68 protein-coding genes, 2 pseudogenes and 1 riboswitch are annotated in these 81,245 nt (G+C 45.7%); of the genes and pseudogenes, 37 read left to right on the top strand and 33 right to left on the bottom strand.

Annotated features, from left to right (window positions below):
- Positions 1 to 248: 248 nt before the first annotated feature.
- The 6 genes from JGK16_RS17750 to pilM all read right to left on the bottom strand — a co-directional run bounded on the left by JGK16_RS17750 (position 249) and on the right by pilM (position 9,007).
- A complete protein-coding gene (locus JGK16_RS17750) occupies positions 249 to 1,526 on the bottom strand; it encodes a threonine-phosphate decarboxylase (protein WP_293191558.1) in 1,278 nt (425 codons plus the stop codon).
- A gap of 15 nt (positions 1,527 to 1,541) precedes the next feature.
- The gene (locus tag JGK16_RS17745; protein WP_293148925.1) at positions 1,542 to 1,835 is read right to left on the bottom strand and encodes an HU family DNA-binding protein; all 294 of its coding nucleotides are present in this window, start codon (positions 1,833 to 1,835) and stop codon (positions 1,542 to 1,544) included.
- Positions 1,836 to 2,878: 1,043 nt separating this feature from the next.
- Positions 2,879 to 5,329 carry a type IV pilus secretin family protein gene (locus JGK16_RS17740; RefSeq protein WP_293191556.1) on the bottom strand — a complete coding sequence of 817 codons (2,451 nt, stop codon included), beginning with the start codon at positions 5,327 to 5,329 and terminating at the stop codon, positions 2,879 to 2,881.
- 410 nt (positions 5,330 to 5,739) lie between these two features.
- On the bottom strand, positions 5,740 to 6,540 hold the full coding sequence (locus tag JGK16_RS17735) for a pilus assembly protein PilO (RefSeq protein ID WP_293182090.1): 801 nt from the start codon (positions 6,538 to 6,540) through the stop codon (positions 5,740 to 5,742).
- Positions 6,537 to 7,454 (bottom strand): PilN domain-containing protein, encoded by a 918-nt coding sequence (locus JGK16_RS17730; protein ID WP_293182088.1) that lies wholly within the window; start codon positions 7,452 to 7,454, stop codon positions 6,537 to 6,539. Before JGK16_RS17730 ends, JGK16_RS17735 begins: the two co-directional genes overlap by 4 nt.
- Positions 7,455 to 7,912: 458 nt before the next feature.
- Positions 7,913 to 9,007, bottom strand: coding sequence for a type IV pilus assembly protein PilM (gene pilM / locus JGK16_RS17725; protein ID WP_293182086.1), 1,095 nt, complete (start codon positions 9,005 to 9,007; stop codon positions 7,913 to 7,915).
- A gap of 70 nt (positions 9,008 to 9,077) precedes the next feature.
- On the opposite strand from pilM, the gene JGK16_RS17720 reads away from it, so the two are divergent.
- From JGK16_RS17720 to JGK16_RS17705, 4 genes are all read left to right on the top strand, one after another.
- Positions 9,078 to 9,374 carry a hypothetical protein gene (locus JGK16_RS17720; protein ID WP_293182084.1) on the top strand — a complete coding sequence of 99 codons (297 nt, stop codon included), beginning with the start codon at positions 9,078 to 9,080 and terminating at the stop codon, positions 9,372 to 9,374.
- 24 nt (positions 9,375 to 9,398) lie between these two features.
- Entirely contained in the window at positions 9,399 to 10,682 is a 1,284-nt protein-coding gene (locus JGK16_RS17715; RefSeq protein ID WP_293191553.1) for a sugar ABC transporter substrate-binding protein, read from the top strand.
- 377 nt (positions 10,683 to 11,059) lie between these two features.
- Entirely contained in the window at positions 11,060 to 11,503 is a 444-nt protein-coding gene (locus JGK16_RS17710; RefSeq protein ID WP_293191551.1) for a retroviral-like aspartic protease family protein, read from the top strand.
- Positions 11,504 to 11,669: 166 nt separating this feature from the next.
- A complete protein-coding gene (locus JGK16_RS17705) occupies positions 11,670 to 11,828 on the top strand; it encodes a hypothetical protein (protein ID WP_293203311.1) in 159 nt (52 codons plus the stop codon).
- A 475-nt stretch (positions 11,829 to 12,303) separates the two neighbouring features.
- Here JGK16_RS17705 and JGK16_RS17700 read toward each other — a convergent pair whose 3' ends face one another.
- On the bottom strand, positions 12,304 to 13,434 hold the full coding sequence (locus JGK16_RS17700) for a cupin-like domain-containing protein (protein WP_293191549.1): 1,131 nt from the start codon (positions 13,432 to 13,434) through the stop codon (positions 12,304 to 12,306).
- A gap of 245 nt (positions 13,435 to 13,679) precedes the next feature.
- Entirely contained in the window at positions 13,680 to 14,543 is an 864-nt protein-coding gene (locus JGK16_RS17695) for a sugar kinase (RefSeq protein ID WP_293191547.1), read from the bottom strand.
- Positions 14,544 to 14,642: 99 nt separating this feature from the next.
- Here JGK16_RS17695 and rsmI point away from each other — a divergent pair, with 99 nt between their 5' ends.
- The 6 genes from rsmI to uraD all read left to right on the top strand — a co-directional run bounded on the left by rsmI (position 14,643) and on the right by uraD (position 20,609).
- Complete coding sequence (rsmI, locus tag JGK16_RS17690) at positions 14,643 to 15,524, top strand: 16S rRNA (cytidine(1402)-2'-O)-methyltransferase (protein WP_293191544.1); 882 nt, start codon at positions 14,643 to 14,645, stop codon at positions 15,522 to 15,524.
- An 84-nt stretch (positions 15,525 to 15,608) separates the two neighbouring features.
- The gene (locus tag JGK16_RS17685) at positions 15,609 to 16,829 is read left to right on the top strand and encodes a glycosyltransferase (protein WP_293191541.1); all 1,221 of its coding nucleotides are present in this window, start codon (positions 15,609 to 15,611) and stop codon (positions 16,827 to 16,829) included.
- 174 nt (positions 16,830 to 17,003) lie between these two features.
- Entirely contained in the window at positions 17,004 to 18,164 is a 1,161-nt protein-coding gene (hpxO, locus tag JGK16_RS17680; protein ID WP_293191538.1) for an FAD-dependent urate hydroxylase HpxO, read from the top strand.
- Positions 18,165 to 18,217: 53 nt separating this feature from the next.
- The gene (gene uraH, locus JGK16_RS17675) at positions 18,218 to 18,580 is read left to right on the top strand and encodes a hydroxyisourate hydrolase (protein WP_293182068.1); all 363 of its coding nucleotides are present in this window, start codon (positions 18,218 to 18,220) and stop codon (positions 18,578 to 18,580) included.
- Positions 18,581 to 18,873: 293 nt separating this feature from the next.
- Positions 18,874 to 19,887, top strand: coding sequence for an aromatic ring-hydroxylating dioxygenase subunit alpha (locus JGK16_RS17670; RefSeq protein WP_293182066.1), 1,014 nt, complete (start codon positions 18,874 to 18,876; stop codon positions 19,885 to 19,887).
- Between the two features lie 215 nt (positions 19,888 to 20,102).
- A complete protein-coding gene (uraD, locus tag JGK16_RS17665) occupies positions 20,103 to 20,609 on the top strand; it encodes a 2-oxo-4-hydroxy-4-carboxy-5-ureidoimidazoline decarboxylase (protein WP_293182064.1) in 507 nt (168 codons plus the stop codon).
- Positions 20,610 to 20,622: 13 nt separating this feature from the next.
- On the opposite strand, the gene JGK16_RS17660 is transcribed toward uraD, so the two are convergent.
- On the bottom strand, positions 20,623 to 20,751 hold the full coding sequence (locus JGK16_RS17660; protein WP_293182062.1) for a hypothetical protein: 129 nt from the start codon (positions 20,749 to 20,751) through the stop codon (positions 20,623 to 20,625).
- Here JGK16_RS17660 and JGK16_RS17655 point away from each other — a divergent pair.
- Positions 20,750 to 23,011, top strand: coding sequence for an iron uptake porin (locus tag JGK16_RS17655; protein WP_293182061.1), 2,262 nt, complete (start codon positions 20,750 to 20,752; stop codon positions 23,009 to 23,011). The genes JGK16_RS17660 and JGK16_RS17655 overlap by 2 nt on opposite strands.
- Before the next feature lie 115 nt (positions 23,012 to 23,126).
- Here the strand turns inward: JGK16_RS17655 and JGK16_RS17650 are convergent, their stop codons facing one another.
- Positions 23,127 to 23,288: a hypothetical protein gene (locus tag JGK16_RS17650; RefSeq protein WP_293182059.1), complete on the bottom strand. Its 162-nt coding sequence runs from the start codon at positions 23,286 to 23,288 to the stop codon at positions 23,127 to 23,129.
- An 81-nt stretch (positions 23,289 to 23,369) separates the two neighbouring features.
- On the opposite strand from JGK16_RS17650, the gene JGK16_RS17645 reads away from it, so the two are divergent.
- The gene (locus JGK16_RS17645; RefSeq protein ID WP_293182057.1) at positions 23,370 to 24,077 is read left to right on the top strand and encodes a GntR family transcriptional regulator; all 708 of its coding nucleotides are present in this window, start codon (positions 23,370 to 23,372) and stop codon (positions 24,075 to 24,077) included.
- A 505-nt stretch (positions 24,078 to 24,582) separates the two neighbouring features.
- Positions 24,583 to 25,506 (top strand): allantoinase PuuE, encoded by a 924-nt coding sequence (gene puuE / locus JGK16_RS17640; RefSeq protein WP_293191535.1) that lies wholly within the window; start codon positions 24,583 to 24,585, stop codon positions 25,504 to 25,506.
- A 204-nt stretch (positions 25,507 to 25,710) separates the two neighbouring features.
- Here puuE and JGK16_RS17635 read toward each other — a convergent pair whose 3' ends face one another.
- Complete coding sequence (locus JGK16_RS17635; protein ID WP_293191532.1) at positions 25,711 to 26,115, bottom strand: gamma-glutamylcyclotransferase; 405 nt, start codon at positions 26,113 to 26,115, stop codon at positions 25,711 to 25,713.
- Between the two features lie 446 nt (positions 26,116 to 26,561).
- Here JGK16_RS17635 and JGK16_RS17630 point away from each other — a divergent pair, with 446 nt between their 5' ends.
- From JGK16_RS17630 to JGK16_RS17605, 6 genes are all read left to right on the top strand, one after another.
- The gene (locus tag JGK16_RS17630) at positions 26,562 to 27,827 is read left to right on the top strand and encodes a Zn-dependent hydrolase (protein ID WP_293191530.1); all 1,266 of its coding nucleotides are present in this window, start codon (positions 26,562 to 26,564) and stop codon (positions 27,825 to 27,827) included.
- 679 nt (positions 27,828 to 28,506) lie between these two features.
- Entirely contained in the window at positions 28,507 to 29,352 is an 846-nt protein-coding gene (locus JGK16_RS17625) for a FecR domain-containing protein (RefSeq protein WP_293182047.1), read from the top strand.
- A 3-nt stretch (positions 29,353 to 29,355) separates the two neighbouring features.
- On the top strand, positions 29,356 to 31,179 hold the full coding sequence (locus tag JGK16_RS17620) for an adenylate/guanylate cyclase domain-containing protein (protein WP_293191528.1): 1,824 nt from the start codon (positions 29,356 to 29,358) through the stop codon (positions 31,177 to 31,179).
- Positions 31,176 to 31,334 carry a hypothetical protein gene (locus JGK16_RS17615; RefSeq protein ID WP_293191526.1) on the top strand — a complete coding sequence of 53 codons (159 nt, stop codon included), beginning with the start codon at positions 31,176 to 31,178 and terminating at the stop codon, positions 31,332 to 31,334. The genes JGK16_RS17620 and JGK16_RS17615 overlap by 4 nt, the downstream gene beginning before the upstream one ends.
- A 164-nt stretch (positions 31,335 to 31,498) precedes the next feature.
- Positions 31,499 to 31,996, top strand: a complete 498-nt coding sequence (locus JGK16_RS17610; RefSeq protein ID WP_293182041.1) for a DUF4365 domain-containing protein — start codon at positions 31,499 to 31,501, stop codon at positions 31,994 to 31,996.
- The gene (locus JGK16_RS17605) at positions 31,993 to 32,538 is read left to right on the top strand and encodes a hypothetical protein (protein WP_293182039.1); all 546 of its coding nucleotides are present in this window, start codon (positions 31,993 to 31,995) and stop codon (positions 32,536 to 32,538) included. The genes JGK16_RS17610 and JGK16_RS17605 overlap by 4 nt, the downstream gene beginning before the upstream one ends.
- A 9-nt stretch (positions 32,539 to 32,547) precedes the next feature.
- On the opposite strand, the gene JGK16_RS17600 is transcribed toward JGK16_RS17605, so the two are convergent.
- Positions 32,548 to 33,573 (bottom strand): DNA cytosine methyltransferase, encoded by a 1,026-nt coding sequence (locus JGK16_RS17600; RefSeq protein ID WP_293203310.1) that lies wholly within the window; start codon positions 33,571 to 33,573, stop codon positions 32,548 to 32,550.
- Positions 33,574 to 33,725: 152 nt separating this feature from the next.
- Between JGK16_RS17600 and JGK16_RS17595 the strand changes: the two genes are divergently transcribed.
- Entirely contained in the window at positions 33,726 to 35,012 is a 1,287-nt protein-coding gene (locus tag JGK16_RS17595; RefSeq protein ID WP_293191522.1) for a folylpolyglutamate synthase/dihydrofolate synthase family protein, read from the top strand.
- Positions 35,013 to 35,017: 5 nt separating this feature from the next.
- On the opposite strand, the gene JGK16_RS17590 is transcribed toward JGK16_RS17595, so the two are convergent.
- On the bottom strand, positions 35,018 to 35,593 hold the full coding sequence (locus JGK16_RS17590) for a Uma2 family endonuclease (protein WP_293182033.1): 576 nt from the start codon (positions 35,591 to 35,593) through the stop codon (positions 35,018 to 35,020).
- A 136-nt stretch (positions 35,594 to 35,729) separates the two neighbouring features.
- Here JGK16_RS17590 and JGK16_RS17585 point away from each other — a divergent pair, with 136 nt between their 5' ends.
- Entirely contained in the window at positions 35,730 to 35,861 is a 132-nt protein-coding gene (locus tag JGK16_RS17585) for a hypothetical protein (RefSeq protein ID WP_293182031.1), read from the top strand.
- A gap of 235 nt (positions 35,862 to 36,096) precedes the next feature.
- On the opposite strand, the gene JGK16_RS17580 is transcribed toward JGK16_RS17585, so the two are convergent.
- The gene (locus tag JGK16_RS17580) at positions 36,097 to 37,449 is read right to left on the bottom strand and encodes a S8 family serine peptidase (RefSeq protein WP_293203309.1); all 1,353 of its coding nucleotides are present in this window, start codon (positions 37,447 to 37,449) and stop codon (positions 36,097 to 36,099) included.
- Positions 37,418 to 39,634, bottom strand: a complete 2,217-nt coding sequence (locus JGK16_RS17575) for a DUF4114 domain-containing protein (protein ID WP_293203307.1) — start codon at positions 39,632 to 39,634, stop codon at positions 37,418 to 37,420. The genes JGK16_RS17580 and JGK16_RS17575 overlap by 32 nt, the downstream gene beginning before the upstream one ends.
- Before the next feature lie 351 nt (positions 39,635 to 39,985).
- Between JGK16_RS17575 and JGK16_RS17570 the strand changes: the two genes are divergently transcribed.
- The 6 genes from JGK16_RS17570 to JGK16_RS17545 all read left to right on the top strand — a co-directional run bounded on the left by JGK16_RS17570 (position 39,986) and on the right by JGK16_RS17545 (position 54,479).
- On the top strand, positions 39,986 to 40,612 hold the full coding sequence (locus JGK16_RS17570; protein ID WP_293186742.1) for a hypothetical protein: 627 nt from the start codon (positions 39,986 to 39,988) through the stop codon (positions 40,610 to 40,612).
- A 26-nt stretch (positions 40,613 to 40,638) separates the two neighbouring features.
- Positions 40,639 to 41,553, top strand: coding sequence for a DUF1822 family protein (locus JGK16_RS17565; RefSeq protein ID WP_293186741.1), 915 nt, complete (start codon positions 40,639 to 40,641; stop codon positions 41,551 to 41,553).
- Between the two features lie 96 nt (positions 41,554 to 41,649).
- Positions 41,650 to 44,574 (top strand): pentapeptide repeat-containing protein, encoded by a 2,925-nt coding sequence (locus JGK16_RS17560; protein ID WP_293191516.1) that lies wholly within the window; start codon positions 41,650 to 41,652, stop codon positions 44,572 to 44,574.
- Between the two features lie 207 nt (positions 44,575 to 44,781).
- Entirely contained in the window at positions 44,782 to 45,339 is a 558-nt protein-coding gene (locus JGK16_RS17555; RefSeq protein WP_293191514.1) for a type II secretion system protein, read from the top strand.
- Between the two features lie 282 nt (positions 45,340 to 45,621).
- A complete protein-coding gene (locus JGK16_RS17550) occupies positions 45,622 to 46,500 on the top strand; it encodes an inositol monophosphatase family protein (RefSeq protein ID WP_293191512.1) in 879 nt (292 codons plus the stop codon).
- A gap of 434 nt (positions 46,501 to 46,934) precedes the next feature.
- Positions 46,935 to 54,479, top strand: a complete 7,545-nt coding sequence (locus JGK16_RS17545; protein ID WP_293191510.1) for a DUF4347 domain-containing protein — start codon at positions 46,935 to 46,937, stop codon at positions 54,477 to 54,479.
- A 283-nt stretch (positions 54,480 to 54,762) separates the two neighbouring features.
- On the opposite strand, the gene dprA is transcribed toward JGK16_RS17545, so the two are convergent.
- The 3 genes from dprA to JGK16_RS17530 all read right to left on the bottom strand — a co-directional run bounded on the left by dprA (position 54,763) and on the right by JGK16_RS17530 (position 57,522).
- Positions 54,763 to 55,914, bottom strand: a complete 1,152-nt coding sequence (dprA, locus tag JGK16_RS17540) for a DNA-processing protein DprA (RefSeq protein ID WP_293186850.1) — start codon at positions 55,912 to 55,914, stop codon at positions 54,763 to 54,765.
- A 148-nt stretch (positions 55,915 to 56,062) separates the two neighbouring features.
- Positions 56,063 to 56,716, bottom strand: a complete 654-nt coding sequence (locus JGK16_RS17535; protein ID WP_293186851.1) for a YdcF family protein — start codon at positions 56,714 to 56,716, stop codon at positions 56,063 to 56,065.
- Positions 56,717 to 56,874: 158 nt separating this feature from the next.
- Entirely contained in the window at positions 56,875 to 57,522 is a 648-nt protein-coding gene (locus JGK16_RS17530) for a DUF2301 domain-containing membrane protein (RefSeq protein WP_293186852.1), read from the bottom strand.
- Between the two features lie 84 nt (positions 57,523 to 57,606).
- On the opposite strand from JGK16_RS17530, the gene JGK16_RS17525 reads away from it, so the two are divergent.
- Positions 57,607 to 58,269, top strand: coding sequence for a hypothetical protein (locus tag JGK16_RS17525; RefSeq protein WP_293186853.1), 663 nt, complete (start codon positions 57,607 to 57,609; stop codon positions 58,267 to 58,269).
- Between the two features lie 181 nt (positions 58,270 to 58,450).
- On the opposite strand, the gene JGK16_RS17520 is transcribed toward JGK16_RS17525, so the two are convergent.
- Together JGK16_RS17520 and JGK16_RS17515 are read right to left on the bottom strand one after the other, a co-directional pair.
- Positions 58,451 to 59,206, bottom strand: coding sequence for a DUF561 domain-containing protein (locus tag JGK16_RS17520; protein ID WP_293186854.1), 756 nt, complete (start codon positions 59,204 to 59,206; stop codon positions 58,451 to 58,453).
- A gap of 343 nt (positions 59,207 to 59,549) precedes the next feature.
- A pseudogene (locus JGK16_RS17515) lies at positions 59,550 to 60,077 on the bottom strand (creatininase family protein); the annotation flags it as partial.
- Positions 60,078 to 60,138: 61 nt separating this feature from the next.
- Between JGK16_RS17515 and JGK16_RS17510 the strand changes: the two are divergent.
- Positions 60,139 to 60,432 carry a PAS domain-containing protein gene (locus tag JGK16_RS17510; RefSeq protein WP_293186855.1) on the top strand — a complete coding sequence of 98 codons (294 nt, stop codon included), beginning with the start codon at positions 60,139 to 60,141 and terminating at the stop codon, positions 60,430 to 60,432.
- On the opposite strand, the pseudogene JGK16_RS32765 reads toward JGK16_RS17510, so the two are convergent.
- Positions 60,397 to 61,347: pseudogene (locus JGK16_RS32765) on the bottom strand (ISAzo13 family transposase). The gene JGK16_RS17510 and the pseudogene JGK16_RS32765 sit on opposite strands and share 36 nt — an antisense overlap.
- Before the next feature lie 237 nt (positions 61,348 to 61,584).
- Here JGK16_RS32765 and JGK16_RS17495 point away from each other — a divergent pair.
- Positions 61,585 to 61,794, top strand: a complete 210-nt coding sequence (locus JGK16_RS17495) for a hypothetical protein (RefSeq protein ID WP_293185897.1) — start codon at positions 61,585 to 61,587, stop codon at positions 61,792 to 61,794.
- Between the two features lie 403 nt (positions 61,795 to 62,197).
- Here the strand turns inward: JGK16_RS17495 and JGK16_RS17490 are convergent, their stop codons facing one another.
- Positions 62,198 to 62,518, bottom strand: coding sequence for a WGxxGxxG family protein (locus tag JGK16_RS17490; protein WP_293185898.1), 321 nt, complete (start codon positions 62,516 to 62,518; stop codon positions 62,198 to 62,200).
- A gap of 377 nt (positions 62,519 to 62,895) precedes the next feature.
- Between JGK16_RS17490 and JGK16_RS17485 the strand changes: the two genes are divergently transcribed.
- Positions 62,896 to 63,540, top strand: a complete 645-nt coding sequence (locus JGK16_RS17485; RefSeq protein ID WP_293151824.1) for a hypothetical protein — start codon at positions 62,896 to 62,898, stop codon at positions 63,538 to 63,540.
- A gap of 20 nt (positions 63,541 to 63,560) precedes the next feature.
- Positions 63,561 to 64,322: a pentapeptide repeat-containing protein gene (locus tag JGK16_RS17480; RefSeq protein ID WP_293185900.1), complete on the top strand. Its 762-nt coding sequence runs from the start codon at positions 63,561 to 63,563 to the stop codon at positions 64,320 to 64,322.
- Between the two features lie 265 nt (positions 64,323 to 64,587).
- Here the strand turns inward: JGK16_RS17480 and JGK16_RS17475 are convergent, their stop codons facing one another.
- On the bottom strand, positions 64,588 to 65,112 hold the full coding sequence (locus tag JGK16_RS17475) for a hypothetical protein (RefSeq protein WP_293185901.1): 525 nt from the start codon (positions 65,110 to 65,112) through the stop codon (positions 64,588 to 64,590).
- Between the two features lie 84 nt (positions 65,113 to 65,196).
- Here JGK16_RS17475 and pyrE point away from each other — a divergent pair, with 84 nt between their 5' ends.
- Positions 65,197 to 65,772: an orotate phosphoribosyltransferase gene (gene pyrE / locus JGK16_RS17470; protein ID WP_293185903.1), complete on the top strand. Its 576-nt coding sequence runs from the start codon at positions 65,197 to 65,199 to the stop codon at positions 65,770 to 65,772.
- 576 nt (positions 65,773 to 66,348) lie between these two features.
- Positions 66,349 to 67,635, top strand: coding sequence for a DNA (cytosine-5-)-methyltransferase (gene dcm / locus JGK16_RS17465; RefSeq protein WP_293185904.1), 1,287 nt, complete (start codon positions 66,349 to 66,351; stop codon positions 67,633 to 67,635).
- A 45-nt stretch (positions 67,636 to 67,680) separates the two neighbouring features.
- On the opposite strand, the gene thiC is transcribed toward dcm, so the two are convergent.
- The 6 genes from thiC to JGK16_RS17435 all read right to left on the bottom strand — a co-directional run bounded on the left by thiC (position 67,681) and on the right by JGK16_RS17435 (position 74,971).
- The gene (thiC, locus tag JGK16_RS17460) at positions 67,681 to 69,054 is read right to left on the bottom strand and encodes a phosphomethylpyrimidine synthase ThiC (RefSeq protein WP_293185905.1); all 1,374 of its coding nucleotides are present in this window, start codon (positions 69,052 to 69,054) and stop codon (positions 67,681 to 67,683) included.
- An 8-nt stretch (positions 69,055 to 69,062) separates the two neighbouring features.
- Positions 69,063 to 69,159: riboswitch (TPP riboswitch) on the bottom strand.
- A gap of 235 nt (positions 69,160 to 69,394) precedes the next feature.
- On the bottom strand, positions 69,395 to 70,240 hold the full coding sequence (locus JGK16_RS17455) for a Uma2 family endonuclease (protein WP_293185906.1): 846 nt from the start codon (positions 70,238 to 70,240) through the stop codon (positions 69,395 to 69,397).
- A gap of 96 nt (positions 70,241 to 70,336) precedes the next feature.
- On the bottom strand, positions 70,337 to 70,897 hold the full coding sequence (locus JGK16_RS17450; protein WP_293185907.1) for a Uma2 family endonuclease: 561 nt from the start codon (positions 70,895 to 70,897) through the stop codon (positions 70,337 to 70,339).
- A gap of 170 nt (positions 70,898 to 71,067) precedes the next feature.
- Positions 71,068 to 71,628: a Uma2 family endonuclease gene (locus JGK16_RS17445; protein WP_293185908.1), complete on the bottom strand. Its 561-nt coding sequence runs from the start codon at positions 71,626 to 71,628 to the stop codon at positions 71,068 to 71,070.
- Between the two features lie 88 nt (positions 71,629 to 71,716).
- Positions 71,717 to 73,798: a tetratricopeptide repeat protein gene (locus JGK16_RS17440; protein ID WP_293191508.1), complete on the bottom strand. Its 2,082-nt coding sequence runs from the start codon at positions 73,796 to 73,798 to the stop codon at positions 71,717 to 71,719.
- A gap of 303 nt (positions 73,799 to 74,101) precedes the next feature.
- Positions 74,102 to 74,971 (bottom strand): 6-carboxytetrahydropterin synthase, encoded by an 870-nt coding sequence (locus JGK16_RS17435; RefSeq protein ID WP_293185910.1) that lies wholly within the window; start codon positions 74,969 to 74,971, stop codon positions 74,102 to 74,104.
- A gap of 102 nt (positions 74,972 to 75,073) precedes the next feature.
- Here JGK16_RS17435 and JGK16_RS17430 point away from each other — a divergent pair, with 102 nt between their 5' ends.
- Together JGK16_RS17430 and JGK16_RS17425 are read left to right on the top strand one after the other, a co-directional pair.
- Positions 75,074 to 75,253 carry a hypothetical protein gene (locus JGK16_RS17430; protein WP_293191506.1) on the top strand — a complete coding sequence of 60 codons (180 nt, stop codon included), beginning with the start codon at positions 75,074 to 75,076 and terminating at the stop codon, positions 75,251 to 75,253.
- Positions 75,254 to 75,393: 140 nt separating this feature from the next.
- The gene (locus JGK16_RS17425; RefSeq protein ID WP_293191504.1) at positions 75,394 to 76,896 is read left to right on the top strand and encodes a cyclic nucleotide-binding domain-containing protein; all 1,503 of its coding nucleotides are present in this window, start codon (positions 75,394 to 75,396) and stop codon (positions 76,894 to 76,896) included.
- Positions 76,897 to 77,070: 174 nt separating this feature from the next.
- On the opposite strand, the gene JGK16_RS17420 is transcribed toward JGK16_RS17425, so the two are convergent.
- Positions 77,071 to 77,751, bottom strand: a complete 681-nt coding sequence (locus JGK16_RS17420) for a J domain-containing protein (RefSeq protein WP_293191502.1) — start codon at positions 77,749 to 77,751, stop codon at positions 77,071 to 77,073.
- A 491-nt stretch (positions 77,752 to 78,242) separates the two neighbouring features.
- Here JGK16_RS17420 and JGK16_RS17415 point away from each other — a divergent pair, with 491 nt between their 5' ends.
- Entirely contained in the window at positions 78,243 to 78,377 is a 135-nt protein-coding gene (locus tag JGK16_RS17415) for a hypothetical protein (RefSeq protein ID WP_293203303.1), read from the top strand.
- 126 nt (positions 78,378 to 78,503) lie between these two features.
- Here the strand turns inward: JGK16_RS17415 and cysK are convergent, their stop codons facing one another.
- From cysK to JGK16_RS17400, 3 genes are all read right to left on the bottom strand, one after another.
- Positions 78,504 to 79,466 (bottom strand): cysteine synthase A, encoded by a 963-nt coding sequence (gene cysK, locus JGK16_RS17410; RefSeq protein ID WP_293185913.1) that lies wholly within the window; start codon positions 79,464 to 79,466, stop codon positions 78,504 to 78,506.
- A gap of 161 nt (positions 79,467 to 79,627) precedes the next feature.
- Positions 79,628 to 80,068 carry an Rrf2 family transcriptional regulator gene (locus JGK16_RS17405; protein ID WP_293185915.1) on the bottom strand — a complete coding sequence of 147 codons (441 nt, stop codon included), beginning with the start codon at positions 80,066 to 80,068 and terminating at the stop codon, positions 79,628 to 79,630.
- A 215-nt stretch (positions 80,069 to 80,283) separates the two neighbouring features.
- A complete protein-coding gene (locus JGK16_RS17400; RefSeq protein ID WP_293185916.1) occupies positions 80,284 to 81,120 on the bottom strand; it encodes a hypothetical protein in 837 nt (278 codons plus the stop codon).
- Positions 81,121 to 81,245: the final 125 nt, after the last annotated feature.

The following is an 81,245-nucleotide window of genomic DNA, read 5'->3' as shown; positions in this document are numbered from 1 at the left end:
GAAAACAACGTAATTTCAACGGCCCACTCTTCAACCCGCGGAGGCGGGTTTTGTCTGTATAGGCGCGAATTCCATTCGCCCGCTCTTCTGGCATTCATTTCACGCCAAAATCAAAGATTATGACGTGAGATGAATTTCCGAGTTAACAGCTAAGGAACGAAAATTTAATAATTTAAACAGCTCCTACAGTCCTCTCTCCTATACTCTGGGAAGTAAAAGGAGGCAGAGCCTGGTAACAAGCAAGTCGATTAAGTTATTAAATTGCCATTCCTAATCACATCGGCAAGTCCAGCAATCAGTCGCAGATTGTCCGCCCGATCGCGCACGGCGACTCGGAAAAATCGATCGCCCAACTCAGGAAAACTCAAACAATCTCGAATCAAAATCCGGTGTTGTTGCAACAGACTTTTTTGAATTGCAGCCACCGACACCGACGACTCAACTAACAAGAAATTAGCCGCCCCAGCCATTGGCCGCAAACCGGGTAAATCAGCCAAACCCTCAAACAGCTCTCGCCGAGCCCCAGGCAGCCAATCCCAAGTTTGCCGCTCAAAAGCAGCATCTCGCACCATAGCAGCAGCCGCCGCCGCAGCCAAGGCATTCACAGGCCAAGGATCGCGCAGCAACTGCCAGCGACGCAGGATGTCGGGATGGGCGATCGCACATCCCATCCGCAGTCCCGGCAGAGAATAGAATTTGGTGAGCGATCGTAAAATCACCAAATTCGGAAATTCCTCAACTAGAGCGATCGAACTTTGCTGCTCTGCTGGCGGTAGAAAGTCCATAAAGGCCTCATCCACCACCACCATACCCAACTGCTCCAAATAAGGCCGAATCGCCTCCCTACCGAAGAGCAAACCCGTAGGATTGTGAGGGTTGTTTAGCAACAAAGCTCGATCGGCGCCGAGAGCAAGAGGAACCGGGAGAGGGAAAGAAGGAGAGACAAGGGAACCGTTAGAAACCGATAAATCATCGCTTACCAATCCGTTTCCGGTTCCAGCATCCAACGATTTGAGATCCAACCCAGATGTTCCACCATTCTCAATTACTTGTTTGGGAACAGGCAAGATGCCTGTTCCACAAGAAAATTCATCCCTTGTGGAATGGGCATCTTGCCCGTTCTTGACAATGGTGCAAGATGTGAGATCCAAAGGACAATCGAGCACCTGCGCGCCGAAAGCCGAAAGAGCTCGCCAGTAATCGCCAAAAGCCGGAGTCACCAAATAAGTCGCCTCCAGCTTCGACAAATCCCAAGCCGCCCAAGTCAACAATTCCGCCGATCCATTCCCCGGCAAAATCCAATCCGGATCAACATTCAATGCCTCACCCAAAGCAGTCCGGAGCTCTCCATAATCCGGGTCTGGGTAAGCCGTGAGACTGCTCAAATGAGCTTGAATCGCAGCCAGGGCAGACTCAGGAGGGCCCAAAGGACTGATACTGGCAGAAAAATCGAGAATAGCAGAGGGAGGGCAGCCAGCCAATGCGGCTGCCCAAGCTAAATTCCCACCGTGTACAGGTCTAATCAAGACTCAGTTCACCAATTAAATTTTGGGTTCTTTCGGCGGTGCAACTCTGTCCTTAAACAACTTACCTGCGGAAAATGCAGGAACTTTAGTTGCCGGGATTTCCATCTTGTCGCCAGTTTTGGGATTGCGACCCTCCCGGGCCTTGCGTTCCCGCGACTCAAACGAGCCAAAACCGACCAATGTCACCTTGTCGCCGTCGGAGACAGCTTTCATGATTGCTTCCAAGGCTGCACTCAAAACGGCATCTGCCTGTTTTTTCGTGACACTAGCATTTTCGGCCACTACATCAACCAATTCACCTTTGTTCATTCAGAACTCCTTCTGGGATTTGCAAAATACGTTAAACAGAGTTCAACTATTAGCTGTGAGTTGTAACTGTATTGGAGTTTGGGTTGAGAGCGTTTGGGTTATCCCCTATTACTCCAGCCCGCTTCCCCAATTAAGAACTCCTGCTGAATACTAATTACCCTAGGGTAATTGGTCAGAAAAGGAATTTTTGTTTTTAGTTGCTGAAAACCCGACAGCATCTAATTTTCACTGCATTATTCTAAAGTCTTGCCGACCCTTATGGATCGGTGGAACCTTTAATTTATATGGATTCGGACAATTTTTAGAATTAATACCTAAATTTAGGTAAAAAAATACCTCTTTGGAGAGAAGATTTCTTGCCTCCGTGGATTTGAAATTTGAAAATAAGTAAAAATAGCAGGAATAAAATGTCATTTGTCAAGGGTTAAACAAAACTTTTTTTCCTGATTCCTGATTGCTTCTGAGAGAAAGAAGGTGAATTAAAAGGAATAAAGTCTGAATTGTCAAGGGGAAAAGAAATATTTCTTTTCCTCGAACCTCTTCTCTCTTCCCATTCGTGTCACCAATCGCCTAAAAACCTTTGTATCTCTATCTCTCGTTTATAGCCGAGGCCCGATCCCCCTAAATCCCCCTTAAGAAGGGGAGTAGGGGTTGACTTTGAGAAGAATCCTGTCCCTCTCCCCGGATAGTCGTTTGTATCTCTCGTTTATAGCCGAGTCTCGATCCCCCTAAATCCCCCTTAAGAAGGGGAGTAGGGGTTGACTTTGAGAAGAATCCTGTCCCTCTCCCCGGATAGTCGGGGGACTTGGACGACGCTCTTCTCTCCCGGATAGTCGGGGGACTTGGACGACGCTCTTCTCTCCCGGATAGTCGGGGGACTTGGACGACGCTCTTGTCCCCCCCTTCTTAAGGGGGGTTAGGGGGGATCTAGACTCGGCAAATCGTCAGACAGCAGACCGGCACGACTTTTGACCTTAAGTTGACACCTCTTCCTTCATCCCGATGCCCTCTTTGCCCGATGCCCGATGCCCGATGCCCCATGCCTACTGTCTGGGCTGGACGGGTTGACTGCGCTGCAACAGTTGGCGGGCGTCGGGACTGATGTTGTTTTGGTAGCCAAAGTTCGATCGATCGCTATCGTCCAAAATCTGGGGAGTCAGCAATACAATCAACTCTGCCCGCTGGTTATCCTTAGTGGTGCTCCTGAACAGCGAACCGATAATCGGCAAATCTCCCAAAATCGGAATCTTGTTTGCTGTAATCCGTTCTTCGTCGCGGATAATCCCCGAAACAATCAAAGTTTGACCGTCCCGCAGGCGAATTAGCCCCGATTGCAACGATCGCTCGCCCAGCAGCGTTATCTGATTGGTGTTCGCGCCCGTGGCCAGATCTCGAGTGGAGCCCGGTGTCCTGATAATCGGGTTCACCCGCAAAGAAACAAAGCCATTATCGTCAACCCGATCGATCGCCACCCCCAACTGCAAACCGGCCTTATCTTTCACTGCCGTCGTGGTTGTGGTACTTGTATTTCCCGTGGTCTGCGTTTGCTGAGTGATGTTAGTAATTATCTCATCAGTAATATTCACATTCGCCGTTTCTCCTTCTTGAACCACCAGAGTTGGATCGGTGAGGATTTTGGCATTCCGGGTTTCAATAGTTGCCTGCAACGCCGACAGGAACCTCCTCGGATATTGCAACAGCGGGAACAGGGCGAAAGTCGCACTGCCACCCGGGCCAGGCTCGTAAGTTTCAACCCCAACTCGTCCGGGGTTACCAGTAATTGCTGTCGGGCGGAGGAACACCCCGCCACTGTTAGGTACGTTGATTAAATTGCCATTCCGATCGTAGGTAGGAGTCCCTGTTAGAGGCACGTTGATTAAATTGCCCCTCTGATCGTAGATAGGCTCCACGGCTCCTATGGGGTTGGGGACGATCGGCGGAGTCGATCGATTGTTGGGATTGTTGACATCACCGACTGTAGCCGGCCGCAAGCCACCAAAATTGAGACTTGCTACTCCGTCCTGATTGACAAAGAAATTGTTATTAATTCCGAAAGAGAAACTGCTGCTACTTCTGTTGTTTCCCAGCAAGTTGACATCGATCACCTTGACGTTGACAGCCACTTGACGGCGGCGCAAATCTAGCTGAGTCAAGAAAGCTACCGCAACATCAACTTTGCGCGGATCGCCCACCAAAGTGATCGAATTGAGCCTCGCATCCGCCAGCACCGACAGTCCCCTCAGCAAGAGCGGCCCGTTGCCATCCTTGGCACCAATTGCCTTAATGTCCGGTTCCCGAATTTCCACATCCCGCGCCGTATTTCCCTGGCCCACGGTTTGAATAGTCACCCGAGTAATGGGGAGTTGAGTTTCTGCACCTTGAGCACTCAAAAAGTTAGCTGCATCGGTAGATCTGACTTGATTGAGTCGCAGCGTCCGAACGATAATATTGCGCGAGTCCAGAGGCAAATTAGAACCGACAAAAATCGTGCGCCCGACGCGGTTGGCTTGCAGCCCGCTGATCCGCAGCACGTAGTTGAAAACATCTTGCACCGACTCATTTTCGATGTCCAAAGAAATCTTCGGCCCTTCATCGGCGCCTCCTGCTGCTCCCGGTGCGGCCGCCGGAGCGGCTTGGCCTGGTTGGCCGGGGGCCCCGCCGCCTGTAAAAGCAATGTTCAATCCCGCAGCCCTGGCCAGCAGAGCTAAAACGTCGCGGACTGGGGCATCGCGCAGCACCAAACGGGGGATGCGTTCTCCCGAACTCAGTTCAATACTTGCCCCAGCCGGCGCGATGTTAGAAACTGCGATATCTCCCAAGGGCGGCGCTACAGCCCGCGGCTGGAAAGACGGAGCTTGATTGTTCTGAGATTGTATTTCGCTGGGGAGGGGCGGGCGATCGTTCCTAGTAATAGTAACTTCGGGATTTTGCAGCATCACGCCCGGGGTTTGCGACGTGCGGACGGGGGCCGGCCGGGAAGTTGTTGGGCTCAGCGGCAGTCCTGGAGGTGGCGGAGGTACATTTTGGGCTTGGTTTAGCGAGGGCAATGCAGCCTGTGTTGCTGGGGCAGACTGCGCTGTCCCGCCCTGTCCGGCAACGGTGAGGACGATGCTTTGGCCTTGTCCGGGCACAAATTGTCCGTTGGGAATTCCGTTGGTTCCTGCCACTACAACGCGGATGCTGTTAGCTTCTACCTGGGTGATTTCTACTGAGGAAATGCCCGGAGCTGGGTTATCTTGCCGGAAGCTGTTGCCTTGGCGCAGGCGGAGCTGGGTGTTGGTAATCGTGGCTTGGTAGGTATTGCCGCTGTTGATGCCAAAAACTTGCGGGCGATCGCCCTTTTCGGTAGCTAGGACAATATTTACGCCATTATTAGCTTGACTTACTTGCACTCCTGTGACTTTAGTCGGCGCTGCCGAGACTGGCGCTTGGGCGAGCATAACTCCGGCAACGCTGCTCAAGAGTCCTCCACTTAACCGTAGATGCTGTTTCACGTTCTCTCCTCTACACTTTATTATTTATGGGCATGGGGCATGGGGCATGGGGCATGGGGCATGGGGCATGGGGCATGGGGCATGGGGCATGGGGCATGGGGCATGGGGCATGGGTTATTAGTTATTGGTTATTGGTGAGGGCCTACTAATGTCCAATGCCCAATGCCCCATGCCCTGGGAAGGCCGATGCCCACGGAGCCCTATGGGCACATCATCTTACTGAAACGAAGGCTATATCTTCTCGATTCGAGCCTGTGTTTGAAGGAAGAAGTTAGAATGAATTCGGCAAAAAGCCTAATTTTAGATTGCCATATATTTTTGTTCGCGGCATTCATATTTTGGCGTTCTATCTTCTACCTCCTGCTGAAAAAGCAACTTTCAAAAAAGAGCTAATATCAGCAATAATACGGCTACTTAGCAGCAGGACTTGGAGCCGGAGTTGGCAGTTTTTCTTCTTGCTTTAACGGCAGCAGCGCGTGCAAGTCAAAAGCCGTTTTAATTTTAGTTTGTGGCTGCTCCACAGGGACTATTCTTCCCTTCAAAAAATCTATTTGCATAGACTGAGTTGATGTTAGCAATTCAGATTTCAAATTCCTCACTACCAACAGCGACTGCATCAACTCCAAGTTACGCATGAAATTGCGGGTTTGAGCGAAACTGCCTTCAAACTCTACCTTATATTTTTTGCGTCTGAGCTTGCCAGCCAGGGACGGCCCGAAGGACGTATCGCTGAGAATATCAGGGTCGGGAGCTCCCGGCACGGGTGCTGGTGCTCCTGCTGGCGGGACATCCGGCTCAAATTTGGTAATTTTAGCCTTGAGGTCGTCCCCTTGCACGCCGGCGTTGATGCGATTAACCAGTTGGTTCATGTCAAGCAGCAGCGTGTTAGATCCTGCGTCGCTAGCAAACATTGCCGTCACGTTGGCCCGGCGCTGTTTGGCTTCTTCTTGCTTTGCTTGTGCTTCTGACTTTTTGAGAATTAGAGTTTGCAATTCGACTTGCGTTTTCTTGCTGGCGGCAATTTTTTGTTTAATTTCGTCGCTTTTTTGGAATTCCGGGAGTACGAACTGGGAGCCGACGTAGCCGGCTATTCCGAGGCCGAGAACCGCGATGCCTATTGCTTGGACTTGGGGTGTCAGCTTAATGCCAAATATTTCCTGAGTCCCTGCTTCTTCTGCTTGTGCCCCGCTGGGAATAAACTCTGCTGTCATGGTTTTTTCACCTCTGTTTTTTCTGGTTCTAGCACTCCTTTTTCTTGAAGTGTTTCTATCCGTATTGCTAGCCCGTCTGCTTGCTTGCTCCGCAGCTCGGGGAGCAACTCGGAGGCGCCAGTCGGGCTGAGCGTTGTTTCAATTTTATATTCCACCACCGGCCGCAGTTTGGGAAGTTCTGCTGCTGCTGCGTTTGGGTTCCGCACTTGTAATTGCGTGGGGTTGCTTTTTAATGTGGCCGCTACCAGTTTGGTATCGGTGTTGAGGAAGAAAGGAGAGCGCTGGACTAGAAGCATAAAGTCGTTAACTTGAGCAAAGGTACTGGCTATCCCTGAAATTTGTACTTTTGCCGCCTGTGGCGGGGCGACTGGGATAGGAGCAGCCACCGGGGTGGGGCTGGCTGGGGATGGACTCGCGCCGGGGGATGGACTCGCGCCGGGGGATGCGGCGGGAGTTGCCGCGGGGGGAGGGGGTGCTGCTGCAACGGGGGCGGGACTGGGGTCGATTTGCTCGATTTTGGCAATTTGCAGTCCGGCGGGAGTGCGGGCACTCAGGTCTTGCAGCATCGCCGACCAAGGTTTAATTTGGTCGAATACTCCGGCTAATGCTTTGTATTCGGCGGTAACTTTGTCGGTTTCGGCGTTGATGGCTTTGATGGCGTTGGCTTGAGTGCTTAACCTTGCCAGTTCTTGTTCGATGTTTGCTTGTTCTGTAGCCAAGCTGCTATTTTGGCTGGTCGCCCACCACCAGGCGCCCATGACGGCGGCATTGAGACCCAAGGCAAACAGCCCCGCCCCAATTAGGGGCAGTTGGTCTTTGGCTCCCCCGGAACTTCTTCTAGCTGAGCTTTTGGCTGCTGTGACTGGTTTGTAGTCGGGGCGATCGTTGAGAAAATTAATATCTAGGCTGTACATGGCTTCACTGGATTTTATAGCAGAAGGAAGAAGGAAGAAGGAAGAAGGAAGAAGGAAGAAGGAAGAAGGAAGAAGGCATGAAAGGCTTGGCTCAAGGTAAAAAGAAGGAAGAAGGAAGAAGGAGGAAATCCTGTGGAAGGTGCAATCTGCCGCATGGTTTGAGCAATTAAGAACGTCCCAACCGTCTTGGCTGTTGCTATAGATTTTAATTTGAAATTTTAGATTTTAGACAGAGCGCCAGATTGCCGGTATAAGTGAAGGATTTATTTAGGGAAGAAAGAAACAACTTTCTGCCTTCTACTGAAGGAAGTGGTTGCTTCTACCTCCGATATTCTACCTTTTACCTTTTACCTTTTACCTCCAATATTCTACCTTCTGTATCAGGGGGCTTCTTTTTGCGGAAGAAGCTTTTTCCTAAAATTCTCAAATCTGTTTTTCTATTATCTAAAACTCTTAGGTCACATTACCTCCCTGAGTCCTAAACCTAAGGCTACTCCTAAGCCTGCTCGCTGTTCTGGGCTAATTTCTTCGCTGATTTCGAGTCCTAGGGTTTCGATTGGGTCTACTTGAGATGCCGGCAAGCTTAATCTTTGCATGAAAAATTCGTCAAGTTTGCCGATCGCAGCTCCTGGCCCTGCTAGCAACAGTTGCGCTACTTCGAGTTCTTCGCTCTGGTTGAGGTAAAAGTCTACTGAACGGCGCAGTTCGTCTGCTAGTTCTCCCAATACTTTAATCATCGCATTGGTGCCGGGATTGGTGTCTCCCGATGCGCCCATTGTGTCTGTGACTGGTAGGGTCATGCCTTGCAGTTCGCTGGTGTCTCTGGTGGGAGGCAGGTTCATGGCTTGGTTGAGGGCGGTCTGGATTTGGTAGGTGCCGATCGGGATAGTACGGTTAAATTGCGGTATGCCGTCCACTACTATAGCTAACTCGGTACTGTCAAATTCTATGTCGGTGAGGACTGCTGCTTCTTGGGAGGAAAATTGTTGCAGTTGGTCTTTGAGGGTGCGGATCAGAGCAAAGCTGGTTACTTCTAACACGTCTATATCCAGTCCGGCTTCTTTGAAGGTTTCGATGTATGTATCGGTAACTTCTCTGCGGGTTGCAACTAATACGACTTGCACTTTTTCTACGCCGTCGTCATCTACAAATAGGCCTATTTTTTGATAGTCTACGTCGGCGTCTTCTCTGGGAAACGGCAAGTACAGCCCTGCTTCTGCGTTCATGTAATCCCGGAGTTCTTCTTCGTTGAGCTCTGCGGGAACTGGAATTAGCCTGATCACGGCTTCGCGGCCGGGAATGGCGGTGGCTACTTTCTTGGCTTTGATTTTGTTTTCAGCCATCAGGGTGCGTATTAGTTCTGCCATTCCCGGCGGATCGACTATTTGCCCTTCTTGTATGATGTCTTCTGGTACTTCCATTGAGGCTAGGAGACCCAATTTTAATGCCTGAGCTTTCTTTTCGATCTGAATGATGTTGATGCGATCTGGGGCTATTTCGATCCCGATTCCAGGCTGGCGTGGGGAAAGTAGACCTTTGAAAAAGTTAACCATAGGATTGGGTCGTCGGTAATTGGTATTTTTTTATGTTGTACGCTTGCCAGCCTGATTGGGCCGTTGGCTGTTGGAAGATTGGTTTCCAACTCCCGCCGATACTGCGATCGCTGCGATCTCGGTATCCCGCCTGATTCTGCGCTGCACAGTCTTTGTGGCGCGATCGCCAGTTTCGATTTTATGCTATCCAATTTACTTGACAATAGCTATTCTGTTGCGAATGTCAACAAATTTAAACTCGATCGACCGAAAACCTGCCGGTTATGCAGCAAAACCGACTCTCTCCCTCCCGGGCCCGCACACAAAACTCTGGCGCTTGAGCCCAGGAGGGCTTTGGGAGGGCGATGCTTGTTTTCTCCTTAGCTAACCTTGAATCTCAAAATTTATTTCTATGAAACGTAAATCTTGGCAACTGTTCGCTGTGTTTGGGCTGGTGGGGCTGCTGCTGGCTGCGGTGGTAAGTTGCAGCAAGCCGGCTGTTAATTCCCAGGCCAAGAATGCGGACGCGATCGAGTTTTGGACTATGCAACTGCAACCTCAGTTTACTGAGTATTTCAACAAGACGATCGCCGGTTTTGAAGCGGAAAATCCCGGAGTGAAGGTGCGCTGGGTGGACGTGCCTTGGTCGGCGATGGAAAGCAAGATTTTGGGGGCTGTGTCGGCGAAAACTGCGCCGGATGTGGTGAACCTGAATCCTGATTTTGCTTCGCTGTTGGCGGGGCGCAATGCTTGGCTGGATTTGGACTCTCGGATTTCGCAGCAAGTGCGATCGAGCTATCTGCCAAATATCTGGAAAGCTAGTGTACTTGAGGGCAAGACTTTTGGCATTCCTTGGTATCTTACAACTCCGGTAACTATTTACAATACGGATTTGTTTAAAAAAGCTGGAATTACCAAGCCTCCGGCTACCTATGCCGAGTTGGCAACTGTTGCAAAACAGGTAAAAGAGAAAACTGGTAAGTTTGCTTTTTTTGCGACTTTTGTACCGGAGGATTCGGCGGAAGTGTTGCAATCTTTCGTGCAGATGGGTGTGCCTTTGGTGGACGCTCAAGGTAAGGCTGCTTTTAATACAGCTAAGGGCAAAGCTGTTTTTCAGTATTGGGTTGATTTGTACAAGGGCGGGCTGTTACCGCAGGATGTTTTGGTGCAGGGACACCGCAGGGCGATCGAGCTTTATCAAGCTGGAGAAACTGCTTTGTTGGGTTCCGGGCCTCAGTTTTTAAAGGCGATCGCCGAGAATGCTCCGAGTATTGGTGCTGTTTCAACTGCTGCGCCTCAAATTACCGGAGAAACTGGCAAGAAAACTGTGGCAGTAATGAATTTAGTTATCCCTCGCGATAGCAAGCGGCCTGATGATGCTGTCAAGTTTGCTTTGTACGTAACTAATTCTCAAAATCAGTTAGCTTTTGCGAAGGCTGCTAATGTTTTGCCTTCCACGATTGAGACTTTGCAGGACGGTTATTTTAAGAGCGTTCCTGCCGATGCTGCTTCGAGCGATCGAGCTAGGATTATCAGCGCTTCTGGGTTGGACAAAGCCGAGTTGTTGATTCCGCCTCTCAAGGATGTTAAGAAGTTGCAAAAGGCAATTTATGACAATTTGCAAGCAGCAATGTTAGGCGAAAAACCAGTAGAGCAAGCTGTCACTGATGCGGCGGCGGCTTGGAATCAAAGGTAGTTTTTTATTAAAGCTGGGGCAACTTTTTTTTTAGTTCGCCCCTTGCTTTTTTTTGCAACTTGACATATCATTAAATAATGGAAATCCGTGTCGCCATATATATAAGTAAATATCAGCATTAAAATTATCATCCTAGGTTCGTAGTGAGGACTTTAGTCCTTCTTTAGTACAACTAATATTATCGTTTCCGGTTGTATGGTCAGGTGATTTAACCGCAGAGAACACAGAGGACACAGAGAGAGAGAATAGAGATCTGAATGCAAGACGATGGTATCGGATTTGATATAGATTGCTCACGAGAAACCCGTGCGATCGCTCCTGCATATAAGTTATAATTAAACTAGGTAATAACTCCGACGCTACCGCAGGAGGCAACTATGCAAATTAAAAACAGCAATCCAATGGGAAAAGTTTTTGCCACTCTGACAATCGTTAATCGAGCCGACCAAATTCGGGCAGAAGATGGGACGATTCTAGAAGACCAAATTCGGTCGATCGTCCTCAAAAACGTATTGGTGGACACAGGGGCTACTACCTTGTGTCTGCCAAAAGAGGCGATCGCCAAACTGGGACTAAAACTCCTCAAAGAAGTAGACGTAGCAACAGCAATGGGTATTGGCAAAGCCCGCATTTTTCAAGATGCTAAAATATCAATGTTTGACCGGGAAGGCACTTTCGAGTGCTTGGAGTTACCGGGAGGTAATGATGCACTTTTGGGTGTCATACCTTTAGAATCATTGGGATTGGAAATAGACTTGCAAAATCAAATCTTGAAACCTTTACCCATCAGTCCGACTGAAACCTATTTAACGATTTTGTAGCGCTAACCCCCATTTTTGAGACGGTTGTGCGTTGACAAGTGCGATCGTTTTTCTCAATTCAGCAATATTGTAGCGTTCGTCAGCGAGGGCCCTAATTTTCAGGTGGGGAATCAGAAGTGGCTGATGCACCCTACTATTTTATGAAAACTAATATTATCGTTTCGAGTTGTATGGGAATAATTTAACCACAGAGAACACAGAGGACACAGAGGGAGAGAATAGAGATCTGAATGCAGGTTATGACAATTTGCAAGCGGCAATGTTAGGTGAAAAACCAGTAGAGGAAGCTGTCACTGATGCGGCGGCGGCTTGGAATCAAAGGTAGTTTTTTATTAAAGCTGGGGCAACTTTTTTTTTAGTTCGCCTCTTGCTTTTTTTTGCAACTTGACATATCATTAAATAATGGAAATCCGTGCCGCCATATATATAGGTCAATATCGGCATTAAAACTATTATCCTAGGTTCGTAGTGAGGACTTTAGTCCTTCTTTAGTAAAAGTAATATTATCGTTTCGAGTTGTATGGGAATAATTTAACCGCAGAGAACACAGAGGACACAGAGAGAGAATAGAGATTTGAATGGAGGACAATGGTATCGGCTGAATAAGTAGGGCTAGAAGTTATTCTAGTTGTCAAGGCAAGCCCAAGGGATGAAGAGAAGACTTTAGTTGGTGCATTTAGCTTTTGGGGTTTTCAAGTCCCAAAAGCCTTTCGACATCAATTATGCAATCGCCCCTCTTGACTTGTCAAGACAGTATCTACAGAATTTGGAATGGTTTTTGTGAAGCGAGCCCCAACCGACTACCAATTAATATGAGGATATTTCCATTCGTAATAATTGGGAAACACAAAATTAGTAAACGAAACCGAAATACTCACATCCAGGGATTTTACGTGATGCCACCAACCCACAGGAATAAAAATAACTTCTCCCGGTTCCAAAATCACCTCAATGATTTTCGCCTCTCTGTAAAGCGGATACTTTTCGTAGTCAGGATTTTCGCCGTCAACCTTGCTGAAAACTCCGACATGATTGTAAAGTAGAGGTGTTTGCTGCGGACAAATCAACTTAATTAATTTGCGTCCCGATACCTGTGCTAAAACTAAGTTAACCGGGTCGTGGTGTAGCGGTGTAATTGTACCTTTCGGGCCAAACCAAAAGAAAATTCTGCCTTTGGTATCGTCGGGAGTCAGATATTCTGGGAAAATTTCAAAGTCGTTGAATAGCGGTTTAAATTCCTCTCTTTCCAGAGTTTGGTTGTTAGCAACCATGTAGCAGTCGTTGCTAGGGCCGCCGTTGACGACCATATCTATATATTCGCGGAACTGAACGGTTTTTTTGTGGTTGTGTATCTTAATTTCGTAATCCGGGTCAGAATTGCGGTTGGCTTGAATTTCCACCTCTGCATCGCCGTATTTTTCCTGCAAATACTCTGGCGTCCACAACTGTAAGGCTTTCCAGTTGTGCATGATGTTGGTAATAATTACCGGAGTGTTTTTTGCGTAGTAATTTTCGAGAAAATACTCTCTAGAAAGACTGCTTTTCCGTTCGATTGTGCCAAACTTGGAAGAGAGGGCTGCTAATTGATTGTTGATGGTTAGTTGCGATTCCAGTTTCTGCAATAACTGTACGTAATGGCTGCCTGCTTGGAAGTACGGATGAGAGGATATGGCTGTAACTTCTGCGGTTGCTATTTCGGCATCAATGCCTGTATTTATTAGGCCTTGAATGATGTCTGCATCTGGTTGATTTAATAATTTGTTAGCCGCCACCCACTGTTTCAGATTGTCGGGGACTTCGGGTTTGCTTGGCGCTGCTGCGAGTAGATTGGGCAAGTTTTGTGTCAGCCATTCTAGATTAACCTGTTGTTCTTCGGTTAGGGTAATCCGCAAAGGGGGAAGTGTGATGGTTAGGGGTTGGGTGTCAGGCATGATTGGAGTGTTTTGTTTTGGGGTGGTTTTGTTTTGCTTGAAGTTGCTTAACTAATATAGCAATCTGGTTGGATTTGTGAATGAGTTGTTTTATAATCTGCGATAATAAACAGGCGAGACGCCTGTTCCACGGGCGCTAATAAAGAGAGAGAGGGTTGCTATCACTATTTTAGCTTAATGAGTGTTGGCTGTTTGAGTTTTCTGGGTGCGATCGCTTTTGTCCGGATTTTTTTGTTAATTTTAAGTTAAGGTTGCAGATTTTTTATCCATTGGCGGGTTCCGAAATATTTGCAGGAATCGGAAGCTGTCTTCGCTGCGGCGCTTAGGGCGTTTGTAAAGTTTTTTTGTAAAATGTAGTGACAGAAAGCGCCGTGAAAGATGTCGCCGGCGCCTAATGTGTCTGCGGCTTGTATTTGGGGCACTTCTACACTACCAAAACTGCCTTTGCACAAGTATTGGATTGGTTTTTCGCCGCGTGTGATGGCAATGTTGGGTATTCCGGCTGCTGAGAGATAAGCAAAGACTTGTTCGGAATTGTGACAGTCTGGCGGGTGAAAGTTATCCGAACACACAGCCCATTCAACGAAGGGCAATATTTTTTCTAATCCGGGTTTCCAACTGCCGCCATCGAGGACGATTGGAATGTTTTTTGATTGGGCGAGTTGAGCAATTTCTTGGCTGGCTGGGATTTGATGTCCGTCAAACAGTATGATATTAACTGATGTTAAAATATCTCGGTTAATTGCTTGGCTGTCAACCTGGGATTTAGTAGCATTCACTGAGATTACTGCCCGATCGCCCGTTGCTTGAGTTACGATAATCGAAGAGACTGGCGGAGAGTGCGATCGCCCTGGCTGCAAATCCATTATCCTGACATTGTACTCTGCTAAGTCTGCACGGATTAATTGGGCGATCGCGTGAGTACCGAAAACTCCCGCCAACACCGCCGCATTCCCCAAACCGCTAAAAGCCACCGCAGCATTTGTCGCCGGCCCGCCCGCAGCAATGGTAGAATCAACAGCAACAACTTTCTGATTTTCCCCCGGAGGCTTGGAGGCTAAATAAATTAAATCCAAAGTCGCCAATCCCAAAAACAATCCAGTCTTCATAATCTGTCTGATATTTTTTCTTGTGATATTGGTTCTTAAATCTGTGGCATGGGCGTCCCGCCCGTGTTATATCTGCGGTTAAAAATAAAAAACATCAAAATGCAGCCAAATCCCAATACAGGAACACTGTACATTGTCGGAACGCCGATCGGCAATCTCGAAGATATGACATATCGCGCCATCCGAATTTTGCAAACAGCAGACTTCATCGCCGCCGAAGACACGCGCCACACGGGCAAACTTTTACACCACTTTCAAATAAAAACGCCCCAAATCAGCTATCACGAACATAACCAACACCAGCGACTCCCGGAATTAATCGATAAACTGCTGTTAGGAAAAAGTATCGCCCTCGTCACCGACGCCGGAATGCCGGGAATTTCCGACCCCGGATACGAATTAGTCAAAGCCTGCGCCGATGCTAATATTAACATTATTCCGATTCCCGGCCCGAGCGCTTGTATAGTTGGGATAAGTGCATCGGGATTACCTACAGACAGATTTGTGTTTGAAGGATTTTTACCCACCAAAGGTCAAGAACGCCAGCGGAGTTTAGAAAGTTTGCAAATAGAATCGCGCACTATTATCTTATACGAATCTCCGCACCGATTGCGGCAAACTTTACAAGATTTAGCAAACACCTTGGGAAGCGACAGACAGATTGTACTGGCGCGGGAGTTGACTAAAATGCACGAAGAATTTTGGCGCGGTAGTATGGAAAGTGCGATCGAACTTTACACCACACGCGAACCCCAGGGAGAATTTACTCTAATAATTGGCGGGCTGCAAACAGACGCACCAATTTTTTCAGAAGACGCCATCAAAGCCGAATTGCAAACATTAATCGCAGAAGGCATAAGTCGTTCCCAGGCCAGCCGCCAACTCGCGCAACAAACATCCCTCCCCCGCCGCCAAATCTACCAACTAGCCCTCACAATTGGCGACAACGAATCACCAGAACAACCTTTAGAAGACTTGTGAATAACTCTCTCTTCTCCTTCTCTGCGCCCTCTGCGCCCTCTGCGGTTAAATAAAAAAAGCTAAATAATCACACTAATAAATTCTATGGTACGCGGAAACTACGATCGCCAAAAACCCTATTTACGCAACCCCCACATCAACAAACCAATCGCCGAAATCTATGCAGACTTAGACGCCTTTAGCTGGGAGATATTTGAAGACCAACCCCACCGCTTCGATACAGTCAGTTTCTACGTCTTGCTTCCCCCGCTGTTTTACGAAGGAAAATTCATCAAAGGGATTTACTTCAGCGAAGGAGTCGAACTGATAAACAAACTCTTTCCCCAACTTTCCTCAGTATTTCATTCCTTCACCTATTCCCCCGGAACGTCCTACTCCTGGGCACCCGTAGCCGACGCTTACTCCAGTTTATACAAAAATCCGCAGCGAGCCAAGTGGTTTCGCGAAACATATCCCGATCGCGCCAACAAACCAATCATACCACTGCAAGACACCGACTTCATCAACGAATACTTAATTTCCCCTCGCAACGTCCCCGCCAAAGACATCGACCTCCTCGCCGTCGCCCGATTTTCCGAAGAAAAGAACTTGCCGATGATTGCCAAAGCCTTAAAAATTTATCGGCAAAAGTATCCGCAAAAACTCATAAAATTAACAGTTGTCAGCGGTCACGACTTTGATGTTAATAACTTGAAAACTCTCGACGAGAACGCATTAAAAGAATTGCACGAAGTTGAAACAATTTTAGGAAATACCTCCGACTACATCAACTTACTGCCGCGAGTTGACTACTATCAAGAAATCCCTAACTATTATTCGCGGGCACAAGCATTCGTCCTGGGTTCCCTTCTCGAAGGCAAAAACCGGGGAATTACCGAAGCCATGAGTTGCAACGTACCAGTAATTTGTTTTGAAGAATTCAACCAATACGCCCGAGGAAACTCGCCCGTTTTCCCGGAAGGTGCGGGTCTTTATTCCAAATTTGACGCGGAATCCTTAGCGGATACGATTCATACAGTATTGCAAAATCAAACTGAATTCAAACCGCGATATCAGTATTTAAAGCATTGCGGTCGCAAGAACTTTTTCAATACTTGCCTTGACAGTTTTCCCTACTACCAGCATAACATTCCCGACTACAAAACGGGAGCGGGATTTAAGAATTTGTGGCTGGATTTGGCCGTGCAGCAAAATTATCAAGTCAGCTTGGATAGTTTTTTGTATGGAGGTTCTCCGCTATCTCACATTCGCGGGACAAATGCGATCGGGCAAAATCTCGGTGAATTAACCAAGTTTTTAGGCTAATTCCCAATTAATTATGTAGGGTGCGTCAGTTGGGTTTGTTTGATGATAATCGAGTAAATTAAATCTGACTCACCGACTTAAGATGTAATTCTTGATACTAAAATCTAAAATCTAAAATCTAAAATCTAAAATCTAAAATAGTATTAGGATGTCACTCAGCAGGAGAAACACAGAATGCACGACTTAAAAGTTGTCATTATCGGTGCCGGAATTGGTGGCTTAACTGCCGGTATCGCCCTCCAACAAGCAGGTTATGAAGTTGCAATTTACGATCGCGTAAAAGAACTGCGTCCAGCAGGCGCTGGTATCTCCATGTGGTCGAACGGCGTCAAAGTTCTCAACCGCCTTGGTTTAGGCGCAAATATGGCGCAAATTGGCGGAAAAATGGAGCGCATGGAATACCGCACCAAAATCGGTCAACTGCTAAATGACATCGATTTAATGCCGCTAATTCAACAAGTCGGTCAGCGTCCTTATCCGGTGGCGCGCCGTGACTTACAACAAATGTTATTAGCAGCTTTTAAGGAAGAAGTCAAGCTCGATCGCAAATGTATTGCCGTGGAAGAAGACGCAACCGGAGTAACTGCAATTTTTGAGAACGGAGACAAAGCGCGCGGCGATTTGTTGGTGGCTGCTGACGGCGTTCGCTCAATTTTGCGAACCCATGTATTGGGCTGCGAAGTACAGCCGAAATACGGCGGTTATATCAATTGGAACGGGCTAGTAGCGGCGGATGAAGCACTAGCGCCGCCAAATACTTGGGCGATTTATGTCGGTGACTGCAAGCGCGCCTCATTAATGCCCGTAGCGGGCGATCGCTTTTACTTTTTCTTTGATGTTCCGTTACCCACAGGAACTCCCGCCAATCCCGACAATTACAAAGCCGAACTTAAAGAACATTTTGCAGGTTGGGCCGAACCAGTGCAATTGTTGATAGAAAGATTAGATCCCAATACAGTCGCCCGCCCGGAAATTCACGACGTAGGCCCGATCGACTCCTACGTTCGCGGTAGAGTTGCTTTGCTGGGAGATTCCGCCCACGCTACCTGCCCGGATTTGGGCCAGGGAGGCTGTCAAGCCATGGAAGATGGACTCGTACTCAGCAACTACCTTTCGACTACGAATTTAGGCGTAGAATACGCGCTCAAACGCTACGAAACTGAGCGCAAGCAGCGGGCGAATGCAGTTGTCGAAAAAGCGCGCCAGCGTGCCGAACAAATTCACGGCAAAGATCCGCAGGTGACACAACTTTGGTACGAACAACTGGCTAAGGAACAGCCAAGTGATGTCACAGATGCGATCGCCAAAGTCATCATGGCAGGGCCCCTACACTAGCACAATCTTCTAGCGGGAAAATCAATCAAAAATTAGCATTTAACCTTACAATAATGTCAGGCAAACTTACTACTCACGTTCTCGACACAGCCCGCGGCTGTCCGGCGGCAAATATGTCGATCGCCCTGCAATCAATTGACCCCAACTCCGGCGCCAAAATCCTGCTAAAAACTGTAACAACTAATGCTGACGGCCGCACCGCTGCTCCGCTACTATCAGAAAACGAGTTCAAACCGGGAATTTATGAATTAGTCTTTGCTGTTGGCGAATACTTCGCGCAGTCCGCCGAAAATTTGCCCGATCCGCCTTTTTTAAACAGCGTTCCAATTCAGTTCGGCATCGCCGACCCAAGCTCACACTATCACGTACCGCTGTTAGTTTCGCCTTGGTCGTACAGCACCTATCGCGGTAGTTGATTAAACAGTTGACAGTTGACAGTTGACAGTTGACAGTTGACAGTTGACAGTTGACAGTTGACAGTTGAGGGCGCAGTGTTTATCGCGGTAGGGTGCATCGCCCATAGCAGTTCTCAAGAAAGTGAGGTACCCTCTCAAGCTATTACCAATTACCAATTACCAATTTGTCAACTGTACCTCATCTATCTGAGAAAGGCTATATATTTGTAAATATCCAAAATTGTTGGAGCGACGCACCATGCTTTAACTAAAGAGGGGAGATGTCAAATAATTAATTTAAAATTAAAAAAACCATGTTAGTCACAAAACAACCTGTTTTCAAACGCTTCTGGTATCCCGTTATTCCCGTCGCCGAATTGTCAGGCGAACCAAAACCTTTTGTATTATTAGGTCAGCCGATCGCACTTTGGCTCGATTCTGAAGGCCAACCCGCAGCAGTAGAAGACCGCTGCTGTCACCGCACTGCTAAACTTTCCCTGGGAAAAGTTGTCAGCGGCAACATTTCCTGTGCTTACCACGGCTGGACATTCAACTCGTCAGGAACTTGTGTCAGCGTTCCACAACAGCCAAACGGCTCGATTTCTGGCAACTACAAAGTAAAATCTTATCAGGCTTGCGATCGCTACGGATACGTTTGGGTTTGTTTGGACGAACCAATCGCCGAGATTCCCAATATTCCCGAAGCAGCAGACCCCAACTACCGCCAAATTCACGAATTTTACGAACCTTGGAATTGTGCGGGATTGCGGGTGATGGAAAACGAATTAGATATGGCTCATCCTACTTTTGTACATACCGCAACTTTCGGCAGCGAAGAGCATCTCACGCCCGATGTGATGGAGTTTACAGAAACAGAATGGGAACTGCATTACCGAAGTGTTTTGGGTGTCGCTAATCCCGCCGAACAACAGCAAAACTTAAACATAGAGCAAGCTGAAACCGTGCGGACAATAGACGGAATTTGGTTTCTACCGTTTACCGTCAAGCTGCGGATTGCTTACCCAAACGGACTCGTTCACATCATCGTCAATACCATGACTCCGATTGACGATGCGACTTCTCAAATGGTGCAGTTTTGCCTCCGGAACGATACCGAAAATGAGGCAAAAACCAGCGATATTATTGCCTTCGATCGCGCTGTTACTTTAGAAGACAAGCGGATTTTAGAAACAACAGATTGGGACGTACCGCTCGACATCGCCCAAGAGCAACATATGCTGACAGATAAGCCGGGAATCATCATCCGCCACAAAATTGCTGCACTTCTAAAAGCCCACGGCGAAGTCGAACAAACTAAAGTCAGTTGACAGTTGACAGTTGACAGTTGACAGTTGACAGTTGACAGTTGACAGTTGACAGTTGACAGTTGACAGTTGACAGTTGACAGTTGACAGTTTGTAGATGTAGGGTGCGTCGCCATCGAAAATCCCTAAAAAAGATCGACAATCTCACAGCGACGCACCTGACCAACTTCTTTGGTAGCAATATTTTTTAGAAATGGTATTAATTAATTTAATTAGCAATGCAATACTCTCTCATTGAACTCAACGAAATGAGCCAGGAGACATTTACAGAAGCCTTGGGCGCGATTTTTGAACGCACTCCCACAGTCGCCCGTTGCACTTGGGACGATCGCCCTTTTGCCTCCACAGCCGACTTGCGCGCTAAAATGGTAACAGTCGTCAATTCCATGACTGGGGAAGAAAAATTAGCATTAATTCAAGCACACCCGGACTTGGGAAGCAAAGCAAAAATGGCTGTAGCATCGGTTAACGAACAAGCCGGCGCAGGTTTGGATCGGCTATCTGTCGCAGAGTTCGATCGCTTGCAATCCCTCAACCGATCGTACCGCGAAAAGTTCGGTTTTCCCTTCATTGTGGCGGTGAAAAACCAGACAAAAACCAGCATTCTTGAAGCATTTGAGCGCCGCCTCAACAATTCCCCAGAAACTGAAATGCAGCAGGCTTTAACAGAAATCTATGAGATTGCGCGGTTTCGCCTTGAGTCGGCTATTGGGAAAGAGGATTGAAGTCCTCACTACGTTAACTGCGGGAAAATGCCCGCAAAAATGCCGTCAGAATTGCTGGCACTGTACCAATGCCAAACCACAGCGCAAACAGTGGCACTAAAATGCTACTTTTGGTACAGTATTGAATCCAAGTGAGGCTCATGTCTAAATTTTTATATTTCCAAATCCTAGTGACAGCAACGCCAGCACTATTTTGTATTAGCCTGCTGCATTCTCCGGCAAGCTCTGCTGCGGAAGTTTCCTATAATAAAACTCAAGAAATAATAGCCTCGCCAGGCGACTTACCGCTGGTTGATGCCGCCCAGTCACAAAGTGCGTTAGCGAAGCCCTCGAAGAGGATCGCCCAAATTGAAACAGCGGCAAATCCCGCATCAACGCCAGAAACAATCGCTGATGCCAAACCACAAAAGCCAGAAAAAGCCGAGAGTATTTCCCTCACAACAAACAGCGAAAAAATAGCAGAGATTTCTCAAACCAACGATGTCAACCAGACAAATATAACATCCGAAAAATCCGCTAGATGGCCAGTTGCGCTAGAGCCAAATTCCACAAAAACAAAGCCTGCACAAACCCTAGAACTAACTGCCGATATTTCAGCGAAACCAACAACAAACAAAGAATCGGAAGTCGCCGCAACTTCCCAACCAAATAATCTGCAACCGACAGATACAGCAACTCAAGAATCCAGCGAATCAAACGTCTTATCAGAATCAATTCAAACCCCAGAAAAACCAGCGCCGACAAACATCACCCAAATCCAAGCAGACAGCTTAGAAGCAACCAATCCTTCCGCCTCGCCGGAGATGGAACAAGTCACATCAGTTTCTCAACTCAGCGACGTTAAACCCACAGATTGGGCATTTGGCGCGCTGCAATCATTAGTAGAACGCTACGGCTGCATAGCTGGATATCCCGACGGCACTTATCGCCCAAATCGAGCCATGACTCGCTACGAATTCGCCGCCGGTTTGAATGCGTGCCTCGATAAAGTTGCTGAGTTGATAACAGCAGGAACCTCGAATTTAGTTAAAAAAGAGGATTTACAGAAACTCCAGAGACTACAAGAAGAATTTGCCGCAGAACTAGCAACGCTGCGCGGTAGAATCGATGTATTAGAAGCTCGCACGGCGAATTTAGAATCGAATCAATTCTCAACTACCACAAAACTCAATGCGACGGTTTGGTTCAACCTCACCTCAGCATTTCCGACTGGCGATATCACCGCAGAACGCAGCCGCACCGCCCCCGGAAGCCCGTTTGCTGCCCCAACTCGCGATGCTAACAATCGACCGACTCGCGTTGAGCGCGGGCAGCCTGAAACTACTTTTAGTTACTATGCTTTCCTGACGCTAAACACTTCGTTTACTGGCAAAGATTCCCTGGTAACTCAGTTGGTTTTCGGCAACGGCAACTCGCCTGCAAACGAATTAGTTTCGGCGGGCTTTTACAACTCGTGGGGAAGTCCTTTTTTAGATCAAACTGGTGCGCCAACGGCTAATGCTGTGGGAATTCGCGAGATGTCCTACACGTTTCCCGTCGGAGATAAAGTCCAAGTTGCGATCGGGCCGCGATTGAATTATTATCGATATTTTGATGGCAACCGTTTCACATTTTATCTGAAAGGGGCAACGAGTTTTAACTCGAACGGAAGTACACTGTTAAATGCAGTCGATCGCGGTTCTGGTGCTGTTGTCAGTTGGCAAGTTGCCAAGCCGCTGAAGTTGACGGCTGCTTATATGGCTGAAAATACAGAATTTTTGAATCCTGCTGTATTTAATACTGCTAGCAATCCCAGGGATGGTTTGTTTAACAGTTCCAACACAATGACAGCGCAGTTGGAATACGCCCCCAGCAATTCTTTCAATCTGCGGCTGATTTACGCGCGATCGAGCCTCAAACCTTATAATGGATTTATTGGCGGTGCTGTGGGCGAACCGCTGCCTTACGGTTATGCGGATGACGGTTTTGGGGGAAGAGTTAGAGACTCCGGTGCTGATACTTTTGTGGTTAATTTTGATTGGTTGTTGAGCCGGAATTTTGGTTTGTTCGGGCGGTATTCCTACGGCCAGCTTGAGGTAAATCCGGTAAATCGCGATCGCTCTGGCGGAGACATTAAAGTACAATCTTTTCAAGTTGGCATTGGATTTCCGGATCTGGGAAAAAAGGGCGCGCTGGGTGTACTTTCATTTGTGGTTCCCCACGATTATATCTCGGGTCGCAGGTTCTTGCTCTCGGGCGGCGGCAATGGAGGTACTCAGTACGAGGTAGAGGGTTCGTATTATTACCCGATTACTAATAATATTGCGATCGTCCCGGCATTCTACGCTATCTTTAATGCCAACAATTTTGATAGCAATCCCACCGTGTTTGTGGGCAATCTTCGCACTCAGTTCAGCTTCTGAGCGAACAAGCAAGATGCCTGTTCCACAAGGAATAAATTTTATGGTGGAACAGGCATCCTGCCTGTTATTGAGAATGGTTGACAAACCTCTAATGTGCTGTATGATTAATAATGAGTCAGCCAAAGTCATTTAATATCAATTCCGGCTGCATCGGAATTATTAGCTGCCAAAATGAGGAGACGGCTTGGCCTTTGTCCCTACAATCAATCTGGGGTAGGGACAAAGGCCAAGCCGTCTCCTCTATATCATTCCGGCGCAGCCGGAATTGATATAACATAACAACCTGAGATATGAGGCTGAATCAACAATCTTTAACAATAGCAAACCAACTCTATTTAAAACTTAAGGACAACTGACTTTGGGTCTTTCATTTCGCGCGATTCGCCGCACTCAATCTCTGCACGAACAGACTTATCAAGCTCTCCGAACTGCTATCCTGTCGGGGGAATTAGTGGCTGGAGAACGCTTGATCGAAACTCAACTGGCAGATATGCTCAACGTCAGCCGGACTCCGGTGAGAGAGGCTTTGTGCGAACTGCAACGTGAAAATTTAGTTACGGCAGATCCGCATCACGGATTGCGCGTCGCTACGCTGTCGATCGCAGATGCAGCAGATCTTTATGATTGTCGGATTGCTTTGGAACAGCTATCGGTAGCCGAGACCTGCCAAAATGCGACACCGGCTCAAGTTCAACAATTGGAAGCGATTGTGTTGCAGGCAGAAAGTACGACATATTTGCGATCGGGCGAATTGACAAATTATCAATTGCTTTACGCTGACTGCCAATTTCACCGCTTGCTAGCCCAAAGTTCCGGCAATCCTTGGTTAGTAACTTTATTAGATCAGGTATTTGACAAAATGATATTAGTGCGGCTTCGCACGATGGAATACAATCCCGGAGTATTGGAAATCCGCAGCGAACACCGTCGCATTTTTCAAGCTGTCATCGAACAAAATCCCGTCGCAGCAGCCGCAGCAATTCAAGAACATTTAATTGCCAGTAAAGCGCGGGTAATTAAAGAAATTCAGGAGATAGAAGGGAAACAGTTGACAGTTGACAGTTGACAGTTGACAGTTGACAGTTGACAGTTGTTAATCAAAAAAAACTGAAAACTGATAACTAACAACTGTAGTTCGCGATCGCACTTGCGCCCTCAGAAAACAGTTGACAGTTGACAGTTGACAGTTGTTAATCAAAAAAAACTGAAAACTGATAACTAACAACTGTAGTTCGCGATCGCACTTGCGCCCTCACAAACCCGGTTTCTTACTATATTTCTCGTTCCCGAAGAGCAAAACTCGTAGAAACCGGGTTTCGACGCACCGATGCGTAATCAATGAACAGACAACAGTCAAGTGTCAACTCTTCTCTAAGCAACCGGGCAAGCTGTCCACTGCCAACTATCAACTGTAAACTATAGCAATCCTAATTGATTTTCTAGATCTCAAAAACCTGAAGATCTTACTATACAAGGAGTCGAGGAAGACAAGCGGGCGTTGTTTTGTGAGAATCAGATCGGATTACTATATCAACTGTCAACTATCAACTGTCAACTGTCAACTGTTATATATGCCAGTAAATTATCCGCGAGACTTAATCGGTTACGGGCAAAATCCCCCCGATCCTCAATGGCCGGATCGATCGCGCATAGCACTGCAATTTGTGATCAATTACGAAGAAGGTGGAGAAACCTGCATCCTGCACGGCGACGGTTCTTCGGAAACATTTCTGTCAGAGATTGTCGGCGCCGAACCCCTATCGGGACTGCGCCACATGAATATGGAATCCTGTTACGAATACGGCAGTCGGGCCGGTTTGTGGCGTCTGCATCGGATGTTTACTTCTCGGAAGATACCGGTGACTGTTTACGGCGTGGCGATGGCGTTAGAAAGGCATCCCGAAGCCGTTGCAGCGATGTTGGAGGCCGATTGGGAAATTGCCAGCCACGGCTACCGCTGGATTGATTATAAGTATTTTGGGGAAGAGGCGGAACGGGAACACTTGCACAGGGCGATCGCCATTCACACGCAAGTTACCGGCAGCCGTCCCCTCGGCTGGTATACGGGACGCACGAGCCCGCACACCCGCAAGCTAGTAGTGGAAGAAGGCGGTTTTCTCTACGATGCCGACAGCTATGCGGATGACTTGCCTTACTGGGTGTACGAGTGCGATCGGCCTCACTTGGTAATTCCTTATACTCTTGACAATAACGATATGCGGTTTGCGACGAGTCAGGGGTTTAACTCTGGGGATCAGTTTTTTGCTTACCTACGCGATGCTTTTGATTTACTCTACGCCGAGGGCGAGATTGCACCCAAAATGATGAGTGTGGGGCTGCACTGCCGCTTGACGGGGAGGCCTGGGCGGGCGGCAGCTTTGGCGCGTTTTTTGGATTATGTACAGCAGCATGAGAGGGTTTGGATATGCCGCCGCATTGATATTGCCCGACATTGGCATGAATATCATAAACCGATGGTTTCTAAGAAGGACTGAAGTCCTTACTACGAACCTGGGAGGACTGAAGTCCTTACTACGAACCTGGGAGGACTGAAGTCCTGACTGCTGACATCTTGCACCCATGTCAAGAACAGGCAAGATGCCTGTTCCACAAAGGGTGAGTTTGATTCTGGGGTGTCTCGCCCGTGGGGTGGGCGTCTCGCCCGCCCGTAAAAGGCTGATTGCAAATGGTGCAAGATCTCAGTAGTGCGAAATTGCTTTGTAAGCGGCCCATCCACCGCGATCGGAAATATCTTCCCATTGGTATTTCTCTACTAACTCGCGGGGGTAGAAGAAAGCGGTTAATACTTCCCCGTCTTCCAAAATCACATCGGATGGATACATATGTGGGGGTTCTCCGGCTGCAAGCTGTTCAAAGTCTGCGACAGTTAATTCGTACACTTCTCCCGGAATTGATACGCCTCCGGTAGCCACTTCGTAAATTGCAGGATGCCAGCCATTTTCTGCGGAGTACAAGCGGTAAATCGGACGAGTTTTGGCTTCTCTAATGAACTTTGCTTCTCCCAGGTTGCTGTTGTCTGGCTGACCCCGCAGGGCGGAACCGCAAATGAATACTCGTTTGCTTACAATTGGTGTTTGACTCATAAGTAGAAGGAAGAAGGAAGAAGGAAGAAGGAAGAAGGAAGAACGAAGAAGGAAGGAGGTAGAAGGTAGGAGGTAGAAGGAAGAAGGCTATAAAGGCTATAAAGGCTATAAAGGCTATAAAGGCTGCGCCAGCGGGTAAACAGAAGACATACAGGCCAAGATTTTTAGCGATCGGTATTTTACGTTTAATTAGGTGGATTGACTCATATCACCCGATCGATAAAAATGTACTTGTTTCTACAGTTAAATCGCTGCGATCGCTTTATGCTGCGTGCTGTATTTTGATTGCAGCAGTTTAAGTGCTACAGCCGATCGCCTGTTGTAGGCAAAACTACATTATTTTACAGATTTAACCTGTCTGGGATACATTCTACAATAATCAGTTAAATGATTAATAATACAAGAGCGATCGCATCATTAAATTTCCCAGAATAGGAGAATGTAACATGACAGTTAGGCTAGCACTTTCAGTCAACGGTTCGCGCCTCAACAGCAGCATTGCCCAACTCGCCCAAATCGGCAAACTGCCGGGAGGAGGTGTCAGTCGGGTAGCTTTTACCAAAGAAGATTTGCTGGCGCGCAAACTTGTTGAGTCTTGGATGCGAGAAGCAGGGATGACAGTTCGGATTGACGCGGCCGGAAATACAATTGGCAGATATCCCGGATTGCGCGAAGGTGCCGCACTAGCAACCGGTTCTCACATTGATACTGTTCCTACGGGGGGGCATTTCGACGGAGTTTTGGGAGTTTTGGCAGGAATTGAAGTCGTGCGGGTGTTGCGCGAAAACGGCCTGCGCTTGGAACACGCCATTGAGACGATCGTATTTACCGACGAAGAAAGCACCGTTATCGGCTGCAAAGCGATGGCGGGAAATACAGTCAACAACCCCGAATATTACCGTCGCAGCGATGCCACTTCCATCCAAACTTGTTTAGCACAAATTGGCGGAGATTGGTCAAAAATTGCGGAGGCAAAACGCCATCCCAAAGAAATAGCTGCTTTTGTGGAATTACACGTCGAACAAGGAGGTGTTTTGGAAAGTACGGGCGACTGCATAGGAGTAGTCAAAGGTATTGTCGGACAGTACCGCCTGGGAGTGAGAGTAACGGGCAGCCCCAATCATGCTGGATCGACGCCCATGCACGCCAGAAAGGATGCGCTGGTAGCGGCTTCCCAAATGGTACTAGCAGTCAACAAACTGGCAGTAGAAACACCAGGAGAACAAGTCGCAACGGTAGGTTACTTAACTGTGTGGCCGAATGCTACGAATACTGTGCCGGGAAAAGTCGAGTTTAAAATCGACTTGCGCGATTTGTCTGAAACTAATTTGGAACAGTTGTTAGCTAAAATGAAATTGGAGTTTCAAGCAATAGCCTCTGCCACCCAAACCGAAATCGAAATAACTCAATTGCTGCACGTACAGCCAACACTAGCAGCACCAAAGATTCAGAATGCAATTGTAGAAGTTTGTCAAGAATTAGGGTTTAGTTACAGGCATTTAATTAGCCGGGCCGGACACGACGCCCAAGAAATCGGACGCTTTACCGATATGGGGATGATTTTCGTGGCTTCTCGGGGCGGCATCAGCCATGCAGAAGATGAGTATACTTCGCCAGAACAGTGTACTCAGGGGGCGAATGCGCTGCTGCAAACCTTCCTAAAGCTCGATCGGCTGTATGCTGCTAAGGGCGATCGATTCATGGAGTTGTAACGCATCATTAAAACGTGAGAATAAGTGACTGCTGAGAATCTAAAAAATACGCCAATATTATCCGTTTCGATATTTCCTTTAAATTTGTAGGAGCTCTTACCCCCCGTGCCTACCCTATCTATCGGGTTCTTCACGAGGGGGGAAGAGCTCCTACAAGAATTATGCAAATGATTTAGGATTGCTATAGGTAAGTCCTAAGGAATGAAAATTAAATAACTTCCACAGGTTTTATACTTCTTGTGGGATGGGCGTCCCGCCCGTCCAGAAAGGGTGGGCGAGGTGCCCATCCCACAGACTTGTGTAAATTATTTAATTTGCGATCCTAAGCTGTTCTGCATTTAAATTGAATGTCAAAAAATAATCCCCCTCTTGTGGAGTGGGCCAGAAGAACTCGCCCTGAACATCCAATTTAAATGCGTGACAGCTTATTCATAAACCAGTAGTAAGCTGTTCTGCATTTAAATTGCATCTCAAAAAAATCAGACAATGAGTGGGGTGGGCGTCTCGCCCGCCCTGAATATACAATTTAAATGTGCGACAGCTTAACACAAGATGCTAATTTATAATTGCTAATAGGGAACAATTGCAAGTCTGAAGAAGTCGTTAAAAATTGTCTAGAGCAGCTAGCAAAAAAATAGTAATCTAGATAAGGGTATTGGCCAAGTAATTTTTAGCAACGATGAAATTAAATCGGTCTGGTATTTCTAAATGGTTGACAATCCTATTTGCTAGTATTTTAATCACTTTCGCCTTACCTTTGCTGGCGAGGGAGATTCAACTCCCCGGGAGTCGGTGGGTAGAAGTACGGCAAGTTAGGGGAAGCGTAACATATCAAGGCAGACCAGCAAAAGTGGGCGATCGCCTGACAACAGCCGGCCAGCAAATCTCCACAGGCAAAAACTCTAGCGCGGTTTTAGCGGTAGACACTGGCATCGCTACGATTAATCTAGCAGAATTAAGCACCGTCCAAGTTAAAGGTCTGTCCGTTGCTGTCAATGGAGGTAGAGTTACCTTGCTGTCAGTCCCCGCAGGATTGGCAAGAGTTTCGGCCCGACGCTTGACTAACGCCAATTCGCGCCTAGAAATTAACAGCCCAGCGGGAGTTGTGGGTGTCAGGGGGACTGAGTTCGCCGTGGGTGTTGGCCCAGAGGGAAAAGCCGCAACTGCCTTATTTGAGGGGAAGGTTGACGCTAGCGCTCAAGGGCAAACTGTGAAGATAGAAAAGGGCTATGCTTCCGTCACTTTTCCCGGCAATCCTCCCAATCCACCCCAGGCATTCAAAGAAAATCTGAACTATGAATTGATCAGTTTATCAGCCATCAGTCAAGACAAAGTTCGATGCATTTGTACTGTCGATCCGCTGAATTTAGTGTATTTAAACGGCCAACCCTTAAAGATGGATCGAACAGGTAAAATCGACGAGATAGTGCCGAGACCAGCTAACTCTGACTACTGGCTAGTTGTTCGCAGTCCGGTGGGAAATGAGGTGTCTTATGAACTCGGTGCTAGTTTACTTAAGAAATAGATAATGACTCAATTAATAATCCCTCGTTTGCGAGTTTTTTTTACCCGCAGCCAATCCTTACTGCCGGGGGTTGCTGCTGCTCTTATTTCCTTGGGCGCGTTGCATTTGGGTGGCTGGAAACCGCTGGAACAACTGAGTTCTAACAGCCTGTTTCAACTTCGCGAAAGTCGAATTTTACCCAAACCTATTTGGGATAAACGAGTGGTGGTCATTGCCATAGACGAAGCAAGTTTAAGAAAGTTGGGGAGATTTCCGTTTTCGCGCGATCGCTACACTCAATTATTACAAGCCCTTTCCCCTGCTAAACCCGCAGTCGTTGGTTTCGACATTATTTTTGCCGAATCCAGTCCCCAAGATGACCAACTTGCAGACGCTATGAGTGCAACAGGTAATGTAGTGTTAGCTAAGGCTTGGGATGACCGAGGAAAACCGCTACCAATTGTACCAACTTTAGAAGCCGCAGCCGCCGATCGAGGTCATATTTTCCATAAGTCAGACACAGATGGAATCGGTCGTCAAGCCACGCTGTGGTTGCGAGATATTCCCTCATTGGGAATTGCCATGCTGCGAGTTTACAACGCCGACAAGCAACCGCAATCTGGAGGGCTAGAAAAGTTTTTATCACCGCCTAATAACGGCAGTCTAGAATTTTACAGTGCAGGGATAAATTGGCCTGGAAAAACGCAATTTCTACCGACTTATTCGTTTGCTGATGTTCTGGAAGGTAAAATTACCACAGATGCTTTTAAAGACAAATTGGTATTAGTAGGTATGACGGCAACAGGTTTAGATCCTTTGCGGACTCCTTTAAATCAAATTTCACCCACCAGTGGGATTTACCTTCATGCCGCAGTTATCGATAACTTGCTAAATAACCGACTGCTGCAACCTTTACCTGGCTGGACAAGTTGGCTGATATTACTTTTAATTGGGCCAATTACTAGCGGAATATTATCGAAATCTGGGCCCAGGGGACGAATTGCGATCGCTATCCTTTTCCCTCTAATCTGGTATGCAGTTTCTTTCTTATTATTTACGTTTAATTCTCTACTAATGCCCATTGCTGCACCGATTGGTACGATCGTCTTAGCTGGAATTGGACTGCAACTGCGAGAACAACAAGAGAAACAACAATTAATGAGCCTATTTGAAAAATACATGGCAAAAGAAACTGCTGAATTAATTTGGCAGCGAAAAGACGAAATCTTTAAAAATGGCGAACTGCAACCGCAAGAAATGGTCGCTACGGTTTTATTTATGGATATTCGAGGGTTTACTAGCATTTCCGAGCAACTATCTCCAGATGAATTGATGCCTTGGCTAAATCTATATTTAAATGCCATGAGTGAGTGTATTATGAATCACGGCGGCGTGATCGATAAATATATTGGCGATGCAATTATGGCAATATTTGGCATTCCCTTTCCTCATACTAAACCTGAAGAAATCAAACAGGACGCTCAAAATTGTATTGCCGCTTGTTTGGATATGTCAGAACGATTGAAAGAATTAAATCAGAAGTTTCAAAGGGAAGGAAAGCCAAAAATTGAATTCGGAGTTGGCATTCATACAGGGTCGATTATTGCTGGAACTGTCGGCGGCGGGAATCGATTAAATTTTTCGGTTTTAGGAGATACTGTGAATATTGCCGCCAGGTTAGAACCAATGAATAAAGATATTAAAGAAGACAATCCTTATCGAGTATTAATAACAGGAGAAACCTGGGAATTGGTGAGCGATAGCTACGAAGCAAAACCCGTTAAGAGTATTCAATTAAGAGGCAGAAAACAAGAAACAACTATTTGTGCGCTTGTTGGCAAAAAATGAAGATGATTTTCGTGGCTTCTCGGGGCGGCATCAGCCATGCAGAAGATGAGTATACTTCGCCCGAACAGTTTACTCAGGGGGCGAATGCGCTGCTGCAAACCTTCCTAAAGCTCGATCGGCTGTATGCTGTGTATGCTGCTAAGGGCGATCGATAATCTGCGTTCAAAGCGATGTATGGTGCGTGACAGCGAATAGATTTGTGCGGTAGTATAAGAACTCAGCATTCACGCACCGCAACTTTATATAATAGCAGAGTTTTTTAGCTAAATTGATATTATATCTAGGACTTCGAGTTACCATATAAAAAATACAAGCCAGCGTGGATATCAACCAACAAAAAGAACAATTTAGCAACACCTACCTGCAAGCCATCGCCAGCGTTGCAGGCTATTCTCTTTACAAACCATTTGTAGACGACGATAGCGTAGACTGGGGAATTGCTGCCAAAGGAGGGACAGGTAGCATCCGAGCACCTCGCTTAGAATTGCAGTTAAAATCGACATCAAGGGATGTTCGAGAAAATAACTCGATTCGCTACCCTCTCAAACTCAAAAACTACGATGACTTGAGAATAGATGACTTCGCCGTACCCCGAATTTTAGTTGTTGTTTTAATCCCCGAAACAATAGCAAACTGGTTAACTCAGTCAGAAACAGAAACCTGCATGAAGGAATGCGGATATTGGATATCTCTGCGGGGAATGCCAGAAACACAAAACACCACCGCTGTCACAGTCACTATACCGAGAACTAATCAATTTACAGTCATCGCCCTTCAGTCAATTATGGAGGGGATTAGCCAAGGAGTTCAACCATGAAAGTCACATTCCAAGATAGCGAAACCCTCCAAACAGTCAACCTAAATCAAGTTAGAAATTACCTGCAAATTCACGGGTGGAATGAAGACAAACCTTTCTTAGAAAATGCCACACTTTGGCACAAACCAGTCGCCGGAGAGGAATTTGAAATATTACTCCCCAACCAACAAAATCTCGGAGATTATGCTGCCCGAATCCGGGAGATAATCGAAATATTAGAATCCGTAGAAAATCGATCGCAAAGTGAAATTTTAGCAGACTTAATTACCGGGATTCCCAATACAACTATTCAGGGAGTTGTGATGCAAATTCACACGCCCAACGCCGACAACTTAAGCGGCGAAATTACCTTATTAGGCGTGATTTGCGACAAATTACAGAAAATTAAAACCGAACTTGCAGACAAAGATTATATCCTCGCTATCAAAGCTTATCAAGAACGCTTGCCTTTCGTCTGTACGGGAGATTTGATCAAAGAAAATCAAACTTTCATTCTCAAAAATCCCCGCAACTTTACTCTAGATAATTTATGGCAAAATTAACAGATAATGTTACAGGAGTGAGAGCGCGGGAACTCTTGGCACCGCCCCTACAGAACAAATATCCGCATAAATCTTTTTCGCCAACATCCTAGCCAAATTCACAGGTACTGCATTCCCAACCATTTTGTAGCCGTCAGCAATATATTTGTACTTGAAAATAAAGTCATCCGGGAAAGTCTGAACTCGCGCACACTCTCGCACAGAAAGCCGACGGTAAGGCTGAGGCGAATGCGGGTCAAAAATGCGCTGATCTTTGCCAACTAAAATCATTTTACTAGCTTGAGGGTGCAAAGGCGCGTGTCTGCCGCTGGCCTGAATTGTAAAGGAAGGTTCACCCCAACTTCTAACTCGATTCCGCGACATATAAATGCTGGAAAATCCTAAATCTGCACATTCGTGATTCGCGACAGAATCGTGATAATTATCTAATTTACCCTTAACTAGAATTGGGGCGATCGCCTGCAAGTCAAAAATCGCATTTTGCAGTGTCAAAACCTCGGTTCCAGGTGCGGGAAACTCAAAACCAAAACCCAGATCCTGACGATAACCGATCACAATCACCCTTTGCCTATCTTGGGGAACACCAAAATTTTTAGCATTCACCAACTTGAACGAAACCCGATACCCAAGTTCCTCAAACTGCGATAATATATAAGTGAAAGCATCCTGATTTCTGGGCGCTAAGATGCCGCTAACATTCTCAGCTAAAAAAAACAAAGGCTGCTTGTCTCGGACAATTCTAATATACTCCCAAAAAAGCTGACCCCGAGAATCATCAATTCCCCGTTTCGCGCCCGCCGCACTCCAACTTTGACAAGGAGGCCCGCCAATAATCCCAACACAGTCAGGAATTTCATCAGAATTAATTTTTCGGATATCTCTGCGATCTAAAATAGTTTCAGAATGGTTAAATTGATAGGTATCCCAAATCGACTTATCATATTCATTCGCCCAAACCGGATTAAACCCAGCCCGACGAAAACCTAAATCCAATCCACCACAACCCGCAAACAGAGAAATAATATTCAAAGCCACCTTTTGTTACCCGCAATAAATACAATAAATTAATAATAAAACTTTCTTTGATGAGATATCTGTCTCTTGCTTCTCTCACTCTGCGCCCTCTGCGCCCTCTGCGGTTAAAGAAAAAAATATAATTCACAAACAAACAGAATTTATAATCCTCAATGAATGCAAACTCCATCCTTCAATCATACCAACACTTCGGCGTCCACCTCGGCCTCGAAAGAATTCACCAACTCCTCGAAAAACTCGACAACCCCCACAAACAAGTACCCATTATCCACGTTGCCGGTACAAATGGCAAAGGTTCTGTTTGCGCTTATCTCTCATCGGTACTCACGGCGGCAGGTTATCGAGTCGGGCGCTACACATCGCCGCACTTAATCGATTGGACAGAAAGAATTTGTATCAACCAAAAACCAATTTCTCCAATAGCATTGCAAGACTGTTTAGAAAAAGTTGTCCGCGCTGCTGAAGGTAATACGGAAACTCCGACTCAATTTGAAATCATCACCGCCGCAGCTTGGCTGTATTTCGCCGAACAAAAAGCAGATATTGCAGTGATTGAAACCGGATTGGGCGGTAGATTAGACGCGACTAATGTTTGCGAAACTCCGCTTGTGAGTGTGATTACTTCTATCAGTCTCGAACACTGGCAAATCCTCGGCCCGACTGTCGCTGATATTGCTGGGGAAAAAGCGGGAATTATTAAATCAAAGTGTCCGGTAGTTGTCGGAGAGTTGCCGGAATCTGCTAGATTAGTAGTAGAAAAACGCATTCAAGAATTAGGTTGTCCGGCTGTTTGGGTAAAACCTGCGGTGGATTTAAAAGACGGATTTGCAGAATATTATCCAAGTCCAGAAATCGGCGTTAATTCTGATTTTTCTGGTGTTAAAATAAGATATAAATTGCCATTGCTGGGACAAGTTCAATTAATGAATTCGGCGATCGCACTTGCAACTCTCCACACTCTGCAAAACCTAGGATGGCAAATCTCCCAAAGTGCGATCGCACAAGGAATCGCCCAAACCCAATGGCCGGGTAGACTTCAGCAGGTAACTTGGAACAACCGCAACATCCTGATTGACGGCGCGCACAACCCTGCTGCTGCGATCGCCCTGCGCGAATATGTAGACAATCTTACCGCTTCCCCGTCGCCGATTAACTGGGTAATCGGGATTCTCGCGACGAAAGACTGCGATGATATTTTACAAGCATTACTCAAAAAGGGCGATCGGCTTTATCTCGTTCCCGTACCCGATCAAAACTCAGCATCCCCCACAGAATTAGCCGCCATTGCTGAAAATATCTGCCCTGAATTAACTCTCACTCAAGCTTTTCCCGACTTAACAACAGCTTTAGATGCGGCTGTTACCGACGAAAACCTCACAATCCTGTGCGGTTCACTTTATCTAGTCGGCTATTTTCTGCAACAACAATCTCAAACTTAAACGCATCAGGATTGTGTTTCTTCCTCTGTAAAAATGGGAGGCCATAATTCCGAAACGGGCAATTCCCAACCGGGAAAAAGCTCTGGTACTGTTAAAATATCGCCATTTGCTAAAATAGTCGGTTCACCAGTCGATCGATAAATTGCCACTGTTTCCTCATCAGGATCGATCAGGATGCCGACAACCGCACCCAGCTCTATAAACTTCAAAACCTTAGTTTCTATAGCCTTAATGCGATCGCTCTGAGATTTGATCTCAACCACCAAATCCGGGACAAGTTCACCAAAATAACGCGGACTTTGGCGCAAGCGGGCCGCGCGCACAAACGAAACATCTGGCGCTTTGACGTTGGTATTCGGCATGATGAAACCGCCTGCGGAGTCAAACACTCTCCCCAAGCGGCGTGGATTTATCCAAGCGAAGAGAAAGGCGATGAGACGGCTACTGATTTCACTGGATACAATGTCTGATGGGCCCATAACTGAAATTTTCCCGTCTTCTAGTTCAATTGTGTAATCTAAACCCGCTTCGGAAAAAAGGGTCTGAACTTGGTTTAAATCTTTGACTGTCATCGCTGTCATAAAAGTTTTCTCCCATTATTCAGTTGAATCTTAATTCTAACATAACTCAGAATTTACAACAAATGAATAATTTAAAAGGCGACAAAACACACAATATAATATATTACAATATAATTATCGAATTAAAATAAACCAAATGACCACTACATCCAAAAAGGAACCAACCTTGGTAGATGTAATTGAGAAACTGGACAAGCTATCGACAGATGTAGATAAGCTATCGAGGGATTCCGAGAAATTTAACGATCGCTTTTCTAACTACCAGTAAGCAACTCAGTGGGTAGTACAACTTGCTTTCACTTTAATTGCTAGTGCCACTATTACAGTGATTATCACTTCGGTGCTGCGGAAGTAAGAAATTCAGGGAGAAGCCAGAAACCGGGTTTTTGACGACAATATTTCGCCACAGCCCTCAGATTATGAAAAACCCGGTTTCTTGGGCATTGATGCACATCGCACTTTTCACCTCAATCAGGGCGATTAAAGCTCGGGATAGCAGCACTTCACGCCCTTTCGATAGCTTGGAGAAGCATCCAGGGCGATCGCACGGGATTGTTCAGCGTTCCTCCTTCTGTTAAAATATCTAAACCTTTGCCATTTCCCGAATAATCTGTCACTTGACCACCCGATGATGCACCGACGCTGATGATATTGTCAAACTGAAGGGATGCTTTGCCTAAAGCTGATATTTCTTGGGGATTATTGCCAGCAGGAACGACAACAACGATGTGATTTTTGCGAGCGTATTCTAGGGCATTTTCTTCGGCTTCTGTCAGTTCGTAGCGAGAAACTATTTTGCCGCTAACATCAACTTGAGTTAGTTCAAAACTAATGTTAACAACTGCATTGAGTCGATCGGATTTTTTGGCGTTATCGACAAATTCAATTAAGGATTCTGCCCAACTGTTATTGCCACTAGCCCTACCTAACCAAATCGGTGCTTCATTGTTAATGCCGTCGATGCCTTTGCTATTATTTTGAGTGGCGGCAATTAAGCCTAAAACATGAGTTCCTTGTTCGCTGCCTTCACCGGATTGAATTAAGGGATTATCATCATTAGCAATGCGGTCTTTTCCGAGAGTAATGCGGCTGTAGTCTATGTCGAAATTATTGGCATTAAATCCTGTACTAATAATACCGACTAAGGGTTGAGATGCTTTTGAAAAAGGGAATGAGGTAGTCGTTGTGACTGGATTCGAGCCGATATTCTGTGCATAATTTGTGGGTTCTGTATTGGTTTTTTCTTGACTATTTGTGGCTATTATGCTGGTTGCATTTGGTGCGACAGGTTGAGTTATCGGAGCAACTTCTTGAATAGAAATTGCTGGCTGGCTGTTGGTAGAAATTGCTGGTTTAGCTAATTCTGGTATTGCCGTTACTGGCTTGCTATCTGTCGCAATTGATTGATTGACAGTCGAAAGTTCTTGAGGATAAATATTTGGCTTGCTTTCGTGGACTATCGGCTGAAAAGTTTTACCAGATGCTTGAGTAGAAATTGCTGGTTGTTCATCGGTTTTAGGGCTGAGAGTAACAGCAGGTTGTGGTTGATTTATCTTGGTTTCTGTCTCAACGGTTGAAATGTTTTTAGGCGCAGGTTGAGGTGCAATTGCTTGAGATTCGATTTCAACTGATTTCGTTACAGTTTTATCTGAAGCCGGTGCATCTTTTGTGGTAGTAGAAATAGGGGTTGCGATCGCCTCTTTTTCTTCTTTTATTGTCAACGGATCGATGACTGTTGGAGATGAAGTCACCGGATCGGTTTTGACAGACTCATTCGGAGTGGAAGTCAGTACGATCGCCAATTTCTCATCTTCAGCCTTCACCTCAGACACGACAGCCTTGTCTGAAACCGGCAAATCCTTGGTAGAAGTATCGATCGAATCTTGTATCGATCGAATCTTCAGCCTTCACCTCAGACACGACAGCCTTGTCTGAAACCGGCAAATCCTTGGTAGAAGTATCGATCGAATCTTCAGCCTTCACCCTCGACACGACAGTCTTGTCTGAAACCGGCATATCTTTGGAAGAAGTAGCGATCGAATCTTCAGCCTTCACCTCAGACACGACAGCCTTGTCTGAAACCGGCAAATCCTTGGTAGAAGTATCGATCGAATCTTCAGTCTTCACCTCAGACACGACAGCCTTATCTGAAACCGGCAGATCCTTGGTAGGAGTATCGATCGAATCTTCAGTCTTCACCCTCGACACGACAGCCTTGTCTGAAACCGGCAGATCCTTGGTAGAAGTATCGATCGAATTGGCGATCGCAGGTTCGTCATCTTCAGTCTTCACTGCTGGCGTTACAGTTGTATCTGAAGTAACAACCTCCGTTTTCGAGAGAGACTCAGTATTAGTTGGAGAAATTACTTTCTCTTTTGAAACACTTGCGTTATCTGAAATCGGAACATCTAAAACCGAACCAGAATCAGTATTTTTGGCAGGTTTTTCATCCTCTTTAGCAGGCTCTACCTTCGGTTCAACATAGGGTTTAGCATAAGCAATCAAAGCCTTACCAATATCAGCTTTACGCCAATCTTTCTCAGCATTAATCACAGAATCCAAATTCACCGCAGTACCCGTCGCACCCCGCACCTGAAATATCACATCATTGTAATCGCGATCGCTCCCTAAATCAACCCGCATATCCTCCATTGCAAAAGTCTTGCCACTACCAGTCACATCAGCAATTTGCCCGACATGAAATCCCTCAGCAGGATTCGCCGTCACCATTGAAAATAAAGGACGTTTATCCCCTCCAACAACAGGATTATTCAGAACCTCTTGCACAGTTCCATTTGGCACCAACATAACGCCAAACTCATCCCCCGAAGTCATTGCAAAACTCTTGACTCCCAAATAAGTTCCTTCGTTATAATTCCCTTCAGGTAAATTACCCGTAAATTTTGCACCTTCGCTCAAATCATTAATGACTACATGACCTTTTACAGAATTGCTTAATGCCCTTGAAGCCACTTCCTTGATAAATTCTGCTGAACCAGGTACAAACTTCTCCATCCCTTTTAGACTGACGATAGCTAATTGACCCTTATACAGTCCGCCGTCAAACAAGAAATCGATACCAACTTGGCCGCTAGAGTCAACAACAAATTTCCCAGATGTAAACGAATTATCGGCGACAATCTCAGATTTAGGAGTAGTTTTGCTGAGTTCTTTAGGGGTTTCAACTGCAACAGCTTGACTGTTATCCGCAACTTTTTTGTCCTTGTCTCCGCTAGTAGTTGTCGAGTTTTGTTTGTTGCTATCTTTGCCAGCTTCATCGATAGTAGCGACTGGTTTCTCCGCCGTCAATTTATCAGTAGTAGTCGCTGCTTGAATTGTGGCTGGTGATTTTGAAGTCTCAACAGTTTGAGTAGTAGTTGTCGAGTTTTGTTTGTTGCTATCTTTGCCCGCTTCATCGACAATAGCGACTGGTTTATCCGCCGTCACTTTATCAGTAGTTGCTGCTTGAATTGTGGATTCTTTTGCTTGTGAAATCAGGTTACTGTCAGTGGCCAGTGTTTCCGATTTATTTTCTTTTTCTGCTAACGCATCGATTTTTTTATCAGGGGATATTTCCTTGGCACTCTGATTGTTAGTCAAAGAGTCAGTTGTTGTCAGACTGTCAGCTTTGATGGCAATTAACGGTGCATCTTTGCTGCTTCCAGTCAGGGTATCCTTGGCATCTATGGCTGACTGGGAACCGGATAGGGCGTCGCCGCGACTCGTATTGCCACTAACTGACCTGCTTAAGCTGCTATTGAGAGGATTTGGAACAATTAATGAATCATCGGATTTGTTGCTGATTGACTCGGAAGCAGCATCTTTTGATTTCAGTAAATTAGTCGTAACTAATGGTTTATCGGGTTCGATCGCTATTTTATTGTTGCTGTCAAGCATCAAGGAACCTTCGCCGATATTTTGCTTGTTGCTGTTGCTTAAAGGGTTGAGGATAGAATTGTTGGCAGCACTTCCCGGCAAAGTGTCGGCGATTAGAACATCTTTCAGCAGAACATTAGTTTGACCTTGATTGATAGTTGTCATTGAGATTATACTCCTAATCTTGGATTAAATGAAAATTGATATAATGAAATCAAACGATCGCCCAAACGTTGAATTGGCTTCTCTACTCTAATTACGGAAGCAGCCCCAAGTTTTTACGCAAATCTCAAAACTGCTTTTTCACACGAAAGTGCGATCGCCCCCTCAACCCTAATTACGAAACCACCTCAAACTTTTTACGCAAATCTCAAAACTTTTTTCCCAAACCCCCTCAAACGTAAAGTTTTGTAACAATCTCCCCACAAATGCGTAAAAAATTGCGACTCTACCGAAAAACAACATAGAAATGCCCCAAGACTGCACAAGAATCCCCAGAGGAGTGAGGAGATTGAGATGGAGGACGAAATTGATTTACAACTCAAACAGCTAGCCGTCGAAGCTCAACAGCACCCAGCCCTTAGCCTTGAGCGACAGAAAGCATTAACCAAACTGAGAAACGCAATTTGGCTATCGGGCAAGCTTGCTTATCCCCAAAAAAGGTCATGGTCTCCTAATATTTACGAAGACCTTTATAACGAAGCACTTCTAAAAACAATTGAGTATATTTGTCTAAAAATTGACAAATACGATCCAGAAAGACCACTGATGGCCCCGGTCAATCACATATTGAAGTTGAGATTCAAAGATGCTGTTAAGCGATATATGAAAGAAAAAAATAGAACACGCGAACTACCTTCCTTAAACGACCTAGATAATTATCAGTCACCACAATCACCATTGTCCGAAGAGGCTACAATGCTGCGTGAATTGATCGAAGAAGATCCAGATGGCCATTTTAGAAGAGTGTCACTTAGATGTCGCCCGGATATTTCTTGGCAAGTTATAGCTTTAGCTAAATTGGATGGTGAAACATTGGATAGTATGTCTCAAAGGTTTGGAGTTTCTATTTCAGGTATCGACAGTTTTTTTAATCGAAACCTGCGGAGATTTGGTGATGATTTTCGTAATAAATTACAGTAGCAATTAAGCGACAACCACAGAAACTAATGATGAGTAAAATGATCGAACCAATAACTTTCACCGTACCGCTATCCTTTGAAGCCCATGACATCGCTCAACAGTGCGCTCAAAAATCCCTGCCGACAAAATTCAAACAAGTTTATCTCAATACCCTAGCAGTGTATGCAGTAGATTCTTACCTACGCTGCATGGGATTTGAAACTAACTTGGCTCATAGCGAAAGTCGCGATTCACTCATGCTCAAATTTGTAGATGTCGCCGATTTAGATATCGTCGGCGTTGGCAAAATTGAATGTCGTCCCGTATTGCCCGATTCCCAAACTTGTAACATTCCCTCCGATGCTTGGGAAAATCGCATCGGTTACGTTGCTGTACAATTAAATCAATCTTTGAAAGAAGCAACGCTACTAGGATTTACTAAAACTTCTGCAATGAGAGAAGTACCGCTCACTCAACTGCAATCCCTAGAATATTTTCTTGCCTACATGAATCGAATTCAACAACTGAATCCAGTTAATTTAATGAACTGGTTTGAGAATGTTTTTGATACGGGATGGCAAGTAATTGATGAGCTATTAAATCCCGAACAACTGGAGTGGCATTTTAGAAGTACGAACGCATTACCTATCGAGAGAGGTTATAAAATTGATTTGGGAATGCAGCTAGCACAACAGTCTGTAACACTTGCAGTCATGCTGGCACCAGAACCAGGTTCCGAAGTGGATATCCAAGTGCAAGTGTATCCGATGGGAAATCAAACTTGTTTGCCAGAAGGGTTAAAATTGATAGTGATGGATGAGTCAGAAGAGGTAGTTCTTGAGGCAACATCCAGAGATGATGACAACTTTATTCAGTTGGAATTTAGTTCTGAATTAAGAGAATTATTTGGCGTTACTGTGGCACTCGGAGAAGCTAGCGTGACGAAACATTTTCATTGGTAATCTGCCACGCATTTGTCATTCCCAGCTAGCACCTGGGAACGAAAGCAACAACTCAAGTATTGACTGCTAACCTATTGAAAATTTCACTTGGATTTTATGTCATCATTAACCTTTCAAAACTTGCGCGGTCAAAATCTCCAAGGTCGTTCTTTCAAAGGTCAAGATCTGACTAATACTGATTTCTCTTATGCAGATATCCGAGGTGCAGATTTTAGCGGAGCAACTCTCGATGGTGCTAACTTCAGTCACGCTCGCTGCGGATTAATAGTGCGATCGCAAATCAAAATATTCATAATTGTAGCACTGATATCAGCAATGTCAGGAACGGCTGCTGTAACTGCTATCAGTCAGACATTCAGATCTCTATTTGCCAAAAATATTGGGTACTCCAGTTTGATTGTAACAGCAATCATCTTATTACTGAATACTGTTCTTTTGGCTCTCACGATTCGCCAAGGAATACAAAAAGCTTTGGGGTCTTTAGCTATGGCGGCTGCAATCTTTGTACCTTGCATTGCTGTTTTAAGTGCGATCTCGAACGATAAACACCCGATACTGGCTTGGCTGAGAGGTTTTAGACCTGGGAGCTTAACTGGGGCGTTGGCTGGTGAACCGAATACCAACGATATTCCGTTTTTAATTGTAAGTTTGATCGGGGCTGTGGCTGCGACTACGATCGCAGTTGTAACTTTGCCTTTAGCTGTGGCTTTGGCTGAGGTTGTATTGGGCAGAATAGTGGCAGTTTTAGCTGTATTTGAAGCTCTGGCAATAAGTGCGATCGCCACCGGAATTATTATCAATAATTCAACCCGGTATTTAAAAGCATCTGTGTTAATTAATACTAGATTAGCTGACAACACGAACAATAAATGTTATGATTTTTTAGACCAATGTGTCGCAAATTCTTCCAATCCACCTATAGTTATTGCGATTATCATTATAGCGGTAATTTTAGCTGTAGCTTTGGTCTCATTGGGAACTTATATTGGCAACAGAGTTTTAGCTGAAGATGATAAATATGCCGTAATTCACCAATTAGCTAATGCGATTGCAGCGGCAGGCAGTACCAGCTTTCGGGGTGCTAATTTAGCCAATATTAATTTTAGTTACGCTCTTCTCAAAAACACTGATTTTAGATCTGCTAATATTTATCGTGCAATGTGGCACAAAAGCTCAAGAATTGAGTGGGCAAGAGTCGGCGAGACAATATTAATTGATCCCGCAGTTAGAGATTTGCTAGTGACCGGCAACGGCTATAATAAATCATATCAAGGCATGGATTTGAGAGGAGCAAACTTGATAGGTGTAGACCTCGGCTACGCCAAACTTCAAACAGCAGACCTCAGTCAAGCGACTTTAGAAGCTGCTAATTTAGAGTATGCAATTTTTAGTCAAGTTCAGGCGATCGGCACTGATTTCAGTAATGCGAGAATGACTGGTGCTTGCGGTTTAGGAACCTGGAATATTGACAGCACTACGAAACTAGAATGGGTAGATTGTCGGTGGGTTTACTTGCTAGAAGAACCGAAACCTGGCACTGACGATCGCGAACGCCGTCCCCACAGTGAAAAATCTCAATTTGAGATCGGAGAATTTACCAGTTTTTTTCAAGAGGTAGTCAATACAGTTGACTTAATTTTCCGTAACGGTGTTGATTGGAAAGCCTTCTACCAATCTTTCCAAAAAGTTCAGGACGATCTCAAAGGTACAGAACTAAAAATTCAGAGTATTGAAAATAAAGGCAATGGCGTTGTTGTCATCAAGGTTAGCGTACCTCCTGATACAGACAAAGAGAAGATTGAGACTGATTTCAATGGTTTCTACCAAAAAATGCTAGAATTAGCAAGAGTAAAAAATCCAATAATTCAAGAGTTCCCAGAACAGCAAAGATACTTGCTATCAGTAGTAGAGAAGATAGTAAAACCACTTTCAGAACAGGTAGTTGTCTTAAACTTAGATCGTGGTGACTTGAACCAAGGCTTTGCCGTCAGCGCTGATATTTACTGTGACGGACACCGTTTGCCAATCCAAATAGAAGGCAATTTGCCACCACAAGCCAAAATTTTAAAACGCTATCAACAGTGGGAAGAAATGTATAACATTAAAAACCAGAACAGCCGGATCAAAGGCAAAGAAGGTCAAGTCACTAACTTTTCTATAAAGAAGCTAACAACGTTAGCTGAGGATGTGGAAGCGGAAGTAAATAATTGGCTGAATTCAGCACCGTTTAACCCGATCGAGCAAAAATTGCACGACAATTTAAACTTTGATGATGAGGTGCGGGTGATTGTGCAAACTGAAGATGCCTTTCTGCGAAAACTTCCCTGGCATCGGTGGAAGTTTTTTGAAGTTGATTGCCAACAAGCAGAAGTCGCTTTAAGTCGCACAGTATCTAATAGGGTAAAGAAATTAGTCCTACCAAGAAGTAAAGTGAGAATCTTAGCAATTTTGGGTGACGATACAGGAATTAATATCGATGAAGACAAACAGGTGTTAGAGAATTTGTCAGACACAGAAATCATGTTTTTGCTCAAACCAACTCGCGAGGAATGTGAGGAATGTCTCAGAGATAAAATAGGCTGGGACATTCTCTGTTTTTCCGGTCACAGTTACAGCGAAGTAGATGGCAGCACTGGGGCAATTTATATTAATAAAACAGATAAGTTAACTGTCGAAGAACTCAGGATTTCCTTGAAAATAGCCATTGAACGTGGTTTGGAGATAGCAATTTTTAATTCTTGCGATGGCTTGGGATTGGGGAAACAGTTAGCTGACTTAGATATCCCTCAAATTATCGTGATGCGGGAACCTGTGCTAGATGCGATCGCCCAGGAGTTTTTGAGGCATTTTCTGAAAGCTTTTGCTGGTGGCGATTCTTTGTATGTTTCTGTGCGATCGGCGCGAGAAAAGTTGAAACAAAAATGGGATAAGCAATTTCCCGGTGCTAGTTGGTTGCCTGCTATTTGCCAGAATCAATCTGAGTATCCCAAGAAATGGGGAGATTTTCAAGGGAATTGTTAGCGGTATATTGAGTAAATTTAGTTTTTGTTTGAGGTGTTAATTATGTCGGCATTTGTCTGCAATTTTGTGCAACATATCCACACATCGCTTTTAAAACTCCGTTTTACAGGCGAGGGCAAGTCACTTCTACAAAGGCAAAGAATATACTTAAATACCGGATTGTATATCAGTTACCAGAAGTGCGATTCCCTGCGGTACAAGCTATGCATGGGTGCAGGATGTACCAACGCTTCCCAGGGCTTCACTTTAATTGAGTTGCTGGTTGTCATTTTTATTATTGGGATTTTATCTGCGATCGCCCTCCCTACCTTCTTCAGGTTAATCGGTAAAGCTAAAGAAAGTGAAGCCACACAATATATTAGCTATTTGAACAAACACCAAACGGCGCAATATTACGAAGCAACGGGATTTACCAACTCTTTCGGATCGCTTTCATTTTCCCAAGATCCAACAGCAACTTCTGCTGCTGCTATTTTGAAAGGTTTTGGCTTTTCTGTGCGAGAAAGCAAGAATTATTTGTATGGTATCAAAGTTGCGACTCACAATGGCTATCCAATTGCAGCTCAAGTAGCTGTGTCTAAAAATTTAGGTGTGCGATCTTATTTTGGAATTATCTACGCCCACGATAATAATATCTTAGTTCCGTGCGGCCCGGTTGCTGTTGATTTGAGTTTGGCTTCTCCGGTGCTTAAACAAGTACAGATGGTGACACAATTTCTAGCCACTCCTGAGATTTATTGTCCTTATCCTAGTTTCATAAAATAGTGCTACATTTAGTAAATGTAGTTTTTGTTAGCTAGTACCCAAATATAACTGGAGTTGAGACTAAGTCGTAGGTTGCGTCAGTCGGGGTTTTTTCGATTATCATCAAGTAGATGCAATAGATCTCTTGCAAAAATACAAAGCACCCCACCCCAACCCTCCCCTTGGTAAGGGGAGGGGGTAAGATTATTCTTGTTTCCCCCTCCGGGAGGGGGGACTTGCGGGGGGTAAATTTGACGAGAGCAAGAGTTCTAATCTGAGGCACCCTACTTTAATCAATCAAACATGAAAAATCTCGAACAATTAAGCGAAATTGCCCAGGCCGCCGCTTGGGGTGCCGCAGATATTTTACAATCCTATTATCGCCCTGATGCTAATACTCCCAACCTGGACATTCAAGAACAAAAAGACGGCCCAGTTACCGCCGCTGATGTCGCTGTCAATTCTTACATTCTCGATGAATTGCAGTCGGTTTTAGGGAATGCAGAATTTGGCTACCTGAGCGAAGAAACTTACAAATCTTATTTAGAAAGTTGTGGCAAAGTTCCTTTACCTCAATCTTGGGTTTGGATTATTGACCCTTTGGATGGAACGCGCGATTTTATTGACAAGACTGGTGAATTTGCGGTTCATATTGCTTTAGCTTTCGAGGGAAAACCGATGTTAGCGGTTGTGGCTTGGCCGTCCAAGCAAAAGATTTATTATGCCATCCGCGATGCTGGTGCTTTTGGGGAAAGTCGCGGGGGTTGTGCGGTGAAATTGCAGGTTTCTGCGCGAAATATAGTGGCAGATTTATCTATAGTAACCAGTCGCAGTCACAGGGACGATCGGCTAAATCGACTATTACACAAGTTTCCCTGCCAAAATCAACTGGCTGTGGGTAGCATCGGCTGCAAGATTGCGACGATTGTTGAACAAAAAGCTGATGTTTATATTGCTCTTTCGGGGAAGTCGGCGCCGAAGGATTGGGATTTGGCGGCGCCGGAATTGATTTTGACGGAGGCGGGCGGGCGATTTACTCGTTTTGATGGTTCTGCTTTGCAATATAACCGGGGAGATGTCAGTCAGTGGGGGGGGTTGTTGGCGAGTAACGGTTGCTGTCACGATGCTTTGTGCGGGGATGCTGAGGCGATTTTGGCGGAGATTGATTCGGGTTTGCGGTAATCACATTGGTTTGTAGTGAGGAATGCGAGTCCTCGGAATGGGTGCGGACTGAAGTCCTCACTACGAACCTGTTTTTTCATTGCACATAACTTTACTTACCTAACTTATGTATTAATTACCACGTTTAAATTCTCAGTACAATAGCACTTATGTTTCAAAAATATTTGTGGTGTATGCAGCTCGCATTCATCGCAGTAATTGTACTTAAGTATTTTGTCGCTCTTTATCGGTAGTTTAATTAACCAGATCTTTTTAAAGAAAACTTTATATAGCTCGGATAAAAAAACTGTTATGGTAGCTACAACAGATGAGAAATAACCGAATTTTTACGCAGAAATCCCGTGTCTGTGTAAATCAAAATTGATAGACAGTTTCGCACGCAAGTTACGAAACAGGGGAATTGTTGTCTTTTTTTAACCCCAAATAGGTGTATTATGTCAAATTTAAATTTTCCAGTTTCTGTAAGGGCGATCGCCTTTATCGACACAAGAGTACAAGATTATCAAAGTTTGGTGGCTGGGGTAACACCGGGTACGGAAGTTGTGGTGTTAGATGGGAACGAGGATGCGATCGCACAAATTACTCAAATCTTAGCCCTTCGTACCAATATTGACAGCATTCACATCGTTTCTCACGGTGCTCCGGGTAGCCTGCAAGTGGGCGATGGTAGCTTGAATGCAGATAATTTGGAAGCTTATTCGGAACAATTGCAGCAGTGGCGGAGTGCTTTTACAGACAGTGCGGATATTCTGATTTACGGTTGCAATGTGGCATCTGGGCCTCGCGTTTGTCCGAAAGTCCGCCGGGGATTTAAATCCCCGTCTCATAGCGAAAGTCGGTTGAAACCGACTGGGAATAATTCATTTATTCAGTCATCTTTAGATGACTTGCGCTATGAGACGGGGAATTCATTCCCCGGCGGTACCGGGGAACAAGCGAGAGATTTAGATGTAGATTTAGAAATAGATGGTTTCGCATTCATCCAGCGCATCGCCCAACTCACAAATACCAATGTTGCAGCTTCCAAAAACCTCACGGGAAGCGCGGCAAAAGGCGGCGACTGGGAACTCGAAGCAACAACCGGAGAAATTAACACACCGCTGGTATTTCGGGAAGATGCGATCGCAAATTACAGTCATATCCTATCCAGTTTTGGTAATGCGACTAATTTTCCAATGACATCAGATCCGTTTGTTCCTTCAGTAGATTATAACGGTGACGGTATCTTCGACTTAGTAGTAGGTGGCGGAGTTTTCTTAGCCAATGGAAATGGCAGTTTTAAACAGCCCATCAGCTTTAGCGGAGGCCCGTCAAGACTTGGCAACTTTAATGCCGACACAATATTAGACTTAGCAACAGCAAATCCAGTCTTTTCTGGCACTGTCTCAATTAGGCAGGGAAACGGCACTGGTGGCTTTGGTGCGCCCATAAACTCAAATGTAGGGAACACTCCCCTATCTATTGCTATTGGTAACTTTAATGCCGACACCTTCCCCGATTTGGCTGTGGTAAATGGTAACCCTCAAGGTGGTGGAAGCGTCTCAATTTTGTTAGGGAATGGCACTGGTGGCTTTGCCCCTGCCACCAGCTTCGGTGTCGGAGGAATTCCCGCTTCAGTTGCTGTGGGAAACTTTAACGCCGATAACTTTCTTGACTTAGCAGTCGGGAACAGTCTTTCTAATAATGTCTCAATTCTCTTAGGAAATGGCACTGGCGGTTTTAGTAGCGCCACTAACTTTAGTACGGGGCAATTTCCCAATTCCATTATTGTGGCCGACTTTAACGTAGATGGCAACCTCGATATAGCAACAGCCAACAACGGTTCTAACAACGTCTCAATTCTCTTAGGGAATGGCACTGGAGGTTTTAGTACCACCACTAATTTCACAGCCGGAACAAAGTCCAATTCCGTCACAGCGGCAGATTTAAACGGCGACGGCAAACTCGATTTAGCCGTATCGAACTCTGGCGCTACCAACCTATCAATTTTACTGGGAAATGGCACTGGAGGATTTAGTTCGCCGATCGACTTTGCATTGATAGGGCAAAACCCTGGGAGGGTAACAGTAAACGATTTTAACAACGATTCCCTACCCGACTTGGCAGTAATGGTAACAAACGGAGGTTCTAACAATGTTTCAATCCTGCTAAATACACCAAACACAGTTAATTTCGGTGCGGCAACTTACAGCGGTACAGAAGGAACAACAGACACAGTAGTTAATATTCCCGTCACCATCAGTGGCGGCACTCCCTTGGGCGATGTAACTGTACCAATTGCGATCGACCCCAGCAGCACAGCAACCCAAAATTCAGACTACACTATCGCCCCGACATCGATTACATTCCCCGCAGGTGCAACAGGTGCGGCACTCACCAAGAATATTGCACTTACGATCAAACCCGACAACATCGCAGAAAACGCCGAAACCGCAATTCTCAACTTTGGCACAATCACCGGTGGCGTTGGGGGTACAACCAAACAAACAACACTAACTATTGCTGCTAACGGTACTGTTTCCTATGCGGTTGCTGCGGGGATTGCGAGCATTCCTGAAGGCGATAACGGCACAAAACCTCTAACTTTTACTGTGACTCGCAGCGGTAGCACTGGCGGGGCAAGTAGCGTCAATTATGCGATCGCCGGAACTGCTACCAACGTCAGCGATTACAACAATATCGGTGGCACTTCTGCGGCAACGGGTATCGCAGGCACGATTAATTTTACAGCCGGTGAAACATCGAAAACTATTACTCTCGATGTGTTAGGCGACACCATCGTTGAACCCGACGAAACAATTATCGTCACCCTATCAAGTCCCGCAGGCCCGGGCGTAACACCAACAATTACCACTGCTACCGCCACCACAACGATCGCCAATGATGACAAAGTTGGCGTTACTGTTAATCCAATTACCGGATTAACTACGACTGAACTCGGCGGTAAAGCTACTTTCACAGTCAAACTCAATTCTCAACCGAGTGCTAACGTTACTTTCGGCTTAAGCAGTTCCAATGTTGCCGAAGGAACTGTTTCGACTAATAGCTTAACTTTCACTCCCGCCAACTACAATCAACCGCAAACAGTAACGGTGACTGGCGTTGACGATTTGGTAGCTGATGGAAATGTAGTTTACAAAATTATCACGGCGGCGGCTGTCAGCACCGATCTTAATTACAACAATCTCAAGCCTGATGATGTCACCGTCACCAACAGTGACAATGAAACTCCGGGAATTACGGTGAATCCGACGGCGGGATTAACTACGGGCGAAGATGGCAGCAAGGCTAACTTTTCGGTGGTGCTGAATACTAAACCAACGGCTAATGTAATTATTGGTTTGAACAGTTCTAATGTGGCAGAGGGAAGTGTTTCGACTAATAGTTTAACTTTCACTCCGGCTAACTGGGATACAGCGCAACCGGTGACAGTAACTGGGGTAGACGATAGTATTGTTGACGGCGATATTGACTACAAAGTTATCACGGCGGCTACTGTTAGTACAGATCCGAATTACAGCAACAAAGATGTATCGGATGTTGGTATTACCAATAAGGACAATGATACGGCTGGTGTTTCTATTAGTGTTGCCGAAACAACTGCTACAGAAGGCGGGGCTAATGGCAGTTACACTGCGGTGCTGAAATCGCAGCCGATCGCCCCTGTCACTCTCACTCTCACCACAGGTAGTCAGATTGAGCCGATCGCGCCTATCACTTTCACATCCGTTAATTGGAATGTATCTCAACCAGTTACGGTGAAAGCTGTTGATGATGCGATCGTGGAAGGGGCGCACAGCGGGAATATCACTCACAGTGTGACTAGCGGTGATGTTAAGTATAACGGGATTGTGGTTGGTGGGGTGGTTGTGGCGATTACGGATAACGACATTGCACCAAAGCCACCAGTAGTCGTCGATCCGATAGTCGTCGTCGAGCCAAAGCCACCAGTAGTCGTCGATCCAGTAGTCGTCGTCGAGCCAAAGCCACCAGTAGTCGTCGATCCAGTAGTCGTCGTCGAGCCAAAGCCACCAGTAGTCGTCGATCCAGTAGTCGTGGTCGATCCAGTAGTCGTCAATCCGCCAGTCACTACAGGAACAGGTGGCACAAACAGACCGATCGTCATACCGAGATCTAATGAAACTATCTTGGGATTACCGATAACTGGCGATCGGCCTTTGGGTATTCCCACGGTAAGTTTTTCCCAAGCTACTTACAAAGTCAATGAAAGTTTCACAGGAATTGTTCAGGCACAAATTACTCTCACTCGCACTGGAACTCTAGGGGATCTAAACAGCAGTTCCACGGTGTTCTTAGAACCTCCTACAGGTTCAGCGACTTTCAGAACAGATTGGAACTTTTCCTCCATCCCCAATACCCCTCCTTTTCTCATCTTTAACCCAGGCGAAAATAGCAAAACTTTCACAATTGACATCTTACCGGATGGTATAGCTGAGGGAACAGAAGAAATCGCGTTTCGGATCGCTAATAATGCTTTTAATGCCAGTATTGGCACTCCAAGCTTTGCCACCGTGGAAATTTTGGATGCTGAGTCACGGTTCATCGACACGAACGTTCCGATTTCTCCGAAGCGCTTGTACTCAGCTATCTGGGGAGACTATAACAATGACGGCAAACTGGATATCCTCGGAAACAACCAAATCTACAAAAACACCGAACTCCTCGATAACAACAATCAAAGGTCTAGCGAATATGGCTTTAGCGAAAGTAATCGAATAGACTTGTCAGGTGATTTCTCAGCATGGGGAGATTACAACAATGATGGGCGCCTGGATTTCTCGGTCGGCCAGAATCGTGGCAGCAACAATGAAAGCAGAGACATCTACAGCAACAACTTTGCCAAGAGAGCAACGCTACCTGATGTTTACGGGTTCCGTTCCTACGTGACTTCGGCAGATTATAACAATGATGGTCGTCTGGATATCTTGCAAACAGCCAACGATAGTTGGCGGGATGATAATAACAAGCTCTATCGCAACTCCGGCTCTGTCAACGGTCAAGACAACTTTAGCTTTGAGCAACAGAGCACGACTGGACTACCATCCAGTAGAGGTTTCGCTGCTTGGGGCGACTATGACAACGACGGTAAACTTGATGTTCTGCTCAATGTGCCGGATTCCAGCGGCAGAACAACTGCCAAACTCTACCGCAACTCGGGCAATTCCAATTCCGTTTTTAATGGTTTTTTTAATGGTTTTACAGACACTGGCGTAATATTTCCTGGTTTTAGTAACGTTGATCAAATCGCTTGGGGAGACTACGACAATGATGGCAAACTGGATATCCTAGTCAGTGGTTCCGATAGTTCATTCCAGCAATCGCAGTCCATCACCAAAGTCTTCTGCAACGCAACCAGTACCAGGGAGCCAAACAGATTTGATGACATAGGTGTAAAAATACCTGGTCGGGTTAATTCTCTATCTCAAAATCCTTGGGGAGACTACGACAATGACGGCAAACTGGATATCCTAGTCAATGTCAGTGTTTTGACTCAGCTAGATGCGGGAAGTTCACAAAAAGTAGTCACCAAAGTCTATCGCAACAACACAGGCAGACCTTTTAACCCAAATGACCCAAATGGCTTTATTGACCCAAATAGCTTTACTGGTCAAAATAGCTTTATCGACAGTGGCGTAGAAATCGGCAGTGTCGTATCGCCTCCTGGTGGTCAAGCTTATTCCAATGCAGCTTGGGGAGACTACGACAAGGATGGAAAATTGGATATCCTGGTCGCTAGTAATTCAATAAAGGAACTCAACAACCCAGCAGGAGATGTCTTCTCTACCAAAATCTTCCGCAACAACACTCCTAAAGCGAACACTCCTCCCACCGCACCCACAGGGCTGACGGCTGCAGCTTCGGGCCCAGAAGTTACCTTCAACTGGAATAAAGCGAGTGATGCTCAAACTCCTCCTAATGGTTTAAGCTACAACCTTCGAGTTGGCACTAAGCAAGGGGGCGCAGAGATTCTTTCCCCGATGTCTTTGAACGATGGAACTCGGCAACTCGTGGGGTTGGGGAATGTCAATCAAAACACCCGATGGCAACTCAAAAACTTGCCCCGAGGGAAATATTTCTGGAGCGTGCAAGCAATTGACACAGCTTGGGCCGGTTCGCCTTTTGCCAAAGAAGGCAGTTTTACGATCGACAACCGCCCGCCAGAAGAGAAGATTCGTTTAAGTGGCAGGTACACTGAGCTTAACCAACCCATCAAAGATGTATACATTGACCCTGATACCAATCTCTATGGCGACCAGATTTCCTACCAGTTAACTCTACCTGATGGCAGTCCTTTATCTAATAGTGATCCAAACACTAATTGGCTAGGAATTGAATCCAGACCCTGGGAAAACACCATCATATTTACCGGCACCCCTCCAAGTGATGGGAAACCCTTCGAGGTGAAGTTAATCGCTACAGACTCTTACGGTGCCAGTAGCGAACAGACTTTCAAGGTGACAACAAAAAATGGTCGCTGGGTAATTGACGGCTACATCTCCGGTGCAACTGTCTTCCTCGATGCCAACAAAAACGGCATCAAAGACACCAACGAACCATCCACAATTACCGATACAGGCGGCAAATTCGATCTCAACATCCCCTTCGAGATATTCGACACGAACAAAAACGGAGAAATCGACCCATCAGAAGGCAATTTAGTTGCGATCGGAGGCACTGACACCGCCACCGGATTACCCCTAGAAACACCAGTCACCGCACCACCAGATTCCACAGTTGTCACACTCCTAACTAGCTTAGTCGCCGACTTAATCGACAAGGGAATTGCACCCGAAGCCGCCCAATCTTTAGTCAAAGCCGCCCTTTCCCTCCCCGCTGAAGTTGACCTGACTAGCTTAGATCCAATCCTAGCTACCAACAACAACCAGCCTGGGGGAGTCCAAGTCTTAGCAGCAATGGTGAAAGTCCAAAACACCATCACTCAAACAGTCGCTTTGATTGACGGTGCATCCAGTGCAGCCGATCGCGATCTTGTCAAAGCTGTTGTCAGTTCAATGGGCGATAAAATTCAAGGCGGTGCTATCTTAAACCTCAGCAATCCAGCCGCCTTAGAACCAATAATTCTGCAATCCGCTGCTAAAATCCAGCAGATTGACCCCAGTTTCAACATTCAAAAAGTCACCTCTATTACCTCGCAAGCTGCGACAGTAATGGCAACAGCAAATCAGCGCATTGATACCGCCGTCACCAACCCAACAGCAACATCAATTCCCCAAGCCGTTGCCCGCGTCCAACAAGTATCCTTGGGCGCAACTACTCAAGACTTCAAAGCAGTTGGTGCCGGAAGCAAGCCAATTTCCCAGTTAGTTACTGACAATACTGGTGCTGCTTTAGATAGCAAAATTCAAGCAGTAACATTGCCTGCTGGGATTGCAACTCCTATAGTCACCGGTGACGCAGATTTGGGCAGCAATTCTGGTCAAATCAACGGCACAAATGGCGATGACATCCTCACTGGCACTACCGGAAATGATGCAATCAACGGCCGACGAGGCAACGATTCCCTAGACGGAGGCCTTGGAGATGACACTCTTTACGGCGGCAAAGGTAGCGATACTTTGCTCGGCGCTAGCGGTAATGATGTCTTGTTTGGCGGCCGCGGTGCTGATATCTTAAACGGCGATGATGGTAATGATATCTTGTTTGGTGGCAAGGGAGATGATTTACTCAATGGCGGCTTAGGAAATGATACTTTGACTGGAGGAAAGGGAGTCGATAAATTCCTAATCTCCACCAATTCTGGGACTGATACTATTACCGATTTTGAATTTGGTAAAGACTTCTTAGTATTGGGTAACGGGCTGAATTCTTCACAATTGGCGATTAGTCAAGATAGCGGTGTAACATTAATTCGGTTTGCCCAAACTGGAGAGATTTTAGCTTCTATCAGCGGAGTTTCTGCTGGGAGTATTACCGCAGGGAGTTTCGGATTGATTTAACAAAAATCGGCGGTTAAAACCGCCTATATACAAACAAAACCCCCGGAGGCGGGTTGAAAAAGACCGGGCGAATGGAATTCGCGTCTATACAGACAAAACCTGCCTCCGCAGGTTGAAGAATAGGCGGTTAAAATTGCGTTTTTTCTTCAGTCCGCGGAGGCGGACATTGTTTGTATAGTCGCGGTTTCAACCGCCGGATTTTGTCTGTGCAGACGCGGTTTCAACCGCCGGATTTTGTCTGTGCAGATGCGGTTTCAACCGCCGATTTTTCTAACATATCAAATCAACAGCGCTGATATCGCATACCCGGCAATTGCGAAACTAATCCCAACAATTCCAACTGCAAAAGAATACCAGAAACCGTCCCCGCTTCCAATCCCGCAGCCTCCACAATTGTATCAAGAGAATTCGGCCCCGAACCCAGAGCTTTTAACACTACAGCCAACTCCCCATCCAATAGCGGCTCTGGCTTTTCAGGGGTTGGATTTGCCGGAAACAAGGACAACTGCTGCGCGCTATCCAATTTTGGCATAGCTCCGAGCATTTCTAGCAATCGGTCTTCGCTTAAAAGTCGATCGCTATTGGGGAGAATCGGATGAGCACCTTTACTCAGCAACTCCAAACATCCAAACGATCGCTCATCATCCAACCTTCCCGTCAAAACATACACATCCCGACAAAACTCATTCGCTTGATAAGCAGTAATTAACGCCCCCGACTTCTGCGGAGCTTCTATCACAATAGTAGCGCGGCTCAAGCCAGCAATTATCCGATTTCGGCGCGGAAAATTAGTTTTATTCGGTTGAGTGCCCGCCGGATATTCACTAATTGCCAATCCCTGCTGTAACAGGCGATCGCACAACCGCTCATTTGGCTTAGGATAAACGATATCAACCCCAGTACCAAAAACAGCCAAAGTCCGACCTCCCGTCTCCAAACAGCTTGTATGAGCCTCCGTATCAATACCTGCGGCAAATCCCGAAACAACAGTAAAACCATTTTTAGCCAAAGCCACACTAATTTTACGAGTCCAGCGGCGGCCGTATTCCGAAGGACTGCGAGTGCCAACAATTGCCACCGTCGGCGTAATTCCTTGATTCTCTTTGATATCGACTAAACCGCGATAATACAGCACCGGCGGCGGGCTGGGAATTTCCAATAATAAGCTGGGATAATCCCGATCTGCGGGTGTCCAGAAACAGGGATTGTTAATAAGATGTTTCTCAATAAATTCTTCAGGATTGAGTTTAGATCGTTCTTGTACAGTGGTATCAATTACCTGCTTGCCAAACCCTTCTACTCGCATTAAATCTACTGGTTTCGCCATCCAAGCTTCTGCCAAAGTATTAAAATGTTGGTGCAATCTTTGCAACAAAATCGGCCCTATACCATTAATCTGTGACCATGCTAACCAGTAAGCGCGTTCTTCTAGCAACGACTTGCCCTCAATTTATCTGAAAATAATTTTATCATTTTTGGTATAAACAGCACTATCCATTGCTGTCAACTTAAAAAAGGTACGTTGTTGGGCTTTAGCCCTCTTTAGATTTATAGACAAAGAGGGCTGAAGCCCAACAACGTACCTAAGCTTTCCAATTGACAAAACGGGCATAAATATAAGCAATGATTTCCCCAGTCACAGTCCGAAAACCTGCGCTAGATTTCCACCATTCTTGTGAGTTATAATCTTCCGATTCCGCAGCTATAATCCCGACTTTAATTTCAGGATTCAACACTTCTTTGAAAACCATCCAACTGCGGCGGGCATGAGTGCCAATAGAATAAAGATTGATTGAGTCCACTTTTAGGGCAGAAGTAGCTAGCCAATCTCGAAGTGCGATCGCAGAAGCAGCAGTGCGGTGTTTCACAACATTCGGTGCGGGTACAGCTACCACTTTGTCCTTATCAAATCCTAGCGCAATACAAGTCGCGGCGGTCAGTTCAGCATAATTTTTATATTGGGCGAGATAGTGGCCCTTACTTACCGGAAGCCCGGTTGTCACCAATTTCCGGTATCCGCCTTTGTTGAATTCTGCGATCGCACTTTCGACTGCATAATCCGGCAACCAGCCTTCCACAACCACTATATCTGCTTTAATCGGCGCATTTACCGCCAAAAATGGATGAATATTTGTGATAATTAAGACCATTGTAATGATTAAACCTGCGATCGCAATTACCCAACCTTCCCAGGTAATTGCCCACATCTCTCGGCGGCGGATCAGACGAATTTTCATTTTATAGCAGAAGGAAGAAGGAAGAAGGAAGAAGGAAGAAGCAACAATACCAATGGTTTCAGGAAGAGGGAAATAGTGAGACAGTGAGAAAGTTATAAAATTGCCTTATGCCCTATTCCCTATGCCCTATGCCCTATTCCCTATTCCCCATTCCCAAATTATTTGTGTTTGAGATACTCAAAAACGCTCTTATCGCCGATATCCTGGGGGATAGGTTGAAAAAACTTGCGGACAGCAAAAATGATGAACAATATCGCCCAAAGTCCCAGCAGCAACTGTTCATTTTCCGGTGTCAAGAAGCCAAAAATATGTCCTAAAAGTAATAGCGGAACTCCCGGAGTCAAAAACTTAGTTTCTAGGCGGTTAAAGCAGAAAGCTTCTTTAAAAAAGATGCCATTCAAGGCAGCAAAAGTAAAGCCAATTCCCCACAAAGTCGCTGGATGTTCGTACACCGCCAAAGCCAAAGGTTCGCTACTTTGTAAAGCGACAAACAGTGCTGCCGCGCCGCCGATCGCCCAAAACATCTGTAACGTGCGATGCAGCGCAATCATGTAAATGTGAATAGTTGCCAAACTAACGCCTAAAGCTATCCAGAAACACGCAAAAACAGGCGTTACAGCTTGAATTGCCATTGGGTTGTCGCCCTGTTGCAACACCAGAGTAGCACCCACCGCCAAACACAGCGCCGCCACCCCCAATCCGGCGCGGTAGATCAACACTCCAGTGCGATCGCTTTCGGTAATCGTAAACTCGCCGAATTGCCCTTGATAGACTGCCGATTCATCAGGCGATTTCAGTAATTGCATCACAGCTTCCTCCTATTTGTCAGACACGAATGTACTTCTACCAAGATATACTTTATTGATAAACCGATACAGCGAGACCGAGCGATGCCCAAATTTAACAAACCTAAAGTTAACCAGCCTAAAGTTAACAAGTCTCAAGTTGACGATCGCCCAAATCAAAGCAAATCCCTTCCTTCAGAATCCGAACTTCCTTTAGTTCAGCTTGATGAAACCATTGTAGCAGGTAGAAGACCGAAACCGCTAAACGACTTGCAGCGCTTGCTTGCTGAATTACCAGAATTAGGAGGCACCTTCAAGCCAGAAATCTTCGCCGATCTCGATGAAAACAACCCATTTAATGGCGGTCAATTTGAAAGTAAGATTAGAAGAATCCTGGGAAACAAAAAAATCAATGCCGATCTTAAAAATACAATCAAATATTTAGACTACCTCAAGCAAAATTTTCAAGTTCCGTGCCATGTTACTGGCATAGAAGAGTTTGAATGGGAAGAAGAGTATCTTATGGGTTTTGGCACTAAAAAAGAATATGCAAGGCTCAAAAAAACTCAACCTTCTTATACTGATAAATTCACAATTCATCGGTTGGAAGATTTTTCTATTCAGGAAGACGGCATATTTGTGGAAGTTCAGCGCGTCGGCGATCGCAAAAAGTTTATGTTGCGTTTAGCAGAGTTAGAATCAGTTGATGATATCCCCCCAAACAATCATTTATTACATGATTATGCCGTGTGGTGGATTAATTATTAAGGAAGAGGGAGATTGGGAGATTGGAAGAGGGGGAAAAATCTTCCTTCTCCCCTCTTCCCTCTTCCCTCTGAAAACTGTCAACTGTCAACTGTCAACTGTCAACTCTTCCTTCTTCCCTCTTCCCTCTGAAAACTGTCAACTGTCAACTGTCAACTGTCAACTGTCAACTCTTCCTTCTTAATTAGATTGAAGTAGCAAAGTGCGATCGCTCGACTTTTGCCAAAGCTTCAACTAAACTGCGAACAGCAGCAATCATCGCCACTTCGCTGTTAAGTTGGCTGACAGCAGAACCGACGCCAACACCCGCAGCGCCAGCGCCAATAGCCAGCGGTGCAGTGACGCTGGAGATGCCCGAAGCGCAGAGTACGGGGACTTGTACGGCGCGGGAAATTTCAAAGGCTGCGGCCAAAGTAGGCGCTGCTTTTTCAATCAATCCCAAAGTTCCGGCGTGAATTGGTTGGGCGCTAGTACCGCCTTCGGTTTGGATGATGTTAGCGCCAGCTTTGACTAATTCGGTTGCTAACTGTACTTGTTTGTCCAGTGTCAAAATGTGGGGAACTGTTACAGAAAGAGTGATGTTCCCAAATAGCGATCGCGTTTGGCGAGTCAACTCCAAAACTTCCTCAGCTTCAAAGCGGCGCCCTACGGCGTAGAAAGCATCAAAGTTGCCAATTTCAATCAAATCAGCGCCAGCTTCTACCGCAGCTACAAACTTTTCTGGTTCCACAGCCGACACACAAATTGGCAAATTTGTCAACTGTTTTGCCATCAATACCAAATCGCGATCGCAAGCAATATCGACAAAGGAAGCGCCACCGAGATCCGCTGCTTTGACAACAGCCGCAACGTTAGCCGCATCAAAATTATTTAAACCGCTGATAATTTTCAGGGCGCGGCCTTGCTCAAATGCGCGCTGCAATTTAGGAGTTACACTCATAGTTAGCCTTCCAACTCAGAAAATTTGTTAGACTCATTTTGACACGAATTAGAACTATTTTTGATTTTTAATTCTTAATTTTTATAGGACTGATACCAATTTTTTATGAGGGTGCATAGAATCTGATCCCCCCTAACCCCCCTGGTGGGAGGGGGGGACAAGAGTTACTCAAAGTCCCCCTTCTTAAGGGGGATTTAGGGGGATCGGGATATGTGCAACGACCCATTAAATTGGTATGACGCACTCCTTGTTTAGAAACCGGGTTTTTTTACGAAAAGACGGATTTTAGACCGCAGATTAGGTAAAAAACCCGGTTTCTGGGTGCCGATGCGTAAGTTTTGTTTTAATTATTTCCCGGCTGTCGAAACTTGTGCACATCTTTGATAACTTGTACCCAGCCGTCAGAGAGAGATTCCAAAATACGATCGCCCTTTTCCTTCGTCGCCACCGTCGCATCGCCCAACACACCGCTATCAGTCAACTCTCGCGTCAGCCAAACAAAAGGCAAGCTACCTTCCATACTCAGCAAACTGTCAGCAGGCAAATCCCTCGGATACTCGCAAACTGCTCGCTCCATTTTCACCTGTTCGGGCAAAATTGACAACATCAAACTCGTTTCGGCATCTCCCGCGTGAATTCCCAATTCTAACTCTTTCGCCGTGAGTAATTGGGCCGCCACATTCGGCACCCGCCAAACAAACAGCGGAAACACTGAAAAATCCTGATATTTCTGATGAATATCCCGCACTGCAATTTCCATTACCTGCGGCTGTCCGCCGTGGGCATTCATCAATACTAATTTCCGAAATCCTGCCCGGTAAATACTGTCAGCAATTTCGCCAATTGCGGCTAAAAGTGTCTGAGCGCCGATCATAGAAGAACGTTTGAGCGTCGCCATCAAAGGCTCGGGCATAGCAAGCTGGGATCTAGACGTGCGAACAAATCGAGTAATTTGGTCGGCGAACCATTTCAGGATTTTCGGCTGCGAACCGACACCGGGCGGCGAAACTACGATCGCAGTGTGGAAAAAGTTCGTGCATCCAGACGACTTAAAACAAGTCTTGCAGGCAGTCAAAACGGCTCGGGAAACGCGATCGCTCTACTCGATCGACTACCGAATCGTGCGCGCAGACACGGCCAAAATCCGCTGGTTGAGCGTGTTAGGGACTCGCGGACAAATAAAATACCAGTCAAAATGGGATAATCGTGATATCCCATTTTGGTAAAGTTTCAGAACGTTGCCATGAGGGCAAATACTGTTTTAACTCATGAGGTAAGACTTTTACGCCTTTCTCATAAGTTGTCTCAATTAAGTTTACAATGGGATTAATTCCTTTCCATGTCATGCTAGATGCCCAGTGTACGGCAGTTTCAACTGAATCTAAAATAGCACCATTCCAATAGTGTTCAAGTGCCGCCCAGCAGCGTTCAATTGAGTTATACTTACTATGATATGGTGGATAGTAAATTAGTCGGATTCTTAAGCCAATTGCCTGAGATAACTCGATGATGCGTTTGATCAATAAAATCTGTAGTTTCAGCGGACTGTCCCATATAAATCGATAGTTGATCACTTTGAGTGTTAAGAATGCCAAAGGGGACTAATACAGCTTGCCACTCGGTATCATGATCGTCAGCCGATTTCGGTTCGATGGTTCTGGCTTTACCTCCCCGTGACAGGTTGCCAATTTTTACTTTCGCTTTGGTATCAATTGATATTCGCAGAGACTTGACATCTAGATTGGAGGCTTGATTCTCCTTCAATACATTCTCAAAAATCGCATCAGTTTCGGGAATTTTTTTCAAGGGCTTGGTTTTTTGTGTTTTTTTAGGCGATACCCCATTCGATTTAAAATCGCGCCAATTGTCTGACGAGAAGGTAATTGCTCACTGTCGTAGTTCTTCTGACTCACTAATGCCGCTCGTACCGCCATGGCCGTGATCCGGGCATACAAAAATGTCGATTGAAACTTGGGGTCTGCCTGGGACTCTGGATCTACTAAAGAACGAATATCGGCTTCTAAGTTGGGCAGCAAAATTTCACTTTTATGTCGCCCTCGTGCCCGGTAATTATCCACACAAATCAACCCGGTTTGTCGTTCATGTAAGCCTAGTTGAACACTGTCTCGGTTCCACCCCATAAATGTTTCTACTTTGCGGGCCCAAGCATTAAAGTAGTCTTCAGCCACTTTTGCCATAAAGTCTCGACGGCGATAGCCTGTCAGTTTTTTTGCCGCATCTTTGAATGTTAATTTCACTGGCTCACTCAAGATCATTTCTAGCATCCCAATTACAGAAGTAACAACCGCTTATGTCAGATTTTTTGTTTCCTACTCTTCTAGGATAACTGGGGTTATATTTAATCGCAAGCCCCTTATATGTTGCTGCGGCAGGTGCGGGCTCTGCCGCCGGAGCAAGGCGGATTGGTTCCCGCGATCGCCCTTACCGCCTATGCTGGAGAAATTGACTACCAGCAAGCCCTGACTGCGGGGTTCCAGCGGCACATTTGTAAGCCTTTAGATCCAGACAAGTTGGTGCAGGCGATGTTGGATGTGTTCGTGGAGCGATCGGGCAAAAACATTTTTTAATTTAAACTATTTTTTGCTGCTAAAAATCTTTATTTAACGAACCGCAAAGGCGCGAAGAACGCGAAGGAAAAAGAAGAAGAAGAAGAAGAAGAAGAAACAAATAAAATAGTTTTGTAGTAAGGACTTTAGTCCTCTCTCGGTCTGAGGAGCGAAAATTAAATAATTTACACATATTTGTGGGATGGGCGTCCCGCCCGTCAAGAAAGGACAAGAATCATAAAATTGTAAGTTATTTAATTCTCATTCCTGAGGACTAAAGTCCTCACCACGAACCAATTGATTGCCGATCGTATCCAATAAAAAAACCTCACAGATGGAGGTTTTTTGATGATTGTTGGCGCTATTCGGACAGGTTAAAACATCCTGTCCCTGCATCATGCCCACAGCCCGTTATACCCTAGTATTAGCGGTAATCTGTACGAACTGCTGGATCGCGATCGCCAGTTGTAGTGGTATAGCGGACATTTTCTTCGCGTTTGCGGGGCATTAAACCGAGCAAACCGGACAAGCCGAGCAAGCCCAACCATCCCCAATCAAAATCGCGATCGTTCTCAGCACTGTAGACACCAGAGCGAGGAGTAGTAGTGGTAGTGGTAGTATCTCTGCTGTTAGTACCCGGAGTTGTATTTGTCTGAGCCGAAGCAGGCAAGTTAGCTGGCACAATGGCTAGACCAGCAGCGATAATACCTGCACCGATTGCTTTGGATAAGTCAGAACGTTTCATAATTCAAATGCTCTCTGTTGGCAAAAATCTTTAACTATCATCACTATATCGATCGCCTTTCAAAGTTAAATCCACCTGTAGCAGTAAAGATTGATTAACTCCAGCTATTACTACAGATTGATATCAAATTTTTAGTGGTCATACGAAATTAAACATAGCTCGCAAAGCCCAAAACGTCACTTCGAGGGGTGTATCTCATATCGTTTCCGGCCGCATCGGTATTGTTCAAACAGTCAACCGTCAACCGTCAACCGTCAACCGTCAACCGTCAACCGTCAACCGTCAAAAATCATACAGACAATGTACTGTTGACAAAAAAAGGTAAACTCAGATATTGCACAGACAACAAAAGCTCGATCGACGGAGATTAAAACAAATTGGGAATAGAGCTACGCAGCTACGTATTTCTAGACAACTTGCAGCCACAGCACGCAGCATACATAGGCACTGTCGCCGCCGGATTCTTGCCACTGCCGGGGGATGCGTCGCTGTGGATAGAAATCTCCCCTGGCATCGAAATTAACCGAATTACCGATGTCGCCCTCAAATCAGCCTCCGTGCGCCCTGGAGTGCAGATAGTCGAGCGCCTGTACGGCTTGCTGGAAGTACACTCGGGCCAGCAGGGCGAAACCAGGGCCGCAGGCAAAGCAATTCTAGAATTCATCGGAGTCCGTAGAGAAGAATGTATCAAACCGCGAGTCATTTCCAGTCAAATTATTCGCAACATCGACCCCCACCAAACCCAATTAATCAACCGCAGCAGGCGCGGACAGTTGCTGCTGGCGGGACAAACGCTTTACGTCTTAGAAGTAGAACCGGCCGCCTATGCAGCGCTGGCAGCCAATGAAGCAGAAAAAGGTGCATCTATTAACATCTTAGAAGTTCAGGCTGTCGGTAGTTTCGGACGGCTTTACCTCGGCGGAGCAGAACGAGATATTATAGCAGGTTCCCAGGCAGCAATTGCGGCGGTGGAAAGCGTATCTGGTCGCGAAAATCCAGCAATTTTTGGTCGCAAGGAATAGGGGTTATAGGAGATGCAATTATGGCAAATACACAGCATTTAGCGCTGCTAAAAAAAGGTGCAGTTACTTGGATTGAATGGAGAAATCTCAACCCAAACCTCGAACCGGATCTGAGCGAAGCTAACCTCGCTGAAGCAAATTTTAGAGGTGCGTATCTTGGGCGGTGTAACCTTTTTAAAACAGACTTGTTTAAGGCTAAATTAATTACAGCAAACCTTGCTGAATCTAATCTCAGTTTAGCAAATCTTGCTGGAGCACAACTCCTCGATACTAAATTAGTTAAAGCTAATTTAACGGGAGCAAATCTCCGAGCGGCCGACCTCCGGGGGGCAGATTTGAGCGGGGCTAATTTAATTGGGGCGGACATCAGTGGTGCGATTCTCCAACAAACCGATTTAGGAGATGCGAATTTAATCGGGGCGGCAATGTTTCGAGTTAATGCGATCGGCGCGAACCTCAATCATGCTAATCTCAGTCAAGCCAATCTCAATCAAGCCGAATTGATTGAAGCACATTTTTACGCAGCCAATTTCTCTAAAGCTAACCTCGGGGAAGCTCACTTCACGGGAGCATATCTTTTTAGGGCAAATCTTAGTTTTGCGGACTTGAGTGCTGCCGATTTCCGCTGGACAAACCTCGGTAAAGCTGATTTGAGAGGGGCGAATTTGACAGGGGCAAATCTCAGAGGAGCCAATTTGGCTGGAGCTAATCTCGACGGCGCTCATTTGCAAGGGACAATCATGCCTGACGGCAGCATAGTTTCACAATCAGTAAGTTCGTAGTGAGGACTTCAGTCCTTTCTGTGAGTTTGAGTAAATCAGGACTAAAGTCCTTACTACAAACCAATTTTCTCATCGCTAATCAAGGTTCGTAGTCAGGACTTCAGTCCTTATCTGTGAGTTTGAGTAAATCAGGACTAAAGTCCTTACTACAAACCAATTTTCTCATCAGTAATCAAGGTTCGTAGTGAGGACTTCAGTCCTTATCTGTGAGTTTGAGTAAATCAGGACTAAAGTCCTTACTACAAACCAATTTTCTCATCGCTAATTAATTTCCACGAGCCGGTGATACATTGTACAGTCCTCTAACCGGGCCTGGTACTGCCTCCGACTCTTGCTGCTGCCGCGGTACAAACGGTTCTTGGACTCGGCTCCCAGGAGCGAAACAGCCGCTCGGTTGAGGTGCTACCTGGCAGGCTGCGGGCAAGGCCATAACTGAGGCATCAAAGGGATTGGTGGCATCGGGAACGCGAAGAATAGGGTCGCTGGAAACCTGCCGCTGCATTACTCGTCGGTAGAGGCCGCTGACGCGACTGGCATCGCGCTCGATTTCTTTTTCGGGAAAGGCAACTACGCCGCTGGGGGAACCAATTCCTAGATAGTCGCCCATGTAACCTTGCAAGCTGACGTTGTGATAAAAGTCTCCTGAAGCTTCAAAGAATTGTCGGTTGAAGTTGTCACCAACGGGGCTAAATCGGGCTGTATCTGCTTGAGCAGGTTTGACGGATGCCAGTGCGGCAGAGGCGACAGCGAGAATCAACGCACTGCTGAGGCTTTTTAACTTTTGACTCATAAATTTCAGCTTCTAGATTAATTACGGTTCCAATATAGACTGATTATCGGCGGATTATTTGCGTTTTCTACAAGGTGTTAAGTTATGGATGCTGCTGATTTAAAGGTGTTGCGCGATCGACTTTTGGATTTATTGTGCGAGTTTGCGTACCGCGAGGGCGACTTTGTGCTGTCTTCGGGGCAGAAAAGTTCTTATTATATCAACTGCAAACCGGTGACTTTGCACGCTGAAGGTGCTTTGGCGACGGGGCGCGTACTCTTCTCGATGCTGCCACCTCAAGTGCAGGCTGTGGGCGGTTTGACGTTGGGTGCTGACCCGATTGTAACTGCTGTGAGTGTGGTTTCGGCTCTGGAAGGTCGATCGATTCCGGCGCTAATTGTCCGCAAAGAGACGAAGGGACACGGGACAATGGCGTATATTGAGGGGCCTGTGTTGCCTGAAGGGACGAATGTGGCGGTGTTGGAAGATGTCGTAACGACGGGTAAGTCGGCGATGCAGGCGGTGGAGAGGCTGCGGGGTGCTGGCTATAAAGTCGATCGCGTGTTGTCGCTGATCGATCGAGAGCAAGGTGGAGCTCAATTATATCGCGAGCAGGGATTGGATTTTCAGGCTGTTTTTACGATCGCCGATCTCAAGGAATGGATTAGTAGCAAGCAATAGGTAAAAGTGCGATCGCCAATCTCCTAGCCTAAAAAATCGCGTCAACTGCCGCCGAACATTTAATAGCGAGAACGGCGGGCGATCGCATCAAATTCACAGCACTCATTACCACAGACAACCAAAAATGTCAACTCACAATTACAGAAGAACAGTTGAAGAAATCCGTGAGTTAGCTTCGATGTTTTGGCCTTCCGACTTATCTCAAAAGGAAGCATAACTCAGTGTTATACCAAAATTGATAGAAACTCAAGATCAATTTATTGCTATTCTTAGCGTCACTGTTTCAGAGTTAAGCGGATTATTTCAAATAGTAAACTCTTCAACACTTTCAGGAAATATGTTCCTGAAGGATTTAATTGTACTGGCGGACTTTGGGGGAGAAATGATAAAAAGATATCCGCTCAATAAATAGGGGTAACAGCAAAAAAGAAGGTTCACAATCTAGGCACAGCATGGTAAAATAGTATCCGCTCAATAAATCGGGGGAAATCACTTAATGATGAGACTCAAACATCGCAAAATCGTTTCCAACACGGTACTCTACCCCGATTTATTGAGCGGATACCTAAAATCGCCATGCAAAAAATCCGTTTCATTGACTTATTCTCAGGAATAGGCGGCATGAGATTAGCCTTTGAAGCCGCCGCACATTCCTTGAATCTGGAAACAGAATGCGTATTAAGTAGCGAAATCAATCCCGATGCTCAATTAGTCTACCAGACCAATTTTGGCGACACACCTTCAGGCGACATCCGACTAATTGACCAACTTCCAGAACATGATATTTTACTAGCAGGATTTCCTTGCCAATCCTTCTCCTACGCAGGCAAAAAAGCAGGTTTCGGTGATACACGAGGCACCCTGTTCTTTGAAATAATGAGGCTAATCGATACCGCTCAACCTCAAGCATTTATTTTTGAGAACGTCCGGGGACTTGTCAGCCACGACGGTGGCAGAACCCTCGAAACAATTAAACACGAAATTACCAGTAGAGGTTACAGCTTCGATTACTTTATACTCAACAGCTCCAACTTTAGTTTACCCCAAAACCGCGTCCGAGTTTACCTAGTAGGAATTTTAAATGCTTCGCCCCAATTTGGGTTAATTTCCGACTTAGGCCCAAAAGATTCCCATTCCTGCAACCATCAACAGTTATCCTTATTTTCCCCGTTGAGTAAACCCGTCGCAGTTGCAGATATTTTGGAAGACAATCCAGACCAAAAATATGATTGCTCGCCAGAATTTGTCAAGGCATTGAAACCAATCGTTAACAATGATTTAAATCGCTTGCACGGAATCCGATTAATCGACTATCGTGGCGGCAATTCGATTCATTCTTGGGAATTGGGTTTGCGAGGCCAGTGCAGTTTAGATGAAATTGAGTTGATGAATCGTTTTATATTGAAAAGGCGCAATAAAGAATTTGGACATCACCAAGATGGGAAGCTTTTAACTAAAGAACAAATCGCTACTTTTTTCGCTCATCCCAATCTCGATCGCATTCTGGATTTACTGGTTGCCAAGAAGTACCTACAGCGCAACAATGATTTGTATAAACCTGTATCGGGTAACTTTTCCTTTGAAGTCTATAAATTTCTAGATCCGCAGAAGATTTCTGTAACACTTGTTGCCAGCGATGCAAATAAATTAGGTGTTTATCACAACCATAGAGTCCGGCGAATTACTCCCCGCGAAGCCGCACGGTTACAAGGTTTTTCCGATAGTTTTGTACTGCATTTCAATGATGATAAAGCTTACTATCAACTGGGCAATAGCGTCAGTATTAATGTGGTAAAAGCTGTGGCGAAAGAAGTTATGCAGAATATTTTGTCCTCTACCAAACAAAAAGTTAGTGCCTTTTGAATTGGGAAGGGTGGGCGAATTTATCCGCCCGCCCTAGCAATATAGTTAGCTTAGCGCTACAGGTTCCTTAGCAAGAAATTTCTCCAACTCAGTCAAAGCATCGGCATCAACCTTAGTCTGCATCGGACAGAACTTAGGCCCGCACATCGAACAGAATTCCGCAGTTTTGTAGATATCTGCTGGCAAAGTTTCGTCGTGATATTCCTTTGCTCTTTCAGGATCGAGCGATAGCTCAAATTGACGGTTCCAATCGAAATTGTAACGCGCTTTGGAAAGTTCGTCATCGCGATCGCGCGCACCCGGACGGCCGCGCGCGATATCCGCAGCGTGAGCCGCAATTTTGTAAGCAATCAGCCCGTTTCTGACATCCTCAGCATTCGGCAATCCCAAGTGTTCCTTAGGAGTCACGTAGCACAGCATAGCAGTACCGTACCAACCAGCCATCGCCGCCCCAATCGCTGAGGTAATGTGGTCATATCCTGGTGCAATATCAGTCACCAACGGCCCCAAAACATAGAAAGGAGCTTCCGAGCATTCCTCCATTTGTTTCTTGACATTAAACTCAATTTGATCCATAGGTACGTGGCCCGGGCCTTCCACCATTACCTGCACATCATGTTCCCAAGCTTTGCGAGTTAATTGTCCCAAAGTTTTGAGTTCAGCTAATTGAGCTTCATCCGACGCATCGTGAGTGCAACCGGGGCGCAAAGAATCTCCCAAACTAAACGAAACATCATATTTCTTGAAGATTTCAATGATGTCGTTAAAGTGAGTGTAGAGAGGATTTTGTTTGTGGTGGTGTAGCATCCACCGCGCCAAAATTCCGCCACCACGAGAGACAATCCCAGTCAGCCGATTTTTCACCAACGGCAAATGCTCAATCAGAATTCCGGCGTGAATTGTTTGGTAATCTACGCCTTGTTGAGCGTGTTTGTCAATGATGTGCAGGAAGTCATTCGCCGTCAGACTTTCCATATTACCGTGCACGCTTTCTAGAGCTTGGTAAATTGGTACAGTACCGATAGGAACTGGTGAAGCTTTGATAATCGTAGTACGAATTTCATCCAAATTGCCACCGCCGGTGGACAAGTCCATCACGGTGTCAGCACCGTATTTAACTGCTAGTTTAAGCTTGTCAACTTCTTCTTCCATATTGGAAGAGTTCGGAGATGCACCGATGTTAGCATTGACTTTGCATTTAGACGCAATGCCGATCGCCATTGGTTCCAAATTCGTATGATTGATGTTAGCGGGAATAATCATCCGTCCCCGCGCTACTTCGGCGCGGATCAGTTCTCCTGGGAGATTTTCTCGCTTAGCAACAAAGTCCATTTCCTCAGTAATGACACCTTGACGGGCGTAGTGCATTTGAGATACGTTGCTGTGACCCTGACGCTTAGCGATCCATTCGGTACGCATATCTTAATGTCCTTCATAAACAGCTTCCCTCCGCTGGTATTACCCAGACTCAGGTTCTAAGGGTGTTTTCTCAGCCCGGATCTGCGGGCACCCCTAGCTTTAGGCTTATGATACTAGCACTTACGTTGGGCAAAGATTAAATCTTTATAAAAAATTCCACAAATATATAATTTTTCAAGAATTTTAAGAATTTTTATTAAAAATTAAATATCTTTAATTTTGCAATTTATCAATGGTCGTAAAGCGCAGCTATCCCATAGGTAATCGTCCTTTCCCAATTTATGATATTTCTGTCATAAAAAAAGAGCGATTACCCAGAATTCAACAACTAACAAAACAATCACAATTCATCGGGATTAATGCCCATTTGGCGCAACTTTTCTGCCAAACGATCTGCCCGAAGTCGTTCTTCGTCAGCGCGAAGGCTTTCTTGTTGAGCGCGAAGGCTTTCTTGTTGAGCGCGAAGGCTTTCTTGTTGAGCGCGAAGGCTTTCTTGTTGAGCACGTTCCTCCCCTATTAATAACAAATTGCCTTCACTATCCCACCAACGCAACCAAGGCAAATTCATCTCATCATATTCCCCTTGCCAGATTCCCAATTCAACTCCAAGCTGTGGAATCGGATAGCGCCCGCGATCGTTCGGACTCAGGCGCTGATAGCGGTTGTCTTCTAAATGATACATTTCTACAGCCGCTTTTTTCACTTCATAAATCCCGTAAAAAGGAATGCGGATCGCCTGTTCGTAAACCCAGAATTTGCCAGGTTTTTGTTCTGGTTGTTCTTCTCTATCTGGGTCTGGCGGTGGAGTTCTGTCTCGTTCTTCTGAACCGTTCCCCGACACAAATTCAATTGCAATTAGCGGTGCAACGTATTCTTTCCACAATACATAGGAACGCCTCACCTGACCATTTAAAAGTGGCGGTACATTGGGGACGTAAAACCAATCTGGTGCTTCGGCGCCGCGTTCGGGAGGGTCAGTTAAACGCCAATAAATCCCGCAATCTTGACCGATGCGGTACCGTCCGTCAGGGTGAATTTTTTGCAATACAGGCCGCAGGGAATCGGTGAGAATAATGCTTTGAGGCAGTTCTTGAAAGTTTTTCACAAAAGTACCGTCAGACTCTGGCAGTTCGGTGTGGTCTGGGAGATGGGTGACTCCCAATTCAAATGGTTTAGCAACAGTCATAAAACTTTCGCTGATTTGAGGAGTTAAATTAATTATATAGTAAGTCTAAGGTTTTGGTAATTGGGAGTGGGAATCGAAAATAAGATAAAAGTCAGCCTAACCCAAGATTAAATCAATACTCACTACAAAATCGGGAAAAGCCAGCGGCGAAATTTGTTGTCCGCGTTCAAACTTTTGTATTGAAGTGTAGCCATTTATCGTCGGCTGGCGGTAAACTTCCAAACAGTTTTCCTCAAGATCCCACAGCCATACTTCCTGAATTCCAGAACGCGCATAATTAGGAACTTTGACATCGCGATCGAAATCTACAGTGCTATCTGAAACCTCTACTAAAAGCAACACCTCTGATGGTATTGGATGCGCTGTAGCGTAGTAGTCAGAACGAGGTTGCAGCAAGACAACATCCGGTTGAGGTTCAGTCCTTTCTGTCAACTGAATTGGATCTTGAACACCCAAAATAGCACGTCTTCTCTCCAGATCGGAGAACATAGCGATCAGACGCTTTACACAACTTGCATGACGAGTCCCAATTGCTGCCATTTCGATAATTTCTCCTTCGATCAATTCGACTCTGTTATTTTTATTAAAAACACCTACTTTAATCATCAGGTGATATTCTGGCACTGTAAATAGCCGTCTTTTCATTTCAACAGACATAACTATTCTCCTTTTTTCGCAGTTAGTTTAAGCGGGAGCATCTCTATTTTGCAAAAAGCATTTTTTTTATTATAGTGCGAGCTTAAGAGCTCGCGATTTGTAGCATACGCGAGCGGGGACAGCACTATAAATGCAAAACTGAGATGCTCCCGTTTAAGCTTACTATTTTTTTAACCCAAGATTAAATCAACACTCACTGTCAACTCAGGAAAAGCCAGTGGTGAAACTTGTTGATCGCGTTCAAATTTTTGCACTGAAGTGTAGCCATTTGCGGTGGGATTGCGGTAAACTTCTAAACAGTTTGCTTCCAAATCCCATAACCATACTTCCTGAATGCCCGATCGCGAATAATTCGGTATTTTCACATCGCGGTCATAATTAACGGTACTATCTGCTACCTCTACCAGCAGCAAAACATCCTCGCTATTTGGCAGGGATTCTTCATAAAAATCAGCGCGACGCTGTACTAAGGCAATATCAGGTTGAGGTTCTGAGTTATCATTGAGGCAAATAGGATTTTGCACCCGGATGATAGCACGTGTTCGCACCCGATCGCCAAAAAACTCTGCCAGGCGATCGACACGGGCGGCGTGGCGCCTACCAATTGCTGCCATTTGGATAATTTCTCCTTCGATAAGTTCCACTCGTTCGCGATCGCTAAAAACACCAGCTTCACTCATCAGGTGATATTCTTGCACTGTAAATAGCCGTCTTTGCATTTTCACAGACATAACTATTCTCCTTTTTTAGCATTTGGCATAAGTTTACCATTTTTGCCAAAAATATTCCAATACAGCTCAGTTGCGCTGTACCTTACAACTAACTCTCCGAAGATTCATCGACTTGTGGCTGGTTTTGAGTATCTTTTTCACCGGCTGCAAATCCTTCTGTATCTTGTTTTAATTCTGAGGCAATTGTGCCTCGATCGCGCCAAGCTTCGGCATTTTCTGGCTTGATAGCAATGGCTCGATCGTATGCTGCCATTGCTTCTTCGTAGCGCTTTAATTGCGACAAAGCTGTACCGCAGTGGTGCCAAGCATCGTAGGATTCTGGCTGAATTGCGATCGCCTTTTCGTAAGCTGCGATCGCTTCTTCATGGTGCTGCAATTTTGCCAAAGATTCGCCTTTGCCAAACCAAGCTTCGTAACACTTGGAATTAAGCGTGATTGCTTGGGAGTAAGATGCAATTGCTGCTTCGTGTTGTGATAGTTTGTCGAAAGCTGCGCCTCGGTTGTGCCACACTTCAAAATCCTGCGGTTTAATGGCAATTGCTTTGTCGTAGGATGCGATCGCCTCTTGATGGAGCTGCATTTTTCCCAGCACGGCGCCTCTATTGTACCAAACTTCGTATTTGTCGGCCCGGATATCGAGAGCCCGATCGTAAGAAGCAACAGAATCAGCGTAGCGGAGCAATCTCCACAGCATATTACCTCGATTGTACCAAGTCTCGTATCTCTTGGGATTGAGCTCAAGAGCGCGATCGTAAGAATCGACTGCGGCGGCGTACTGCTGTACTTTACCCAGCATCGCACCTCGGTTGTGCCATATTTCGCTGTCGGTTGTTTTGATAGCCAGGGCGCGATCGTAACTGGCGATCGCCTCTTCGTAATGCTGCAATTTACCCAACAAAGCTGCTATGCTGTGCCAACAACCGTATTTTCTCGGCTCGCTCGCACTTGCTCGCTCGTAACAGGCGATCGCCTCTTCGCACCTCTGCAATTTTCCCAGCAAATTCGCTTTATTGTACCACGCTTCGTAGTGATCCGGTTTAATTAATATTGCTTGGTCGTAACTGGCGATCGCCTCTTCATGACGCTGCAATCTAATTAACACATTGGCGCGCCAATACCACGCCTCATCCGCATTCTTGTTCGTTAAAATAGCTTTTTCTACGCAGGCTAATGCCTCATTGTAATTGCCCTGAAAATAAAGCTCTTCGACTTGCTTTATACAATCGTCAGCAATCAAATTTTGTCCGTCACTAGCAGGTGCTGTTGCAGAAGTTTGTGCATTATTTAACTGCCGCTGAGGTGCGAGTTTGACAGCTTCTTTGGCAACAATTGCCGGAACCTGGGAAATTTCCTGAACAATTTGAGATTTTTTCTCGTCAACTTCTGTTACCAACACTTGCAGGCGCATGATAAATTGAGATTTGAGAGTCTCAATTTGCTCGACGGAAGATTTGGAAAGTTCAGTTTCTCTAGTTAAAAAATCAAGTGATTGTTTAGCTGCACTCATTTGTGCCTCTAATTCATCCCTCATTTTTTGAGTCAGTTGGCGAGAGTTGAGCAACTCTGATTCCAACACACCAATGCCGTGCAATCTTTGATTGGCGTCAGCAACCAACTGTTTGACTACCAGCCTGCGGATCGCCCAAAAAAAGGCGATTGTCACCGGTGGCAAAATAGTACCCAGAATTAATAAAATATTCAGCAGAGTTATCGTATTATTAAAACCATATCCAGTTTCTGCACTGCCAGTCCGTGGAGAGAAAAAATCGAAAGCGTCGCGAACTTGGGGACTGCTTTTAACCCCAGTTTCGATTAATTTAGCCAGCCATGTTTCTTGTAAAGATTGAGTCAGTTCATCGGTGGCTCTAGCAGCAGGATTTGCCTTGGTTTTAACAGCAGGAGATAATTCAGCGCCGGCCGCTGCTACCAGCAAACCAGTCTGCGATTTTACCGCAATTCGTGGGGAAAATTGTTCGTCGGCGATCGTCTCGGGCGCGCTCATTGACTCCGCCGGACGAGAGACGGTATTATTTATGGCATCAACAAAGTTGCTGGCCTGCGGTGTCTCACCAGAGATGGGAGGTGCAGCCGGAGCGGCGTTAGTTTGAGCAGTTACATTCTGGGATGCGAGGGCGGCCAGAGTCAAGAGAGCTACATTTGAGACTCGCATAAACGTCAACTCACCTAGGAGAAATTAGTGTTGTTTGTCAGCAGATCGGGCGATCGACCTCATACTCTCAGCAGTGACAATAGCTTTGATGAGGAATTCTGGGTTACTATCTCCAAAATACGGGCTGCGTCTGACTTGTCAGGAAAAGTCCCAATAATACTCGCCACATAACTTGTGTCAAAGAACACTTTCTCGCACCTAATCCGCCTCCAATCATCCTCGGAATCATCGGGGCGGCTTCACCAATCTGCACAATTTGCCTCATATCCGCCTAAACCGCCCCAACTGATCCGATTTGTACCTCTAAACCGCAGCTAAAACTGCTGACTGTTGCTGTTGTACCGTCGCTGCATCTAAATCGGCACCGTAAATTTCGCAGCTATTATTCGGACTTTCAATCAGCTTAATCTTGTGCAACTCAGCGCCCAATTCCCGTATGGGCGATCGCAACAATTGCCCGATCCGAACCGCAATATTCTCCGCCGTTGGCACAACCTTCTCAAAATAAGCAATATCCTTATTTAAAAAAGTGTGATCGAAAGGTTCAACAACATAATCATCAACAGCTTTTTGCAAAGCTCCCAAATCAGCAATCATCCCAGTCCGCGCATCAATTTCCCCTTTAACAGTCACCTCTAAATGATAGTTGTGACCGTGACCGTTAGGACGAGCACATTTGCCATAAATTTCCGAGTTTTCTTCAAAACTTAAATCGGGACGAGCCAACCGATGGGCGGCACTAAAATGAGTGGACAGAGTTAGATAAGCTTCCATGCCATTTCCTAAATATTCAGCCCAAAGTTCCGGGTGTTCAAACAATTGAATTTTGCTCACAGGCAAATGAGGAGCTAGCCGCAGCCAAATTTGCCGTGCTATGTTTTCGGTAGTTGGCAGAGTCTGCCCAAATTCCGGCCATGCTTCGTTAAGGTAAGAAAAATCGAGATCCTTGGTAACTTCCCGCTTGATGACGTGTTTGACATCAGACAGGTTGAGCACCATGCCGTACTCGTCGAGTTCTCCTATCATGGAAACGTAAAGAACGTAATTGTGTCCGTGTCCCGGTGCGCGGGCAGTTGGGCCAAACCGTTCAAAGTTCTCGGCTTCGCTCAACTCCGGTAGCCAGTACCGGTGACTCGCCGAAAACTGTGCCCGACGATTGATGATGCACTGCATAAAAGTCAAGTAGGGTAAGCTTGTTAAGTTCTGTAAAGGACTTACTTCTTAAGGATAAACTAATTTTTGCTGGAATTTTTCGATAATTTTAGGGTGCTGCGAATGAATTTCTACCAATTTTCGAGATATTGGCAACAGCTAGCCTCACCAGGCGCTGGGCTGATTTTGGACGACAACACAGATATCACCGGCAGAAAATACCGCTACAAAACAGTTTCTCGCCATCAGTTGCTTTTCCATCAGTTAAGAATCTTTGACAAAGTGCGATTCCCTACAGGGTAGCTGCGCTTGACGACCTTTTTGCAACACAGCGCACTCCGCAGTTCGGGTTTTTCGCATAAACTCTGCCACAGTCAGGAGTTTGCGGTTCAGTTGCCAGCAAAACTAATCATCCATCACCAATTACTCATTACCAAATCTTAATGAATTGGATTACTGAACAAGCCGATCGCTTTTTTGAAAATTTGTATGGTGCGATCGCAACTCCGCTATTTTATATCGGGGACACTCATCTGTCCATTAGTGCGATCGTCAAACTGATAATATTAGCTATATTAGCCTTCGTTATAGCTCGTCTCATCAGTGAAGGAATCAAACGCAGCCTGCTAGTTAGGATGGGATTGGATCGGGGCAGTCGGGAAGCAATTTCCACCATCATCAGCTACATCTTAGCAACCCTTGGCTGTATATTCGTCATGCAAGGTGCAGGGCTCAACCTCACCTCTCTGACAGTCTTAGCTGGCGTCGTCGGCATTGGTTTCGGCTTCGGCTTGCAAAATCTCGCCAGCAACTTTATCAGCGGTCTGACCCTACTATTTGAGCAGCAAATTCGAGTCGGAGACTTTATTGAGATTGACCATTTATTAGGAACAGTTGAAAATATTTCCATCCGTTCCACAATTATCAAAACAATCGACGGACTATTTGTAATCATACCAAACATCAAGTTTGTCGAAACCAACATTATTAACTGGAGTTATAGAGACCCCAGATGCCGCGTCCACATCCCCGTCGGCGTTGCCTATGGAACTGACCCAGTATTAGTTACAGAAGCACTGTTAGTCGCTGCGAGACTGGAATCGAATATCTTATCACATCCTTCTCCGAAAGTTTGGTTTCGCGGGTTTGGAGATAACGCTTTAGATTTTGAACTTTTAATTTGGATTGACCAGCCACAGAAAAGCGATGAAATTAAAAGTGCGGTCAACTTTTTAATAGATTATGAATTGCGCCACCGCAATATCGAAATCCCATTTCCCCAGCGGGATTTGTGGCTGCGGAACCCGCAAGAGTTAACCAAACATTTTCACAATAATCACAAAGACGATAATTCAAACGGTCAAGTTTACCCCCAGAATGCCAAACATTCAGCCGAACTCAAATCTAATTCCACCGTTTCCGAGCCTAAAAAGCAAGGGGTTAAATCCCCTAATAATTGGACGCTACGAGATTTGTTGCGGCGAGTAACTTATTTTGAACAGTGTACAGATGTAGAACTGCGGCAGTTAATTGAATACGGCTACCGACAACTTTTTCCAACAGGACAGATTGTCTGCAATGAAAATGACCCTGGCGATTCTTTTTATATTATTCTTTCTGGTTCTGTAGAAGTTCTTTCTCAAAAAGCCGATCAGTATATTGCGACGCTTCACGAGGGCGAGTTTTTTGGGGAAATCTCTTTGCTGTTGGGAACTCCGAGAACGGCGACTGTTAAAACTAGCGAAGATGCAATTTTGTTTGTGGTGGAACGCCACGACTTGCAAAAACTTTTAACAGAACAACCGAATTTGGCGGATCAGATTGCTCAAAAATTGTCCGAACGCCAGCAAGCTTTGAGAGATTTGGGATTGTTAGAGGGCGACTCTCTGGAACAAACTCCTTTTATTAAAATCCGGAAGCGAATTCAAGTTCTTTTTGGAATTTGACATTCAGAACTCATTGGGAATTGGGAATTGGGAATTGGGAATTGGGAATTGGGAATTGGGAATTGGGAATTGGGAATTGGGAATGAATTAGAAGTTATTTGTTATTTGTTATTGATAGCCCGCAACAAATAACCAATAACAAATAACCCATAACCAATAACCATAACTTCTTCACTAACTTCTAATTTTCAATTCCTCCTGTGCTTCCCGCCGCAGTCTAGCAGCAATTCTAAACAGTTCTTGACCTGTGTGCAAATGGCGATCGTCATAATTGAGGGTAAATAAATGCAATTCTTCTATGCCATCTCCCACTTGATTGATGCAGTAGTAAAGATGGGCCGCAACTCCGGCTACATTAGATGGATTGGGCATCACCCTCAGAAAGTCATTAGCTTTTGAAAGAAAATCGCGACAGGTTTCGATATAAGCTTGAAACTTTTCGATCAGTTCATCATCGAACGGATCTGCTGACAATTCGTTTATTTCCTTTTTCAGCGGCTTCAAGATGTTGTTGAGTATTCGATTGACTGGTTTGTATACTTTAATCAGCCACTGTTCCATGTGTTCGTCGGCGTCCCGCGCTGCTTGTTGTCGCTGGCGGGTAACGTTTGGCGCGTAGGGTGATTGCTCTTCGCTGGGCTGGGAGATTTGGCGATCGTAAGATTGTCTTTGCTGGGCATCTCCTAATATTTCATAGGCTGCATTGAGGCGGACAATCTCTTCGTGACCGGCTGTCGCACTCTGGCTGTCTGGATGAAATATTTTGACTAAACGGCGGTATGCTTGTTTAATCTCGGCTTGGGTTGCGGTTGGGCTAATTTTTAGGGTTTTGTAGTGATTGGTAACAGAAGACACGCTATTATTTCCTTGAAATCTGGATAATCTGCGAAAAAGTGCTTGACAAAAATATCATTATTTGCTAATATACCAAGTATTTATACGATATAAATGCCAGCAATTTCAGGTAAAAAACATCTGCTTTTAGAGTATCATAAATATATTAAAAAAGAATCTTAAAAAAAACATTCATACTTTTGAAATGGCAAGCGGATTAACATTGGCGACTTACTACAGCAGAAGTCAGCAGGCTTGAGTTAAATATGTCGCAAGCCCAAAATTCATCTTAGTAAAGGAATCTCAAGAAGCGGAATGGGATTCAATTTAAGCTGATACTAATGGCAGCATAAATAGAGCTATAAAAGTAATTCCTGACTTCATGAAGGGAATAGAGGGATTGCAGTTTATTCCTGTATTTTTAGGAATGTGCACTAAAATTACCAACGTAGATGTCTAACATTGACTACTTTTGGGTAGCCTTGTCTGGGTTTTTACGAGCGGTTTGTACAATGCGAGAATATCGTAACCGTCAGGGCGATTGCTCGATCGCGATCGACAATAGACTTGAATTGCAAAAATCGGAAAACACCCTGAAATTATCTGCGTTGCATCGTCGGTTGCATCTGTCTGACATCTGCGCTTGAAGGATCGATCGAAGACTTATGCAATCTTGTCTAATAATCTATCGCAATTTTTTCATCTCAAAAGCCAAGCAGGGCGTACATTCTACGCCCTGCCCTCAGTTTCTGCAACTCGCGCCGGAGGCTAGTTTAGTTGACAGCCACCGCCAGATTCAGTTCTGGATCCTGGAACAAGGGAGTGCTGAGATAGCGCTCGCCGAAGCTAGGCTGAATCATCACAATCAATTTACCTGCATTTTCAGGACGCTTGCCGACTTTCAAAGCTGCACACAGTGCCGCACCGCTGGAAATACCGGACAAAAGTCCTTCTTCTCTGGCTAAGCGACGCCCGTAGGCGATCGCCTCGTCATCGGTAACAATGATCACTTCGTCGATCGCATTTACATTCAGCACAGGCGGCACAAAACCTGCACCGATACCTTGAATTTTATGAGGCCCGGGCTTTCCGCCCGACAGTACCTGACTGTTTGCTGGTTCAACGGCGATCGCCTTAAACTCGGGTTTCCGGGACTTAATCACCTCTGCAACACCAGTAATCGTGCCGCCAGTGCCGACTCCAGAAATCAGGAAATCCACCTCGCCGTCGGTATCTGCCCAAATTTCCTCAGCCGTTGTCGAACGGTGAATGTCCGGGTTGGCTGGATTCCGAAACTGCTGCAACATATACGCATTCGGAGTTTTGTCTACAATCTCTTGAGCGCGCCGAATGCAGCCACTCATGCCTTCAATGCCGGGAGTCAATTCTAGTTGAGCTCCGTAAGCTCGTAACATCGATCGACGTTCCGTGCTCATCGTATCCGGCATGGTCAAAATCAACTGGTAGCCCTTTGCGGCCGCCACCATTGCTAGAGCAATTCCGGTATTGCCAGATGTCGGTTCTACTAAAACCGTTTTCCCGGGAGTAATCAGCCCTTCTGCCTCGGCTTGATTCACCATATTGACACCAATCCGGTCTTTTACTGATGCTGCCGGATTCATGCCTTCGAGTTTGACTACAATCCGAGCCAAGCAGCCTTCGGCTTGGGGAATGCGGTTGAGTTGCACCAGGGGTGTGTGCCCCACCAATTCTGTAATGTCGCCAGCAATACGCATAATCTTTGTCTGCTTGTTGTTGAAAGTAAATGTTAATTCCTAGTTGGCAATATTAAGCTATTGCGTATTGAGATTTAACTTTTAGGGCTGGCTCTCTCGCCTACCGCACTGATTGTTTGAAAAATACAGGATTTTGAAAATTAGACGCGCACCGGCTTAACCTAGATGTAATACATAATATTGAGCTGCCGTCTGCCATTGCGTTTTTCGCACAGATCTTGTAGCGTATATTTTTGCAACACCGAGTTGGCGATCGATCGCGCTTCTTGCCAAACTTCCCAAATCACAGCACTTTCTACAGTTTGAGCAGGCGAGTCTTTTTCAGAGCGATCGAAGTCTGAGCCTTCGAGACAGTTGATAATTTCGAGCAGTGTAATTTTCCACGGTTCCCGCGCCAAGATATAACCACCCTTAGCTCCTCGCTGGCTGCGAATCAGCCCGCAGCGTCTCATGGTAGCGAGCAACTGTTCTAAATATCGATCGGGAATATTTTGCTGAGCAGCTATCTGGCGAATTTGCAGGGGTTCGCCCTCATCGTAGCAATCGGCCAGCTCCAGCAAAGCTAAGATTGCGTATTCGCTTTTACAGGAGAGTTCTACCATAGTTGCACTTGAAAGTACCAGAATTCTCAACTCCGAAGTCAGATTTTAGAATCATTCTCAATTTTGAGTTCCAAATTCTCACTCCTCACCTTTGATTATACTCCGGTTCTCCACTAGAGTTTACTGACTTCCATCAATTCCTTGCAAAAAAGGCTCGCAGGGCGATCGTATGTATCGCTCATTAATCCACAGTCTTATCCTCGTGGTGGCTTCCGTCAAGCACTCTCATCTACAGTATAAAAGTCAAGTAATGATGGAACATCAAAGCAGGGAAGTTCAACTTGCAAATACTTATCTCCACATAGATTCTCTGGTTTACCATCTCTATACATAATAAGAGCTTGAGCCTGCGCCCACATCGCCACTTCTTTTCGTTCCATGTCATTGAGTCTAGAGGCAATTGTTTGCAAAGCTTTCAAAGTCAGCGCTTGATCGAGTACCCCCGAAATCATTGTCATTTCATAACAATGTTCCATATATTCGTAGGGAATCTGCTCGTATGGGGGGGGCGGAGCGACACGCTTCAAATGCTGGTAGATCTCGGTTCTGCGATCGAAATCCACCAATTCCTCAATCAAAGGCAATATCGGCACTAAGACGGCGGGTGGAGGAATTTTTCTGTGATACTTACGGGAATTTGGTGAAAAATAGGCAATCCGAAGAGTTATTCCCCACTCTCTCATCGCTCTTTCGGCTTCAGGACAGAAAAAATGAAACCTGACCCATTTCTCTAAATCAAGTACCACATTCCGTCCCATCTGCTGTGCCAGCAGCGGTAAAGCCTTGGTCACTATCTGCCGTACAAGCTCGCCTCGCTCCCCATGTGTGCCTGTCCAATCCCTCATACGATAGCGAGTCTCATGCTCAATAAAAGCCTGGGTATAAATTGACTCCCAGATAGATGGTTGCTCTAATAGAGCATTTGGCAATCCTAACAGCGGTAGGAAAGGAGCAGCCCACGGTAAAGTGGGTAAAGACAAAGCTTCCAAATACTCCGAGCTTTCAGTGTCTTTCCAAGAAAAATCAAGTTCCAAACAGTTTAGTTTTGTCATAAATGATCGTGTCTATCAAGGCTTAGAACGTAACTCTAACCCCAGAAGCCTTGCAATTATTTCTAATGTAACCAGAGCAGCTCCTGCTACCCCTGCTCCTACCCATAAAACACTGTATTAAGCTG

Origin of the sequence: Microcoleus sp. PH2017_09_SFU_O_A (assembly GCF_020738625.1) — a bacterium.
In the GTDB taxonomy this organism is placed as follows: Bacteria; Cyanobacteriota; Cyanobacteriia; order Cyanobacteriales; family Microcoleaceae; genus Microcoleus.
Note: the sequence above shows the minus strand (reverse complement) of the source record. Positions and strands in the feature narration are given on the sequence as shown.

Coding starts and splice junctions, on each gene's coding strand:
- JGK16_RS17745 (WP_293148925.1), bottom strand. CDS start 1,835: ATGAACAAAGGTGAATTGGTTGATGTAGTGGCCGAAAATGCTAGTGTC.
- JGK16_RS17735 (WP_293182090.1), bottom strand. CDS start 6,540: ATGACAGCAGAGTTTATTCCCAGCGGGGCACAAGCAGAAGAAGCAGGG.
- JGK16_RS17730 (WP_293182088.1), bottom strand. CDS start 7,454: ATGTACAGCCTAGATATTAATTTTCTCAACGATCGCCCCGACTACAAA.
- pilM (WP_293182086.1), bottom strand. CDS start 9,007: ATGGTTAACTTTTTCAAAGGTCTACTTTCCCCACGCCAGCCTGGAATC.
- JGK16_RS17715 (WP_293191553.1), top strand. CDS start 9,399: ATGAAACGTAAATCTTGGCAACTGTTCGCTGTGTTTGGGCTGGTGGGG.
- JGK16_RS17710 (WP_293191551.1), top strand. CDS start 11,060: ATGCAAATTAAAAACAGCAATCCAATGGGAAAAGTTTTTGCCACTCTG.
- JGK16_RS17700 (WP_293191549.1), bottom strand. CDS start 13,434: ATGCCTGACACCCAACCCCTAACCATCACACTTCCCCCTTTGCGGATT.
- JGK16_RS17695 (WP_293191547.1), bottom strand. CDS start 14,543: ATGAAGACTGGATTGTTTTTGGGATTGGCGACTTTGGATTTAATTTAT.
- rsmI (WP_293191544.1), top strand. CDS start 14,643: ATGCAGCCAAATCCCAATACAGGAACACTGTACATTGTCGGAACGCCG.
- JGK16_RS17685 (WP_293191541.1), top strand. CDS start 15,609: ATGGTACGCGGAAACTACGATCGCCAAAAACCCTATTTACGCAACCCC.
- hpxO (WP_293191538.1), top strand. CDS start 17,004: ATGCACGACTTAAAAGTTGTCATTATCGGTGCCGGAATTGGTGGCTTA.
- uraH (WP_293182068.1), top strand. CDS start 18,218: ATGTCAGGCAAACTTACTACTCACGTTCTCGACACAGCCCGCGGCTGT.
- JGK16_RS17670 (WP_293182066.1), top strand. CDS start 18,874: ATGTTAGTCACAAAACAACCTGTTTTCAAACGCTTCTGGTATCCCGTT.
- uraD (WP_293182064.1), top strand. CDS start 20,103: ATGCAATACTCTCTCATTGAACTCAACGAAATGAGCCAGGAGACATTT.
- JGK16_RS17655 (WP_293182061.1), top strand. CDS start 20,750: ATGTCTAAATTTTTATATTTCCAAATCCTAGTGACAGCAACGCCAGCA.
- JGK16_RS17660 (WP_293182062.1), bottom strand. CDS start 20,751: ATGAGCCTCACTTGGATTCAATACTGTACCAAAAGTAGCATTTTAGTG.
- JGK16_RS17650 (WP_293182059.1), bottom strand. CDS start 23,288: ATGTTATATCAATTCCGGCTGCGCCGGAATGATATAGAGGAGACGGCT.
- puuE (WP_293191535.1), top strand. CDS start 24,583: ATGCCAGTAAATTATCCGCGAGACTTAATCGGTTACGGGCAAAATCCC.
- JGK16_RS17635 (WP_293191532.1), bottom strand. CDS start 26,115: ATGAGTCAAACACCAATTGTAAGCAAACGAGTATTCATTTGCGGTTCC.
- JGK16_RS17630 (WP_293191530.1), top strand. CDS start 26,562: ATGACAGTTAGGCTAGCACTTTCAGTCAACGGTTCGCGCCTCAACAGC.
- JGK16_RS17625 (WP_293182047.1), top strand. CDS start 28,507: ATGAAATTAAATCGGTCTGGTATTTCTAAATGGTTGACAATCCTATTT.
- JGK16_RS17620 (WP_293191528.1), top strand. CDS start 29,356: ATGACTCAATTAATAATCCCTCGTTTGCGAGTTTTTTTTACCCGCAGC.
- JGK16_RS17615 (WP_293191526.1), top strand. CDS start 31,176: ATGAAGATGATTTTCGTGGCTTCTCGGGGCGGCATCAGCCATGCAGAA.
- JGK16_RS17605 (WP_293182039.1), top strand. CDS start 31,993: ATGAAAGTCACATTCCAAGATAGCGAAACCCTCCAAACAGTCAACCTA.
- JGK16_RS17595 (WP_293191522.1), top strand. CDS start 33,726: ATGAATGCAAACTCCATCCTTCAATCATACCAACACTTCGGCGTCCAC.
- JGK16_RS17590 (WP_293182033.1), bottom strand. CDS start 35,593: ATGACAGCGATGACAGTCAAAGATTTAAACCAAGTTCAGACCCTTTTT.
- JGK16_RS17585 (WP_293182031.1), top strand. CDS start 35,730: ATGACCACTACATCCAAAAAGGAACCAACCTTGGTAGATGTAATTGAG.
- JGK16_RS17575 (WP_293203307.1), bottom strand. CDS start 39,634: ATGACAACTATCAATCAAGGTCAAACTAATGTTCTGCTGAAAGATGTT.
- JGK16_RS17570 (WP_293186742.1), top strand. CDS start 39,986: ATGGAGGACGAAATTGATTTACAACTCAAACAGCTAGCCGTCGAAGCT.
- JGK16_RS17565 (WP_293186741.1), top strand. CDS start 40,639: ATGATGAGTAAAATGATCGAACCAATAACTTTCACCGTACCGCTATCC.
- JGK16_RS17560 (WP_293191516.1), top strand. CDS start 41,650: ATGTCATCATTAACCTTTCAAAACTTGCGCGGTCAAAATCTCCAAGGT.
- JGK16_RS17555 (WP_293191514.1), top strand. CDS start 44,782: ATGGGTGCAGGATGTACCAACGCTTCCCAGGGCTTCACTTTAATTGAG.
- JGK16_RS17550 (WP_293191512.1), top strand. CDS start 45,622: ATGAAAAATCTCGAACAATTAAGCGAAATTGCCCAGGCCGCCGCTTGG.
- JGK16_RS17545 (WP_293191510.1), top strand. CDS start 46,935: ATGTCAAATTTAAATTTTCCAGTTTCTGTAAGGGCGATCGCCTTTATC.
- JGK16_RS17535 (WP_293186851.1), bottom strand. CDS start 56,716: ATGAAAATTCGTCTGATCCGCCGCCGAGAGATGTGGGCAATTACCTGG.
- JGK16_RS17530 (WP_293186852.1), bottom strand. CDS start 57,522: ATGCAATTACTGAAATCGCCTGATGAATCGGCAGTCTATCAAGGGCAA.
- JGK16_RS17525 (WP_293186853.1), top strand. CDS start 57,607: ATGCCCAAATTTAACAAACCTAAAGTTAACCAGCCTAAAGTTAACAAG.
- JGK16_RS17520 (WP_293186854.1), bottom strand. CDS start 59,206: ATGAGTGTAACTCCTAAATTGCAGCGCGCATTTGAGCAAGGCCGCGCC.
- JGK16_RS17495 (WP_293185897.1), top strand. CDS start 61,585: ATGTTGCTGCGGCAGGTGCGGGCTCTGCCGCCGGAGCAAGGCGGATTG.
- JGK16_RS17490 (WP_293185898.1), bottom strand. CDS start 62,518: ATGAAACGTTCTGACTTATCCAAAGCAATCGGTGCAGGTATTATCGCT.
- JGK16_RS17480 (WP_293185900.1), top strand. CDS start 63,561: ATGGCAAATACACAGCATTTAGCGCTGCTAAAAAAAGGTGCAGTTACT.
- JGK16_RS17475 (WP_293185901.1), bottom strand. CDS start 65,112: ATGAGTCAAAAGTTAAAAAGCCTCAGCAGTGCGTTGATTCTCGCTGTC.
- pyrE (WP_293185903.1), top strand. CDS start 65,197: ATGGATGCTGCTGATTTAAAGGTGTTGCGCGATCGACTTTTGGATTTA.
- dcm (WP_293185904.1), top strand. CDS start 66,349: ATGCAAAAAATCCGTTTCATTGACTTATTCTCAGGAATAGGCGGCATG.
- thiC (WP_293185905.1), bottom strand. CDS start 69,054: ATGCGTACCGAATGGATCGCTAAGCGTCAGGGTCACAGCAACGTATCT.
- JGK16_RS17455 (WP_293185906.1), bottom strand. CDS start 70,240: ATGACTGTTGCTAAACCATTTGAATTGGGAGTCACCCATCTCCCAGAC.
- JGK16_RS17450 (WP_293185907.1), bottom strand. CDS start 70,897: ATGTCTGTTGAAATGAAAAGACGGCTATTTACAGTGCCAGAATATCAC.
- JGK16_RS17445 (WP_293185908.1), bottom strand. CDS start 71,628: ATGTCTGTGAAAATGCAAAGACGGCTATTTACAGTGCAAGAATATCAC.
- JGK16_RS17440 (WP_293191508.1), bottom strand. CDS start 73,798: ATGCGAGTCTCAAATGTAGCTCTCTTGACTCTGGCCGCCCTCGCATCC.
- JGK16_RS17435 (WP_293185910.1), bottom strand. CDS start 74,971: ATGCAGTGCATCATCAATCGTCGGGCACAGTTTTCGGCGAGTCACCGG.
- JGK16_RS17430 (WP_293191506.1), top strand. CDS start 75,074: ATGAATTTCTACCAATTTTCGAGATATTGGCAACAGCTAGCCTCACCA.
- JGK16_RS17425 (WP_293191504.1), top strand. CDS start 75,394: ATGAATTGGATTACTGAACAAGCCGATCGCTTTTTTGAAAATTTGTAT.
- JGK16_RS17415 (WP_293203303.1), top strand. CDS start 78,243: ATGCGAGAATATCGTAACCGTCAGGGCGATTGCTCGATCGCGATCGAC.
- cysK (WP_293185913.1), bottom strand. CDS start 79,466: ATGCGTATTGCTGGCGACATTACAGAATTGGTGGGGCACACACCCCTG.
- JGK16_RS17405 (WP_293185915.1), bottom strand. CDS start 80,068: ATGGTAGAACTCTCCTGTAAAAGCGAATACGCAATCTTAGCTTTGCTG.
- JGK16_RS17400 (WP_293185916.1), bottom strand. CDS start 81,120: ATGACAAAACTAAACTGTTTGGAACTTGATTTTTCTTGGAAAGACACT.